Below are 99,830 nucleotides of genomic sequence, written 5' to 3' on the forward strand. Positions count from 1 at the left end.
AGTAGTTGAATGCAAAAAACGCGAAAAAGCAACATTTTTATGAATTGTAAATACCTTTTTTCTAAATAATTATTTAGTTTCAAGGCAAAAACATTTCAAGGAGAGAAATCCATGAACTTCAAAGTCATTTTTGCTGCAGCATCTTTGTTTGCTACCCAGGCCTTCGCTATCGCAGGCATCGGCTTCCACTACAGCCCGAACGTCGGGACCACTCTCAAGAGCGGCAAGCAAGCCCCATTGAAGGTCAATGACAAAGAATATCCAGTCGAATTCAGCCATGGCGACTTTGACTACATTCAAGGTTTCGGCTTCAAGGCTTGGATCGATATCCTCCCGTTTGTCGATGTCGAAGGCACGTTCAACATCCAGTTCGCGTCTTATAACGCCACCCTTTGGGCCGATGGCGAACCGCATCGCTTGGAAATCGAACTCGGCGGCACCCCGTTTGCAAAGGCTACACCGAAGTTCATCGCCATGAACGCCGACATTTCTGTCACTAAGCCGTTCTCCATCCCGCTTTTCCCGATCCGTCCGTATGTCGGTGCCGGTCTTACCATTTATTGGAATACGTTCATCTTGAACAATGCGTTCGTGGAAGGCGTTCTTGAACGTTCTGGCAAGGATCTCTCCGGTAGCAGTGCAAAGGAAATCGCCGATGCTCTTGCTAAGAATGTTGTCGATGCCGCCAAGGACAAGGGCCTCAACAAGAGCGTTGGTTTCCACTTGCTCGCAGGTGCCCGCTTCAAGCTCCCGATTATCCCGATTGCAGCTTACGCAAACGTCAAGGTGTATCTCGGCGGTGAATACGATAGCGATATCGATGCCGGTCACGTTGCATTTGAACTCGGTGGCGGATTTGCCCTCTAATACTTTAATTTTGTATAATACTTTTAAAAACGCAGGTTAGAAGAGAGTAGGAATCAAGAATGACTCAGAATACAAGCAGCACGAACATCCTTATCATCGAAGATGAAATTGCCATTGCCGAAGGTCTCGTAGATCTCTGCGAACTCAACGGCTACCGTGTCAAGCATGTCATTGACGGCGAAAGCGGCCTTGCCGAAGCGCTTTCTGGACAGTACGGACTTGTACTGCTGGATCTTATGCTTCCGGGCATGGACGGCTTTACCGTTTGTGACAAAATTCGCGAAAAGGACAAGAGCCTTCCCATCATCATCCTTTCTGCAAAGAATTCGGATGACGATATCATCAACGGGCTCAAGTTCGGTGCCGACGATTACATCCCGAAGCCGTTCTCCGTGCCGATGCTCCTTGCTCGTATTGAAGCAGTGCTCCGCCGTAGCCGCCAGACGATGGAAAATGAAGGCAAGCTTGTAGCTGGGAATCTCCGCGTGAATTTCCGTGAATACACTGGCGTCCGCGGTACGGAAGAGCTTGCGTTTACTCGTAAGGAAATCGAAATTCTTGAATACCTTTGGAACAACCGTGATCACGCCATTCCGCGTTCCGAACTCCTCCGCAAGGTCTGGGGTTACGAAAATGCGGAATCCGTCGATACGCGTACGGTCGATATCCATATCACCAAGCTCCGCAAGAAAATTGAAGATGATCCGGCTCATCCGAAACTGCTCGTCACGTTCCGTGGCGAAGGTTACCAGATGCGTTCGGCTCCAGAATGCGAGAAGTCCGTATAAACAAGCTAACTACATACCTCTCTAGCAAGTTCAAGTCTCTCCGGAAACTTGTTCTTGCGTCTAAAGATCGTCTCATTTTTGTGGCGATTTTTGTCGTTATTGCGATTCCCGTAATCGTACTTTTAAGCCATTCCTACGCACAACTGCAAACGTCGTCGCTCTTCGGTTACAAGGAGCACGCGTTTTCGGTGTTGCAGAACGTGAACAAGAACATTACGGCGGACTTGGCGATTGAAGACAGGCGTTCCTATGCCGACTACCGCTTTATCCGTGCTGTTCCTGTGTTTGGTGGCGAAGAAATCACGATGTCCGAACTGGCGGAGTTTCCGCTGCGGAGCCATTATGTGGGCTTAGTCGGGCATTTCCAGCTTGACCCGTCCGGCAATCTGAGTACGCCGGTGCTCCCTGATGGTGTTCTTGAAAGCATTCCCATGGTGGATAAAGACAAACGCGTGGCGATTCGCAATAAAATAAGCGAAATCCTCAATGTGTCGGGATTCTCTGCGATTTCGTCTGCGACTACGATTGTTCAGTCCTCTAGCAGTGTAGAAAATAATGCTGATTCGACAATCAAGAACGATAGCCGCCTTATTGACCAGATTTACAAGCAAGACCTCGATATTGCAAGTTCGCAGAGAAAGAAGAAAAGCAGCAAGTCGCGAGTCGAACAAATTACAAAGACCGGGGACTTTGCATTCGGAGTCGAATCCACAAAACTCGATACGACGGGTCTTCTCGTCCGTTTAATTAATACGGAAACGACTCGTTCGATGGAAGCGGAAATCGACTTCTTCCAAGCAATTGTTGATTCTAATTACATTATATTCCACCGCACGGTTAGGCGTGGTCTAGATGTGTTTATTCAAGGTTTCATTGTTGATGCTCGTGCTTACCTCACGAACCTTGTCAAGAATGAAATCGAAAAGTACAAGGGCGTCACGAAAGGGACTCAACAGGATCCTCTGGTGTTAGCGTTTTATCATAAGGGAAAATCTTTTGTCGCCTTTGGTGAACGCAATAACGTTACGACGGAGCTTTTATCGGAACCGTTGCAAGCGCCACTTTCGGAAATCACGTTCAAAATGTTTACTACGCAAAAAGCGCCCGGCGGTGAATTTGTCATATTCATCGGACTGTTGATGCTTGCGGTGCTTGCGATAGGCCTTATTTCCATCTATCACGTGACGCAAAGCCGCATGAAACTTGCTGCCAAGCGTCAGGACTTCGTCTCTGCCATTACGCACGAACTCAAGACTCCGCTTACCGCTATCAAGATGTATGCGGAACTGTTGCAGAGTTCCTGGGTCGCGAACGAGGAAAAGAAACAGAAATATTACGGACAAATTGCAAGCGAAGCCGACCGCCTTTCGCGACTCATCCAGAACGTGCTGAACCTCTCCAAGCTCGATGGCAACCGTTGGAATGTGCAGCTCCGCATGGACAAGCCCAAGAGAGTTTTGGATGACTTTATATCGACTTACAGCAAGAACGTCGAAAAGCAAGGTTTCTCGCTTACCGTTTCCTCGGATACCGATGCAGACAACATCAGTCTCATGATTGACCGCGATGCCATTATGCAGATTCTGATGAACCTTGTCGATAACTCGCTCAAGTTCTCGAAAACCGCCGATTACAAGATGGTCAACGTCGAGCTTCGAATCAAGGATACGGACATGTACCTCGCGGTCCGCGACTACGGTCCGGGCATTCCGCCTTCGGAGATGAAGAAAGTCTTCCAGGAATTCTACAGAGTCGAAAACGAAATGACGAGGCAGACGAGTGGCACGGGCATCGGGCTTTCGATGGTCAAGAAATTGTGCACGCTGTGCAACATGACTATTGAAATTGAAAACGCGAACCCCGGCCTACGTACGAAAATACACTTCCCGTCGTTGTCGATTTAAGTGGTTAGTGATTAGTGGTTGGTGGTTAGGAACGTCATCCCGGACTTGTTCACTTTGACTACTTGCAGTTGACGCTTCGCGTCAGCAATTTCGGCTCAATCATAAAATCAAGCAAGCTTGATTTTGCGATACTCGCCTTGAATGCTATTTAGTGCTTAGTAGTCATGGTCCGCGAATGGGGACGGGATCTGTTTTTTTTTCATCCTTATAGCTCGTCGCTTATTGTTTATTGTCCATTACTCTTAGCCCAAACCCATTTACTATATTTTTTAGGAGTTCCGCTTTAAGCAGGAATCCAAAAATTCAGGAGATGAGGCATGACTCAGGACGATATTATCAAGAATCCATCGGATTATGATCTTTCTATCGAAACAGTGGGCAAGGGAACGCTAAAGTCCCCGATGAACGGCGTTCCGTTCGTTTCTGAAAATGACAAGGTCAGCTTAACAACAGATATCAATCTCATTTCCGATTACCTTGCGAAGGGCATTCCAGTGCCTTCTCTCGAAGCCGCTGGCCCTCGCGAGACGATTTTCCACGACCCGGCATGGACGCGTGCGGGCATTGTCACGTGCGGCGGCCTCTGCCCCGGTCTTAACAATGTCATCAAGGGCCTTGTGCAGGTGCTCTGGTTTGATTATGGCGTAAAGAACATCTTCGGTATCCCTTACGGCTATCGCGGTTTGAACCCGAATTACGGTTATTCTCCTATCGTGCTGGACCCGGATGTCGTCGATGCCATCCAAGAAGACGGCGGTACGATTCTTGGAAGCTCCCGTGGCATGCAGGACCCCTCCGTCATGGTCGATACGCTCATGCGCTTGAACATCAACATGTTGTTCTGCATCGGCGGTGACGGCACGCTTCGCGGGGCACATGCCATTGCCGAAGAAATTAAGAAACGCAAGCAGCCTATTTCCATTATTGGCATCCCGAAAACGATTGACAACGACTTGAACCTCATCGACAGGACTTTCGGCTTTGAAACGGCTGTGCTCAGTGCGACTGACGTGATTACAAGTGCTCACATCGAAGCGAACGGCGCCTACAACGGTCTTGGACTCGTGAAGCTCATGGGCCGCGATTCCGGATTTATCGCCGCATACGCATCGCTTGCAACGACGGTCGTGAACTTCTGCTTGGTGCCGGAAGTTCCGTTTGAACTCGAAGGCGAAGGCGGGCTTTTCAAAGCTCTCGAAAGCCGTTACGCGAGCGGCAAGACGCATGCCGTGATTGCTGTTGCCGAAGGTGCTGGTCAAGAACTTTTCAAAGATCAGGAAGAACGCCGCGATGCCAGCGGAAACGTGTTGAAGAACGATATCGGTGAATTCTTGACCCGCAAAATCAAGGAACATTTTGATAGCGTCGGGAGAGAAATCAACATTAAATACTTTGACCCGAGCTACATGGTGCGTAGCATTCCAGCCAAAGGCACGGACGCGATTTTCTGCTTCCAGCTAGCTGAAAGTGCAGTACATGCAGGTATGGCCGGCAAGACGGACATGGTCGTCGGCAGCATGAATGGGGCGTTTACGCATGTTCCTATAGAATACGCGGTCAACGAACGCAAGAAAATCAACCCGAACGGAACGCTTTGGCACGCCGTTCTTGGAGCAACGCGCCAGCAAGACTACTTCTCCGGCAAGGGCAAACGCAGCAAATAACCATCAAACCATTTATACATTATGCTAAAAAAAGAAGAAAAAGTCATTATCCGCACAGCCTTGATGGAATACCGCAATCTTTTGTTTAAGACGTTCCACGGAACCGACGAAGAAAAGACGCGTATTGCCATGGTGAACAAACTCCTCCAGAACTGGAAAGTTTAAAATACATGAAAATTGCACCCAACATATTTCTCGTTTTGCTTTTTGCCGTAGGCCTTGCCGGTGCAAACGAACATTTGCATTTGGCGGATTCCTGCTATGCTGCAAGAGCGTTGCATGCAAGTGGTGTCAAGGCAAATCCCAAAAATGCGGAAATCATGAAGGACGCGTACAAAAAGGCGATGGAGGACCCTTCTGTGCTTGAAAAAGCGACCGAAGGTTACGTCAAGTCGCTGTATTTTTCTTTCAGGTTCGTCAATTTTGATAAGAACCTGCGGAAGGAAAAACTCGACAGCCTTAAAATTGTGAGCGAATCTGCTTACAATAAATTCCCCAAGAACAAAGAAATTGCACATGTGTATGCAAGTGCCCTTTCGATATGGGGGAACGAACGCGGTGCCCTCACTTCGGTAAAAGAAGGGGTTGCCACAAAAGTTCGCGATGTCGCTACCGCTGCCGAAGACTGGCAAGTTCTCGGGCGTGCTCATACTGTCTTGCCTTACGTCCCTGTTATCTTGACATGGCCCGATTCCAAGCTTGCAGACAAATACCTCAATCTCGCACTCGAAAAGAACCGCAAGGACGTTTATAATTATTACTACCTTGCCGACTTTTACAACAGACAAAAGCGCTATGACGATGCTGTGGAACTGATTGTGCAAGGAATGGACTTGAGCATTCGTCCTGGATTTGTCTTTGAAGATAAACGCGGTCGTTGGCATTTACAAGAACTTTGCAAGACGATTTATAGCAAACAAAAGAAAAAATTGTCGCCAAAACATTTGGAAGACTGCGAAAAAATACAGAAAAAGTCTGAAACTGGAAAAACGTAGCAGTTGTTTTGCCTTTTTTTAAAATGTAAATAAAATTATCCATTACCAATAAATTTTAGTATATTACAAAAGAGACTAAAAGGAGGAGTGGATAAATGAAAATCTTCAAGACATTAATAACGACAATAGCGGCTTGCACCGCATTGAGTGCGTCATTTGCATGGGCTGACTTGAAAAAATCGCAAACGGGCGATGACGTTTGTTCACCGAAAATCCACTTTAAACTCCCTAAGGGCTGGTCTGATGCCTATTTGATGATTGCTGGACAAGGAATCGCCTTCCCGAAACCTAGGCTGGGTGACAACGGCTGGACGATGCTTGATCTCGGCAACACAAAGACCGACGACGACTCCTATTTCTACATCAGCGGTGTCAACAAGAACGACTGCTCTAGTGGTAAGTGCGTTACAAGAAATGGTGTCAATGTAAGGCCGAATAACGCAAGGATCGAGGGCTTTTCTTGCAAAGATGTCGGGGCAGATGGTGAAATTTGGATACAGGAGCTCCCGGATTCACAAAAAGAAGGTCAAGTTTATGTAACCACGCAAAAACCGAACATCAAAGAGTTTTACGTTTTCTTGCCTGAAACAGCAATGTGGTATGCAAGCATGCCCATCATTGAAGAAGATGGCAAACCTCATGAAATGGAAATTGATGCCGATCACTGCGGTTGGTACGTTCGTCGTTATGTCGATGAAGCGCTTCCCCAAAGCGTAATCATCTATAGTAAAAATGATTCTGGTAAAAAAAGAGCGATTGGCATGGGCGGCGAGAAAGCTTTAAACGAAGGCAAGGCGGCGGAACCGATTGTGTTGGCGGACTTATTTGAACTTTTCAAAACAGACCGTGATTATCATGACGCTGTTTATTTCTTGGCTGACGAAAAGCAAGCAGATGCCCTTGGCAGTGACACTTATGGTTGGTCTGCAGTACAGCCAATTGGCGCTGTTGGCAATTGTTCGTTTGTTACAACATTCATCATCTACGATACCGATGCCAGTTTGCATCCGTCGTTCTCTTGTTGGGGTCAAGGTGGCGAAGGTTGCCAAGCTGCAAGCGGAACGGCTGCACAAGGCGTCGATAAAGCGACCGCCCTTAAAGCTATCAATGATTGCATGGGCGTTACCACAGGCATTGTCGAATCAACACTTGATTCGAAAACGAAAAAGCCGAAACTTTCGGCTGCGGGTAAGAAATGCTTTATGGACGAAAAGTATTTCAACCAGCTATTCAATTACACCGAAGGCGTGAACGAAATGAGCTGTTACGACATGCAGTTTAGTCTTTCAAAAGATGGCAAATGGGAATTCGACTCCGATAATATCGCAAGCTACGGTCTTAAAACTCCTGTTAAAGGCGGTTTCTATCCTGTAGAAGCAACGTCAGACAAAGATCTTCGTTATGCGGATTCTCTACAAAAACCGCTGCCAGCCGCACGTACAAAACGGACGGCCGAAGGTCCTGTATATTGGGGACCGGAACTCCGCAAAACGGACCCGGCTGAACAACTTCCTGTCATCAATCTTTTCTGCAATGGTGCTGGCTGGGATAAAGGATTTAACTGCAATGGGCTTTTTGCCGATGGCGAAAGCACAGAAACTTTTGTGAAGGAAAAACTGAATCTTGATCCGCAAGCCTGCGTGTTTGGCTGGAGTTGCGATGACGATGCTTCCGCTCCCGAAGGCTGGTCTGTTTATGCTATCGGCACGGAAACTTCAAGTGCTCAGGCTCAAGGCGAAAACGTCACGCACCGCTGGACATCTGAAGTCGGTAAAGATGGTAATGGAGGCCGCAATCAGCATTTCTGTGCAGAAACTCACGCGACATTCCGCTTTAGCAAAGGGCAGAAATTCAGCATCAGCGGAAACGACGACATTTGGGTGTTTATTGATAACAAACTTGCTATTGATATCGGAGGCACTCACTTAACTGCACCGGGGTACGTCGATTTGGATAAGTTTATGCCCAATGCCATTGTGGATTCGCTTTACGATATTGACATTTTCACCTGCGACCGTCGCACAACATCGAGTAACTTGAGCATCAAGACGAATATACCCCTTGCAAATACAGGAGATATTCTTGAATCTCTAGTAGATTCCAAAATTACCGATTCCTTGGCAATGAATGAAAATTATCGAATCGGTTATAAGAAATCTTTACCTTGTATAGCATCTCCTAGAGACGCAAAAATTATTGAATACAAGCCCAAAACCCACATTTCAGAACCAATTAGATTCATATTCACTAAAGACAAAACAGGACAAGATTCCACCCAAATACTTATTAGTGAAGCTGACTTTGAGGCCAATCCAAAGCAGTTCTGCGAAGGGGACGTTTGTGGTATTAACGTTAGCACACCGGATACTCCAATAATTAACGATGAAAAATTGAAACAAGTCTATGCCCCTGGCGAATATTACCTTGTCGTTAAAGTCGGGGACCATACGATCGCTATCGATGTCGATCTTGAAAATACGATGGGTGTCGCAAATCGTAGAATCGCACTCGATGCTCCGTCATTCAATATTTTGAAAATGGGAACGCTTGAATTTGCAATTGTGACAAGCGAACCGAACAACGCAGATCGTTACGCTGTCATGGACATGAAGGGGCAAGTTCTTTCCGCCGGAACGTTAAACAGCAACGAAACCCGCATAAAGGTATCGACTGCTGGCGCATACATCGTGAAAGTTGGATCAAAGTATAAGCAAGTCCATATGAAGTAGAAACGAACTTACAGAATTCAAAGATTAAAAATCCTAGTGTTCACTGGGATTTTTTTTCTTTTTAAGGGAATGTTAGAGAAGTCTCAGGGTGACGGCGTGAAGGTCTTATCCGTGAGCAACAAAGCTCCGGGGAAGTATTCATGGGCAGTGATTGGTGATGATGAATATGCTGCTCGAGATTGTTGTAAAGTGGTGTCTGGAAAATGTATAGATTATCAGTATTTTGAAAATATTGGCATAAAATTATCAAATATCAATACCCATATTTTCAAGCAGCTTCACATTCATGAAATTGTAGCGAGACGTGATACGAGAATGTTGAATCCTTATTATGGTTATGCGTCCTACAGATATTCTTGGGATGGTTCGCTCGTTCCTGATGGTCGTTATGCGATTTCCATTGAACATAATGGCGCTGTCAGTGGCGTGAACATCCTTCTGAAATAAAAATGATTAAATTGGCCGTAAATGATGCGTTTGTATCATTTACGGTTATTTAATTAGTGTTTTATGTGGTTTAAAATCGTAAAAATTTTATTTTTTTTTAGATTTTTGTATCATTGTATATTGACATTTGATAATTTTGAATGTATATTCTTTATCATGAAGCCAATTGTCGAATATAATGATTACCGAGCCTATATGGCGGACTTTTACGAAGAACGTAAGAGAACTTCAGCTTTTACGTGGCGCGAGTTTGCGAAGGTTGCCGGGTTCACGTCACCCTCGTACTTGAAACTCGTTTGTGATGGCAAGAGCAGCCTCAGTCGCGTGACCATGAACCGTGTTGCAGTTGCTATGGGGCTTGTCGGCTATGAAGTCGAATATTTCGAAGCGATGGTGAATTTTGGTAACGCCCAAAAGGACGATGCTAAAAAAGAATATCTTGACAAGATGATGTCCATTTTGGTCGCGAATAAGGTACGCGTGATTGACGAAACCGCATTCGAGTATTACGACAGCTGGAAAAATCCGGTTGTGCGAGAACTTGCGCCTATGATGCCGGGTGCCATGCCGGGAGAAATCGCTAAAGCATGTACGCAAGATATCAATGCGTCTGAAGTCCGCAAGTCGCTCACCTTCCTTGAAAAAACCGGATTCCTCAAACAGACGGATGAAAACGTCTATGAGCAAACGGACAAGGCCGTGGCTGGTTCCAAGGAGGCTTTGCCGCTTGCCATCCGCATGATGCACCGCGAGATGGGACGGCTCGGAATCCAGTCCATCGACGAATTTAGTCCCGAAGAACGAAACGTTTCTGGCGTTACGTTAGGCGTAAACCGCAAGGGCTACGAAGAAATCGTGAAAGAACTAGACGCATGCCGCAAGAAGATTATTTCGATAGCGGCGAATTGCGGAAAGCTCGACCAAGTTTACAGATTGAATTTACAGTTTTTCCCTTTATCCAAGAAAGTCAAGGAAAAGGCGGAGGAGTAATATGGATAAGAAACTTTATGCGTTATACGCTGTCGTATTTTCGCTGACAATGCTTGCTTGTTCGAACGATTCTATTTCGGGATCGTCTGAAGATCCGAATGCAGTGACTGCTGAAAACCTGTCAAGCGGTTTTGATGTTAATATTTCATCATCTGCGGTTCTGCCTGAAATGTCATCAAGCTCTTCGGCGAAAAATCTCTCAAGTTCTTCTAAATACATCCCAGTCCTCTGCAAGGCTAGTGTCGATTGGGGTTATGATGGATGTTTGATAAAGCCACCTTCAGGGGACGGTGATTTGTGGTCGTATGGTCTAAAAGTAAAAACGGACGCTTATGCAGATGACCCTTCCAAATTTGGAGAACGTGCAGGAGAGTTTTTTGTAGAGACAGATTCTATCGAAGGTGGAGAAACTAAACTCTATTGGTTTGGGTCTGATAGAAAACCTTCTAACTTTGAAAGTTGCAGCCTTGAAGGTTACATTCATGCTAATGTTGTGTGGAATAAAGGAAATCTTCCCTATGAATTGGGTCATGATCCATATTTCAATATCGGCTTTTATGTAGCAGGTTTTGATTCCAATGGTAACGCGATGTCAGCGGATATCTCGAATTGGAACGGAATGTGTTTTGTTTATTCTGGTACAACGAACCCAACAGTGCAACTTGATTTGGGTGATTCTATCAATAAAAAATTGGGGAATGCTTTGCCGTCAGTGACTCTGTTTAACAAACAGGAACCGCAATGCTTCGAATGGAAGGATTTCAAACAACCTGCCATGGAGAAAAAATATGAAGTTATTTCTGGCGAAGAAGCTGCAAAACATGTGGAAAAGGTCATTTTCCATTTCCAAGCTCTACCAAGAGAATCTTTTGGCGATGCTGGGGATATCCTCATTTTGGCTATTGGCACAAATAGAATAGATCCAAATCAATCTAGTTCTTCATCCGTCCAATCACCTAGTTCTTCGGAAAGCGACCCGTGCAAGGAAAGGGGCGGCAAGGACTGCGTTGTCAGTGGACACGGAGACCTTTGGTCTCCAAACAGTTACTACGTAAATACAAGGCTATATACGGATGGCACATCTAAATATGGAAACGACCGTTCCGGTTACTTCTTCTTTGAAGATGGTTCCGCAAAAGGTGCTGAAACATGGTTTGAATTTTATGGAACAGACGAAGTCATTACCGGAAGTACTAAAGATGGGCGTCCTCGTTACTACGTAATTGATAATTTGTCTGCTGGTTTGGATCTTATGAAAGGAAGCATGGACAGTGATCCGTTTTTTGATATCGGTTTTTATGTAGCCGGTTTTGATACAGATGGCAAAATGCTTTCAGCCAACATCCAAAACTGGAACGGAATTTGCGTTGTTGCTAATTATGAAGGGTCTAACGATATAAGGCTTACGATGCAAATGGATCTTGGGAATTCAATCAACTCTAAAATAGGCGATGCTTTGCCGGAAGTGGTTCTTGAAAGCAGTGATTCGACTCAATGTTTTGAATGGAATCAATTCAAGCAACCCACTACGAATAAAGAACACGAAATTATTTCTGGCGAAGAAGCTGCTAAACATGCAGCTAGAATAATATTCCATTTCCAAGCATCTTCAGATGACGACCTTGTCGTGTTTAACATATCGGCTATCGGCACGAACAGGGATGATTAAGTTACCGCCTTTGGCGTAATGTAATCAGAGCCTCAACAACCGACCCCGGCATCCGTTCGACAGCGCTCAAAGCTGGCTCTAGCCGGGGTGACAATGGACAAATGAAAAATACTAATGTCTTTTACTATATTTTTTACAAATAAGTTACAAATCACCCCTTGCCGGCATATTCAAATATTGGTACATTACCGCATGACCCTTAAGTAGGCCTCAGGCATCCGAAAATTTTCGGATGTTTTCTTTTTTATCAGGAGGCTAAATGAATCAAGGACAAGCTCCTTTCCGCGATCATGATGGGTTCTTCCATTACGTGTATGGCGTTCCTAAAAATGCCAAAACTTTGTTGAACATCTGCCGCAAGAGCAACCATAATCTTGACCGGATTCTTTCCGATGTTGATTTGGATACGCTTGTGCGCTTGCCGGGTTCGTACAACGAAGTGGGCGAACGTGGTGAAGCCGATATCGCATTCAAGGCCCGCATTTTGAATGGCGGGGAAATCAATGTTGGCATTCTCATGGAACACAAATCAAAAAGAAAGAAGAGTGTGCTCAATCAAGTGGGTCGTTATGCCCTCAGGGTCATTATGGACCATGATGACGAAGTTTTCAGTTGGATTCCCACAAAAGCGATTATCATCTACAATGGGCCTACAGAATGGGATCCGCTGGCTGAATTCCGTAAAAAAGCTCGTGCTAAGTTTCAAGGAAACGAACTGCCTTTCGAATGCGTTCTTGTAAATCTCGCGAACATTGATGAATCCGTCTGTCTCGAATCGGACACTCCCTCTGCGGCCATCGGGGCGATTGCGATGAAATACGCCTTTAACCCAGAGGGGTTCAAGGCTGCAATTTCGATTGTGGAAAAAATGCTTCAAAAAATGCCAAGCGAAGAACAGACTACTCTTATCGAAAAAATCATATTATATTTACAGAAAACCCCTTCGCTTCGGCAATGTGAAAGCAAGCTTTCACGCTGCTCTCAGCTTGAAGGTTTTTTAGGAGAGTATATTGATGAATTTGCTGTGGAGGAACTTCAAATGGCATGGAAAAGTATCGGACAAAGGATGGGCTTTGTAAGTGCCGGTGATGCCCGCCGTGCCGCTGAAAAAGAAGGTCGTAAAGAAGGATTTAAAAGGGGGCTCGCAGAGGGGCGTTCGGAAGGACATGCAGAAGGGCGTGCAGAAGGACATAACGATGCTTTTGATGCGATGCGTAAAATTGGGATTTCCGAAGAAAAAATTCAAGAAGCTATGGCTTTGCTAAAATCCTAGTGTTTCATTGTGACGCAAAAAAATGACGGATTTTAATCCGTCATTTTTGCTTTAGATCCTCGCCTTAGTTCGACACGTTCACTACAAGTCGCGAGGATGACGACTTCGTCGTTACTTCTGCGCTTGCACGGCGGTGAGAGCGATCGTATAGACGATGTCTTCGACGAGGGCGCCGCGGGAAAGGTCGTTCACCGGCTTGGCGAGGCCCTGGAGCATCGGGCCGATAGCGATTGTGCCATGAGCAGAGCGCTGCACAGCCTTGTAGCCGATGTTACCGGCAGAGAGGTCCGGGAACACGAACACGGTAGCCTTGCCTGCGACCGGGCTGTTCGGGGCCTTGAGGGCGCCAACGCTTTCAACGGTTGCTGCATCGTACTGGAGCGGGCCATCGACGAGCATTTCGGGGCGGGCGGCCTTGGCTGCGGCGGTTGCTGCCACGACGAGGTCCGCATCCGGGCCCTTGCCCGAATTGATGGTGCTGTAAGAGAGCATGGCGACGCGGCTCGGGAGACCGAAAGCCTTTGCAGTGTCATCGCACTGGAGGGCGATATCGGCGAGTTCTTCGGCGAGCGGGTTCAGGTTGATGGCGCAGTCACCGTAGATGTAGGTCTTGTCCTTCATGCACATGAAGAACACGGAGCTCACGGACTTCACGCCTGGAGCGGTACGGATAATCTGGAGTGCCGGGCGGAGCGTATCTGCCGTGGAGTGGATAGCGCCGGAAACGAGGCCATCGACTTCACCGAACTTGAGCATCATCGTCGCAAGCATAACGTTGTCCTTAAGAGCGGCACGTGCGGATTCCGGAGTCATGCCCTTTGCCTTGCGGAGTTCCACGAGAGTCGGCACGTACTTTTCGGCAAGCTCGGCACTCGGTTCGATGATTTCGATATTGGCCGGGAGCTTCACGCCTACAGACTTTGCCGTAGCTTCGATTTCGGCTTTCGAGCCGATGAGAACCGGCACGGCGATGTTGCGTTCGACGGCGAGGCATGCTGCCTGCACGGTACGCGGTTCGGAGCCTTCCGGGAGCACAATGCGCTTCACGCACTTGGACGCCTTGGAGAGGAGACTTGCGCGGAACATGGCCTGGCTTACGCGGCGTTCTGCAGCCGGTTCAGCAAGGTCGGCTGCGAGGCATTTTTCGCAACGGAGCAAACGCTTGGGGCAGAAGAGTTCTGCATCTTCGCCATCGGCAAAGACCTTGGCATCGAGAGCGGAGGCGAGATCGTCGTTATACTTGTGGGCAATGACATCGTTCATGCCTGTTGCGCCTTCCACGATTACGGCATCGACTGCATCGAAATCCTGCTTGAGGAAATCAGCGCAAATCTTTTCCATGAGCACGGCGGACTTGCCGGCCTTGATTTCTGCGACGCTATCAGCGGCGTTGACGACATCGAGCGGCTTATAGACCGAGGCGATGAGGCCTGCCTTGGTAAGGGCATCGACAATTTCCTGGACTTTGGCTTCCATCTTCTCGGCAGCCGTGGCGACTAGGTAAACACGATTCATTTTTTTTCTCCAGTTTTTGAATTTTCTAGAGTAAAAGTAGGATTTTTTTTGTCAGGCGGGCTTGAACAATCGCTGAATATCGGGACTTGACCGGATTCTTTGTGGCCCCCTTGGGATGACTCGTATGGATCCTATTGCCCTCGGCTTCAGGGGACGATCCCAACCTCCAACTTCTAACTTCGTACTAATCCCTAACCCCTATAACCTACAACCTAAAAAACGACTAACGGCCAAAGACAAATGTCTGAAATGTTTATTTTATTTTACGATATTTAGAATTTATGCAAAATACCCAATATGGGTATGTAATAATTATTTAAAGCATGTTGACTTTGGATTTTTATTTTTATTTTTAGAGATACGTGTATGGGAAACACTGTGGGATAGGGGGAAATTGGTCTTTCTAGGAGTCGCCGATGAGGTTCATTGCGCTTTTTAACAGGGTTTTGGTGTGTTTGGCGGTTTTTTGTGCCTGTGCTTTTGCTCAGACGGTTGCTGTGGCGCATATCATTTACGATGGCAACACTTTGCAGTTTGCCGACAACGAAAGCAATTTCGTGTATAGATCTGTCGAGAAGGACTCGGCGGGCTATTTTGTCATTTCGTTCGACAATGAGCGACTTGCCGAAGGCAAAAAGGACGTGCGCCGTTTACGTTTCGGCATCGGTTGCAGCGGCAATACATGCGCCACGGACTTGAGTCCCAACAACAAGCCTACTCTCGGGGAGCTCTTCCCCGGCTATAGAGAGAGCGATTATGTGAATAACAACGAAAAAAAGACTCCTAAGCAAGAAGTCTGGATTGTTATCGATGACGGTTCGTTGACGTATTCCCCGACGAAACCTCAAACGACCTCCAAACCCAAGACCCACATACGATTCCTTGCTCCATGGACGAATACGAATGCGATTTTGCACGTAAACGGCTTGGAAAAGCCTATGAGTCCGGTCGGTTCCCCGTATTGCGGTTGGTTCGAAAGCAAGCTTACGAAACCCCTTGATTCTGCAAGAGTTTATTTCCGGCAGACCATCGGTTCGACGTATGTCGGAGTGGAAGGGGCGACTGAAGATAAGTCTGCTGTAGAGCCTATCAACTTGGATTCGGCAATCGCCGTTAGCGACACGGTTTGGGTCGTGGCTTTCCAGTACGGTACACCCGAAGTTTATGTCGAGTATCCCGGAGTGCTTGGCGAATGCCTCCCGAAGATTCTCCCCGTGATGATGTTCGACTGGTATGATGGTTCTATCAGTTCCGACGGTTCAAAAGACGGATTCCCCAATTATGGTGCTAAAGGCGGTTCTGGACGCACGGGCTTTGATATTCGCGGAGTGCCGATGTATGGCAATGGCACAAGCCAGGACTTTGGACAGGGCGGCTGTGAAGCATCGCCGATGACGGGAATGGTCGAAAAACAGCTCGGCCCGAACGGGGTGCCGGTGATGTCGAAGAATTTCCCCAGTGACTGCAAAAATTCATCGCACCTCAATAGCTGGTTCCTTCCCGAAATCATTGCCGAAAAAGACGGCAAGCAATATTCCAATGTCACCTGCCGCGACCTCGAATTGACTCTCACGGATGATGGTTTCTGGCTTGGGCAGAAAGATGACGAAAGCCCGGAACACGGCTTGTTCTTGCTAGACGACTTCCGCTGGCTCGATAGCGCCCATACCGTCGAAAACCCGCATTATGATTCCATCAGCGGAGGAAACGACGTTCCGGGACATCACAACTTCGGCTTTGCCATGAAGATTCAAGCAGAATTTGTCTATGTCAAGGGTCAATACTTTGAATTCAATGGCGACGACGATGTCTGGGTGTTCATCAACAACAAGCTTGTTGTTGATATCGGCGGACAGCATAGGAAAGTCAAGAAATCCGTAAATTTGGACGACCTTGGACTTACTCCGGGCGAGACTTACCCATTCCACATTTTCTATGCCGAACGAAAACGCAACCAGTCGAACTTCATGATGAGAACGTCCATCGACTTGAAGGTGGAATCCAGCATGTCTCTTTCGGATTTTTCTACGGATTCGACGCTTATCAAGAAACAGGTATGGCAGATTATTCGCGAAAAGACGCTTGCATGCGATTTTTCCGCAAACCCGGATCAGGTTCGCCAAGAACGCGGCCCTTCGAATTTTACGCTGTTCGGGAAGAGTCTCCCATCGACAGGAATTGCATTGAGCAAGCTCGATTCGCTCTACTATAGTGGCATCACGATTACGGATGATTACACGTTCCTTACCATCAATACGAAGAACATTTCCCGCATGCAGGCACTCCCGCCGGGAACTTACTACGTGCGCATATCCCTCAAGAACAACCCGAAAGAGTACAAGGATGTGTATTTTGTCGTCCCGCCGACGGAACTCCCGAACATCGCTTTTGCAAACATCATAGATTCCAACTACAAAGTGTTTGACGTTGTTTCGCAAGATTCGCTTTCCTTCGACAAATTCTGGAAACCGCTCGGAACGGAATTGAATCGCGATATCAGCAGCGATACGCTCCCCATCAACATGAACAAGAGCGAAAAGCTCTGGGCTGGCCGCATTTATCCTATCAACGTGACTTATGTTGAAGACTGGGCTTTGAACTATAGCGGGATTACCATCAAGGTGACTACGTCGGATCCGAAGCTTGTTCCGTGTGATTCCCTCGGTAACGCACTTGCAAATGGCGAGTTCTTGCTCATGGAAGGGAAAAACACGTTCTATGTCAAGGCGACGGGAAACGTAGTTGACGGTGTAATTGACGTTTCTACCACGGCGGCAAAGAACAAGAGCATCAAGTGGACTAAAATCAATATCGCAGAACCCCCGGTTCCGCAAATCGAAACGGCGTTCATCTACGACCGCAATGGCGATGGACGCGGCGACAGCGTATGGATTAGCTTCAACAAGCCGCTAGGCGGCAACAGCGTATTGGATTCCCTCAAGTTTACGTTCGGCTCGACGCATTATGAACTGCCCAGAGTCGCTTACAACAATGGCGATCGAGTGATTACCATCGTTGCAGACGGCGACGGGTTCGGGACATCCATTTCAACGGGTGGCGCTACGGAACCTTACTCTGGAAAGATTAGTGTCTGGTACACCTATACGAATCCGGAAGACCGCACGGTATCGAATTTTGCTGTCGATGGACAGCTTGGCGACGGTATCGGCCCTATCATCATGGCGGCAGAGATTGGCTACACCGATGATGGTAAGACTCAGCTCTCGCTTACTTTCAGCGAAGGGCTTGACAGCAAAAACATGAGTTCCAGTCTGTTTGCGTTCCGTTGCTATGGCGGTGGTACATTAACGACGATCGTGCAGGATGCGGATTTTGTGTCCGTTTCGTCTGCAAACCGCTGGATATTGATTTACTCGAAAAAATCAATCTCTGACATTCTTCCTATTGTCGGCGACTCCATTCGCTTCAGGCCGCCTTCCGAAGGGGGATTTGCAGTTGATCTCAATGGTATTCCGCCTCACGAGATGAATCCGTGGGTGCGTGTTACGGGTGAACAGCGGATTACGGTCACCAGCCCCTCTGTCGTCATGATGGACAAGGATTCTCCGAATTTCGAAAAAACAAAGGAAATTGCCCGTAGCGATTCTGCGACGATTCCTATAATTGTCAAGAGCGACAAGCCGCTCACGGCAAACGATGTCGGCGATATTTACGGCGTGCAAGGGCATTACCTCGGCGATATGAACATGTCCGAACTTGTCGAAAATGAAATTAGCGAAATTGCGAAAGTCGTAAAGACCGCTACAATGTACGAAGACAAGGAAGCGGTCAAGAATGGTAGCCCCTCTACTTCTGTTTCTCTTGAAACCATCATTTCCTTGATGGACCAAGGAGTGATCAAGCCCAAGGATGCTAAGAATCGTTTCGGCGTAAGCGAAGTCGTTGTCAATGCCTACGAAAATGGCCTTTTGAACAAGGACAATTTGGTCCATTACATGCATGGCTCTAAGGATGACATCAAGAGGCTTGCCGAATCCATGGCTGACAAGACGGAACTCAGCTACAAGACCATATATTACACGAGCCTTGGGCATTTCGTCAATAGGGGCGAGGGTAGAATCGCATGCAACGATGATATTTTCAAGACGGACGGAGCCGTGAACTGCCTCGGGAATGACGGACATATCTTCTTGGCCATGAACCCGCTCAGCAAGGGAAGGATTATTGGCACAGGCGTTTATATTGGCCGTCTCGAAATCCGCCTCATTGTGAACGGCAAGAGAATAACCAAGCGCACGCAGGATTTTCTCATGGGATTCCGTCATCCGAATCTATCTATTTCCGATTTTGACTTGAATAAGTAAAAATTAAGATACGATTCAACTTCTGATTTGTTCCACCCCGGTTTAGGCCGGGGTCTTTTTTTTAAAAAACGGAACTTTTTTCCCGTCTAGGAGCTAATTTTTTTGAGTGTTGCTATCATCACAATTAATTTTACAATCCAAAAAAAAATTTTTTGATAAAAATCACAAGTTTGAGTGTATTTTCAATAAGGTTATAGCCTAATAGTGTTCAGGGAGTCGTGGATGCGAGTTAAAAAGATTTTTTCAGCTTTATTATTTACACTCTTGTGTGCAGTCGTGTCGTCAATGGCTGCGGATTACAACGTTCTTGTAAAAAACGAATCCACTCGAAATAACGGAACGAACCTTTATGTTCGAGTTCGAAATTCGAATCAGATGGTGGGCGGCACATGCACTGCTCTTAGCCGCTATGACGACGGCTCTTTTTACGCCAAGTTGGCAATGGAAGAAGCTAGAACCCCGACGCTGACTTTTTACACTAGGGCTAATTGCGGGGGGACTGCTATAGCGACTGTCAGGCCATTTGCAGGCGCTGATCCCGTTTCAAGTGATGTCATCATTACCATTACTAATACCGGGGCGACTCTGGCCAACAGCCCGGACCCGATTACGCCGCCACAAACGGCAAATCCCGGTGGAGACCGCCCTGATGGCCCGACTGGTCCTGGCGGAGGCCCTACCCCAACTCAGACAAAACGGAAAGTCATACGTTTCTTCGCTCCGTGGACGAACACGTCTGCAATTGTTTATGTCGCGGAAGGCGATTCTGCCAAGATGACAACCGTAAAAAATTACTGCGGTTGGTTCGAAGCCCGTATCACCCCGCCAACGGGTTCGTTACAGGTCTATTTTAAACAGACCATTGGCAGCACTTATGTAGGCGATAACGTCTATAACAAGATTAACCCTACGACGCAAGCGATTTGGCTCTCGTTGGACGATGCTGCCGCTCAGGCTGATACGATTTGGGTCAAGGCGAACAAGGTCGGGCCTCCGAATGTAACTGCTAAGTATCCGGGAATTTTGGGTGACTGCCCGACCAAGAAGCTCCCCGTGATGATGTTCGACTGGCTGCACGGCAATAAGGGCGATGGCGGAATCACGACGACACGCGACAGGCGTGATACTACTGTTGTGAGGACGACCTACGGCAATGGAGCCAAGGATCAAGACCCTGACCTCGGCCCTATGTATGCGACCAGCGATGATTTCGGTTCCGGCGGATGCGGCGGATCGAATGCAAGGGGGACCAACAATGTCGGCTACATGGCCGGAATGGTCGAACCGATTCTAGGACCGAATGGTGTGCCCGTTCGTGCGGCGAACTTCCCCGAGAACTGCAAGATTACAGAACACCTGAACAACTGGTTCCTGCCTCAAATTATTGCACAGAAGGATGGCAAGAGTTATTCCAACGCCACCTGCCGATCCATCGAACTCACTCTTGACAACGATGGTCTCTGGCTGGGGCAGAAGAATAATCGGAGCAATGAAGGTGGCTTGTTCTTGCTCGACGATTTCCAGTACCTCGATGACGAAAAAACGATTATAAATCCGTTCTACGATAATCTTTCTGGAGGGGGCAAGAGGCATAATTACGGTTTCACCATGAAAATTCAGGCGACATTCGAATATGTCCCTGGCCAGTATTTCGAGTTCTTGGGCGATGACGACGTATGGGTGTTTATCGATAACCGTCTTGTCGTAGATATCGGCGGCCAGCACCAGCAGGTTTCCGGCGCAGTCGATTTGGATACGTTAGGACTTCAAGAAGGCGTCAACTATTCATTCCATATTTTCTATGCCGAACGCCACACCGTCGAATCGAACTTCATGATGAGAACGTCCATCGACTTGAAGACCGAAGCAAGCCTCTTCTATCAAGACCTTTCGACGACCAATGTCCTCGATTACAAGATTTACCAGATTGTCCGCGAACAGGCTCTTGCTTGTGATTTCTCCGCCAGCGCGACAACCAAGGATACCGTCGATGCTCCGTCGAACTTTACGTTGATCGGTAGCGGTGCTTATGCCGAAGGCATTCCTCTCGATAGCGTTGGCACTTGGTTTGGCGGTATAACCATCAAGCCGGGCTTTACTGGATTCACAATCGACACGTCGCTCATCAAGACCAAGCGTGCTTTGCCGCCGGGAACGTACCAGTTGCGTTTCTCGTTGCAGAAAGACGAATCGCAGTATGACGAAATTACGTTCGTCATCGACAAGTACGCCGCACTTCCCATTGTCTATGCCAGAGTGGATAACAGGAATAGATGGACTTCCCTCGGAGCGGATGTCGATGGCAATGTTGAACCCCTCAACAAGGAATCCAATAACCAGTGGGTGAATACTCGTTACCCTGTAAACATCATGTTCGAAGATGGTTCTTCGTTTGACGACATGGTCTATGTCAACACGTCGAACCCGGCGTTCTTCGCCTGCGACGAAAATGGCAGCAAGATTACGGCGGTGACTCTCAAAAATGGCAAGGCGACGTTCTATGTCAAGGCGACTGCTCCTGTCCAGGATGTGACAATCCTTGTTGCAAGCGCCGACGAAGAACAGAAGTCGTATTGGAGACACCTGTCGTTCATGGAGCCGCCAGTTCCGCAGGTCGTACATGCTAGCATATTCGATAGAGATGGCGATGGCCGTGGTGATAGCGTTTATGCCAAACTCAATAAGCCTTACGGAAAAGCTCTGGCTAACAGCTTTGTCAATATGGATTCCGTCCAATTGGAATTTGGAGAGGTGTTCCCAACTATTTTGGTCAATAGGAACAATGTCGGGCATAACGATTTCGACAGTTCCATGACGATTACTGCCAATGGCGGATTCGGCACAGTTCCGTTTACTGGCGGTGCAGAAGCCGTCTATAGCGGAAAGATTACGCCGTTCTGGAGTTATTCCGAAGGCGGGGCTCAGACAACTATAAAGCTCACAAGCGATGTAGCGGATTCGATTGGCCCTGTTATTACGTCGGCAGATATTTCTTACAGCAAGGACGGTTCGACAGTGCTTGCGCTTACGTTCAGCGAGGGCTTGGACTGCGAAAATGAAGCTGATGCTCATTATTTCAAGTACTTCTTTAAGAAAATTGGTGTCGAAAGAAATGATATCGTTCCGGACATTCTTTCGAAGGACAAAAAGAATAAATGGAAGCTGATCTTTAGAAGCATCAGCAACGATAAGGACGATATTCCGGCTATGGGTGACTCTATCAAGCTCGTTCCCGGTGTGCACATGGACCTTTTGCATAGAAGTACTGACCCGCGTAACCCGTTTGTCCGCATTGCTGGAGAACAAAACGTTACCGTTACAAGTTCTCCTGTCGTGACGATTGGCGAAAAGGAAGAATCGTTAGAGATTATCAGGAGCCGTACTCCTACCGTTACGAAATTGTACCAGACGGACGAGCCGAAGACGGCTAAGGAAGTTGCCGATGAGTACGGTGTGCAAGGGCATTACCTCGGTGACATGAGTATATCAAGCTACGTGAATGATGAAATGACGGAACTTGAAGCGGCTGTCAAGGAAGCCAACAACAAGAGTGTTGCGAAGGACGGCAGGACTCTCGAAGATCGCCTCCAGACGGAAAGTATTGATAGGGTGAATAGCGATTACAAACTCGGTGAAAATATCGTCAAGGCGTATAAGGAAGGCTTGATCGATGCTCATGATTTGACGGATCTTGTAAATGGCAATGCTGCGACGAAAGAAAAGGTGAAAAAGATACTTGTCGATAAGACGACTCTTAAGTACGAGACGCTCTACTTCACAAGTCTTGGCGTATTCGTGAATAGCGGTTCGGGCACGCTCACCTGCGTAGATAGCGTTTACAACGGGAATTGCCTTGCTAACGAGAAGAATGGAAAGCTGTTCCTTGCCTGGAACATGAAATCCAATGAAGGGCGTTTGGTGGGCACTGGTGTTTACATCGCAAGGCTCAAGTATAAGATTACTGTCGGATGGAAAGTCAAAGTGAACCGCACGCAGGACTTCCTCTGGGGTGTACGTCATGGACGGACTTCTGGCTTTGAAATCGATGTGAATTACTAGAAATAAATTCTCTCTCGTCTCTCTAAAGGCGTCTGCGGTGGCAGACGCTTTTTTGTATGGATTCTTGCTTGCGGAAAAATGCAAAAAAATGGCCGCGCCGATGCGCGACCATTTAGATTTTTGACAAATTCACGACTTATGCGAAGTTGTACAAATCCGTGATGTCGTTGTTGTTCTTGTCGTACATCCAGAACTGGTTGATGTGGGCATATTCATCCTCCACAAGGGAAATGGTGATGTTATGCTTGTATTCCAGATAATTGAACATACGGTTCAGGTCCTTGCAAAGAACATCAATGACTTGAGCGCTGACTACAAGCGTCACTTCGCGGAGACGGCCCTTGGCGTGCGCACGGGCGAGCCAGCGGTCAATCATGCCGAGCGTCGATTCGAGCGTTGCAATGCGGCCACTGCCGTTGCACACCGGGCAGCACTCAGTCTTTTCGGTCATGAGGTTCACGCGGACGCGCTTACGGGTCACTTCCATGAGGCCGAACTGGCTGATCGGGGCCGGGCTAATCGGCGCCTTATCGCGGCGGATCGCCTTGCGGAATTCCTGATAGACGGCTTCACGGTCTTCGTCGGTTTCCATGTCGATGAAGTCGATGATGATGAGACCGCCCACGTCACGGAGACGCAGCTGCTTTGCGATTTCGTGGCAAGCGTCGAGGTTCGTTTCGAGGATGATCTTGCTCTGGTCCTTGCCGTGCACCTTCGGACCCGTGTTCACGTCGATGGACACGAGCGCTTCGGTCTGTTCGATGACGAGGTTGCCACCGCGTGGGAGCGGGACCTGACGCTGCAAGGAACGTGCGTAGTCGTTTTCGATCTTGAAGTATTCGAACAAGCTTTCGCTAGAGCTCCAGAGCTTGACCTTGTCGAGCTTATCCGGAGAGAGAACCTTCAAGTATTCGCGAAGGGCGAAGTATTCGTCGCGATTGTCGATATACACGTAGTCCGTGTTGTCGCCGAAGTATTCGCGAACCGTCTGTTCGATGGAATCGGATTCTTCGTAGATGCAGGTTTCGGCAGGCATGGTTTCGAAGTTGTACTTCGTCTGTTCCCACTTGCTTTCGAGCTCGCGCATCTGCTTGTTGATTTCGAATTCGGATTCGTTGAGGCCGTTGGTGCGGACGATGTAGCCCACGTCGCGGCCCTTGAGACGGCGGACGACCTTCTTGAACTCGCGGCGCTTGACCGGGTCGCGTTCGCGCTTGGACACGCCGACGAAATTTGTACCGGGCATGCAAACCAAGAAACGGCCAGCAAAGCTCAAGTGTGTCGTCAAACGGGCACCCTTGGTACTGATCGGTTCCTTGACCACCTGCACCATGATTTCCTGGCCTTCCTGGAGAATTTCGTCGATCGAAATTTCCTTAGAGGCATCGCCTTCATCATCATCGTCACCATATTCGCGGCGCAACAGTTCGTTGCGGTCCATGGCGTCTTCCTGATGCAAAAAGCCAGCCTTCTCAAGACCAATGTCAATGAATGCCGCCTTGAGTGCGGGGAGCACCTTCTGAACGACACCCTTATAAATATTGCCCAGAACTCGATTAGAGGAAACACCTTCAACAACCAATTCCGCAAGTTCTCCATCTTCCATGATGGCGATGCGCTTTTCGTACGGCGTTTTGCTAATCAAGATTCCGCGCTTACACTTATTTGCCATTAAAACTCCTAAAGGGTAAAGCAAAACTTGATATATCCCCAAGACCAGTCCAAAAGTATGGACCGCATCCGAGCTCCCGATGTTTCTTGACGGAAAGTACCGCCCGCCTGCAAAGCAAAGCCTGGGGACTATAAATATAGATAAGTAGGAAGTAGGAAGTAGGAAGTAGGAAGTGAGAAGTGGTTAGTAAACAGTGGTTGGTGGTTAGGGATTTGGGGTTAGGTTATAGGTTTTAGAGGAGTTAGGACAATTATCACGCGTTTCACGCGTCCATTATAAGGCGGCTCAGCCGCGATTTTTCTCTCCTAATACCTGTCACCTGTTACCTAATACCAATCTTTCGTCTATAGTCCGCAAAGCGGGCGTTCTTTCGTCTAAGGTGGTGGTTAGTGGTTAGGGGAAATGTGGGGGGATATTGAGTGGTTAGGAAAATGTGAGGGGGAATATGAGTGGTTGGTGGTTTGTGGTCTGTGAAAATGCGGTAGGGAAATGGGCGGAGGTAGAAAATTGTGGTTTGCTTCGTGTCATTCTGAGCGAAATGACGCAAGGCATGGAGTCGAAGAATCCAGAGCGGATAAGATATAGATGAATAACTAGAGGATCTACGACTTCGCTGCGATTAATTCTCAGTCGTCTAGTTTGCGGGTAAATCCAACGGAATATGTGAATTTTACGAATATTAAAGATAAAGTAATTTATAAAACGAAATGTTTTTTTTGCGATAGGTTATAAATAGGTCCTTTTGGGGTGTTATGTTGCCCGACCTGTAATATTTTAATATTATTTGTTACATGAGTATCGTTAAATATATCTTCTGGTTAATCGCCTTTTTGATGGGCGTCATTGCAGCTTACGTCGTTCCCGAAGAAACTATGTCCACCGGGGCAAAATTCATATTTGTCGGAGCTTGGGGTGCGGTGCTTGGCTTTGTGTTCTACACCGTCTGCAAGAGGCAGATTGAATCCATCGAAAACGACTTCAACGAAGCGTTGAATAGACCGCAACCGAAAGTCCCGCAGTTTGTATCGGTGCGCTCGCAAGAAGAAAAGAAACCGGACCTTCCGCCGGGAGCCATCCCAGCGGCACAAGCGATCAAGCAGGCTGTGCCCGCTACCGTCAAGAAACTCGATGAAGCGGCTCTCAAGGTTGGGTTCCCGCTGGAGTCGTGGAACGCATTCAAGATTGCCGTTATTCGCAACCGTCCATTTACCGAAGTCATCGATGCTATGCAGAAACTTTTGCCGGAACTCTTCCCGGATGCATCTGGTGTACTTTATATGTACGGCGGCGTGCAGACCGAGCTCTCGCAGATATTCCGCTTCGGTCCGAACGTTATCAGTGACGAAACCGTGCTGCCTGCCGAATGCGCAAGCTTTAATACCGGCGACATCGTCGTGACCGATTATAACTCGCCGGAGGTTTCCAGCGGTTGTACGCACTTGCATCATCGCCCGAAGGGCCTTGCCATCTGTGCTCCGGTCGAAGGCCTCGAAGAACATTTTGGTATCCTTACCATTCAAACAGACAAACTCCCCGATTCCGAAACAAAGGAATACTGGCAGGCCAAGGTGAGCATCGTCTCCGCCGCGTTTGGTCTCTACGTCGCGAATCAAGACCTGAGCATGCGTTTTGAACAACATAGCATCCGCGATGTGCTCACGGGACTTTTTAACAGACGTTATATGGAAGAATCGCTGAACCGCGAAATTACCGCAGCCGTACGTCACAAGTCGCCTATCGGCATCGTGATGCTCTACCCTGATGCGATCCCTGCTGTGCAAAGCGCTCAAGGCCGCCATGCCGTGGAACAGCTCTTCTGGGAGTTAGGACAACGTTTGCCGAGCTACATCCGTGGCGAAGACATTCCGTGCCGCTACTCCGACGATGTGTTCTGCGTGATTATGCCGGGTGCGGACCTTGCCATTACAAGGAACCGTGCCGAACGCATCCGTAACGAAATATCGCAACTCCAGATCGCATACGGCGAAGGAATCCTTGCGACGACGCTCAGCATGGGCGTTGCCGTGATGCCGACGCATGCAAACGATGCCGGCTCGCTCATATATACTGCGGAAGCCTCGCTCCAGATGGCCATGCAGGCTGGCGGAAACCGCGTCGTGCTCGCTGATGCCGTGATGAAGTAAAATCGTAAACGACGTTAACGAATTCCTATTAAAGGATTTCATGCCGGACTAAGGCCACTGAGCCTGTCGAAGTGCCGGCATCAGTTGTTTTCGAAGCCGTTATTGTGGCTCGTTTTTGGCCGTGTAAGGAAAGCAGATTCTTGTATTCCTTGGTTCTGTGGCGAATGAAAATGTCACACTGAGATTAGATTTGCTGTAGGAATGCTTTTAGTGGATTCAGAGCAGGACTATCCAAATTCCAATATTCTTCGTTTTCAAATTGCCAGTTGCCTTTGCCGAGAGTTTTCCGTCAGTGCCCTTCTGCGATTTCATGCAATTTTCATAATCGCTAAAACAGTCGAAAAATAGTTTATGCTTTTCAGTTTGTGCGATGGATTCTAATAAATGTTCAAAAATCCCATCGTTTGAATTATTCGGGAGGAGAAATAAGTCAAAAACAAGACCTTCTTTTTGACCCCTTTCCGTAATATTAGCACTACGGTGGGCAAATCCTCCGTCATTTTCGGGAAAATCTGTATCTACGATTACAACGTTCTTTTCGCGTTTGTTAGTTAGACTCGATAAAAAAGTGAACCATGGCTACCTCATTTCAATGCTTTGGTGTAGCATGTATTCCAGATCGTCTCTTGAGAAAAAGAACGCTTTAAGTTCATCGTTGTCCATTTTTCCCAGATGGAATGCTGCAACTGAGTTGTTGTCGAGGTGTTGTGCTATACCTTTGATTGAATCTAGGTCGTGTGTCGTGGCGAACGATTGCACATTGTTTGTTTGGCACGCTTTTTCAAGGGCTTTCCACAGACTTGCTGTCTTCTTCCAGTTTTATGTCGCGTGACACTTGTTCGAAAAAGGATATGGTTAGATTTCGTATTTCTTCGTTATAGAGGGAAATTTGAATATCCTTCTCTGTATCAAGCTTGTAAAAATCAAGAGAGATATCTTTCTTTTGAATTTTTCTGTAATCTCTAAAATTATTTATATTCAGCGGCAAAAGAGGGTTTGATTGCCCGCATGCTAAAAAAAATTGCTTCAAGCAATGATGATTTACCGCAGTTGTTTTTGCCAAAGAACAAATTGTTGTTCTTTCTTTCCTATATTATCTATGATGGAAACGAGAAAATTTGAGCGGATTTTAGTCCTTTTTTTGTTCCATAAGGCTTTTGGAGGTGACAGAAACCCTGCTGAATCCGAAAATAAGGTGGTTCGGTAAAGATTTTTAAACGAAACGACCCGAAATGGGTGTGACCGCTGTCACAAAAATTGAAAATATATTCCAACTTGGAGTATAAAAAAATGATGAAAAACACATTTTCGTAAAAAAAAATCTATACTTAGACCATCAAAAGTTTGATGAAATTTTTGCGATTTTAAACGAAAAACGGCACTTTTGACAATTTTTAGACTTGACCATGACAAAAATATGACAAAAGTTTGACAAAAGTATTGCTTTTCGAAAAAAAAGTGATTATATTATCAAATGTAAACGAGCAATAACGCTCACAACAAAGAATGTGTAACTAAAACAAGGAGATACACTATGAAGAAGCAAGGTTTTACCCTTATTGAATTGATGGTCGTGATCGTGATCATGGGCATCCTCGCCGCAGTCGCAGTTCCGAAACTCTTCGGTATGATTGCTAAGTCTAAGGCCTCTGAAGTCGGCCCGGCAGCTGGAACCTACGTGAAGTTGCAGGATGCTTACGCATCTGAAACGGGTGCCGCTGGTTCTTGGAAGATGATTGGCTATATCGGTCCGGGTGCTAAGGATAAAGACAATGACAAGAAATATTCTACCAACGTATTCGATTATACTGACGAATTCAAAGGTTCGAATGAGAATACGACCATGGTTGCCAAACTTGCTAATGGTGAAAATGATATGGGATGGAAAGCTGAAGCAAAAACAGCTTTGAACGATTGCGGTATTCAGAGTACTTGGGATTTGAAAATGAAAGCAGCTGGTAATGGTGACGCGATTGCTTATACAGCTACCATTACCCCTAAGGGTACCGGTGCCACTGAACAAGATTGCCTATCTTTGACTGCAAATTTCAAAAGCATCGCTCATAAGTAATCATTAACAGATTTCAAAACTTTAAACGCCCTCCCAATCCGATTGAGGGGGCTTTTTCTTTTTAAGGAGATAAAACATAAATCTACGCGATAAAACGATTCTAGCCATTGCTGAAAGCATTTACGACAACAAACTTGAAAATCTAATTCTGTCAGCAATTCGTGCGAACTGCAAAGTTTCCCGTGAAGAAATGGCCCATTGGGCAGGAGATTCTAAAAAGACATTTTTCGTTCTATCATAATTCGAACTTTCACAAATTATGCAAAAACTTTTTACTTTCACTAATAGTCGTTAATTTAGAAGTGTGGATGAATGATGTATTCAGCTCTATCCACATTAAAATATTATAAAAAAAACGTCCTCCTTCGGGAGAACGTTTAAAATTACTATCAACTCAAACGATTAGTCGTGACCAATGTTGGTGAAGTTTGCGGTCAGAGACTTGCAGTTAGTGTTATCGGAGCTACTGCCCAAATCTGTAATACTAGCTTCAAAGCTAAGAGCTGCTCCGTTACCAGCCTTGTTAAATTTAACCATCCAATAGCTGGAAATCTTGCAATCGTTTAAAGCGGTCTTAGCCGTAGCTCTCCAACCTTCCGTTGCACCCGAGATAGAGCCAACCATGGTTGTTCCAGACGTAGCGGGGTTAAAGGCTCCACTGTAATCGAATACTGTAGTAGAATAATTGTTTACATCAGTCTTAGAACCCGGAGCAATGTAGCCGATATTAGCCCAGTTTCCAGCTGCACCAGTTTCTGCAGCGTGTGCATCCTGCAACTTCACGTAAGTTGATGTTAAAATTGCGGTTCTTGACTAGGTGAGTCTTTTTGTATATTTTCTTGTATGGATAAGCAAATAACATGGACCGTTGCTGCAATTAGTGAATTTGCGAAAGTAAAAGCGCTTTCGGTAAAGCAAGCTTTTAATTATCTGAGCCTTTTTAAAGGAATGGATTTTTTAGAAGCGCACTATGGGGCTGAGCATTTGGTCTCTTTTGACGATACCGTTGAAGATTTGACTGCAATCTGTCAAAGAAACGGAGGCCAGATACAATGATTTTGTACCATGGATTTAAAGCATGACTCCTAAGCAGGAATTTCTCGTTGAAGGCATTGTCAGCGATATGGCCAAATGGCTGATGGAAGAACGTAAATTTTCATTGCAAGCAGCATTGAGTCTTATCTATAATTCAAAAACTTTCGAGTTGCTCCAAAATCCGGCAACAGGCCTTTGTACGGAAAGTTCCGCTTACAATTACGATTTGCTTGATTCCGAATTAAAAAACGGAAAAATTGTACAGACGGAAATTTAAAATTTCCACTTTGAATCAAAGCCGAGAATCCGTTCGCATTGGACGTTCTTTATCATGTTCATTTGCGAAAGGCGTTTTTCAGTAAATTTGTCGTCACATGGCACTGATAGCGGAGTTTCGCGGATTTCTTCGACGCATTTTTTGATTTCAGGCGTGAGTATTGCACGAGCCGGGGCAACGTAATCGCTGCCAATTACAGGGCCTCGCTTCGACAAGTATTCGTCAAAGTCTGGCATTGATCCGTCGGCTCTTACGCCGAAATCAAAGCCGTCTTCGGCGAGAGGGACAAAAGCCATGTTGAAATCAAAGCACGGATTCAGCTCGGTGCGTTCAAAAGTCTCGTTGTTGACCAAAAAGCCGAAATTTCCAAAATGACGGTCGGAATTCAGCGTTATGCAGTCAGCCACTACCATGCGACGGAATTCGTCTTCGCAATTGAATTCGCGATAAATTTCAAGTGTTTCTGGAAGTCCGTATTTTACACCGTTCTTCAAGAAAAGACTAACTGGTTTGTAACCAAATTCCTGGCTTGTGAAGATTTTACAGTCAGATACAACTCGACCATCATATTTTTTTAGGTCGTATTTTACGGATTTGCAAATTTTTTCAAAGACCTGACTTGCAAGAACTTCCCCGTATGGCTCAAGTCCTGCATTTCTTGCTCCAGAGCTGCCCGTTTTTATAAGATGAATTCCGTCTTTTTCGTTCAACCAGCATTTATCGTAAGCACCGTCAGTTGTGAGTTCAGGAGATGTGGTGGACATCTGAATTCCAAACAATCCGTTCCCATCAAACGACAGCTTCGAAATCACCTCGTCAAAGCGATTTTCGTATAGATTGACATCTTTCCAAGTTACATTTTCACGTTCGCTTTTTACCCAAAGCGTATCGGTTAAGGATAGGCAATGCGTAAGCGCTATGAAACCACTTTTTGTTTTACCCCCACATAATTCTAGTATTTTATTTACGTGGCTACGGTGTTTTGCTGCGCTTCTGTTCGCCACCCATGTAGATAGTGGATCACACCAAAATGGTAAAGGGGCATTTTTTTTTACAATTTTGCAAAATTCAAGTTCTCCTTCACCTTCGATGATGAAGTCGCAAAGGGGAGTGTCTTTGTTTATGAGAGTGTAGATTGTATTTTGCATATTGGTTATATATGATATAGAATAATTTGGAAAAAAAGTCAATAGAGCTCATTTTTTCTAAACAAGGATTTCTGCTTATACAGAAAAAGACTCCCAAATTTGGGAGTCCTTATTATTTATAATCTTCTTAAAGATTAGATTACTGATGTGCAATGTTTGTGAAGTTTGCGGTCAAAGCTTCGCAATCTGCGTCAGTGCCACCACTAGACTTAATTTCAGCCTTATACTTAAGTGCGGAACCATCGCCGGACTTATTAAATGCCAACGTCCAGTAGCTAGAAATCTTGCAGTCGTTCAAAGCTGTTTTTGCCGTTGCTCTCCAGCCTTCTGTATCGGCATCGATAGAACCGACCATGGTTGTACCTTTGTCAGCACCTTTGAACGAGTTGGTATAATCAAAGACATTGGTGGTATAGCTTTCAGGACCGTTTTTGCCACCCGGAGCGATGTAACCAATCTTCTGCCAAGTACCAGCAGCACCAGTTTCTGCAGCGTGTGCATCCTGCAACTTCACGTAGGTTGCGGTCATTTTGGATGATGAAAAAATTAGTTCAATATTACGAATGGCACCCAGCGCTTGTAGAAACGTTCCTGAAATTTTATGGGGGATAGGATGGGATTGTGATCGCCTTGGATGATGAATCTTGTTTCGGGGTGTTTGCGAGCTAACGATGCGATTGTTTTTAAAGTTTGCGTTAATCGTTTTGTATATGCGGAGTCGATAGAGTCTGGGTTGCTGTTGTAGATATCAGGAAATTCGTCCATGGGGAACTTTGTGTCTCTTGTAGTCCATGCGACAAAGTGCTTTTGTGTTGTGTCCGCAAGAATGCTTTCGATTTGCTCGATCATTTTATTGTCGTTTAGACCGTTGCCGTATATGGCTTCGTTAAAGCCTATATTTCTAATGTACTTGAATCGGCGATGTTCTAAGCTGTCTCCGCCGAATAGAAATGTTGTTTTAAATCCGATGTTGTTGAAAACTTTTGGCATAAATGTTGTATCTCGACGGCGAGTTGAATCGCGCTGAAGTTTGTATATAAGGTCTTCGCGTTCGGCAGTGCGGGTGCGGCTGTACATGCGGTGGTGCATGCCGAATTTTTGTGGAATGCCCTCGAATGTTTTTATATCGCGTGCAAAGCGACTTGTATCAAGCGGAATGCCCCAGCTTTCGATAAGGATAATGACGTTGCTTCGTGTTGTGTCAATGTAGTCTTTTGTGATTGACGCGGAATCTGTGACAATAATTTTTTTTGATAGTTCTTCGGGAATGGAATCCCTTTGGAGAGTTTTTGGGGCTGTTCTTTTAAGATAATCAATTGTTGGGAATTGGGCGAGCGGCTGTGCAGGATATTGGTTGTATGCTTCTAAATGCAATATTAGAGTTGCGAAAAGAATAAAGCAGATGTTGTTGAATTTGAAAGGCTTTATTTGCCAAACCATGGCGATAGCGAGACTGCATGTGGCAAAGGGGAGTATTCCGTACCAGCTTGTATTCCAGCCTTTTATGGCTAGCTGATTTTGTAAATCTATCCAAGCGAAAGTGATTAATGCGATGGTTGAAAGCGCTAGTACAGCCGCAAATACTATGAACTTGGTTCGTTCTTGTTTTGTCCGTTTTGGAGTGTTTTGTAGTAGCTTTTCCTTTACAAATACAATAAACAGTAACAGTCCGAAAATTTCGTAATCGAATAATCCTCGAACGATATCTTGACCTTTTTCGAAGGTGAGTAAGAAAGGTACGATTGTGACGAGAGCGCATGCAATCAAGGGGTAGAGGAGTCGTTTCATTGTTCATCCTCCTTTGATTGAATGTTTGGGACTTGTACTAATCGGTATTTATAATATGTCATGTTGCCAAATTTGGCAAGAGTATCTATGGCAACGCTATCGTAATAGTGGCGCTGCAAAAAATCGGTTAAACCTGGCTCGTTGAGAACAATAACATTGTCATGAACAACGTCTTTGATGGGATTGCTGATGTTAAAGTCTGCGAGTGCGTCCTTGATTTCGGGTAAGTAGGGTGTCCAATAACCGAAGGAAACTGTACGACGGTAGCTGCCAATGGGAGATGCGATGTAGGGTGGATTGCGATGATGGCTAAAATGCATAAATGCACTCATGCTGAGTAAGAACATTTTGTCGGGTTGATTGTCAATGTATTCAAATACTTTGTCATAATCGGTGGTGTCTTCTGCGGCGATTGTGCGTAATGTTCCTGTAGCAGGATTGCGAATCATGTTGCCAGAAGTTGCATATGTAAATATGTTTGCTGTGGCGATAATTCCCAATACTATATAGACGAACTTGTTTGGAATATTTCGTGTGAATTTACCAAAAAGCGGAATGGCGAGTACGCTTGCATAAAGCCAAAAGCCGCTTTCGACGCGATAGACTAGGCGACCAATTGCAATTAGATGAGCCATAAGTGCTAAGGTAATAAAGAGTGATGCCCATAGGTAAAAGGATTTTCTAGGATTAGTTAAATAAATGAAAATGCATAATATAAACCAAGTCCAAAATAGGGGGGAGTGGAGCGTTTTTCCGAGTGCATTCATCAAGTAGCGCGGAATGAATTCAGGTGCGTCTATATCGCGGTAAGGCGGAATGATATCAGTGTAGCGTTTGAGGCTGTCAACGGAGAATACATCTGTGTCGTAATGCACCCATTCTGTGAGCATGTTGTAATCTTTTCCAGAAAGACCGAGTTCTTCTACGTCTTCTAATACTGCATTTTGGTTGTAATTGCTGTTGTCGCCGAGGGTAACACGCGGTCCTTGAAATTTGTTGAAATCTTCGTATTCAGGCGCTTTGTATATATTTTGATCAAAGTTGTGCATCGCGAACGCACCAACAAAAAGGATGGCGAGTCCTGCAATTACGTGGTATTTGGCTTGCCAACATTGCTTAAGTATAAATAGTAATCCAAGGCAAAAGAACGGCATGCCCATGAGGAACGCTTGCCAACGCATTACGCTGCCCCAAAGCATTAAGGTTATGCCGAGAATGAAGGGGAGAAAATGCTTGTCATCCTGGAGCCGAGAGGCGATAGGATCCATAGAAGTATGATTTTCTTTTGCGTATGTAATTACTCCATATGCAAATAGCAACATGCCGGCGGCACTGAGAATAGAAGCACATTGTGTGAATTGTACAACTAGATAAAAGTCGCTTGCGAATAGTGCCGTGAATAGAGTTGCAAGGATTGTTCCCCAGCGTTCGCCGCATTTTTGTAACAGTACATAGCCGATGGTAGTCAATGAAATAAAGACGGCGAACATTTCGCCTATGTAATACCATCCGATTGTAGGGAATAGGTGATATAAAGGCAAAAGTACATATCCGTAAATAGCGTTTACGAAAATCAGGTGAGGATTGTATTCTGTTCCAAACGCCCCTGTAAGTCTTGCCGCCATGAAGTAGTCGTCAACCGCACCAAATTTAAGGTCTCCGAAAATGAGGCAAAGAGCGAGAAAGAACAGATTGATGATGAGAGAATATGTAATAGCACGTTTAAATGGCATGATAGAAATATATAATTTCTGTATCCTATGACAATCCTTTACTGCTGTCATTTTGGCTTCTTGACGCGTTATGGTCGTTTTTATATATTCAAGATATGGGAATTTACGTCAATCCAAATAATGTCAACTTTCAAGAAGCTCTGAACTCGCCCATATATGTGGACAAGTCTTTGCTTATTGTCGAAATAAATAAGCTTGTAAAAACAAAAAAAAAATATGTGTGCGTTTCTCGTGCTAGGAGATTTGGCAAAAGTATGGCTGAGGATATGCTTAGCGCGTATTTCAGCAAGGGTTGTGATAGTCGAGAACTGTTCGCCAACTTGAAAATCGCAAAGAATCCAAGTTTTGAAAAATACCTGAACAAGTTGAACGTGATAAAGTTCGATTTGAATGCGTTCTATTCGGATTTCGAAAACGAAGAAAATAATGAGAAGAGTAATCCTAAAAAAAGGGACATTACTTCTATTTTTACAAGAGAAATCCGGATGGAGTTGCAAGAGGAGTTCCCGATAGCAGAAATAAACGGAACCGATTCCATTCCTAGTTCGATAAAGAAAATTTATGCCAAAACGGGCGAACAGTTTGTTATTATCATCGACGAATATGATGTGCTTATTCGCGAACGTGTAGCCGATTCTGTTTTTGAATCATATCTTGCTTTTTTGAATGCGATGTTCAAGAATGCTGATTTATCGCCAGCAATTGCACTTGCTTATATAACGGGAATATTGCCGATTGTTCGTGATAAAGTGCAGTCGAAACTGAATATGTTCGATGAATACACCATGCGAGATTCTTGGTCGCTTGCTGAATTTGTCGGATTTACTGCTGAAGAAGTCCGAGATCTTTGCAACAAGTATTCGGTTGATTTTGAAGAATGTAAACGTTGGTATGACGGCTATAACATCAACGGCATTGAAACCTATAGTCCCGAATCAATTGTTTCGACCATTAGGCGAAAAAAGTTCAAGAGTTATTGGACACAGACTGGCTCTTACGAAGCGTTGCAAAATTATATCCTGATGAATTTTGACGGCATTTTGGATGACGTGAAAACGATGATTGCCGGCGGATGTGTCCATGTGAATGTGGAAAGTTACCTGAATACGATGACGGACTTCCACAGCAAAGATGACGTGTTTACTTATTTAGTTCACTTGGGATATCTCGCGTATGATGAGGATTCGGAGCGGTGTTACATTCCGAATCGAGAGGTGCGAGACCAGTGGATTTTGTCGGTTCGTCCGGCTCCAGAATACAAACTTCTAATTGAACTTGTAGATTCCAGTAAGCAACTGATGGAAAGTACTATCGAAGGCGATTCTGACGCAGTCGCAGATGCTTTGAACAAAGCTCACGAACAGATTTGTAATAACTTAAATTATAATAACGAAGGGACTTTCCAGTCGGTAATTTGCCTTGCATATTTTTATGCAAATCTTAAATATACTGTTATCAAGGAATGTCCTGCTGGCAAGGGAGTTGCCGATGTGGTGATGATTCCGTATGTGCCGAATACGCCTGCTCTTGTTATAGAGCTCAAACGAAACCAATGCGAAAAAACTGCACTTACGCAGATTCGTGCAAAGAACTACGGCAATGCTCTTGAAAAGTATTCTGGCGATTTATTGTTTGTCGGTGTGAATTACGACGAAAAGACGAAAGAGCACAAGTGCGTCATTGAAAAGTTCGTGAAGTGAATTCGCTATGTCCAATTCAAAGCAAATTCGTGTTTGTCAGGTGCTTCACGGGATTGTGGGCGGGGGGTCGGAACAAGTTGTTTTGAACTATTGTTCACGAATGCGTGATATTCATTTTGATTTGTTGTTCCAGTATGATCCGAATCCACAGATTTTGGAACGATTCAATGAGGCTGGATTCAACTGCATTCAGATTCCGGATAAAGTACATCATCCATTTAAACATCTTTGGACGATGTTCAAAATGTTTCGCAAGGGCCATTACGATGTGGTTCACAGTCATCTTGATTGGTACATGAACTGCTACGTGTGTTTTTTGGCGATGCTCGCTGGAATAAAAAAACGAATCGCCCATCATCATCAAGCGTATTCGAAGTGGGGGCTCCTTTGTGCTTTGTTCCGCATCCCCTGCAAATTGTTCGCGACTCATTGGCTTGCCTGCGGTGAAGCCGCCGCCATTAACGGCTGGGGCAAAAATGCGCTAAAGAAAGGCAAAGTGACGATACTCCCGAATGCCATTGACCCGGAACGGTTTAAGTTTAGCGAAAAATCTCGCCAAGAAATTCGTGCGAAGTATGGAATTAAGGAAGATGATTTTGTAATTGGGCATGTGGGACGTTTTTTTCCGGAGAAAAATCACAAGTTTATTGTTCGATTATTTGAAAGAGTTCTGCGTCAACGTTCTAATTGCTGGCTGTTGCTTGTAGGGAATGGTCCGTTGCAGCAGGAAATTCAGGAAATGGTGAAAAAGTTAGGATTTGAAAATAGAGTTATATTCGCAGGCTTGCAAAAAGATATAGTTCCATATTATGGTGCGATGGATGTGCTGCTGTTACCTTCGACTCGCGAAGCGTTCCCCATGACTTTGGTGGAAGCTCAGTATAATGGGTTGCCTTGCGTTGTTAGCGATGCTGTGCCGAAAGAAACTGCGATTACGGAGAATGTTTATCCATTGCTGATTGATGATATTATGCCTTGGTGTGAAAAACTTGGCTTGATGGAGCTTGTGGTTAATCGCGAACAACCGCAGATAAAAAGCGGACGATTTGATATAAGAACTTGTTATAAAATGTTAGAATCACTTTATCAGATTCCATAATTTTAGAATCAGTTTTTTCCCAAAAATTTGAATCAATAAATTTGCGAAGCGTTGCTTCGGGCCAATCCAAGAAGCTGCGTAATGATGTATTGTGCGTGTGTTCTCTGAAATTTGAATTTTGCCAAACTCGGAAGGTTTGGGACAAAAGTAATCTGGCGGGTATATGTAAACCCCTTCAAATTCGATGATTCCAGTTTGGGACTGTAGTCCTTTTTTTAATAGATGTTCGGAAAAATATTCAACAATCGTCTTCTTGTTAAGTTCACCGTCGGAAGTTTCGAATTGCAGATTTGCGTATATGTCCAGCATTTCTTTTAATAGATGAAATTTGGGCTCGCAGGCAAATCCAAGACCGGGGTTGCATGCGAAGTAACTCTCATTTTCGCGACCGAAATAAGCTCCTTTTGCGAGAATGTCGTCCATGGGTTTGATGACTTCTACATCTGTATCGAAATAGATTCCGCCATTTTCATATAGAGTTTTAAATCGAGCGTAATCGCTGACAAAAGCGTATTTTTTGTGCTTGTAAGCTTGCGCTGTATATGGAATAGAGTTTACGTCAAAATTATCTTCGTTCCATTCCTTGATCTCATAATCAGGAAAAAACTTTCGCCAAGATGCAATGCATTTTTGTGCTAATGGCGGAAGTGGATTGTGACCAAACCAGCAGTAATGTATGACTTTGGGAATCATTTGGAATACTTGACTAAAAAGTGTGGTTGTATAGTGATAATAGTATTGAGGCTAAAAGTACGGATGCTCTTGAAACGCCTAATTTTTTTGCTGTTTGATGTATAGATTCTGTTTTGCAAACAGCATGTCGATATATGCCAATTGCGAGAAATCGATCTCTCCACGAATTAGGAAATGCCTCTAGTTGTCCCTTAGCCCAAAGTAAACGACCTTGAGGATTACGTTTGTCTTTAGAGTTATCTTTTGTTAGTCCGCCTTCTAAATAGGAGCAGATGTAAATGATTTCGTTGAACCAGCGTAGGTAATAACCATCTCGCGCGATGGCGTTCCATACAATCTCTTCAGAAATGAAGTTTTCTCCAGGAATTTCAGGAAACGGATATTTTTTTAGGACTTCAGTAAAATAAATTTCGGCTTTGTCACCTTCTAGATGGTATTTTCGGCGTTCCGTATTTTTTGCATCAACAAAATCAGTGGAAGGCTGTTGGCCGATGACTTTATTATTTGTGAAACCGCGTAATCCTGCAATTCCACACCATTTGTGTGATGCGTCTAAAGTTGTGACCCATTGGTTGATTTTCTCAATTGTATTAGGGAGTAATGTGTCATCGGAATCTACAATGAAGAATAATTCTCCGTTTGCGTTTTGAACCCCACGATTTATTGCTCTATGTTTCCCTCCGTTTTCCTGTTTTAAGTAGCGAATAGGGAATGGATGTTGTTTCGAAAGTAATTCAGAGAAATATTCATCGGTGTCATCCGTGCTACCATCATCCACAACCAACCATTCGAAACTTTTATTGGATTGTGCTAAAAGCGATTGATAGAGGTAGTCTATCAATTGCCTGCGGTTGTAAGTGGGGGTGAAGACGGTGATGAAGGACATTCTAGTAGTTTTTGAAAGACTCGATGAACTGTTGAATATGCCATTTTTTACTAACTAAAAGCAGAGTCCAAAATGCTTTTTTCCTGCAAAGATGGCATGCAATTTTTTCGGTAAGGGTAAAACAGTGTCTATTGAAATTAATGAGGGATTCTTTACAATAAGGGTTGTTTAAAAAAGATAAAAATGTTGATTTCCTTTGGTTTGTAGAAATGTTTTTGTCGGGTCTATAAATACATTTATCTAGAGTATATAAAATACATTGAATAGTTCTGTTGTAAAATAGTTCTGTAGGAATTAAATCTGAATACATCTTTGCTATATTGTTGATGGATTCTAGATAAAAATAAATCTCATTCTCATAATTTGCTTTATAGGTTTGGGATGCGGAATTGAATCTACAGACTTGAATGTAAAAATGAGAATTTGCCAAATAAGAAATTTTATTTGTTTTTAAAAAGGCGTTTAAACAGAAATATTGATCTTCGGAATAATGTAATTCGGTTTGAAATAGTATGTTGTTTTCCTGAATGAATAATCGGCGGTATGCTTTACAACATACTCCAGCTAGTATAAGACCGTTGTTGTTTTTGGGAAAATATAATCTTGTAAGCATGTTTCTATACTGAATAGGCGATGCTATAGAAATGTCATGTTTGTATAGATGGTAATGAAAAATATTGTTCTTTTTTTGGGAAACCTGTTCGAATAATAAAATGTCAGAATTCCATTCTTTTGCTTTATTATATATTTTTTCACAAAAAGTTTCTGTAATTCGATCATCGCTATCCACAAAGGTTATATATTCGCCTTTTGCTTGTTTTATACCGAAATTGCGCGTCGCAGATACCCCGCAATGGTCATGTTTGAAAAATTTGAACCTAGAATCTCTTGTGGCATATTCTTCACAAACTGAACATTCCGTTTCTGGAGCTCCATCAGAAACAACGATAAATTCGCATTCCTGCATAGTTTGGGCGACTAATGAATCTAAACATGCTCGTAGATATTTTAGTGGAACTTTATAAACGGGAATGATAACTGAAATTTTAATCATAAATCAAAATTCCTTTCTAATGTGGAAAGGGAGTTTTCTGCAGAGAATGTATAGAAAAGGAAATTTGGAAAATATCTTTAAAAAGAATTTATGAAATAAAGGAACTTGGGAAAAACTTTCTTCCTGAGTGTATTTTTGAAAATCAGAAAGATGTTTTTTTGCTTTGATTGGTGTTTTATTAGATTCAAACCAATAAGCGCATAGCAGTTGCCAACAAAGAGGAACGATTAATAATGGTAACAAGTCTTTTTCGTTTTTATCTTTAAAAAAAAGATAGCGTTGTTCAAAGACTTCAAGAACATCCCATGGATGGCGGCTTCCTGTTATACTATTGGAATGTCGAAAATAGTAGTATAGAATGCAGTTTGTATATACAATCTTTTTTGAATGGTAAAATAGAATGTATGTTGTGTATTCGTCTTCGTGATATTTCCCAATTGGAAAATGCAGATTGGAAAATAATTCTTTTCTGTAGAGTTTTCCACAAGAAATTGTAAATGCTATATGGTCTTGTGAAAATAAGTGATAAAGGGCTTCTTTTGAAGAATATATTTGTATTTTAGAAATGTTGTTAGGCTTATTGCAAATGTCGTTTGTTTGAATATTTTCTCCAATGGCAATATCTGCATTTTCTTTAATCGCTAATTCAAGTAAAATTTCAATATATTTTTCATCAACCCAATCGTCGCTATCTACAAACGAAATATATTCGCCCTTGCAAATGTTAAGACCTGCATTCCGAGCGTCAGAAAGTCCACCGTTTCTTTTGTGAATGACTATGATGCGGTTGTCTTTTACTGCGTACTCATCACAGATTTGTGGGCAACTGTCAGGAGAACCGTCGTCAACGAGAATAATCTCGAGATTTGTATAGGTTTGATTGACGATGCTGTTCAGGCAACGTCGAAGATAGGGCTCGACTTTATAGATTGGAATGATTATAGATATTAAGGAATTTGGTTTTTGCATCGATGTTAATTATTTTATGAATGAAATAATTGTTTTTTCCCAATGGCAAATTTTAATTTTGAATAAAAATTAAAATTTATTCCGGTTATGTTCCAAATGAAAGGAAAAAAATGAAGGGCTTTATTAATTTCAGTCCAAAGGTGGGGTTGTGTGTGTTTTATTGAGCTATATAAAATTTTCATGTCCTTATTGTCTGTATCATTTGAAATAATATTAAATAATACCATGCCGTAATATCTGATTAGCTGATTTAGCATTATGTTGTATTCGATTGAATTTAGGTACATAGGGGTTTTATTTAAAATGGAATTTATTACCATTGCTAAGTGGTGCCTGTTTTTTTCAAATTGAGCAGTTTCCATTGATTGGCCTTCTCTCCCTAGACGATATTGGTATAATTCTAAATTAAAGAAGATAAAGGTTTTTGAGTATTGTAGGGGAATGAGGTAGTATTCCATATCAGTATAGCATACACCTTCTAAAAGCGTTAAATGATGGTTTTTTAGAAGTTCTAATCGGTAGGTCATGGAATGCATGCTTAAAATACCACTGATATCGTTAATATTTTTGCTTCGAAGGTTGTTTATTAGAAATAGGTTGTTTTCTTCTATGTTAAGAGAAAAAATTTTTTTTTGATTTGTAATTTCAGTTCGTGGGGTAATGACTAAATCTGCATTTGTTGTTTTTAGTTTTTTTATAAAATCTATAAGTGCATCGGTATTAACCCAGTCATCAGCATCTAGGGGCCTAAAATATTTGCCTTTAGCAATGCTTAATCCTGCGTTTATGCAAGAACCATAATGACCATTGGGTTTGTCAATTATAGTTATGATGTCAGGTCTTCTTTTTTCGTATTCTTGCATTATCTGAAGAGAGTAATCTGTGCTACCGTCATTGACTAATATTATATCCAAATTAGAAGGAACGTCTTCTTTTGTTATTGAATCTAGACAGCTGTGTAAATATTTCTCCATATTATATGTAGGGACCACAATGGATAGTATTTTTTCTGAATTATTCATGAATTTTACTAAAAGTAGAAGTGATGTTTTTTAAGATAATAAAAAAAAGAGGAAACTTAAGACTAACATATAGTATTAATGTTAGGATAGAGTGCGGTTTATTAGGGTATTTATTGAAAAAATATCTTGCGTAAAAAATTTTTTGGGGGTCTGATGTGTTTTTGTATGCCCAAAGACAGTCCCAACATATTTTAGGGTACATTAAATGTGTTTGCTGTGGATGTCTCTTCATTAAGTATTTATATAAAAGTATTTGAGGCTCTAATGCATGAATGGGATCTTTAGTCATTCCCATAATGCTATTGGGGCGTTGAAAGTAATAATAAATGACGTTATTGGAGAAACATATTTTTTTTGAAAGATCATATAAAATATGACTTAGGTACGCGTCTTCGTATAATTTCCCTTTGGGAAATCTCAAAGATTTCCAAAGATTTCTCTTGTATATTTTTCCCCATGAAACAGTAAATGTAAGGCTGTTTTTTCCAAAAAGATTTTCTATAGCTTGAATTGAATTTAGTGATGAATACTCTGATTGTAATACTGTTTGACTCGCAATATTGTTGGTTGTTTTTTCATGCTTTCCAACTGCAATATCTGCATTTTCTTTTATCGCTAAATCAAGTAAAATTTCAATATATTTTTCATCAACCCAGTCATCGCTATCTACAAACGAAATATACTCGCCTTTGCAAATGTCAAGGCCTGCATTTCTTGCGTCGGATAGTCCGCCATTTTCTTTATGGATGACAACGATGCGTTTGTCTTTTGCTGCGTATTCGTCGCAAATTTGTGGACAATTATCAGGAGAGCCGTCATCCACAAGGATGATTTCCAAATTTGTATAGGTCTGGTTGACTATACTATCTAAACAACGTCGCAGGTATGGCTCGACTTTGTAAATGGGGACAATGATGGAGACTAAAGGCTGGGGCATTTTTTTCTCCTATATTGTCCTTATCAGCTTGTGCTGAATAGTTTCTAGTATGTCGCTATGTTTTTTAAGAATGGGGTCGTTCTTGATGATTTCGAATGCATTGTCGATTTTTTCGACGAGGCCATTGAATGTGTCTAGAATTGTTTTGGGCTTTAATCCGATTTGATTTCCCAGCATTTCAAAATCGGCCTGATTTACTTTTTGAATTTCGTAATGCTTGCCGATTTTCATTGAAAGCTTTTGCGTGAGGTTTGGGTAGGCTAGAGTACAAACCGTATCGTACATGGGCGTCAGTTTCACAGAATTGTCTTGGAATATCAAAGAATAGTTTTTCCCATGGGCGTCGCAGTTCCCGATAATGAAGTTGAAAAGTAGGTATTGCAAGAATGCGCGTGTTTCTAGCAAAGGAATAGTAGTCTGTGTTTTTATGAGCGTGTATATGTCTGCGATACTTGGACCACCGTCGTTCTGGTATTTGTTGTTGCTCAATATTCCGAGTGCTTGGCAGGCGTCTTCTTGGTGCAGGCGTGATATCTCGTTGCCTTTGCAGAGGCGGTCATAACGCTCTATTAAGAGAAATTCTACGTCCTCAATCTGTATAAGTTTTGTATTTGGAACTTGCAATCCGGATTGTTCTGCCAACTTCATGCAGATGTATTCATTGGCAGATAGTGTAGAAAGTGTACCTTGCCCTGTGGGTTTGACGATATGAGTCGATGGGGCTCCATTTTTAGGCATATAAAATTTCCCGTTTTTATAGGCGAGGGGGAGCTTTTCTTGTGCTCCGGCAAGTGAAAGACGGAGCTTTTCTTTGGCCTTGAGTAAGGGGCGGGCGTCTATGTTTCTGATGTACTCGACTAAATTCTTTTGAGATAATGTTTCGTAATTTTCTGGTGAAAAAGTATAAGTGCTTTGGATCTTGTTTTGTTCACCTTCAGGCAGAATTGAGACCATTCCGGCGCATTCTCCGCCGAGTTCCTTAAGTAGTTTGAGAGTGCTTGTCTCGGAAACATGTAAATAGTCGGAAATTCTTTTTTTGACATCTCCTTCTGGTAAAAGTCCTTCGAAAAATGGTAAGCACTTTTTTTGAGGATATTCATTCGTGCTCAACGGAAGCGAAAGGGAAAGCGGTGGAAGCCCTGCTTCGATATAGGCCGGATCGTATGAAAAGACGACTCCGTTTTGGGCCGTAGATGTCAGGTGACCCGCTAGATTTTCGCCTAGATAGACCGACAACTTCATTTGCTATCTCCGTTTTCGCTAACCTGGATTTTGAGGCCTAACATCAACATCACATGAAGAACTTTTTCTAGGTGAAGGGTCTGTTTGCCATTTTCAAGTTCCGAGAAAAAACGGAGTCCGACACCACAAAATGCAGCGCATTCTGCTTGCGTTAGTTTGAGGCTTTTGCGTCTATTCTTTATTGCTGCCGAAATGTCTTTTGCACTTTGGATGTCCATGTCTTAAATATAATATTCCCGAACGGGAAAATCAATAAGGACTACTGCAAAATATGCGAAAATATTCCCGAACGGGAATATTTTTTGAGGACTAGGATTTTAATCTTGAATTTCTTTATCCACGTTCTCCATATCTGTCAGCCAAGTGTCGTAAAAGTTTGAATTTTTCCCGTATGAATTATCCATTAGATACACGGTTTTGCCCATCATGGCTGATGCGATGGCTATGTGCAAACGTGTAGAGTAGATTGTATCATATTGGTTTATAAAGTTGATGCAATCTTTTAAGTATTGCGGACGGTAGAAATGTATTCGCATCAGATCTATCAGGCGGTTAATTGGTTTGACTCCTTTGATATTTGCAAAAAAGTTTAGCCAGCCAACGATGTAATCTGCACGGTCGTATTTAGTGGCTTTGTATTCGAATGTTGGCCAGTCGTGAATTTCTGCATTTGGTGGGATGAAACTTGGTGTCGTGTCTGTTTTTAATTCTTTATCCAGGCGTTTGGCGTATAGAACTTTTCCAGTTTCTTTATTGTTGATTTGGCCGTATTTTTCAAAATCTATAAAGAAGGCCATGTCGGGAACGAGAAGGATTGTATTTTTGGGGAAGTGTTCCTTCATGAATGAGTACGAAACTTTATCACGGGCGCACATTGTCACATTGGGATGTTGCGCAAAGAAGGTTTCATCTTTTTTGATGTTTTCAGAATTTTCGTACCAGACTGTTTGTGGAAAAATTATAACTCTGTTTTGAGGATGTAATTCAATAATTTCTTTGCGAAATTTGTGATGTCTTTCCCAGAGGTCACCAAAATTTCCGCCGCCCTGTAATAGTATAAGAGTGTCTTTAGGAATGTTGTGATTGTAATATGTAGATAAACTTGCACTATACAAACATTTGTGCTTTACCTGCTTTAAAAATCGCAGAGTCCCTTCCCAAATGAGTGTGTCGCCAATGTTTTCGTAATAAGGTAATTCTAGATAAACGTAATTAAAATCAATCAGCGGAAGTAACTGCTGATTGATTATTTGGCGAAGTTCTAATAATTTTTTTAAGTAATTCATGAAATTATTTTTATCAGTCGTTGTAATGCATTCCTAAAGTGTAATCTGAATATGAATTTACGGAATAAAAAAGGAATGTGCGTGAAAAAAGATGTAATTTCAAATTCTGTTTTTTGAATAAATTTTATTGGTGGATTGACGTCTTCAAATTGCTCATATAGGAATTCCTCCATTTCTTTTGTATACCAGTGTGCTTCTTTTCTATTTCGTAGCTGCCCATAAGATGGGAGGGGCATAAGAGATGGTATACATCCTTGAGAGAGAAAGTGTGATGAGTTGAGGCAGTATTTGCAAGTACAATTTCTTCCGATTGGATGAAATGGAATTGGTTCTTCTGGTTTTTCAAAAATATTGTATTTAAATCCATTCCCGTAGCATCCGGTAAGTATACCTGATGCCATATCTAAGGTGGCGCTCCAATATCCTGCGTAACAAAACTCTTTTCTTTTGACCATGAAATTTTTGCATGTAAATTCGAATAATGGCGAATTCATTTCACTACCAATGTGTTTGTATTCTTCAAATGATAGCTTTGTCATTGGTGTGAATGTATTATTACTTTCGTCTCGGGTTAAAGCAACTTGGGGAAGTGCGCCTACGTGCTCTAGGGATAGTTTTTTTATGTCTTCCCAATAAGGGATATATTCATCAACTAAATTAATTTGAAGAAGGATTGAACATCCTGCTTCACGGACTTTGCGGATGTTCTTAAAGAACGTCTCTAATAAATTTCTTTTTTTTAATTCAATGTAGTGAAACGAAAAAGAAAAGTGAAGATGGTTGTGGTAGCCCTCGGTCTCGTTTAATAATACGTCAAATTTGTTAGAAATTGTCCCGTTTGTGGTTATATTTACAAAATGACCTTGTTTAAGAATTTCCTTTGTGATTTGGGGTAACTCTTTTGATAGTAGAGTTTCTCCTTGAGCTGTCATTGAGATGAGGGAGGTCCCCCCAAGACGTTTTTTTGAAAGCGATTTGCCTATTATTTCTGGCGAATAATTGTAATGGCCAGGATCTTGTTTACGCCTTCCTTGCTGTATTAAGTAGCAGTAACTGCATTCCAAATTACAAGTAGAATTTGGTATTAGGCATTCTAGAAATCGTCTCATTATATAGTTTCCAATCCTGCAAATCCTTCAAGAGGTATGTTTAAGGGTTGTCCTAATGCGTCCGTACTTCCGCATATTTCTAGGTTTGCTAAATGAGGGCTATGAAAATAATGGATGCTTTTATTGTACAAAAGTAAGTCAAGAATTAAATTACCGTGATTTAAATATTTAGGAAGTTTGATATTCCGTTTAATTGTAAAATGTCCGGCTTCAAAATGTAATAATTGTCCTTTATAGGTTGATTCGGCGAGTGTTGCTAAAGGAAGATTGCTGGTTGTTTTGAAAATTAATTTTATATTGCTCGTAAATTTTTGAAGAGAATTTCCATTTATTTCAATTTCAAGACTTTCTTGATTTGGCACGATTGTTTGTTGTGTGGACTCGTTTTGGTTGAGTTTTATAGATTCTATTGATATGAATGGCAATTTTTGGGTTATTGTATCAACCATACGAGTTTGGAGAATGGTTGAACCATATTTGAGATAGTAATCTATAGAATTGTCAATATTGCCGCTGAACGCTATTTCACCGTTGTTTAAGACTAGTCCTCTTGTGCATAGGCTTTTCACCGCGCCCATATTATGGCTCACGAACAGCACGGTTCGGCCTTCTCCGCGGCTTACGTCCTGCATCTTGCCGATGGCTTTCTTCTGGAATTCGGCGTCGCCGACGGCAAGCACTTCGTCCACCACGAGGATTTCGGGTTCCAGGTGTGCCGCGATGGCGAACCCGAGGCGTACGGTCATGCCGCTGCTGTAGCGCTTCACGGGGGTGTCCAGGTAGCGTTCGCAGCCGCTGAAGTCCACGATTTCGTCTAGCTTGCGGGTAATCTCGGCGCGGCTCATGCCCATGATGGCGCCGTTCATGTAGATATTCTCGCGACCGGTCATCTCCGGGTGGAACCCGGTGCCCACTTCGAGGAGGCTTGCAATGCGGCCCCGTGCGCGGATGGTGCCGGTGGTGGGGGCGGTCACGCGGCTCAGCAGCTTGAGGAGCGTGCTCTTGCCGGCGCCGTTACGCCCGATGATTCCCACGACGTCGCCCTGTTCCACCTTGAAGTTGATGTCCTTGAGGGCCCACACGTATTCGCTTGCGCCCTTGTGCGCGCGGTCGTTGACTTCGCCTACTTTGAGGTAGGGGTCTTCGCGGCGCAGCACCTTGGTCTGCCAGAACCTGTTGAGGTCGTGGCTGAGCGTCCCGGTGCTCACTAGCCCCAGTCGGTACTGCTTGCTGATATTTTCAAATTCGATGGCGGTCATCTTGTTGTGTAATATAGATTAAAAACCGCCTAATGGCGAATATGTGTGGGTAACATGGCCGAATTTGGCCTTTTTAGTTGGATTCGCCATTTTTTAGAAAAAGAGAGAAATTTTTCTTTAAGTATTGACAGGAGCTGGCTTCAAAATTATATTTAATAGTGAACAAATGTTCTAGTGCTCAAAAATTCAAATTACTGCGGTTTTACGCTTGTTCGCAGGGAGGTGATGATGAAAAATGTTTTAGACGGTGGTTGCTATACTCCTCAAAAGAATGTATATTTATTTAAAAAGTGGTCAAATATAACAAAAAATGTTGACTTTGACGATATAATGAATATAAGAGAGTGGATACATAGCAGGGAAATCCGTGGCAAGTCGACATTCTCGATTGCCGATGTAAAGGATGCTTTCATCGAACGCCCCGCTAGGAGTATAAACACGGAACTGTCGCGCCAAGTGTCCCGTGGGCGTGTGCAATCCGTATATCGCGGTTTCTATGTCATTGTGCCGGTCCAGTATCAGCTGAAGGGCGTTGTGCCGCCGAATTATTACATCGACAGCTTGATGAATTATGTCGGTAAGCCATATTATGTGGGGTTGTTGTCGGCGGCTGCCATGCACGGGGCCGCCCATCAGCGGGCCATGAAAACGCAGGTTATGACTGTTATGCCGCGGATCAAGGCGTCTGGCAAGAATTCTTTTCTTGATTGGAATTATCGACAAGAAATCCCGGAGGCGTTCATCATGAAGAAAAATGCCGAAATCGGAACGTTGCGTTATTCGGGGCCGGAGCTAACCGCGATAGATCTTGTGCAGTTCGCGTCGCATGTTGGCGGTTATCAGCGTGCGTCCACGGTGCTGGCCGAACTCATGGATTCTGTGGATATTGAGCGTATGCATGGACTGATTTCGTTTACGTCTGTTACAACTATTCAGCGATTAGGGTATTTGCTCGAGTATGTACTTTCGAGGCAAGATCAGGCTGATGCTCTTTTTCGGTTTTTGAAGACGCAAGGTTCCTGGAACAGTATCTTGTTGAGCAACGATCAAGACCGGAGAGGGAATGTTCCGGCAAATCGTTGGCATGTAAACGGCAACGTCAACATCGAGGTGGATGACTTATGATAGACCGCGCTTCTATTATGGCTTGGGCCGAACAAGCCCCGTGGACGGACCCTGCGATGGTTGAACAGGACCTGATTATTTGCCGTGCTCTTGTGGATATCTTCAGTGACGATTTTTTGAAAAATGAATTGGCATTTCGAGGTGGAACTGCTTTACATAAACTTTATTTGCAACCACAACCTCGCTATAGTGAAGATATCGACTTGGTGCAGATTAACCCAGGACCGATAAAACCGATTCTTTTCCGACTTGGCGAGGTTCTTGACTGGATGCCGGATCGAGTTACAAAGCCCAGACGCTATAACAATACGGTGCTTTTTCGGATGGAATCCGAGGTTCCTCCAGTTCAGCCGATTCGATTGAAGATAGAAATTAATTGTTTCTAGCATTTCAATGTTCTTGGCTTACGCAGCATGCAGTTTAATGTGAATAGTGATTGGTTTAGAGGTGACTGCGAAATTACGACTTATGCGTTTGAAGAATTGCTCGGAACGAAACTCCGTGCTTTGTATCAGCGCAAAAAAGGACGAGATTTGTTTGACCTGCAGGTTGCACTCGATAAAAGTTCTGTAGATGTGCAAAAGGTTATGGAGTGCTACAATCGGTACATGGATTTTTCTGTAGAAAAGTCTCCTAGCTACAAGCAATTCATGCAGAATATGGAACTGAAAATGCAAGATTCGGATTTTCTGGACGATACCGAATTGCTATTGCGGCCCGATGCTGACAAATTTGAGCCGGAACGTGCTTTCCAGATGGTTCGGGACGCTTTTATAGAAAGACTTCCTGGTCGAAGAAAGTGACTTTTACGTTGCCTTCCCGTATTATGGGGTAAGGCCAAAATGGGTTACTTTATTCGCTAATTTTTCTAAGCATATAGCTTTCATGTACCAAGTGACTTGATATTTTACCCAGTTCAGCGTTGAGGTCGTTTATGCCGATGCTTTCTACGAGTGTTTTTTGGTCGCTAAAAAGGTCTGTGCCAAAACCGAGCTTGTCGCCTTCGATGTCAAAATTCATTGAGCTTAGAATCGTCGGGAACATGTCGATGTCTGAGAAAACTCTGTTTTCTTCTGATGATGGCTTTTTTGATGAATTTATAAATATGTCGATCCATTTACGGTTAGGAAAGTCTTTTACTAAACGAGTTCCCATAAATAGGTGGTCGCCGAAGATTACAATGGATGTGTTTTGGTAGATTTCCGCCTTGTTTTACCATGTAATCTTCAATACCTAAGTTCATTCGTTCTATCAAATCATCAGGGCCGTAGATTTCATCCATCTTGTGATCAGTCACGAGATTTTGAAATTCCTTGAAACATCCGGGATTCCCTTGAAAGAAAATTTGTCTGTATCCATTTTTATTTAGAATTTTATAAAGGCTTTTATAATGGTGCAATATGGGTGTTTTGTCATAATTGATAACGAATAGAATCCCTAAAGAACGAGAAAGCATTGCGGCAAAGGTTGCCCCGGAACCATAAGAATCAACGCCACCGCCAATATGATTTTTGCTTTTCCCAAAGTTTATATTTTGCTGTGCTAGTTGCGTAATTTCTGGAATGAGGTTTGTATCTTGATTGCCTCCATGTTCTTTGTCGGAAAATGTTGTTTCCATAGATTCTATATAAATTAGAATGAGATTTCGCTTTTGTTCTGGCGCTGTAATTTTGACTGAATCTGGGTTAACGTAGTTTTCTACAAAGAATTTTGAATAAGATGCGCTTTTTTCGGGTTCATTTTTTAAGATGTGTATGTATTCTGATACGGGTATATCGCTGACAAATAGTGCAATGGTAGCGGCAAAAATATTGTATTTTTTAAGTAGTTTTTGAAATTCATTTTCCTTATCTAAATCATCATTTGATTGCAATGCCATGTGGTAAAAAAATGGCTGATTTGGGTCTTCCCGATGAGCGAGAGCCGCGACCAAACTTGTTTGGCCATGGCCGAGCGATAAGGGTTTCTGCAAGTTGATGTCCTTCAGGGCCCACACGTATTCGCTTGCGCCCTTGTGCGCGCGGTCATTGACTTCGCCCACCTTGAGGTAGGGGTCCTCGCGGCGCAGCACCTTGGTCTGCCAGTAGCCCGAAGGCGAGTGCAGCAAGAAAGAACTTGTTCTTTCTTATTGCCGAGTCAAGGAGCGGACGCCGTAGGCGTCAAAATCTGTTCAGGTCGTGGCTGAGCGTCCCGGTGCTCACTAGCCCCAGGCGGTACTGCTTGCTGATATTTTCAAATTCGATGGCGGTCATGTTGTTGAGTAATATAGATTAAAAACCGTCTAATGGTGAATGTATGTGGCTGACGTGGGCAAATTTGGTCCTTTTTGTCTAAGTATTGACAATGACTTTCCTCGGGGTTATATTTAATAGTGAACAAATGTTCTAGTGCTCAAAAATTCAAATTACTGCGGTTTTACGCTTGTTCGCAGGGAGGTGATGATGATAGAATGGAATATTTTGACGAGTGTACTAATATTATTTATATTTATTAGTATGAATGTCAATAGTAAGGAAAAAATACTGATGAACCTTCTCTCGGCAAGGGGGGGGCGGATTACTGCGAAAGAGGCTTCTCTTGCGGGTATCCACAGGATGTTCCTGAAACAGCTTGCCGATGCCGGGCAAATCGTAAGGGTGGCGCGAGGGGTGTATCAGTTGGTTTCCGCTCAGGAAGATGAGCTTCTGAATTTGCAGCATCGTTGCCCGATGGGCATTTTTTCGTGTGAAACGGCGTTGTTTCTGCATTCTCTAACAGAACGCGCTCCGTTTGTGTGGACGATGACATTTAAGGGTTTTTACCATTCGTATTCTCTAGCGAAAAATGGAATTGTGGTAAAGCATTCTTCGAAAAATCTTTATCCTCTTGAAATTGTAGAAGTCAAAACGCCATTGGGCAATATTGTTCGTGCCTATTCTGCGGAAAGGACTTTGTGCGAAATTATGACGGCCAAGGTTGCTGCGGATATTCAGACAATAACCTATGCGATAAAAACGTATGTTGGCAGCAAAGAAAAGAACATTCCGAAATTGATGCAGCTAGCAAAGACTTTTCATGTAGAAAAAAAAATCAGGGCGTATTTAGAGGTGTTGTTGTGATTACGAATAACGAAATGCAGCTAAAGGCAATACTGAAAGATTTGTCTGTAAAGTATAGAATTACGCCTCAGGCGACCTTGCAAATGTATTGTCTAGAACGTTTGCTGGATAGAATTGCTGTTTCTCGGTTTCGCAATCATTTTGTTATTAAGGGTGGGTTCTTGATAGCTTCTATTCTTGGAATCGGAAGCCGCTCTACGATGGACATCGACGCGACCGTAAAGGGTTTTAGCGTCAGCTATGAAAATGTTGATTCAATTTTTAAGGAAATTTGCGGCATAGATATTGCCGATCAGTTGTCATTTTTGTTTGACCGAATTGAAGAAATAAGAGAAAAAGACGATTATCTGGGGCTTAGGCTGTTTATTGAATGCCGTTATGGGAAAATGAAAGTTCCTTTGACTGTTGATCTTACAACGGGTGATACAATCATTCCATGTGAAATAGAATACGTGTATAAATGCGTGTTTGATGACAAGATGATTCCGATTTTGGCTTATCCTCTAGAAAATATTTTTGCTGAAAAACTCGATACGATTATTTCGAGGGGTGTGGCTAATACGCGAACTAGAGATTTCTACGATGTATATACGCTTTATGCGTTGAAGAAAAAGGAAATAAATTTTGAAACGTTAAGGATTGCTCTTGAAGTGACTTCTCGCCGGCGGAATACTTTTGAACTTTTAGGAGGGTATCCGCAGATTTTAGAAACGATTAATGTGGATTTTTGGCAAAATGAATTTTGGAGAAGGTTTGTTGCTAAGAATCCGTTTGCTAAAGGAATAACTTTGTCGCAGACTATTGATTGTGCTAAGGAATTACTTGAGTTGGCGAAAATTTCTCGGCACTTTGAGTCACTTTAAGTTTCTGATCATTTAATGTTACGGAATTAAGTAATATTGTAACGTAATTACACCGTATCCATGAACGTGCGTTGAACGGCCTTCGGCCTCGCAATGACATCCTAGGTTACGAAGCTGCGAATCATTTATGTTTCAATATTTCGTAACCGACGGGTCATGTGCTTGCACAATGACAAAGTCGGTCATCTTGTTGTGTAATATAGATTAAAAGCCGCCTAATGGCGAATATGTGTGGGTAACATGGTCAAATTTGGTCCTTTTTGTCTAAGTATTGACAATGACTTTCCTCGGGGTTATATTTAGTAGTGAACAAATGTTCTAGTGCTCAAAATTTTAAACGCTGCGGTTTTATGTTTGTCCGTAGGAGTTGATGATGAAAAATGGTTCTGTAAGTTTGAATTTGTGGCTGTAATATTGATCAAGGTTGAACTTTTAGGTATATTTAACACTGCAAAATATACACTAATGTTCGAATTTGGAGTGGCTAGCTATGAAAGATTGTGAAAAAATCATCGAAATGGCTCAAAAAGGTAATGGAATGGTCACGGCTACGGACGTTTCAAAGGTTGGGCTTCAGCGCCGCGCCTTGACAGAGTGTGTCTTGGCGGGTACGTTGAGCAAGGGGGCGCGCGGAGTCTATTTTCTGCCCGATCAGCTTGAAGATGAGTTCGCCATTTGGCAGCATACATATCCACAGGGAGTTTTTTCCGGAAATACGGCTTTATATCTTTTGAAGAAAACGGACTGCATTCCTTACGTGTTTTGCATGACTTTTCCCAAGGGGTACAATGCGAGCGCTGCTAAACGGAACGGATTGAAATGCAAGATTGTGGTTGCTGGGCGTTATAATCTAGGTCTGCAAGAGGTGGTGTCTCCCTATGGTAACATGGTGCGCTGCTACAACATCGAACGGACATTGTGCGATATTGTCGGTGGAAACGATATCCAAACGATGAATCAGGCTTTCAAGGAGTACGCGCAAAGCAGGGATAAGGATATCTCGTTGTTAATGAGTTATGCAAAAATCCTTCATGTAGAGAAACTTGTCCGTAACTATATGGAGATTCTGTTATGAAATTTTCAAATGCTGCCAAATTAAAAGCCGCCGTGAAGAAGATTGCTGTTGAATCTGGAGTGACTGCGCAGGGTGTTTTGCAAAAATACGTTTTAGAAAGATTTCTGTTTCGCTTGGCCGAGTCTAAATACCGCAATAATTTCATCTTGAAAGGTGGCTTTTTGACATCCTCGCTTGTCGGGGTTGCCAAGAGGACGACAATGGATATTGACGCAACGGCGACTGGATTCAGTGTAAATCCGTCGGCTCTAAAAGATATTTTATTGTCTGTATGCTCGATCGATTTGTAAGATGGATTTTCATTTTCTTTTGAAGGAGTTGAAGATATTCGCGAAAAGGATTCCTACCCAGGCCTACGTGCTTATTTGCAGGCCTCGTTTGCTCCGATGACCGTTTCTTTTTATGCTGATATTACGACTGGTGATGCGATTACGCCAAAACCTGTTCTTCAATTATTTTGGTCGATGTTCGATGATGGGGATTATGAATTACTTTCGTATAACGTGGAAACCTTGTTAGCGGAAAAACTGGATGCCATACTTTCTAGGAGTGTTTTAAACACTCGCTCAAGAGACTTCTACGATATAGACCTTTTGTGGAATAGATATAAAAAGACAATAAAAAAGGACATTCTTGCGGAAGCTATACGCAATACGATGTCTAGCCGAAACAATTTGAAATCATTAGATGACTTTGAAAATATAATGAACTCTGTTGTGTCTGATGAAAATATGAATAATCGTTGGACGAAATACCAACAGGAATATGCCTTTGCTGCGGGAAAGAGCTTTTCAGAGGTGTGTGATAGTGTGTTTGATATTCTGAGAACGGCTGTTGAAAAGTAAACTGAGGCGAATTATAATTACACCGTGTCCATGAACGTGCGTTGGATTTTGTTGAATACTACAATTCCGAGTGCGAGGATGAAAACGGCGAAGCCTGCGGTATAGCCGAGTGCAGCCCAGCTGAATTCGCCGACGCCGAGCATTCCGAATTTGAACGTTTCCATGATGCTGGTGAGCGGGTTTGCCTGCATGAGCATCTTGAGGCGAGGGTCTTCGATGGTGCTGAGCGGATAAATTACTGGGGTTGCGTACATCCAAAGTTGTACGATGAAACTGAGCAAAAAAGTGAGGTCGCGGTACTTGGTGGTGAGGCTGCTGAACAGCACGCCAAAGCCTAACGCTAGTGCCGCATTCAGTGCAATGAGTACTGGCGTGAGCAACAGATAAATGTTCGGGTGCACAGGTGCGTTAGTGAAGATAAGGTAATATGCATAGACGATTAGGAATAGCCCCATTTGAATGCTGAGTCGCACGAGGTTGCTTGTAACGGTTGCGAGCGGCACGACGAGTCGCGGAAAATAAACCTTGCCGAACATGTTCGCGTTTTCGATGAACGTTTTGCTCGTCTGGTTCAGACATTCCGAAAAGTAAGTCCAGAGGCAGATGCCTGCAAGGTAAAACAGCGGTTGCGGAAGTCCGTCTGTGCTGATTTTTGCGATGCCGCCGAATACGACCATGAACATGACTGTGGTCATAATGGGCTGGATAAAGAACCACAGCGGCCCGAGAATGGTCTGCTTGTACCATGTGACGATATCGCGCTTGACGAACATGCGGTAAAGGTCTCGATACTGCCAAAGTTCCTTGAAATCTACTTCGAGGAGGCTCGCCTTCGGCTTGATGATCGTGGTCCATTCGCTAGATTGTGTCGCTTGTTCTTGAGACATGTTCTGCTGTTTTGAATTGTTCGGTTGGGTATGGGTATAATATAGATTAAATTTTAAATTTGACCGGTCGCTGTTCTCGGATGTACCGACTCTTTTTCAAAGTACAAGAATTGTCTTTATGGATAGTTTGGTGTATTTTGCTATCGTTGGCAAGTCAAATTCTTTTGCATCGCGGCATTTTACTGCTAATTCATAACGCTGTTGCAATGAACCTTGTGCTCATCCTAAAGCGTGGGCTTCTTCATAGGTTAGTGTCGGGTCTGCTTTTCTTTTGCGTTTCATTTACATCCGTTGTTGGCAAATTGTTGCTTCCATTTTTCATGTGCTGATTCGACAATAGCTGTGTTTTGTAAGAGAATTTCCATAGCTAAGGTGAGACCGAGACTGAAATTTTCGATCGTATTCTACTTTACTACGGGTATAGACCGCACCTTCGGCGCCCTCCCAAATTTTTTCACCCAGGAGTTCGTTTTCAGGATTGTAAAAGCTGTTTAGTACGGTTTTGAAAAGTGCAAAATCATTATCGGTTACTCCTTGTAAAATAAGTTCGCTTTTCTGTTCTATAACATCTGTTTCTGTCACGTCGTATGCGAGCATTTTTACGTTTTGACCATTGGTCAACGGGAACCGAGTCATAAAAATTTTGGACATAATCTCGCAGAATGTGAAAAGAATCCCAATGAACAGGATAGGTGTAAACGATGTTTAATGGAATGATCTTGGATGTTTTGGTCATTTTATCTCCCAATGCCCGCCTTTGTCGGGTCCAATACGCTTGATGATTCCTTTTAGTTCCATTTTCCTCATGTTTTTATTTACGTGGATGCGGCTAATTCCTACGATATTTGCAATTTCGTCTTGCGATGCTGAAGGATTTTGCTTGATTATCAATAAAATTTTTCTTTGGTTTTCTGTAACCTTTTCTGTAACCTTTGGTGTATTTTCGGTTTCGTTTTTGGGAATTTCTTGTGTTTCTTTTCTCCAGATAATTGTTTTAAAGTCATCGTCATCTTGGAATAGTGGCTTTTTTAAACCATATTGTAGGCATAGCTTTACGATGTCGCCAGTTCCGGTCCCTGTCTTTTCTATGTATCCGCAACGTTGCATGGCTTCTGCGATAAGTGGATTGTGTGGAAGAGACTTGTGAGGCTTGTAGAGCTTATCTATTGTTAATCCTTGTGGTAATTGTCCCGGATTCCAGATTTCTAGACGGTTTCTGAAAAGCATTACTTGAACGCTAGCTTTACTTGTGTAGTCACGATGACAGACTGCATTGATAATGGCTTCTTTGACGGCTTCCATTGGAAGTTCTGGATGTGTGGGGACTGCTGCGGTTAGGCCTTGAGCTCTTGTTCCTATCCAGTTGTCAACGCGACTCAGTACGAAACTTGTTGCTTGATCAATCAGTTGAAAAACGTCGCCTTTGTAGATTTGTAATGAAGGAATTGGTTTTTCAACTTTGTTTCCATAAAATTGAGCACATTTTACTTCGGAGGTAATAAAAAATTTTTGAGGTTTTTTGCCGAAAAGGAGAATGGATGCATTGGCTAATTTACCTCTGTCATCTATCATGTCTAAATGTTTTAAAACGTTTTTGACGGGTGTATCGGAATTCAGTTTAAAATTACGTCTCTGTTTTGAAAGTTGTATAAAATTTCGAACTTTTTCTTCGTCAATATCGTCTATGGTTGCCTCGATATTTTTTGCTTGATCAAAAGGACTTGTTCGAATGAGGTCTTTTTCTTCCATGTATAGAACTAAGGCTTTATATACTGCATTTTTCAGTTCTTCATAATCATTAAATGATTGTCTAACATTGTTCTTTTCAACTTTTTGAATGAATTTTATCTCTTTGGGATGCCTGTGCAAATTGTCTTTTTTGATGAATATAAGGCAGGTTTTATGTAGTTTGTTTGCGAGATTGTATTCCTGTTCCGTGGGGGATAAGCTGTTTTTCGATGCAAATCCGTATTCGTCACCCAGAAGTCCAAGATATATATCGCTTTTCACGACTTCTTTAAGATTGATATCAGATGTTTTACTGTTGCTTGCTGGATGGTTTTCAAAAATGAATGGTTTGAAAAATAGCGATAATATAGGATCGTTCGTTAGGTATGAGAACAGTTGTTTGCGTTCTTCGGCAAATTCCCTTTGTACGCTTGAAATAAATATTTGAAATTTCATGAGGTTTCACTCCTAAATAATTTTGCATCTAAATCTATACTTCTCGTATTTTGGCTGTCAAGGGGGCGCTTTGCGGATGGTTGTTTTGAAAAAAATAATTCACCTATTGCATTTATTAAAATTTTGAGTTATATTATAGGTGTATTAAAATTTGTGATGCGGAGATGGAAATTCGTTTTGAAGATAAGGAATTGAAAAAATGCGCTATGGATAGCGGATATGCATTGAAAAGGCTTGGCCAACGACGGGCTCAGTGCTATGCTGTTCGATTGATGCAGATTGACCGTGCTGAAAATTTTGAACAGTTGCGAGGTGTGCCGGGTCATTATCATGATTTGGTCGGCAATCGTGCAGGGCAATGGGCTTGCGACTTGGATCAACCGTATCGTTTGATCTTTAAGAGTACGAATGATGGGCCAATCGCTCAAATTGTTTGGGCAAAAGAACGAACTGCAAAGATTCTTGAAATAGCTGATTATCATAAGTGAGGTTGTATGATTGACAATGATTTCAAATTGGCTGTTGAATTTCCTCCTGGTAGGGATGTGGCCGAAAAAATCGAAGAAATGGGCCTTGATGCAAATGATTTGGCTGCTCGCATGGGTTATACTCCTAAAGCGATAAATGATATTTTGCAGGGGCATTGTCGTATAACGCCGGATGTAGCTATTGCATTGGAAATGGTTACGGAAATCCCTGCGGATTATTTGTTGCGTAGTCAGATGTCTTATGACGAATATCTTACGCGTGAACGCGTCAAGAAGTCGCTGGAAAATCAGTCGCTTTGGAAACAGTCTTTCCCGGAGGAACTCGATGTCCGTGAGTGGGTTCGCAAGGGTGCTGATATGGCGGAGGACAAGTCGTGTTTGCCGCTCTTGAAATTCTTTGCGGTGGCATCCCCGAAGGCGTGGGACGGCTATTATAAAAAGGCGCAGTTGAAGGTGGCGTTCCGCATTTCGCTTGCGGAGGTCAAGGATCCGTATGCGACTTCGGCGTGGATCCGTCGTGGCGAGATTCTCTCGGATCAGGATCCGATGGAAAAGCTGGGGCAGCCTGCGGTTCGCAAAAAGCTTAAGGCGGCTCTCCCTGAAATCATTGCGTTTGCGGCTGCGAATAAAAAGTTGCCGAAACGCGAAAAGCGAATCACTTACTGGACACCTGAGGCGGAAGTGGTTGACGATTGCATGACAGGCTTGCAGGAGCTATGCCGCAAGATTGGAATTCGAGTGTTGTTTGTGCAGAATTTCAAGAGTTCGCCGATTCATGGCATGTACCGCTGGTACAAGGATGTTCCGTTGATCCAGCTGCATGACCGTTTTAAAAAGCGCGAAACGATGTGGTTTACGTTCTTCCATGAACTTGCTCATGTGCTCTATCACGGCAAAAAAGGAATTTGTTTGCAGAATATCGAAATTACGCACAACTATCCCGAAAAAGAGGACGAAGCCAACTGCTTTGCGCAGAAGTGCATGCTGGAGGCTGGATTCGACGTTTAGACTGATTAAAACGTTGTGGCTAAAGACGTTTTTTTAGAACGTTTTTTCGCGCACAACGTATTGCGGCGACTGGTTGATGCTGATGTAAATGCGGCCTACGTATTCGCCGATGAGTCCGAGCATGAACATGATCATGCCGCCAATAAAGAGCAATGTGGCAAGCATGCTGGTATAGCCTACGGGAACGTCGGGGAACATCAATTTTTTGTAAATGACGAACAAGCCGGAGGCGAATCCCATCAATGCGCAGAATAGTCCGATGTAAGTGGCGGCCCGGAGGGGCTTGACGGAAAATGCGGTAAAGCCGTTAATCCAAAGTCCGATGAGACCTGCGATGGTGTAGCCCGATTCGCCTTCGAGGCGGCGGCGGTGCTGTACTTGAACGTTGCCCAGATTCTTGGTGGCGCGGAATACGAGTCCGCTGATGTAGGCGAACGGATTGGGATAGCGCACGATTTCATCGACGATGAACTTGCGCATGATAAAGAAGCTTGTGGTGCGGAGCGTCTTAGGCTGGCCAATAATTGCTTCTGCCATTTTTTTGTTGACCCAGCTTCCAAGGCGGCGGAACAAATGTTGTGCGGAATGCTTGTAGTAGCCATAGACGACATCGTAGCCTTCTTCGAGCTTATCGACGAGCTTGAATGTTTCGCTGGCTGGCGTTTGTCCGTCATCATCGAGACTGATGATATAGTCGCCTGTAGCTTGTCCGTAGCCTGCCATTAAAGCTCCGTGCTGCCCGAAATTTTTGGCGAGGCAAATGCCTTTGATGTGGCTATCGGTCGAGGCGAGGACTTTGATGACTTGCCATACGTTGTCTGGGCTGCAATCGTTTACGAGTATGATTTCGTAATCGAACGGATTGCCGTCAGAACCTGGGCCTGCGGCATTGCGTATGGTCATGGTGTCGCGAATTTCTTGCACCACCGTTTTGATGGTCTTTTCGCTGCGGTAGCACGGGATGACGAATGAGAGCTTCATTGTAAATCTTCCCATTTATTACTTTGGGCAGAACGTGTGGCGGCCTGCATCATGGCGAGGCCTTCGAGCGATGTCTTGATGCCGCAAACGTACTGACTTTTGAAACTGCCGGTTGCGAAATATTGACCGAGGCAGTCGGCAATGTCTTCGTAGTAGTTGGCAAACGCTTCGATGAAACCAGCAGGATGCCCTGCCTTGAATCGGTTGTAACGAGGTTGGTTTGCAATTTTTACGTCGCTGGTGCGGTCGCGGAGGCTTACATTTCCACGGAGGTCGCAAGTCTTGAGCGTTTCGGGTTCTAGCTGGAACCATTCGGCGCTGCCTTCGCTACCGAATACGCGGATGCGGAGTCCGTTGCGGTTGCCGAGAGCCGTCTTGCTGAACCAAATTTGTGCACGAACGTTATTTGTATATTGAACAAGCGCTCCTACGTTATCGATAATCTGCGGAAACAGTCCGAAGGTCGCTTGGTCTGCCACAATGCGTTCCGGACGTTCGCCTGTCAAAAAGTAAATCATGTTGTGCAGGTGGCTGCCTAAGTCCAAGGAAATTTTGGGAATCACAGTATCCTTGAGGCGCCAACTCTGCGGCTTGGGCGGTTCGCCCGATGCTCCCAAACGCATGAATCCTTCTTGCGGCATTTCGACTTGCACTTGCTGGATTCGACCGAGCTTGCCTTCGGCGATGTACTGCTTGAGTTCTCGCACCATCGGGTAGCCGGTGTAGTTGTACGTCGTGCAGAAGAATCCTTTGGTTTCTGCAACTTTCCGTGCGATGTCTTCGCCTTCTTCAAAACTTGTGGCGAGTGATTTTTCGCAAATCACGGGAAAGCCTGCTTCAAGTGCGTCAATGACAATTTCTTTGTGAAGATCCGTCGGGGCTAACACCACTACGGCATCTAGCTTACCTTTTTCGGCTTGCAAAAGTTCCTTATAGTTTGCGTAGGTACGGTTGTCTGCGACGCCCCAAGTTTTGGCGGTTTCGTGGTTGGTTTCGGTGTGTGTACTGAACGCTCCGGCGACCAGTTCAAAATGTCCATCCATTTGGCTTGCTGCTTTGTGGACTTCTCCGATGGCAGAATTAATACCGCCCCCGATAAATGCAATTTGATAAGGTTCCTTCTTCATATTTAGGAATATAGGTTTTTTCTTTTAGAATAGATGGCGGATCAGGTTCGCCATGACGATTTCCCCCCCGTTATTCCGTGCTTGACATGGAATCTTTGTGATGTCAATCAATCACAATTTTCACGAGGTCGGTCATTCTGGCGGTTTTGTCAGTCATTTCTTCTAGCGTGTCGAATTTGAAAAATACAATCCCTGCTTTGTACAAAAGCTTGTCTGTGATGGTTTCGCCGGGCTTGAACCACAAGAATTTTTCAACAATGTTTTTTTGAATTTCAGGGGCGAAGGAAACATCGCGGACGATTCCGGAACATCCGTTTTCGTCGGCTTCGCGGTCAGACATGACGCAGTGACGCAACCAAAATCCTTGCGTGGGAACATCTGCTATGCTGGAGATGTCTTCGCCGGTTTCTGCTTTCACGATGAATTTCGGATAGTCGATGCCAGTCGCGTACTTGACGAATTTGATGTACAAATCTCCTGGCGGGCGGCGGCAAATTTCGATAATGAAAGGTGTGCCGTCTGCTTTTTCGATGTATTGGATATGCAAAATTCCATCGACCAAGTGCAATTCGTGTGCGATGCGTTCGCTGTATTCGCGAAGCTTGGCGAGGCTTGCGTTTTGCGTGGTGCTGGGTGTGTTTGCTCCAGAGACCAGATATTTATTTATATAGTATTGCTCGTTATCAGCAAATGCAAATGCGACTTTGCCTTTGACGAGCATGGCCGAAAATCCGTGATTCGTTCCTTGAACAAATTCCTCGACGACGATGTGGTCTTCGCGGGTGCGGCTTGTGGCGTTCTTGTATGCTTCACGGGCCTCTTCGACATTTGTGGCGCGATGGATGCCCTTGCCGCCTGTCAAGTCAACGGGCTTGACGATAATCGGGAAGGTAAGACTTGCAATAGCTTGCTCGAATTCTTGCTCGTTGTGTACAACTTTTGCTTGCGGTGTCGGGATTCCGAGGCGGGTTGCGAGTGCTCGGTACTTGTCCTTGTGATGAATTTCAAGCGATGTGGCGTAAGAATCGTGTCCAGGAATTCCCAATTTTTCGCAAACATAAACGGTCGAAAGCAACGCGAAATCATTGCAGCCTGAACAAACTGCTTGCACTCCTTCCGTGCGGGCAAGTTCCAGCATGGCTTCTTTGTTACTGAAATCTGCAAATACGGTTTTGTCGGCGTAAGGGTGTCCGAGGCCATCGCGGTTGTTGCCTGTGGTTATCACGTACCAGCCAAGTTCCTTTGCGGCCTTGATTAACGGAATTTCGGCGTGGCTACCGCCTAGCAATAAAAGTTTTTTTTTCGTATTCATTTCACGACTAATATACATTAAAATGTATTAGTCTAGTATGTCAATCCGAATCCGTAGGGGTATAGTCCCTTCTTTCCGTCGCCAACATTGATGGGGATTTGCTTTGCGTCTTTAGGCCAAGTGTGGGGGAGTTTGCCGGTGGGTTTGACCTTGCCAAAAAGCACGTCTGCAACGCCTGCTCCTTCGCTGCCGGGGAGCCATGCGACAACGAATGCATCGGCGACGTTGATAAGCGAGGTGATGGGGAGCGGGCGGCCGGTGATGAACACGACGGCGACTTTGTGGCCTGCTTTTTGCCATTCTTTAATCTGCGCGATGTACTCGTCGGTGCTGTTGAACGACATGTCGGTTCGTTCTTTCTTGGTGATGATTTTGTTGTTAAAGTCGTCGCCTCGATAGTCTCCGAACCATTCTGCGTAAGGGACTTCGCCAATCACATAGACGATTGTTCCTGCTTCTTCGGCGGTTGCGACGCGGGTGCCTTTTGCGACTTCATCAAAGCCTGCTTGAATTGAGGTTGCTCCGGGGACATCTTCGAGAGTGCCCTGCCAACCTTGCGTCCAAGCGCCACATTGCAATCCTGTGTTGTTGGCGTGGCTTCCGGTCACGAAAATTTTGTCGTTGGTGGCAAGTGGGAGAACTTTTTTGTTTTTCAGAATGACCAAGCTTTTTTGCACAGCTTCGCGGGCGAGTTGCCGATGGGCGGCGCTGCCGATGTTGCTTGTAACGCCGACGTAAGCGGATGGACCGTTCGGGTTGTCGATTCTCCCGGCACGGATTTTTGCACGCAAAATTCTGCGGGTGGCGTCCTTGACTCGCTCTTCGCTGATTTCGCCTGATGCAACGAGTTCTTTCATGTTGCTGACAAATGCTTCTGCGGATTGCGGAACCATGGCCATGTCGAGGCCTGCGTTAATCGAATTGCGTATAGCTTCTTTTGATGAAATTCCGGTGACGAGGCCGGGGGAGTAGTCTCCAGCGGCACCCGGTGTCGTTGAACTTTCGATACCTTCCCAGTCCGCGATGACGTAGCCGTCAAAGGCGAGTTCTGTCTTGAGTACTCCGGTGAGCAAAGCGGAATCGACATGCTGGTGGATTCCGTTCACTTGGTTGAAGCTTGCCATGACGCTCAATGCACCTTGCTCGATAGCGGCTTCGTAAGGCGGCAAGTATTTTGCGTGTAGTGCTTTATTTGTTATTTTGGCGTTACCGCGGTCAAATCCTTTGTCTGTTGCTCCGTCGCCAATAAAATGCTTGAGAGTCGTGATGACGCACCATTCGGCGTTGTTGTTGTCGCCTTGCTGCCCACGTACAAATGCGGCTCCAAGGTCAACGGCAAGTTCGGTTGTTTCGCCGAATCCTTCATAGACGCGGCCTCAGCGCTCATCTTGCGGAACGGTGATGGCGGGGGCGAAATTCAAGTCGATGTGCGCAGCCCACATTTCTTCGGCGACGGCTTGCCCGATTCTACGGACAAGTGCTGAATCTCGTGTCGCGCCGAGCCCGATGTTGTGCGGAAAAATGGTTGCTCCATTCACATCGGCAACGCCGTGGACGTTATCCTTGCCGTAGATGACGGGTATTTTATGGTTCCAAGCTTTGGTATAAAAATCAGCGGTGTAAGCTCCGCCCCCTTCTAACGCCGAGCCGCAAACTTTGCCTCCGCAAGTTGTTGACGGGGCTTTGGCCTGTGTCATTTGTGCGATCATGTCGTCGAGGGACATGTTGGCCATGAGACTGTCGATTCTATTTTCGATGGGATCGCGTTTCAAGGCGATGTTGCCGTAGTTCTTTTTACCCGGAATGACGCTGAGCGTTTCTGGGAGAAACCCCGTTTTGCGAACGATGATGCTTTGTCCTTTTTTTGCATTGGGTAATGTAAATGCTCCCTTTTCGTTCGAGAGTGCTCGCATGTTGGACAATAGGTTCGGGAGTGTCCTTGTGGTCACGGCGGCGTTATGGACGGGATTGCCCGATTCGTCAACAATTGAACCCTTGATGTCTGCTTGGGCTATGGCGCAGGCGGCGAATGCAAAGAGGCCGATTTTCGAAAATTTCATAACTATACCTTGCTTTATAAGGTATAATCTACATTAAAAAAGGATGTTGTGAAAAATGAAGTCGTTATTTGCTGTGTACGTTCGGAACCAAACGCTATTTCCCAAAAAATTCCTTCACTTTGCTGCAAACAAATTCCCTGTTTTCTGGCTTTAATCCGTAGAACATGGGGAGCCTGAGCAGGCGGTCGCTTTCGCTGGTCGTGTAGCGGTCTTCGCCGTTGAATCGTCCGAAGCGTTTGCCCGCAGGGGCGCTGTGGAGCGGCACGTAGTGGAATACCGCCAATATGCCGTTTTTCACGAGATGCGCGATGAGCGCTGTTCGCGTTTTAATGTCTGCGACTTTCAGGTAGAACATGTGCGCGTTATGGGTGCATTCCGCTGGAATATATGGTAACTGCAAATCGCCTGCGTCCGCAAGGGGTTGCAGACGTTCGCGGTAATCGTTCCAGCTTTCCATGCGGTTGTCGAAAATCTTTTGTGCATTTTCAAGTTCGGCGTACAGGTAGGCGGCGTTGAGTTCGCTGGGCAAGTAGCTCGAACCGAGTTCAACCCATGTGTATTTATCGACTTCGCCGCGGTGGAACTGCACGCGGTTTGTACCTTTTTCGCGGATGATTTCGGCGTGGTCGGAGTATTTTTTATCGGTAATGAGAATGGCGCCGCCTTCGCCCATGCTGTAATTCTTGGTTTCGTGGAAACTGTAGCAGCCGAAATCGCCGAGCGCACCCAGGGAATGACCTTTGTATGTCGCCATCATCCCTTGAGCGGCATCCTCGATGACGAACAAGTTGTGCTTGCGCGCGATTGCATTGATGGAGTCCATTTCGCAGCCGACTCCGGCGTAATGCACCGGCACAATTGCCTTCGTGCGTTCTGTAATCGCGTCTTCGATAAGTTTTTCGTCCAAATTCATCGTGTCGGGGCGAATATCGACAAACACACATTTTGCCCCACGCATGGCGAATGCGTCAGCGGTAGAGACGAACGTGAACGACGGCATGATGACTTCATCGCCCGGCTGGATGTTGCATAGCAATGCTGACATTTCAAGTGCGTGGGTGCAACTCGTCGTGAGAAGTGCCCGAGCGCAACCTGTTTTTTGTTGGAGCCAAACGTGGCATTTTTGGTTGAACTGTCCGTCACCGCAAATACGACCGCTTTCGACGGCCTGTCGCACATAATCGATTTCTGTCCCTACAAAGGGGGGCTGGTTGAAAGGTATCTTCATATGAAGAAATATATTATTTACTTATCCTTTAAAAAATCTTTTACAAGAAACCAAGCCTGTAAGAATAGGCAAAAGTTATCCCCCATGCAGATTTATTGGATTAAAGTGTTGCTATTTTGAAAATGATTTCTATTTTAAATGGCAGGATGGTGCAATTTAATGGAAATTGAGTTTGGTATATTGAATCGCGAAGAGCTGAAAGAGTCCGTGGAAGTTGCAGCCAGGGCTTATGAGCATTATGAGTACTTTACGAATTTCTTTCCTAATCTGGATGAGAGACGGAGAGTCATTAGATCTTTGATGTACAGATTTATGTTGACGAATTTCGGAAAAACTCATTTCTTGATAGCTAAAATCGATGGGAAAATGGTAGCTGTTGCGCAAATTGATGATGCTCAGTACAGGAGACCCTCGGTTTTGCAGTTTTTGCTTCACGGTTGGCTCATGGTGTATTGCGGCGTGAAAGTAAAGCGTGTGAATCGCTGGATTGCCATGGATACTGTGGCGAGCACGCCGTGCCATGATTACCAGAAGGCTGATCCCAATATTTGGTACACGAGCTCTGTCACGGTGGATCCGGATTTTCAAAGAAAGGGTGTTGGATCAAAATTCATTGGTTTTTGGGAAGATTACATCCGTGAACGTGGTGGAACGCAGTTGATTTTATTCACGAACTCTGAGAAGAATCTTGCGTTTTACAAGAAAAACGGTTTTGAGGTGTTTGATGAGCGGGATATTCCTATCCCTGATGGAAAGACGATGAGAAGCTGGAGCGTGAGAAAAACGTTGTAGCAAATTGAACTGATGATTAATCTTTACCGGCTCCGTAAACTACGGGGCCTTCGTCGTCATCATCGTCATCGCCGTGTTCAGCGAGGTAGGCTTCGAATTCTTCGTCCGTCATTCCGCCTTCGCCTTCTTCGGGCATAAACGACTTGCGTTCGGATTTTTTAGCGGGCTTGCTTTCGGCTGCGGGTGATGTCGGTTTTTCGGACGGTGTTGGAATTGCTGCCGGCTTTGGATCATCCTTGCGGCTTGCACGTGCGCTGCGGTTCAAGTAGGCGATGTATTCTTCGTCTGTCATTTCGTTGCCGAAACTGTAAGAGGAATACTTGTCTTCTTCCGGTTCTTTTTGAACTGGGGCGCTATAGGTGCTGCTGGAATCGTATTTGCTGACGGTTGGTGTAGAATTTGTTGTAAATTGCGTTGAACTTGTTTGTTGCGGCGTGGCTGCGGAACTTGTTGCAGGTTGTGCGAAATTTGCTGACGGTTGCACGGAACTTGACGCGGACGGTGCTGAACTTGCATTGTCGTAGAACGCTTGTGCCTTTTGCATGAATGCCGCAAATTCTTCGTCGCTCATCTGCTGGACTTCTTGTTCGTTCAAGCCTTGGAAATTGGCTTCGGCAGATACTCCGTGATTATCGGTGCTTGACGAACGGATAACAGGAATGTCCTCGTCAAAACTGTCGTCGTATGAAACGTGTAATGTTTCGTTGTTCGTGCTTTCCGAAAATTCTACGTTGTCTAAATTTTCTTCGAAATTTTCATCATCAACGAGTTCTTCGCCTATTTCTTCGCTTTGAGCCTCGTTTATTTCTTCGTCCGGTACATCGGCAAATTCTTCGTCGATGGGTTCAAACGTGTGCGATGGCGTGATTTCGCTAACGGCTTCAGGTGCGTTTGTAATAACTTCACTGGTCGATGTCGCAGGCTCAGCAATGGGTTCATTGACCGCATCGGTGTTGACGGCTGCTGCTTCATTTGCAGGAGTCGCCGCAGTTCCAGTTGCAGGGGCTTGTTCGCTTGTCTGCTGCGCTGTAATTCCTTCAGCGGCATCTGCTTCGGCAATCATATCGGCGAATGGATTTTCCTGCACTTCGGAAATATCCTCGCGGCCTTCGAGCATCGCGTTGAGGTCTTCGTCGGTAACGTTTCTGCCGCGTTCCGTCCAAAGTACGGCTTCGCGCATCGTAGCGGCGAGGTCGCCCACGCTCTTTTCCTTGGAACGTGCAATCGCCTGGCTGCGGATGGTATCCACAAGTCCCGCCTTGACTTCGGGATCCTTGCTGAAAAAGACGGTCTCGTGCGCCATTTCTTCGGCGTACTCGGGGTTGTTCTTTTTGCGGTAAATCCAGATGGGGCCGAAAAGTTCACTTTGGCGGAAAACAATGTCGTCCGTCTTGATCATTTCGAGCATAGCCATGAACGTCACCGCCGCAACAATCGGGTGGGAGTCGTTGTCGAGCAAGTCTTCAAAGAGCGCACGTCCATGCACGTTCAAGAAGTTGTTGATGGCTTGCTGACGGTCCTGGATTGTCACGTAGTCCAATTCGATATGGTGGATCGTCTCGGAAATCTTGGTTTTCAAGCTCTTCTGGTAAGCACGGAAAAGCTGCCAAATGTTTGCGTCCGCGAGCGTATCTTCGTCGCTTTGCGTTTTTTCGAGTCTCCCGCGGGAATACGTTCCGAAGTTCTTCGCTTCCATCTCCTGGAGGCCGCTTGCGACCTGCTTGAAACGCTGGTATTCCAACATTTCTTGCATGAGTTTTTCGCGGTCTTCGTTGTATTCTTCGATTGTTTCTGGGTCGCGTTCTTCGGCGGGGAGCAGTTCCTGCACCTTGAGCGCCATCAAGCGGCTCGCCATGAACAAGAAGTCGCCGGCCTTGGAAAGGTCCGTTTCGGAATACTCGTTCACCCACTTCAAAAAGTCGTCTGCGATTTCTGCAATGGGGATTTGGTCGAGCGTCATTTCCTTTTTTTGGACGAGATAGACAAGCAAGTCCATCGGGCCGTTAAACGAGCCGATTTTGACTTCATAGTCTTCTTGTTCAAAAACATCGGAATCAACCATTGCGTGGAAATATAGAAATTAGAGGTTAGAAATTAGAGGAGGGTGGTTCTGTAATGAAACAGGATGTGTAAATGATCTCATTTGGGAGACTGTTTGTATTAATATTTTTACATGATTTGTGGGGGCCTGTGTTACGGTTTCTGAAAAAATGGGGTGATTTTTCTTATTTCTTGTTCTAAAATTCAAAATTTGTGGTCAAAAAATGAAATTTCGTAATAAAAATATATACTTTCAGAAAAAAATTAGTTATATTTATTACAGAACATTACAGAACTTATCAGAGGGGAGCTTTGATTAAAGTCGTTATGCCAAAAGAATTATTTAAAGAATAGAAGATGCGAATGTACGAATACGTGGAAACCGATAATTCGGTTTTTGGTGTACATGGAGTTTTATTCGAAAAAGTCTCTCATTCCAACTCGTTAAATACTGTCGCCCTCCTTTCGAGGGCGACTTCCCGTTTTTATAGCATACTTCGAGAGGTGACGGCTTGAAAGATTCCGGCTGAGGAGTTGGATTTGAAGAAAAATGGGATGAAAAAAAATCTTGTTTTTCAAAATTTATCGTTTTTTACGTGTAAAACTCAAAAATTTGAGGATTATTCACGTAAAATTCAACGTTGTATGTGATTGTTTTGAAGAAAATCATGAATATTTGTTTTTTTTTAGTTGCAAAATTGGGAAAAGAGGGCTTTTATTGGTGATAAAGAGGCTGAAAAATTCAAAAAAGACAGTGAATTTGTAATAAAATTGTTAATTTGTGTGAAATTTTACGTGACAAATGTTGAAAATTGGACTTTTTTCACGTAAAAATGGGGGAAATGGGATTTTGTAGGTGGGAATGGCTGTTTATGCGGTACAAAAAAGCCCAACCTTGCGGTTAGTCCTTTTTATACCCGCCTTATGACGGTTTGAAAAAAGGACCCATCTTGCGATGAGTCTTTTTATACCCTTTTACGCGGTTTACTTGGGTATAAAAAAACAGCTCAACTTCCGTTGCGCTGTTTTTATACCCCCAAGCGGTTTTGAACCGCTGTTGCGGGAATGAAAATCCCGAGTCCTAGGCCACTAGACGATAGGGGCGATTTGTGAGGACAAATATAGTTTTTTCTAGAATAATGTCAAGGGGGCATAAATAAATTTTTTTTACTGTCATCCCGGCCTTGTGCCGGGATCGGTTGTTTATGATTGCGTGGTGGAAAAACTGGCCCCGGAACGGAGTCCGGGGTGACAATGTAATAAAGAAGACCATTCTTTCGAATGGTCTTTTTCTACCCGCCTTATGACGGTTTGAAAAAAGACCCATCTTGCGATGAGTCTTTTTATTCCCTTTTACGCGGTTTACTTGTGGGTACAAAAAAGGACCAACCTTACGGTTAGTCCTTTTTATACCCGCCTTATGACGGTTTAAAAAAACAGCCCAACTTTCGTTGAGCTGTTTTTATACCCCCAAGCGGTTTTGAACCGCTGTTGCGGGAATGAAAATCCCGAGTCCTAGGCCACTAGACGATAGGGGCGATTTGTGCCGCCAAATATAGATGTTTCTGGGAAATTGTCAAGGGATTTTTTTTGATTTTTTTATTTTTGCTCCTGTGATTCTGAAAAAACGGTTGAAAAAGGTGCTTTGGCAAGGCGTTTTGCGCTTTTTGCCGGTCGCGTTGTTCGCAAGTGCTGCGGATGCGGCCCTGCTTTGGGGAATCCGTTCTTTCATGGGAATCCTTCAAGGCGATGCAGTTTTTTCGCTTGCAGGGTGGCTTGCCCTGATGGTCATCCTTACGCTGTTGCGTTTTGCGTTTTTTGCCTGGAAATTGAACATCTCCGAAAAATGGCTTTACGGAGCCGGCACGTTTGTGATGGCGTGGTTCCTGCATACGCTGCGGTCGCTTTCGCCTCGGGTTTTCCATACGCCAGCAGGGGAAGCGAAAGTTGAGGCGGCCTACGAATCGACGCTTGTATTGCAGAATAATGGCGGCGTTTTTTTTCAAGCGGTTCAGGCGGTGCTCCAGCTTTTGGTGTTTTTGCCGGTGCTGTTTTACATATCGTGGCCGCTGACGTTGTTCCTCTTTATCGTTGTCGTTCCGCTGGTCAGCTGGATGCAACGCTGTTTGCATAAGATGGGGCCAGCCGAAGAAAGTCTCTTGACGGAACGCTCTGATTTTCGCATGTCGCTTTACCATGCCCGCAAACTTTTCCGCCGTTGGAGTTCCCGCTTTGAACGCAAGGAAGTGTCGAACGATTTGATTTCTCAAGTGCGGACGCTTCGAGACGACGGCCTTGCGGTTTCGCTACGCAAAGGCGTGCTTTCGCTGGTGACAGAATCGGTATCCGTCTTGGCGATGGTTTTTGTGCTCGCGTTCTGCGCCCTGCTGATTTCCAAAGGCTGGATGGACGGCACGGGGCTTGTGCTTTATTGCTCGGCGGTTCTCCTTTGTTACAAACCCGTGAAAGAATGCGCCCGCGTCATGCCGCAGGCTCGTTCCGCGATGAGTGCGCTTCGTGTCTTGGAAAAATTCGAATTGCTCCCTTCAAAAAATTCAAGTGCAAACGCAGTTGAATGGGAATGTTCGCCAAATGCAGAAAACTTGGAAATTACACAGGGCGATTTCGCTTACGAAGGTGCCTTTGCAAACTTGTTCAGCAATTTTTCACTGTGTTGGAATACGAAAAAGCCTGTACTTGTCCGCGGTCGCAACGGCGTTGGCAAATCGACGCTGCTCCGCTTGATTGCTGGGCTTGAGGAATGGAACCATAGTAAAATAAATTACAGTTCTCCGTTAAAAAATAATGTTTTTTTTGTCGCACAAGACTTAGAATTACCCCCGCTTCACTTGTTAAAGAAACGCCTCGCACAAACAAATTCTACCGCCGTCATTGAATTCGTGCGTACGGCGCATGTCGATAAGATTCTTGAAAAAGAGGGAATGTCTGGCGGGGAACGCGCCCGTGTTGCTTTGGCGTGGGCGCTTGCTTCGGATTCATCAATGGTCTTGCTCGATGAACCGTTTGCTTCTGTCGCGCTTGTCGATCGCGAACCGCTGTTGACATCGTTCCTTGATGTTGCCGAACAACTCCGCAAATGGGTGGTGCTCGTGAGTCACGACGTACTGTCTCGTGAATTAGAACAACATTTTAATGTCGTGGAGATGGATCATGGCTAAGGTGGAACGCAATTTGGCAGAACGAAATTTATCATCCTTGCTGTATCGTTTTCGCGGCTACATTTTAGGCGTTATCGCGGTCGCTCTTTTCGCATTTCCGCCGAGCTTGTTTCCAGAAACGTTTTGTATAAACGATTGCATCGCAGGCATTCTCGTAGCCGTCCCCCTATACGTGGCTAGTGCGTTTTTGCGAGTGCGGACACGCCAGTTCATTGGCGAACACACGCGAGGCAGTGTCCATGCGGCGGACAAACTTGTAACTTGTGGCCCTTATTCACGAGTGCGGCATCCGCTTTACATTTCCAATACCGGCTTTGCGCTTGGAGTTGCGTTTTTCCATTTGGGCGTTTCGCTTTGGGTGCTTCCGTTCATGCTCGTTGTTGTGGCGTTTGAAGTCGCTTTGTCGAGAATCGAAGACCATTTTCTAGAACAAAAGTTTGGCGACACATGGCGTGCATGGGCTGCAAAAACGGCTGCGGTTCTGCCGTGTTGGAGCACTTCGCGTAGTTCCTGCCGCAGCGACTCTTGTTGTGATTCTGAACACGTTCCTCCACAAAGAACCTTTTGGCAAGCATTTTTTGCAGATTTTTCTACATGGTTTTGGATTTTCTTTTGTAATTTATTGTTGGTATTGAGAAAAATGGTGGTTTTCTATGTTTAAGGTAATGGACATCGCTCGCGAGGCTTTAGGATCTGTAGCTAAAGTTGCAGCCAAAGTGCCTGTTATAGAAAATAAGTATCATGTGAAAGATCGCTTGCGCGGCCCTTGGCCTAAGGGACCGTTCCTTTGGATGCACGGAGCGAGTCTCGGTGAATGCAAGATGCTTTTGAATTTGGCGAAATGCCTCCAGGAAGATTTGTCAGGTTGCCCGCGTCTTTTGGTGACAACGCAAAAAGTTGAAGTGCTTTCGTACATCAAGGAATCGGGCGCGGATGTCGCGGCGAGCATTGCTCCTGCAGATACGCCTACGACGATGAAGTCTTTTATTGCGGCGGTAAAGCCGCTGGGCCTCATTCTTGCCGAAAACGAACTTTGGCCGGGCTATCTCTCTTCGATGATGCGAATTTCGACGCGGCCTTCTGTGGCGGTTGTTTCGGGGCGTTTCCATCGGGCTGTTCCCGGAATGGATTATTCGGCGATTGGTTTTGTGAGCATGCAGACGGGTTCCGACCTTTCCCGATTTTTCAGCGTAGCGACGCGGACGAATAAATCGCGGATGGTGATTGGCGGCGACTGGAAGCTTTTGCCGTGGGTCCGTTCGGGCAAATGCGTTACATCTTCCGAAAATCCGACGGTCGATACGGCGTTTATCTCGATGCACATCCAGGAATGGGCGAGCCTTTGCCGCATGATTGCCTCTTGCATCAAGCGTGATGAATCGGTGGTGCTCGTGCCCCGCCGCCTCTCCGAAGTGGCTGATTTCCGTAAATCGCTCTTGGATCAAGAAATTGCCGTAGTCGATTGGCCGCTCGTGCAGAAGGGCGCGGTTTCGATGGTGTCGCAGTTCGGCGTGACGAAGAACGTGTTTGCTGTTTCTAAAACGGCGGTGATTGGCGGCTCGTTTGCCCGTGGTCTCGGAGTCCATGATTTCTGGGAACCGCTTGAACGGGGCGTTGCCACTTGCGTAGGACCGTATGCAGAAGGACAAAAAGAAACGGTAGCGACGCTTGTTCGTGAGGGCGTTATCGCCCAGTTGCAATCGACAGCGGAATTTTCTAAGCGGAATACGCCTGATGTTCGTTTGGTGCAATCCTTTCTCGTGCACGAAAGTGCTAAAATTAGCGACTCGTACCAGCAATTAATAGATTATTTGAAAAACTTGCTAAAGTAAATTAGGTGAATTATGAAAAAACTCATTTTGGCTACACCTCGCGGATTCTGTGCCGGAGTCGATCGTGCCATCCATGTGGTTGAAAGGGCTGTCGAAAAGTTCGGGACGCCGATATATGTCCGCCACGAAATCGTGCACAATAAATTTGTCGTGGATACGCTTAAGGACAAAGGAGTCGTCTTCGTCGATGAACTGAGCCAGGTGCCAGAGGGTTCCGTAGTGATTTTTTCGGCTCACGGTGTCGCAGAACGCATTTACGAAGAAGCAAAAACCCGTAATTTGCAAGTGCTCGATGCGAGCTGCCCGCTTGTGCTCAAGGTGCATTTCAGCGCAAAACGCCATTACAACGCTGGTCGCCATATCATCTTGATCGGGCATGCTGGGCACGCCGAAGTGGAAGGCACGCTCGGACAACTTCCAAAAGGAGCCATCACGCTCATCCGTAACGAGATGGATGTGGAAAATGTGGTCGTGCCGCAAGACAAGGAGCTCGCCTACATCACGCAGACGACGCTTTCTGTCGCGGAAACACGCAAGATTATTGACGCGCTCAAACGCCGTTTCCCGAATATCATCGGGCCGGAGGCGGGCGACCTCTGCTACGCAACGGGCAACCGCCAAGCTGCCGTTCTCGAACTTTGTTCCGTGGTCGATATGCTTCTGGTCGTGGGCGCGAAGAATTCCTCCAATTCATCTCGTCTGATGGAACTGGGCCTTGAACAGGGCTTGCCGAGCCATCTGATTGCGGATGTCAACGACCTTGACCCGAAGTGGTTTGATGGCATTGACACGGTCGGCCTTTCGAGCGGGGCAAGCGCACCGGAAGTGCTGGTTCAGGGAGTCGTAGATTGGCTGAAAGAAAAATTTGCCCCGATTGAAGTCAAAAATCTTGTAAAATTAGTGGAAAATACGAAGTTTAACTTGCCAAAGGCATTGCAAGATTAACTTTAGCCTTGACAATTTTAAAATTTTTAGCTAAAATTGGTGCCTGTAAAAACAACGGAGTTTAATATGAGCCGCATTTGTGAAGTCACCGGCAAAGCCGGTCTTGTGGGCAACATGGTTTCCCACTCTAATCGTAAGAAGTTGATGAAGCAGCTTCCGAACCTCCAGAAGAAGCGTTTCTACATTCCTGAAGAAGACCGCTGGGTGACTCTCCGCGTGAGCGCCGCTGGCCTTCGCACCATCAGCAAGCTTGGCATCCAGGCTGTTGCTCAGGAACTCGGAATCTAATTTCTTAGGTTAAAAGTTTAGCAAAAACCGCTATGTGCAACATGGCGGTCTTTTGTGTGTTTTGAGAATATTGACTAGTGTGAAAGTCGCGAAAAAAAAGCCCCAGTGCTGAGACTGGGGCTGATTTTATAGAGTTTGTTGCTGAATCCCGTCGCAATTGTGAAACAAGAAATAATGGATCCCCTCCCTAATGGTCGAGGATGACGAGCTTCGAGGATGCTAGATCGAGGACGATGTTACTTCCGAATAAACTGCGGCGTACCTTTGTACTTGGCCATGGCCTGCATGATGCTCCCCATTTCCCATTCTTTTTCTTTGAGGCGGCGGCGGAGCAACGCCACGAACACTTCCATGAGCATTTCGCAATCATAGACGGAGCGGTGCATCTTTTCTTCGTCGATGGTCATCGAGATTTCACCGCGCTTCATGAACATGTTCGCCATGAAGCCGAGCTTGTGGTTTGCGAGTTCCGGCAAGATAGCTTTTGAAATGGCGAGGCTATCGATAACGGGGTTGCCGGGCGTGAACTGCGGGTTCTGTTCGTAGGCGGTTCGCAAAAAGCTCGCGTCGAAGTTTGCGTTGTGGGCGAGCAAAATGGAGCCGGGACCGCAGAACGCAGTGAACTGCTTGAGGGCTTCGCCCACGGGTGGTGCGTTTTCGACCATCTTGTCGGTAATGTGGTTCACATTAGATGCTTCGACGGGAATGAGCATGTTTGGCTTTACAAGCGTGTCGAATTCCGAAATGATCTTCGGAACCACGCGACCGTTTTTCACTTCTACCGTGAACTTTACGGCGCCAATTTCAATGATTTCGTCTTTACGGTTGACAAGACCAGTCGTTTCCAAGTCGAATGCGACAAATTTAGGAGGTAATGCTATCACGGCTGTTTTCCTTTTTTAATTATTTTCACGTAAAAGATACTTAATTTCAATGTCAATAGCTGACAGCGGTAGCGGAATGATGAAATTATCCCACCCTTTTAGGCGAAAATGTTTGCCGTACTTGATGCAAAAAAGCCAAAGGGGGCGATCGCTCGCCTTAGAAAGCCAAAGAGAACCGGGTTTTATTTGGAGGGCAGGCCCGTGCGGGCCGTCTAATGCCATGCCGACAAAGCGGTCATTCTTGAGAGACTTTAGTAGGTGCCTTACGTTGGTCGCTCCGTGCGTGTCCGAACCGCGAGTGACTTCGTAATGGAGATGCTTTGCCGCAAGTGCGAAGATTTCGCCATCGCCGGATTCCGAGACGAGGATGTGGACGTTCTTGTTCTTGAATGCTGCGCAACTTGCAAGGAGGTCCTTGTGCCACAGTCCGAGGATTCCAGGGCGAAAGTCGTCGGGCACGCGAAGCCGGATGCGCAGGCTCCTCATCCATAGAGCGCCGAGCCAAGCGAGCAATTTTGTTTTCAACGAGGGCGATTTCACGCATAAAAAATAGGTTTTGGAATGGTGTAGGACAATGTAAATGAAATTTTTTTGACTTTTTTTACCTTGAACCCTTGATAAACTGCAAATAAATACCTATATTACACCCGCAATTATGGCGACGTACCCAAGTTGGTAAGGGGCGAGTCTGCAAAACTCTTATTCGGCGGTTCGAGTCCGCCCGTTGCCTCTGAAAAGACCTTCTGTGAAAGCAGAAGGTCTTTTTGTTTGTATATCGATGCTCAAAAAACAGACCCCGCAACAGAGTGCGGGGTGACAATACAAGCTGAATTCTAAAGTCTGCCAACGATCTCTAATTCATCAGAACCGCAGCGAAGCCGTAACTTCCTACTGCCCACTAACCACTAACCACTAATCACTAACCACTGCCTACTCCGCCGCAGGCGGCTGCGGCAGCGGATTCTTGCGGGGGCGGCCACGGGGGCGCTTGACGGGGATTTCTGCAGCGGCTTCGGGATGCAGGGCCTTGTTCTTTGCCATGAGCGCTTCGCGGATTTTCTTGGCGCGTTCTTCGATGCGCTGGCGAGCGAGATCGGCGGCAGAAACGATGACGGTCTTGGGCTTATCCCCAGGTTTTGCACCGAACGACCCCTTGAGGACGCGGCCAGAAGGCGGCTTGGGTGGCTCCGAAAGAACGCTTTTCAATACGCGTTTTGGCGTTTCTTCCGGTGCTTTGGGTTCGACGGTTTTGACTTGGGGAACTGGGCTTGGAGAGCCGGTTTGCGAAGATGCGATCTTCTTTAGTATTTTTTTGATGTCGTCGTCATTTTCGCTTTCGTGCGGCTTATCCACCTTATTGTATTTCTCTACGAGCGAGTTGAACTTAGCGTTTTCGCTTTGTTCTTTTTGCGCCAGGCGTTCCCGCTTGGACGGACGCTTTGCTCCGTTATGTTTTTTGCCGACGAATTTTTTTTCTCTGCTTTCCGAGTTCTTGATGATTTCTTCATCGGAAAGACCGCGCAATTCAGGGGGCACTTCGGTAATTTCAAGGTGCTCTTTTTTCGTGGAATCAGCCATGATTTTTGACTCTTTTAATACTTTTTCCCCTTGTCAAGAGGATTTTTACTTTTTTTTTACAAAAAAATTTAAAAAAATTTGAAAAAAGTGTTTGTCAAGGTCTAGAAAAAATTTTCTTTATGGACTATTTTTGGTGTACATGCTTCGGTTTACACAAGAAATATCTCTCGCTTTGCGCTCTATCGCTAATGAAGAAGAGTCGCATGAAATGTCTAAGAAGGCCAGGGAACAATTTGATTTCCTCGGAATCAAGTTGGTTCCTCGCCGTGAAGTCACGTATCCAATCTTCGACAAGTACCCGCCAAAGGACGGGGACGAGCTCGTTTCGAGGGTTGAAGACATGTGGGCACAGCCGTATAGGGAATTCCAGTACGCGGCTTGTGACTACTTGTTCCGGCATCGTGTGCTTCTCGGTGGTCAACACCTCAACTTCTTGAAAAAGCTCATCAAGACTAGAGCTTGGCGCGATACTGTAGATACTCTCGCGTCTTGCGTCTTAGGTGATCTTGCTTTGCGTCTGCCTGCGCTGCGGACGAAAATTGCGTCATGGATTCGCGACCCGAACATCTGGGTCCGCCGTAGCGCGATTATCTTCCAGGTGCAGTACAAGGACCGCACGGACTGGCCGCTCCTGCGTCAGTTCTGCCTCACTTGCGCCAAGGACGACGACTACTACATCCGCAACGGCATTGGCCGGGCGCTTTCTGAATACGCCCGCATCAACCCGACGGAAGTCCGCCGCTTTGTCCAGGACAACGCATTTGCGGAACAGACCGCTCAAGAAATTCTACGTCTCATTTAAGTTAGCGAAGCCTCAGCTTTTAAAAAGACTCCTGCAAAGGGGTCTTTTTTTGTGCTCAGTCTCTTCGGTCACAGTCATCCTGGAGCCTGTCATCCTCGAAGCCGTCATTCTCGACCGAAGGGAGGGAAACCATTATTTCTTGTTTTACACTTGCGGAGGGGAACCATTATTTCTTGGTTTGCATTTGGCGATAGGATCCAGTGATTTTTATTTGCTTTTCTTTTGGGCCTTTGGCTTTTCTTTTAGCGGAAAATTGAATCGCCCTTGGAGAACGCAGCCGTTAGCTCCCGGGTCGCATTCTTGTTTGCGTTTGTTGCAAAACGTTTCGCTTAAGTACTTGCATTCCCAGCTCATAAGCACTCCTTCTTAAAGTGAGCTTGCATGCCCCATTTGCGGGGCTTCTGCTTTTAATTTAAACAAAAAAAGTCTGTTCGCAAAATTTTTGTTCATTTTACATACTAAAAACGGTTTTTGTGAAAATCTGAATGTAATTGAAGAATTGTTACTTTGTGTGTTACATACTAAAGATTTATTTTAAAGGTTTTAGTATGTAATTTTTGGTTCCAAAAGGTTGTTTTTTGGACTTTTGGGGCAAAAAAAATTGTTTGAAAGGGAAATTTTGGCTTTTTGGGGGCTTTTTTGTCTTTTTTTTACATACTAAAACGTCGATTTTTTGATTTAGTATGTATTGCTACAAAGTAACGCACTTTTGAGTGCGTATGATTCGGTAGTTTTCCACTCAAAGGATGATACTCGCTTTAATCAAAGCAAAGAGTGCGGCGGTACGGCGTGAAGCCTGCGTTTTGGATGAATGCTTCGGCTTGCTCGATGGTGGTGAGGCCGTGGTTCTTGAGCACGTTTTCTTCGATGACAATGCTGTTGATGTCGTCGGCGCCGGCGTGAAGTCCGAGTTCTCCGAGCGAAAGCCCCATGCCGAGGAGCGACACTTCGATGTGCGGGACGTTGTCGAGGTACAGGCGGCTGAGTGCGAGCAACTTAAGGTATTCGTCGCCGCGAACGTGGCGGATGGGGAACTTGTCGGTCTGCGGCTGGAACGTCCAGACGACAAAGCTCTTGAAGCCGTGGGCAATGTCCTGCGTTTTGCGGACGTATTCGAGATGCTCGATGACTTCTTCGGCGGTTTCGGCACTGCCGATGACGATGTTCGCGCTGCCGGGGAGTCCTTTCTTGTGGCAAGCGGCAAGCGTGTCGCACCACTGCTGCGCAGGGAGCTTTCTTGGACTCAAGATTTGACGCATGCGGTCGGAGAGAATTTCTGCACCGGCGCCTGGAACGGAACTGAGGCCCGCTTCCTTGAAAATGTCAAGCAGTTCATCAAGTGAAATGTTGTTGAATTCGGCAATGCGGACAAGTTCTACAGGTGAAAAACCGCGGACTTTGACGCCCAATTCCTGCGTGAGCATTTTCAGTACGTCGGTGTAGTAGCTGAGCGGAATTTCCTTGTTGACTCCGCCTTGCAAAAAAATCTGGTCGGCGCCTTTGGCTTTCGCTTCGAGTGTCTTTTGGCGGATTTCGTCCAAACTCAAGACGTATGCTTCGGGGCTGTGGGCTGGGCGGCAAAAACTGCAAAAGCTGCAAGTCACTTCGCAAACGTTCGTGTAGTTCACGATGCGGAATGCTGTGTAGCCCACGCGGTTTCCGGGAAGTTTTGCTTTGCGTACGGTATCGGCAGCCTCGACGACTTCTGTCCACGGGACGTTCGTTAAAATTTCGAGACCTTCCACAGGCGTCAACCGCTCTTGAGCAATAGCTTTTTTCAACAAGGAATTCATCGATTAAATAATAGAAAAGGTTACAGGTTATAGGTTATAGGTTTTAGGAAAAGAATCATGCACTTCGTGCATCTGGGTGGCGTAGTCGCGATTATTGCTCTTTCGTTTAATCTACCACTAACCACTGTTTACTCACCGCTAGTTAGGTAATAGGTCTTAGGTTGTAGGGGTTAGGGATTAGCAATGAGCGCGCTTTGCTTTGGGCTATGGGCACGCTCGTGAACTCGCTCTGTGCACGCTTCGCTTTGACGCCTTCGGCGTCCGCGGCTGCACTCGGTCATAGAAAATGCAAGCATTTTCTGCGACACTCGTTTTGCACGCTTTTGGGCTGTTCTAATTACAATAACCTCATACCCTAAAGCACCGAAGGTGCGACCCCATACCTCATACCTACTATCGGTCACTGGATCCCCTCCCTAACGGTCGAGGATGACTGCGAAGAATTAACTAACAACTAATGACCAATGACCAACTTCTACTGCCTACTAACCACTAATCACTAACCACCAACCACTAATCTTTCGTCTTTAGTCTCTCGTCTTTCGTCTAAAAATGTTTCCTAAAATAAACATTTGTTGCGATTTCTACAATGCGTTGTTAGAGTAACCAACGAGTAATTATTTTTTTCACGAACGAAAAATGTACTTTTATTATTTTTAGCGTGGGTTTTAAGGCTCGCAAAAATAAAAAAATGGGTGGAATAGCCCGAATCTTTTTGTAAAAAGAAGATTTTTGTGTTTTTGTTAGTCCATTATTTACATAAAAAAGAGTGAAAATCGCTCATTTTTAAGTAGATTTTGGTCATCGTAGGCCTAAAAGAAAACATATAAACGGAGTTATTATGCTTGACCTTCTTGCTGTCCAGTCCAGCACAACAAACGCAACGATCATTACGCTCGCTTATACCTTGATCCTTGCTTTCATTCTGTCTTCTTCAATCGCATGGACGTACGAAAAAACGTTCCTCGGGCTTTCCTATTCCCGCAACTTCGTCCAGGGTATCGTCTTGAGTGCGGTTGCGGCTTCGATGATTATGCAGGCCATCGGCGATAACGTCGGTCGCGGCCTCGGCATGATGGGCGCCCTCTCGGTCGTCCGCTTCCGTACGAGCTTCAAGGACCCGCGAGACATTATGTTCATCTTTGCCGCTCTAGGTGCGGGTATCGGTTGTGGCGTTTATGCCTGGGGTGCCGCAGTCGGCGGTACGTTTGCGTTCTGCTGTGTCGCTTTCCTTCTTTCGCGTACGGGGCTTGGTACAAAGCACTTCTTTGACGGTATGCTCCGCTTTGCACTCCCGAACGAACCGAAAGTCCGTGGTCAGGTTGAAGATATCATGAAGGGCAACTTGAAGACGTTTATTTTGATAACGATGCGCGAAGTCGATGGCGGTGCCCGCTTGGACGTCGCCTACCAGATCCGCCTCCGTGCGACAAAGCCTGCAGCCGAAATCCTCACGATGCTTTCGAAAATCGAAGGCATTTCGGATGTCCAGTTCATGATGCAAGACGCTACGACGGAAATGTAAGGAGGAATGAGAAATGAATAAACTTGAAGATTTCCTCGATAATTTCTGGAACACTCACAAGAACAATGCGGGTGTCGCCTACGTTTATACCCACAAGCTTTCGATTGCCTGGATTCTCTGCGTCGTTTTCGCCGTAATCCTTGGCTTTGTCTATCAGGGCAAGGTCGCCATGTTCCGTGGCATTGCCGAATCGAGCGAAACGATTATCAGCCTCCCGAGCCCGACCGAAATCGTCAAGGTCTATGTGGTGCCGGGCCAGGAAGTCAAGGCTGGCGATACCCTCGTGGTCATCAACCGCCCGGACCTCACGCTCCGCATTGCCGAACTCACTCGTGAACTCGACGCTCTCGAAGGCCGCAGCAACTTGAGTTCTGCTGAAATCGACCAGAAGGTTGCCGAAGTCAAGGCCAACCTCGAAACCCGCCGCTTGGCTTTGAATGCTGAAATCCGCAACCTTGAAACGGAGTACGAAAGCAACAAGGCCATTTCCGCGAAGCTCAAGAGCCTCTCCAACTCGAAGTCCAAGTCCGAAGGCACCGATGCCATGGCTATGCGCATCAAGAGCCTCAAGAACGAATTGAACCTCGCTACCAAGAGCGCCAACGAACAAATCGCCCTCCTCCGTGGCAGTGGCCGTCTCCAGAAGTCTAGCGGCAAGAGCGAAGCTGCCAACATCCGCAAGGAACTCGCCGAAATGCGCAAGCAGCAGCAAGAACTCACCCAGATTGCAAAAGAAAACTGGGTCGTAGGCGACGTGAACGTCCGCGATGGCGAAAAGGTTTCGAGCTTTGCCCCGATCGTGACGCTTGCCCACAAGTCTCCGACGCTCATCCGTGGCTACATCAACGAACAGATTTACAAGAACACGAAGATTGGCGAAGCCGTGAAAGTGACTACCTTGACCGGTGCCGGAAAGGGCGTGGTTGGCGAAGTTGTCGGTCTTTCGAGCCGTATCGTGCCGTTCCCGACCCGTATGTGGAAGATGCCTGAACTGCCGGTCTATGGTCGCGAAGTGACCATCAAGATTCCCGAAGACAACGAGTTCTTGCTGGGCGAAATGGTCACTATCACTGAAACGAGCATCCGCAATTTGCAAAAGCAGAATCAGCAACAGAAGGCTAAGAAATAAATGAAAAATGTGACTTTAATATCGCTTGCGCTCTCTGCGGCTGCAATCGCTAGCCCCCTTACTTGGGAGCGTCTTGTCGAATCCGCTAAGGACGATCCGAAGTATCAGGCTGCGGAAAAACGTTCCGAGGCGATGTCTGCTAACCGCAACCTCAAGCTTTGGGATAAGCTTGAACTCCGTTACCAGTTGGACGGTTTCAGCTTTGCAAAGCACGACTTTGAACTTCGTGTAACGCCGCAGGCCTTTGGTGAACGCACTGCCGACAAGGAACACTTTGAGGCTGTAAAGAACTATCAGGCGGCCCGCTTTGCCGTTGAACGTTCGACGCTCCTTTATGACCGCTATGAACGTGGCGTGCGTTACGTGTTGCGCAAGAAGATTAACGAAATCAACAAGCAGCTTTTGCAAGTCAATAGCGACCGCATTGAAGTGCTCCACCTCAAGGCCGGTTCCGCTTCGTTCAGTGCCGAAGACTTGATGACCTCTCTCGAAAAGAACGCCTCGCTCAAGTCGAACCTCCTTTCGGACAGTACCGCACTCCGCGATGCTGAACTCAAGCTGAAAATTTGGGTGCCGGACTTTGATGGTGTCGATCTCGATTCAACGTTTATGCCATCCATGGAAGAACTTGCCGAGTTCCTGAGAAATGGAGTGACTGTCGATGAAAACTTCCCGCTGGTAGCTCTTGCAAAGGGCAAGCGCGATTCCGACATTTCCAAGGCTAAGCAGGACGCGAGCAAGGACCGCGACTACATTTCGCACATCGGTATCGGTTACTCGCTCCAGATTGAATCCTTGATGGAAAAGTACAAGGATTTGGGCTACAATGACGTGAAAAAAACGAAGTATAACCAGTACTATAATGAGTTCATGAAAAATAATTGTATTAGCGTCGTTGATGGAGAATGTGCTCGTTATGCAGACGCTGAAGCAGTTTCTGCATACACGCTCAGAAAGCTTGTTGCCGAGAGTGACGATCGCAAGACTGCGGACAAGTTCTTCGTGAACCTCGCGTTCCGCTTGCCGTTCTTCGACAGCAACAAGGATGCAACGCTTCGTGAGCAGATTGCCGTTCTTGACGCCGAAAGCGATTACTTGGACGATGTCCGCGAAGTGAACCAGAAAGTTGCTCGCTTGACCGAAGAAGTCCTCACGCTTATCGACCAGTGGAAGGTCTTGAAGGACTATGCCGAACAGGTGAACGCTAGCGGCTTCATGGAACAGTTCGCCCGCAATGCTGGTTCTGACCCGCTTTTGCTCCTCCGTGCCCGTGAAAGCTCTCTCGAAAGCGACTTGAAGGCTGCTAAGCTTGAATACGATATCTATGCCCGCTACTTGGCTTTGCTCGACTATGCCGGTGGCCTTGCCCGTCAAGATGTTTCAAACCATCTTCGTGAAGGAATCAGGTAGTTTATGGCCGAGGCCCGCGGATTCAGTCTTCTCGAACGCTTCGAACTGAAGTACCATATCCCCGTCGAATGGGCGGATAGGATTGGTGCGTTCTTGGCTCCGTATTGCGAAGAAGACTACTATTCCAAGATTACTCCGGGTGGATTCTACTGGATTACGAATCTTTACCTCGATACGCCGTCGTGGACGTTCCTTGGCTGGAAAAAGAAACAGCTTCTGGACCGTTTCAACATGCGTATCCGCACGTACGGCGAGCACCCTTCTCAAGACGGTACGTTCCATTTTGAAGTCAAACGCAAGATTCGCAATATTTGCTACAAGAGCCGCGCTACCATCAAGGGAATCAATCCGGGCGAAGTCTGGCACATGAAGCCTGACGAATGGCCGTGCAAGAGCAGTAAAGACCGCATGTACCTCAAGGATTATTTGTACAAGACGGAACTTTACGGGGCGCATCCGCGTCTTTTGACGCAGTACAAACGCCGTGCTTGGTTCGGACTCCGCGAAGAGTATTCCCGTGTGACGATTGACACAGGCATGCGTTTCCGCGAAGAAAACGGTTTTGACTACACGGTGGATCCGCAGTACATGCATTCCACAGGAATACCTCGATTTTTCCAGCCGGGTTGCGATGCCGTGCTTGAACTCAAGTGCCCGGCAGCCCAGATGCCGTACTGGATGTTCGACTTGATTCGTGCATTGAATTTAAAGCATGGTGCATTCTCCAAGTTCGGAAATGCGGCCGCAGAATGGAAACGTGTTTACGAAAACCCGAGACGTTTCAAAAGTCCATATTGGACTCGTCTTGCGGGGAATTTTTAATGTAGATTTAATTTGATAAGGTTTTAAAAAAAGGAAGGCGCTTATGAATACCAAAAAATGGCTTGCAGTTGGCACTTGTGTCTCTGTAATGGGTATGTTCTCAGCCTGCTCTGACGACGAAAGTGGTCCTGTCAATCCTCCGGTTGAACTGTCTAGCAGTTCTGTGGCGACTGTCCCGGGTTCTTCTGAAACGTTGCCGCCGAGCAGCAGTGTTGACAACCCGACTCCTTCTTCGGCTATTGTCCCGACATCGTCTTCAATTGGCGCTGTTCCGATGTCCAGTTCGAATTTTGATGATTCCTTGGATGTATCCATAACCAATATGGGTGTTTCGGAAATCATGTACAATGCTCCGGACAAATCGGATTTGGAATGGGTCGAAGTCTATATCAAGAAAGGCCCGGATATTGACAATATGCAGTTGAACAATCTCCGTTTAGATGGTGCTGTCAACTTTGCATTCCCGGCAGAGCCTTTGAAAAATGGTCAGTATGTCATCGTGACAAACAATGTTGACTTGTTCAAGCAGACTTATAAGAATTTGCCTGCTGGGTGCCGCGTCTTTGGACCGTGGGATAAGGACCCGAAGACGGGTGCTGTTGCAAAACTCGTGAATGAAGGCGATGTTGTCGATGTCAAGCTCAAGGGCGAAGGTGACGTGAGCGCAGCTTTCAGTAATGAACCTCCTTGGCCGAGCCTTGCTGACGGTAACGGCAGAACGCTCGTGTATAAGGGTTCTGGTAACGAAGCCGACCCGACTTCTTGGGGGGCAAGTGCTGTTGCCAATGGTAATCCGTGCTCTGGAGACGATAAGGTTCTCGATGCTTCTACTGTTCGCTTGAACGAAATCAAGCCGTATGTTCTTGGAACTACAGATGGCTGGATTGAACTCTACAACTATGGCGATGCTCCTGTCGATGTCAAGGGCTGGGAACTTGAAGCCAAGTTGAAGGGTAAAAAGTGGACTGTCGGCGGCGCTAATACCGTTGTTCCGGCCAAGGGTTATTTGCTTCTTGAAGCGACTGAAGCCGTGTTTGGTGATGGCCTTTATTTGAGCACGAATGGCGATGAAATTTATCTGTACGAAGTTGCTGGTGGTGCTCGCACGGGTAAAGAAACAAGCCTTATGCTTTCTGCTGGCCAGCAGTCTAGCGGTGTCGTGGATGTTGCCGGTACTACGGCTCAGGGGGCCATGGCGACGGAAACTCCGGGTGCCGCAAACTCTGCATTGAAAGCGGGCCCGATTTTCATCAGTGAAATCCATTACCACGAAAACGAACAAGACCTTAATGATTTGGAATTCCTTGAACTTGTGAACAAAGGAACTGCTGAAGTCGCTTTGGTCGAAAGCATCAACAACACTCCGCAAGGCTGGAAAGTCGAAGGCATCAATATGGAATTTGCTGCTGGAGATGCTATCCCGGCCGGAGGAAAAATGGTGCTGTTTGGCGATTCTCTTAAAGGGAAGGACGCTTTGCTCCGTGCTCGTTACGGCTTTGATGAATCTGTGTTAATCCGTTACTATGCCGGTAAACTCTCGAACCGCGGCGAAACTGTTGCTGTGAAAAAGCCCTATTCGTTTGTTACGAGATCCGATGGCACGAAGCAGTGGTATTATGAAATTTCTGATGCTACGCTCTACAGTGACCGTTGGCCTAACATGGGTGAAACTGATGGCAAGGGCAAGAGCCTCAATCGTAAGGAATTTACAACGATGGGTTATGGCTACACCTCTTGGGAAGCGAAAGATCCGACTCCGGGCAAGTAAATTTATATAAGACTGGCACCCCAGCCATTCCCTTTATGCTGTCACCCCGGCCACTGTGCCGGGGTCTGTTATATTCATTTTGAGTTTTAAGCCAAAAGTTCTGACATTTCGTCGGAACTTTTTTTATTACATGAAGGGTTTACGTCGTTTTGGAATTGTTGACAGCGAAATGTTTTTGTATTATTTATTTAGCTATGAAACGGTACATTGGAATTATTTTATGTGGGAGCATGGCTGCTAATGCCGCTTCGCTTTCTTTGCAAGAAGCGCTAGACTTGGCCATGGCTAACAATTCAAAAATCAAGGCCGAAAGGGCTAAAGTCGATATCGCCCAAAGCGGCGAAGAAGAAGCTTTCGCTCGATTCCTCCCGACGGTGAGCCTCACTGCTGGCATTACAAGAATTAACGATCCCATCAATATTGACCTCGGACGTATCCAGCAGCCTTTAAGCGATATCGCGGGGGCTGCCGCCTATTCCAAGGCTTATGTCTCCACGTACAACGGAGCTTATGCTAAAGCTTATCAGGAGGCTATAGGCCAGGCGATGAAAGCGGGCATGGACGAAAAATCGGCCAAAGCCTATGTTGATTCCAAATCCGCCGATATCTGGAGCGGGGTCGTGAGCAGCAAGGCCGCAAACGATGCCGCAGTGCAAATGGCTGAGACCAAGAGCAAGGATTACTCTGACCAAATCAAGAATGCCGATTTCAACATGAAGGTGCAGGACGACTGGTTCTTTAATGCCCGCCTCACTGTTGTTTGGCCGATTTTTACCGGTTTCAAGATATATTCCGCGTACGATGCCGCGAAAGAGAACGTGAACGCCCGCAAGGCCGAATTCGAGATGGCGCAAAACACCGTGCTCATGGATGTGGCGACCAAGTACTTTACGCTCCGTCTGTGCGAAGAATTGGTGGGCATGCGCGAATCGACCAAGAAAGACCTTGAAGAACATTTGAACCGCTCCAAAAAGCTCGAAGAGGGTGGCCAGATTAGCAAGACGGAGCGTCTCCGTGCCGAAGTCGCCCTTGCCGAAGCCGAAAACGCTTACGAAGACGCTCTCCGCGACCAGTCGCTAGCCCGCATGGCTCTTGCAAGCCTCTTGCATACGGACACGAGCCTCACCGCGACGACTCCGGTGGAATCTCCCGAAGGTATCCGTTCGATGGATGAATTCAAGGCCCTCGCTGTGGAAAAGCACCCGGGACTTCGTCAGCTGCGTATCGAACGCAAACGCAACCAGAATGCTGTAAAAGCAGCCCAGGCCGATTACTATCCGACGGTAGCATTGTTCGGCTACAAGGAACTTTATACAAAGGACTTAACGCTCCTAGAACCGGAATGGGCGATTGGAGCCAAACTACAGTGGGATATTTTCAAGGGCGGCGATACACGTGCCAAGGTGAGTTCCGCCAAGGCGATGGACCGCTCCTTGGGCAGCCTCGAAGAAGAGACGATTGACAATTTGAAGCTCCTTGTCGAAAAACGGTGGCGCGAACTGGAACACGCGAAGGGAAGACTCACGAGCCTTGTCAAAACGCGTGAACTAGCGGTCGAAGCATTGCGTAGCCAGAACAAGGCGTACGAAGCAGGTCTTGCGACAGGTCTTGAGGTGGTGGATGCGGAACTTGCACTATCCCGTTTGCAGGTGGCAGACCTCAAGGCTCATTACGACGCCGTAATCGCGTGGCTTGGTCTCCTCGAAGCGGCAGGCGAAGTTTCTACCGCAGGGTCGCTTTTGGTATCAAAACAGCTCGTTGTTGATGCTTCGACAAGCTCAGCAACCGACGCTACTGCCGAGAGTTTTGCGACTCCTGTAGAGCCGGCAAATGCAGTCGAAGAGTCCGCGACTTCTGCGGAACCGATTCCGGCTCAGGCAGATTCGGCGAATGCAGTTAAACCTGCTGAACAAACTTTAGAAACGGAGAAAAAATAATGAACGCATTGAAGATGATTGGAAAAGTTATTGTTGTGCTTGCCCTGATCGTTTTGGTCATTATGGGCATCTCCCAGCTCCAACAGTTTGCCACGCAGCCGCGTGAGCAGTTCTTGCAAGGTCAGATGGAAGCTCGCCGCGTGCTTGTGGCGGGGAAAGTCCCTGGCCGTATAGAACGTTTGCTTGTCCATGAAGGCGATGTTGTTACCAAGGATTCGTTAGTGGCCGTTATCAGCAGCCCGGAAATCGAAGCTAAGAAAATCCAGGCACGTGGTGCCCTTGGGGCAGCAAAGGCACAGGCAAGCAAGGCTCGCAACGGTGCCCGCAGCGAGGATATTACGGCTCTCAAGGCCATGGCAGACCGAGCCCAGGAAGCCGCAACTCTTGCAAAGAACACTTACAACCGTGTGCAGAAACTCTACAACGAAGGAGTCTTGCCGCTCCAAAAACGCGACGAAGCCGAAACGCAGATGAAGGCAAGCCAAGCCGCCGCCGATGCTGCCCGTGCCCAGTACAACCAAGCTGTTGCCGGTGCCCGTAGCGAAGACAAGGCTGCCGCGAACGCTCTCGTGCTACAGGCGAAGGGTGCAAACGCCGAAGTCGATGCGTACCTCGAAGAAACAAAAATCCGCACTCCGATTACTGGTGAAGTATCCTTGAAACTTGCCGAAGAAGGCGAAGTCGTTGGCTCTGGCATGCCGATTATCGCAGTGACGGATTTGAACGATTCCTGGGCGGTTTTCCACCTTCGCGAAGATTATCTCAAGAATGTATCCAAAGGCAAAAAGTTGAACCTCCAGATTCCAGCTCTCGATAAAGTCGTTGAAATGGAAGTCAGCTACATCGCTTCAGTCGGCGATTATGCCACATGGCGCAGTTCCAAGGAAAGTGGCGGCTTTGACCTCAAGACGTTCGAAGTCCGCATGCGTCCGACCCACAAGGTAGAAAACCTCCGTCCGGGCATGAGCGTTTTGCTTTCTGCCGAAATGATTAAGTAATCCTGGATAGAAGGTTATCGTGCTGAAGGGTCTTTTAAAGACTATCGGGAAGGTTTATTTCGGCCACAAAATCGTTTTGTGGATGATTCTTACGGTATTGCCCGTAGGCGTTTCCGTATTTATGCTGGAAATGTTTTCGTCCGAAATTGTACAACATATCCCGATAGGCATAGTCAAGCAGGATAATAGCCAGCTTGCCGATAGGCTGGAAATGGCTCTCCAATCAAGCCCGGTGCTCGATGTGAAGCTGTTGTGCCATGACATGAGCGAATGCGAACATGCGGTCATCCGCGGTGATTTGCAGACGTTTATCGTGTTTCCGAATGATATGGAACGTCGGACTCTCCGCCTGGAAACGCCTGTGATTCCGATTTATTCCAGCGGCCAGAATTACCTCACGAACATGTTTGCGACAAAGGAAATTCGTGCGGTGCTCACCGATGTGGGTTCTGAACTTTTTACAGCATCGTTCGATGACCCGATAAAGACGGAAATCCATTCGGTCGGTAACATCGAAGGCAATTACCAAGGTTTCCTGGCTCTTGGACTTGTGTCTGCGATGTTCCATTTGGCGGCGATGCTTGTGGCTGTTTATATTGGCTCGTTCCCGCTTCGCGACAAGCGCGTGCGTGAATTTTACCATTATGCGGAACGTTCCTGGGTGACGCTTGGAGTCGCTTCGTTTGTCCCGGCGGTCGTCATCCTTTGGCTGGAATACATGGGCTGCTATGCTTATACGCATCGCATGCTTATGCCCATGGGCTTTGAAGAATTCGTGATGGTCTCGGTCGCTCAGCTCTTGATGGTCATTTGCTGTGTCGGGGCCGGAATGGTTTTTGTGGGCGTGACAGGCGTGATGCGTATTGCGACTGGCGTTTCGGGCGTGATTGGCGGCCCTGCGTTTGCTTTTGCTGGCCAGACGTTCCCCGTGATGGCGATGCCGTTTGCCGTGCGCTGTTTTGCGTTCGTGCTACCGCTTACGCATGTGCTTCGCGTGCAGTCCATGATGCTTTTAGGGGATGTCGGCATGGCTGCATCTTGGGAAGTCATCAAGCTTATGGCAGGCATGGCCTTGTTCTGGACTTTATTTGGTTGCCTTGCGATGGTGCTCCGTTGGAAATACCGCTTGTCGCATGATTCCAAGATGCCTGTAGTCGTTGAAGAAAATAGTCACGTCGCCGTTGCTCGTTCGCATTTTAAAGAACTGTTGAATAAAATCAGGAGGCGAAAAAATGATTAGTCGTCTTTTGAAAGTTACCCTGACGGAATGGAAATTGTTCGTAACCGATCCTGCGGCTGTGTTGTTGCTTGTTGTTGCGGGTATTCTCTATGCGTTCTACTATCCGACGGCATACATGAACCAGACTGTAACGAAAGTTCCTGTAGCTGTTGTCGATTTGGATAATTCGGCAAAATCCCGTGAACTTACGCGGATGGCTTCTGCAACCCAACAGGTCGAAGTGAAAGCGGTCTATAACGACATGCTCGAAGCGGAATCCGCCATGGCCCGCGAAGATATTTTCGGCTTCATGGTCATTCCGGAGAACATGGAAAAAGACTTGCTGAACAAAAAGCAGACGAAGATAAACATCTTTACGCATGGTGCCTACGTGATGCTCCACGGCACAATCGGAACGGCGTTTTCGACGTGCGCGCTGACGGTGGGTGCGGTGAGCAAAGTCAAGGCGATTGCTTTAAGCAAAAAAGTACCCTCGGCAAAAGCGATGGCAATGCGAGACCCGATTCCGATATCGATACAGACGATGTTCAACAATACGGGAAGCTATTCGAATTATGTTGTTCCAAGCGTGCTCGTCCTGCTTTTGCAACAGTCACTTGTTATTGGAATTTGCGTGCTTGGCGGGGCGCGCGGACATCGCCGATTCCGCCGTAACCAGCGTTATTCTGAAGTCGAAAACGAGAGTATGCCGTACCGCTACTTGGGCCGTTCGTTGGCATACTTCATGCACTACTGTTGCTTTATTCTGTTCTACCATTGCGTGATTTATAATATCTTCGATTTCCCGCGTCGTGGAGAGATTTTGCCGATGACTGTTTTTGCGATTGTATTCTTGACATCGGTTATCAACTTCGGGATGTGCCTTTCGCAAGTCTTTTTGCACCGCGAATCAAGTATGCAGCTTTTCTTGAACCTCTCTATCCCGATATTGTTCCTTGCGAACTTTAGCTGGCCTAGCTACTTGATGCCGAGCTGGATGGTGGCAATTTCGTATATTCTGCCGAGTACATTTGCCGTGCCCGCATGGCTTTCGATAGAGCAGATGGGCGGAGATATTTACGACGTGGCTCCTAAACTCTATCTGCTCGCGATACAGTCGGTCATTTATCTTGTGCTTGGGCTTCTCCTCACGCATTTCCGCGACAAGACACACTTCAAAACCGGCGACATGTAAAAAATTGCGACAATAAGCAAAAAAGAGTGACGAAGTCACAGACGATTTTGTAAAAGATTTTGTAAATTATTGGTGAAAAAATAGGGTCAATAGCCATTAGTCCATAGTCGTTAGAACCAATGACTATTGACAAATAACTAACCACTAATCACTAACCACTATTAACTAACACCTAATACCTACAACCTATTACCTAATTATGCCATTCGATCCTTTATACATGATGATTCTCGTGGTGACACTCGCCCTTTCGGGGATTGTTTCACTGCTTGTCAAGAAACGCTTTGCTGCTGGTCAAAAAGTCAATATTTCTAGCGGGATTACCGGAGCCGATGTCGCTAAAGCCATCCTCATGGAAGCTGGCATTACCGATGTGAAAGTACTCAAGCATCAAGGGTTCCTTTCTGACCATTACAATCCGCTGAACAAGACGCTTAACTTGTCGCCCGAAGTCTATTCTGGCCGCAACGCGAGTGCCGCAGGCGTTGCCGCTCACGAAGTCGGACACGCCATCCAGCATGCTCAAGGCTATTTTCCAATGTGGCTTCGTTCGGCGATTGTCCCTGCCGCAAACATAGGTTCTAATCTTGGACCATGGCTTGTCATTATCGGCATTATGCTCATGGGCATGGGCAAAGCTCTTGGGCACTCCCTTGCGATTGTGGGCGTTATCCTCTTTGGGCTTGCGACGCTTTTTACGCTCGTGACTGTGCCGGTGGAATTTGATGCCTCCGCCCGTGCCAAAAAGGCTCTCGCCCGTATGGAAATTGTTTCGCCGGGCCGCGAATACAATACGGTTTCGGGAGTGCTCTTTGCTGCTGGCCTCACGTATGTCGCGGCTGCAATTTCTTCCATCTTGCAGTTGCTTTACTGGGCGTATCGTGCCGGCCTCCTTGGCGGTCGCAACGACGATTAGCGATTTGCCGTCTTCGGTTTGTTCAAGCCTCGCTTCGGCGGGGCTTTTTTGTCCATCAATATTGCAGCATAATTTGCGAAAAATGATCAATATTGGTGGTTAGGTGCATTTGCCAAATTTTTTTGCTCATTTCCGTTGAAAAAGTCATATCTTTATAAGGAGTATTTTTCAGGGGAGCAAAATGGAATACCAAAATATTGATATTAGCACTTGGACTCAAGTGGGCGAGGGCGGTAATGGGAAAACTTATGTGCATCCAGACCATCCTGATATTCTTTTGAAAGTGAATAAACCGCCTTTTTGCGAAGAATCTTACGTAAAGCAGGAGCTTGATGCGGCCAATCATGTTTTTGAATTGGGAATTCCGTCACCGCGTATGTACGATATTGTGCGTGTGGGCGACGGCTTTGGCCAGCTTGTAGAACTCATCAAGGGAAAGAAGTCGCTTTCACGGATTTGTGCTGACGATCCGTCGTGTATTGGCGAGGCCGCTTCAATGCTTGCGGAACAGGGTAAGCGTTTGCATACAACGCCTTGTAACACGGAATTTTTTCCTAATGCTAAAGAGCTTGCGTTGAAAGGCCTTGAAAAGTCTGACTTTGTTTCAGACGAAGATCGGAATAAGATAAAAAAATTCATACAGAGTCTTGGTGACGAAACTACTTGTGTGCACGGTGATTTTCAGATGGGTAATCTGGTGGTCTCCGGTGATGGCAAACCCTATTGGATAGATTTAGGGCGTTTCTGCTATGGCTCGTCGATGTTTGATATGGGACATTTGTTTATGCTTTGCTTTGTCTATTCCAAGTTCCCGCAGGCTTTAGAATTGGTTCACATGTCCGAAGAGCAACTGCATATCTTTTGGGATAAATTTGCGATGGCCTATACGGGCGATGCAGACCACGTTGCATTTGATGCTCTTGCCGGTAAATTTGCACCACTAGATATTTGCATCCGTACAATTTGGGCACCGCCATCCGAGGCTCTCAAGAACTTGTTTACAAATTTAATCCATTCCTTAGTAGAAAAATTTTATTAAAAGGAATGACTACTATGAGTGAATTCGAAAAAATAAATCTTGATGATTATATCCAAACAGGTGAAGGTGGGTCGTCGCTTACCTACAATCATAAAAACGGCAAGACCCTGGCCAAACTCTTTAAACCAGGCTTTGAAGCTGACCGTGCCAAAGAAGATTTTTTGACATCGAGTACGGTTTATGAATTGGGTATCCCGACACCCAAACCTTATCGCCTGTTGACGGATGGTTCTCGTTTTGGTGCTGAATACGAACTTATTCAGAATAAACGCTCTCTTTCGAGAATCATTGCTGACGAACCGGAGCGTTTAAATGAGTTGTCGGTGACTCTAGCTCGGATGGTGAAAAAAATACACACCACGAAAGCGGACACATCTCGCATTAAATCAATGAAAGAAAAAATCCGTCAGTTTTATTTGGAAAAAGATTTAGTGCCGGAAGATTACAAAATCAAGGCGTTGCAGTTTATAGAGCGGGTACCCGACACGCCAATGTGCCTTCATGGAGATTCCCAACTGAGCAATGTTATCACAGACGGCAAGCGGACTCTTTGGATTGATGTTGGTGATTTTGGCTACGGTGTGCCGGAATGGGATTTGTGTCTGCTTTGGAGCATGACGCATTACATGGATGCATCGAAAGCGGAATATATCTTTCATCTGAAACCAGAAACGCTTAGGGCTCATTGGGATATCTTTATTTCATCGTATCTAGAAACAACGGATAAACAGCGAATCGAAGAGTTTGAACATAAAATTCTTCCGTTCACATCTGCCAAGCTCCCATATATTTATGATACAGTTTTGCGTATGCGAATGCCGGATATCGCTTTCCAACATTTGATAAAACGATTTGGATAAACTTATGTCTTTGTAAAAGATTTCCATTACAGGGCAAAACGGAACTTTGTAATGGCAATCGAATTTGGTGCATTGTAATGTAGAAAGCGAGGCGAAAATCTTTTGGTTTTATGAGGCTCAGAGCGTAAAGGAAATGTTGTAAAAAATCAAGTATGGATGATTTTTGTTATTTTTTAACCATTATGGCAACTATTCCAACTTTAAAAGAAAATCTCGTTATTGAAAATATCCGCCCGAACATCGAGGGCGGTCGCTTCATGCTCAAGCGTGAACCTGGCGACACAGTGACTTTGCAGGCCGACATTTTCCGCCACAGTCACGAAAAGTACGATGCTGCGATTTTTTACCGCCACGTTTCCAAGAAAAAATGGGAACAGGCTCCGATGCACTTTGTCGATAATGACCTTTGGGAAGGTACGTTTACAGTCGGCAACATTGGCTACTACGAATACAAAATTTGCGCATGGACCAAGGAACCGAAGGACGTTCCGACCGAAAGCCCGGTGATGAAGCTCCGCGTCGATCCGACTTACAGCCGCGTGGGCACATGGTACGAAATGTGGCCGAAGAGCCAGGGGACGGATCCGAAGAAGTCTGCAACATGGAAGGATTGCGAAAAGCAACTCGACTACATTGCCGGCCTCGGTTTCGATACGGTTTATCTTGTTCCGATTCATCCGATTGGCGTCACCAACCGCAAGGGTGCAAACAACGCGCTCCATGCCATGGTCGATAAGAAGGGCAATCCGCTGGAACCGGGATGCCCTTACGCTGTCGGTAACAAGAACGGCGGCCATTACGATGTCGATCCGGAACTCGGGACCATGAAAGATTTCGAACATTTTGCAAAGGCGGCTCGTGCTAAGGGGCTTCGCCTTGCGTTGGACATCGCGCTCAACTGCAGCCCGGACCATCCGTATGTGAAGTCGCACCCGGAATGGTTCTATCACGAACCGGATGGCAGCATCAAGTTTGCAGAAAACCCGCCCAAGAAGTACGAAGACATTTATCCGTTCGATTACTACAACGATAATTACAAGGCACTTTGGAAAGAAATCGAAAACATTATTTTGTTCTGGGCTGATAAAGGCGTTGAAATTTTCCGTATCGACAACCCGCATACGAAACCGTTCCCGTTCTGGGAATGGTTGATTGCTGATGTTAAGGAAAAGCGCCCGGAACTCGTGTTTCTTGCCGAAGCTTTTACCCGCCCGAAGATGATGCATCGCTTGGCGAAGTCTGGCTTTGACATGAGCTACACGTATTTCGCATGGCGCTCTGCCAAGTGGGAATTCGAGCAGTACTTGAAGGAACTCACGCAGTCTAATGCCAAGGAATACATGCGTGGCATCTTCTTCCCGACGACTCCGGATATCTTCCCGAAGTATCTTGCGTACAAAGGTGCAAACGCGTTTAAGCAGCGCTACTTCTTGGCCGCGACGCTTTCGAGCCTTACGGGTATGTACAATGGATATGAACTCTGCGAAAACATCCCGAGCCCGATCAAGGAAGAACTCGCCGACAGTGAAAAGTATCAGTACAAAGTACACAACTGGAGTGGCCCGGGTATTCAAGACTTTGTTCGCCGTCTGAATGTCGCCCGTCAGGAACATGCCGCATTGCAGGAATACGATAACCTTGAATTCCATTACGCACAAAATGACCAACTGATGGCTTATTCCAAGAAGTCCGGCGATGACGTGATTCTCTGCGTATGCAACATGGATATGGACAACGTGCAAGAAGGTATCGTAGAGCTCGATATGGCAAAGCTTGGCCTCCAGAACGATTCGTTCTTCTTCTTGAAGGATATCGTGACGGACGAAAGCTATGTCTGGCGCGGCAACAAGAACTATGTGAAGCTTGACCCTGCAAAGGCACCTGGCCACATGTTCGTGTTGAAGAAGATTTAGTGATTAGTGGTTAGTAAACAGTGGTTGGGAATGCTTTTCCTGACCTCTTTTACTTGTCATGCCCGCCGGAGCCTGTCCTGAGCGAAGTCGAAGGATGTGGGCATCACTTTTTTAAAAAGGGGGGGGGCAAACGCCTGATAGCAATTGTGAACGCCCCGGAAGCTCCGTGCTCCTGGGCTTTTTTTATGCACTGTCACCTCGGCCTGTCACCCCGGATTTATTCCGGGGTCGCCTTACACCGTCTAAAACTCTTTTAAAAAACTTTTTTTGTGCCTTTTTTAGAGGATTAAATTTAATTTTAGACGAGGTATTGAAAGGATGATTATGAAAAAAATTTTATTGAGTTCTTTGTTGGCTGCGGGCGCTTGTGCAATGTTTAATGCTTGCTCTGATGATTCTCCATCTCCGCTTACTCCGCCTGTTACGGCTTCTTCATCGAGTGTTGTTTGGGAGGAACAAAGCAGTTTTTCTGTTGGGCTGAATTCAAGCAGTTCTAATCTGGTTTTGAGTTCCGCTGATGTTCCGCTTAGTTCCGCAACGAGCTCCAGCAATGTTGGCGACCTGCCGGCGAGTTCATCCTTAAATTCGTCATCTTGCTCTGCTGGCAATCCGACATCTAGCACGGCGGTCACCCCGACATCGAGCGGCGCGGTTCCGGGCTCCAGTGCCGAAGTGGTTCCCGAAAGCTCTAGCAGCAAGGAACCGGAACTCGATGCAAGTGGATTCCCGACGCTTGAATCTTATGGCCCGCCTTCGGCTGCGTACACCAAGGACATCAGTGCTACGGCGAAGCGTGGCTGGAATACGCGTTACTGGGACGCCTGCAAGCCGCACTGCTCCTGGCTTAGGGAAAGTGCTAACGATATAACCCGTGCGGACACGTCTTCCAACGAGGCGTATCTTGCCGAACTTGCCACTGCGCGTAACTGCAACGTCCACGATGTTGAAGTCCCCACCTTTACCCTGGGTGACGTGACGAAGTCCTGGTTCGGTTACAACGGGACCAGAAGCGCTTGCGGCGCCGAAAAGGAAAAAGGCGTGTTCACTTGTACGGACATGGCTCCAATTGCTGTGAATGATACTCTTTCTTATGCATACGTTGCGGGCACTGCCGATAGCAAGTGCGGCAAGTGCTATCACTTGCAGTACGACGGTCACTTTAAGGATGAGTTCGAGAATAACCCGCCCAAGGCGACCCATAAGGCGCTCAAGGGAAAACACCTGGTGGTGATGGCCTCCAATATCGGTAACGATGTGGCGGGCGGCAATGCCAATCTGCCTGCGGGCCAGTTTGACTTGATGGTTCCGGGCGGTGGCGTGGGTGCCTTTGACGCGCTCTCTACCCAGGTGAACAAGGGTGCCGGTTTTAACTGGGGGGCGGGCTTTGGCGGGTTTTTGACTGAATGCCAGAAAAACACGAACTGCGGCACCGAAGGCTCTCTGGAATGTTACCAGACCTGTGTCAAGGACATGTGTGACGCGGCTTTCGCTGACGCCGGCCTTCCGAATCTTTTGCGCGGTTGCCACTGGTTTGCTGACTGGTACATGGCTGCGGACAATCCGACCTACTACATCGAAGAGGTGGAATGCCCGCAATACTTGATTGACCATTACATGACCCGATTCAACACTACTCTGGAAAACAACTTCAAGAAGGTGACGGACTGGTCCACATTCAAGGAAGGCGACGTGCTCGACACGCTCCATTGCTGGAAGGCGGGCGAAGCTCCCCCAGAAAACGGCTGGACGAATCCGAGCGCCGGTTGCGATGTTAAATAAAGAAATAGAATGGATTCGTGGCTCCTCGCTTACTGCGAGGGGCTTTTTTGTAATACGTCATGTTATTTTTGGAAAAATCGCCAAGTGCCCTGGCACAAAAACGTCATGGCGGGCCCCGACCCGCCATCTGCCGGCCGGGGAGTCTCAAAGATTTCTGTTAATAGACTGTTGACATTGTGTAGCGCGGGCGGCATACATCCCGTTTCTATCGAAAAAAGTGAAAAAAAGTGAAATTTTTTCAGAATTACCCCTTGCAAATGTTCCTGAAAATTCTATAATTGGCGCCGTTCCTGAGAGACGAGGCCGAAACGAAGAAACGGAAGCCGAGAACAAAGGAAAATACGAAAGCCCGCGAGACTTTCGGGAATATTGAAGGAATCGGAGATGTGCTTAGTGACGGCCCAAGAAAATTTCTTGGAAGTCTTTTACGGAAAACAGGACAGACTATTTAAAAAATCAATGAAGAGTTTGATCCTGGCTCAGAACGAACGCTGGTGGCGTGTCTTATACATGCAAGTCGAGCGAGGCAGCAATGCCGAGCGGCGAACGGGTGAGTA

The 99,830-nt window shown here is 45.8% G+C and carries 78 protein-coding genes, 3 tRNA genes, 1 rRNA gene and 4 pseudogenes (1 of these 86 only partly in view); 51 read left to right on the forward strand and 35 right to left on the reverse strand.

Features of this window, described 5'->3' with window-relative positions:
* The 12 genes from IKG78_RS08015 to IKG78_RS08070 form a co-directional block, all read left to right on the forward strand.
* Positions 1-5, forward strand: partial view of a hypothetical protein gene (locus tag IKG78_RS08015; protein WP_290942066.1) — the end only. It extends 1,396 nt beyond the left edge of the window; the window shows 5 of its 1,401 coding nt (coding positions 1,397-1,401); its start codon lies beyond the left edge, outside the window; its stop codon occupies positions 3-5.
* A gap of 106 nt (positions 6-111) precedes the next feature.
* Positions 112-867, forward strand: coding sequence for a hypothetical protein (locus IKG78_RS08020; RefSeq protein WP_290942068.1), 756 nt, complete (start codon positions 112-114; stop codon positions 865-867).
* Between the two features lie 59 nt (positions 868-926).
* Positions 927-1,655 (forward strand): response regulator transcription factor, encoded by a 729-nt coding sequence (locus tag IKG78_RS08025; RefSeq protein ID WP_088630058.1) that lies wholly within the window; start codon positions 927-929, stop codon positions 1,653-1,655.
* Entirely contained in the window at positions 1,637-3,559 is a 1,923-nt protein-coding gene (locus tag IKG78_RS08030) for a HAMP domain-containing sensor histidine kinase (protein ID WP_290942072.1), read from the forward strand. Before IKG78_RS08025 ends, IKG78_RS08030 begins: the two co-directional genes overlap by 19 nt.
* Before the next feature lie 317 nt (positions 3,560-3,876).
* Entirely contained in the window at positions 3,877-5,223 is a 1,347-nt protein-coding gene (locus tag IKG78_RS08035) for an ATP-dependent 6-phosphofructokinase (protein WP_290942075.1), read from the forward strand.
* 21 nt (positions 5,224-5,244) lie between these two features.
* Positions 5,245-5,388, forward strand: coding sequence for a hypothetical protein (locus IKG78_RS08040; RefSeq protein WP_173388867.1), 144 nt, complete (start codon positions 5,245-5,247; stop codon positions 5,386-5,388).
* A gap of 5 nt (positions 5,389-5,393) precedes the next feature.
* A complete protein-coding gene (locus tag IKG78_RS08045) occupies positions 5,394-6,218 on the forward strand; it encodes a hypothetical protein (RefSeq protein ID WP_290942078.1) in 825 nt (274 codons plus the stop codon).
* Positions 6,219-6,313: 95 nt separating this feature from the next.
* Positions 6,314-8,947 carry a fibro-slime domain-containing protein gene (locus IKG78_RS08050; protein WP_290942080.1) on the forward strand — a complete coding sequence of 878 codons (2,634 nt, stop codon included), beginning with the start codon at positions 6,314-6,316 and terminating at the stop codon, positions 8,945-8,947.
* A 111-nt stretch (positions 8,948-9,058) separates the two neighbouring features.
* Entirely contained in the window at positions 9,059-9,394 is a 336-nt protein-coding gene (locus IKG78_RS08055; protein WP_290942083.1) for a hypothetical protein, read from the forward strand.
* Positions 9,395-9,550: 156 nt separating this feature from the next.
* The gene (locus IKG78_RS08060; protein ID WP_290942085.1) at positions 9,551-10,384 is read left to right on the forward strand and encodes a TIGR02147 family protein; all 834 of its coding nucleotides are present in this window, start codon (positions 9,551-9,553) and stop codon (positions 10,382-10,384) included.
* Position 10,385: 1 nt separating this feature from the next.
* Positions 10,386-12,053, forward strand: coding sequence for a hypothetical protein (locus tag IKG78_RS08065; RefSeq protein ID WP_290942088.1), 1,668 nt, complete (start codon positions 10,386-10,388; stop codon positions 12,051-12,053).
* Between the two features lie 259 nt (positions 12,054-12,312).
* Positions 12,313-13,326: an Rpn family recombination-promoting nuclease/putative transposase gene (locus tag IKG78_RS08070; RefSeq protein WP_290942091.1), complete on the forward strand. Its 1,014-nt coding sequence runs from the start codon at positions 12,313-12,315 to the stop codon at positions 13,324-13,326.
* A gap of 111 nt (positions 13,327-13,437) precedes the next feature.
* Here the strand turns inward: IKG78_RS08070 and pta are convergent, their stop codons facing one another.
* A complete protein-coding gene (pta, locus tag IKG78_RS08075) occupies positions 13,438-14,841 on the reverse strand; it encodes a phosphate acetyltransferase (protein ID WP_290942093.1) in 1,404 nt (467 codons plus the stop codon).
* Between the two features lie 416 nt (positions 14,842-15,257).
* Between pta and IKG78_RS08080 the strand changes: the two genes are divergently transcribed.
* Together IKG78_RS08080 and IKG78_RS08085 are read left to right on the forward strand one after the other, a co-directional pair.
* A complete protein-coding gene (locus IKG78_RS08080) occupies positions 15,258-19,166 on the forward strand; it encodes a fibro-slime domain-containing protein (protein WP_290942096.1) in 3,909 nt (1,302 codons plus the stop codon).
* Positions 19,167-19,388: 222 nt separating this feature from the next.
* Positions 19,389-23,225, forward strand: coding sequence for a fibro-slime domain-containing protein (locus IKG78_RS08085; protein WP_290942099.1), 3,837 nt, complete (start codon positions 19,389-19,391; stop codon positions 23,223-23,225).
* Positions 23,226-23,361: 136 nt separating this feature from the next.
* Here IKG78_RS08085 and IKG78_RS08090 read toward each other — a convergent pair whose 3' ends face one another.
* Positions 23,362-24,897, reverse strand: a complete 1,536-nt coding sequence (locus tag IKG78_RS08090; protein ID WP_290942102.1) for an Rne/Rng family ribonuclease — start codon at positions 24,895-24,897, stop codon at positions 23,362-23,364.
* Positions 24,898-25,688: 791 nt separating this feature from the next.
* On the opposite strand from IKG78_RS08090, the gene IKG78_RS08095 reads away from it, so the two are divergent.
* Entirely contained in the window at positions 25,689-27,041 is a 1,353-nt protein-coding gene (locus IKG78_RS08095; protein ID WP_290942104.1) for a GGDEF domain-containing protein, read from the forward strand.
* A 781-nt stretch (positions 27,042-27,822) separates the two neighbouring features.
* Here the strand turns inward: IKG78_RS08095 and IKG78_RS08100 are convergent.
* Positions 27,823-28,104 carry a hypothetical protein gene (locus IKG78_RS08100; RefSeq protein WP_290942107.1) on the reverse strand — a complete coding sequence of 94 codons (282 nt, stop codon included), beginning with the start codon at positions 28,102-28,104 and terminating at the stop codon, positions 27,823-27,825.
* 471 nt (positions 28,105-28,575) lie between these two features.
* On the opposite strand from IKG78_RS08100, the gene IKG78_RS08105 reads away from it, so the two are divergent.
* Positions 28,576-29,112: a type II secretion system protein gene (locus tag IKG78_RS08105; RefSeq protein ID WP_290942109.1), complete on the forward strand. Its 537-nt coding sequence runs from the start codon at positions 28,576-28,578 to the stop codon at positions 29,110-29,112.
* A 402-nt stretch (positions 29,113-29,514) separates the two neighbouring features.
* On the opposite strand, the gene IKG78_RS08110 is transcribed toward IKG78_RS08105, so the two are convergent.
* Positions 29,515-29,895: a hypothetical protein gene (locus IKG78_RS08110; protein ID WP_290942112.1), complete on the reverse strand. Its 381-nt coding sequence runs from the start codon at positions 29,893-29,895 to the stop codon at positions 29,515-29,517.
* Positions 29,896-29,955: 60 nt separating this feature from the next.
* Here IKG78_RS08110 and IKG78_RS08115 point away from each other — a divergent pair, with 60 nt between their 5' ends.
* The gene (locus IKG78_RS08115) at positions 29,956-30,168 is read left to right on the forward strand and encodes a DUF3791 domain-containing protein (protein ID WP_290942115.1); all 213 of its coding nucleotides are present in this window, start codon (positions 29,956-29,958) and stop codon (positions 30,166-30,168) included.
* Between the two features lie 22 nt (positions 30,169-30,190).
* Positions 30,191-30,424 carry a hypothetical protein gene (locus IKG78_RS08120; RefSeq protein ID WP_290942118.1) on the forward strand — a complete coding sequence of 78 codons (234 nt, stop codon included), beginning with the start codon at positions 30,191-30,193 and terminating at the stop codon, positions 30,422-30,424.
* Here the strand turns inward: IKG78_RS08120 and IKG78_RS08125 are convergent.
* From IKG78_RS08125 to IKG78_RS08140, 4 genes are all read right to left on the reverse strand, one after another.
* Entirely contained in the window at positions 30,421-31,188 is a 768-nt protein-coding gene (locus IKG78_RS08125; RefSeq protein WP_290942121.1) for a hypothetical protein, read from the reverse strand. The two genes, IKG78_RS08120 and IKG78_RS08125, sit on opposite strands and share 4 nt — an antisense overlap.
* A gap of 523 nt (positions 31,189-31,711) precedes the next feature.
* The gene (locus IKG78_RS08130) at positions 31,712-32,101 is read right to left on the reverse strand and encodes a hypothetical protein (RefSeq protein WP_290942124.1); all 390 of its coding nucleotides are present in this window, start codon (positions 32,099-32,101) and stop codon (positions 31,712-31,714) included.
* 17 nt (positions 32,102-32,118) lie between these two features.
* Positions 32,119-33,360 (reverse strand): hypothetical protein, encoded by a 1,242-nt coding sequence (locus IKG78_RS08135; protein ID WP_290942127.1) that lies wholly within the window; start codon positions 33,358-33,360, stop codon positions 32,119-32,121.
* The gene (locus tag IKG78_RS08140; RefSeq protein WP_290942130.1) at positions 33,357-35,144 is read right to left on the reverse strand and encodes a hypothetical protein; all 1,788 of its coding nucleotides are present in this window, start codon (positions 35,142-35,144) and stop codon (positions 33,357-33,359) included. Before IKG78_RS08140 ends, IKG78_RS08135 begins: the two co-directional genes overlap by 4 nt.
* Before the next feature lie 44 nt (positions 35,145-35,188).
* On the opposite strand from IKG78_RS08140, the gene IKG78_RS08145 reads away from it, so the two are divergent.
* The gene (locus IKG78_RS08145; protein ID WP_290942133.1) at positions 35,189-36,793 is read left to right on the forward strand and encodes an AAA family ATPase; all 1,605 of its coding nucleotides are present in this window, start codon (positions 35,189-35,191) and stop codon (positions 36,791-36,793) included.
* A gap of 7 nt (positions 36,794-36,800) precedes the next feature.
* Entirely contained in the window at positions 36,801-37,892 is a 1,092-nt protein-coding gene (locus IKG78_RS08150; RefSeq protein WP_290942136.1) for a glycosyltransferase, read from the forward strand.
* On the opposite strand, the gene IKG78_RS08155 is transcribed toward IKG78_RS08150, so the two are convergent.
* The 10 genes from IKG78_RS08155 to IKG78_RS08200 all read right to left on the reverse strand — a co-directional run bounded on the left by IKG78_RS08155 (position 37,872) and on the right by IKG78_RS08200 (position 48,349).
* Positions 37,872-38,585 (reverse strand): glycosyltransferase, encoded by a 714-nt coding sequence (locus tag IKG78_RS08155; RefSeq protein ID WP_290942139.1) that lies wholly within the window; start codon positions 38,583-38,585, stop codon positions 37,872-37,874. The two genes, IKG78_RS08150 and IKG78_RS08155, sit on opposite strands and share 21 nt — an antisense overlap.
* Before the next feature lie 13 nt (positions 38,586-38,598).
* Positions 38,599-39,471, reverse strand: coding sequence for a glycosyltransferase family 2 protein (locus tag IKG78_RS08160; RefSeq protein WP_290942142.1), 873 nt, complete (start codon positions 39,469-39,471; stop codon positions 38,599-38,601).
* Between the two features lies 1 nt (position 39,472).
* Entirely contained in the window at positions 39,473-40,525 is a 1,053-nt protein-coding gene (locus IKG78_RS08165; RefSeq protein ID WP_290942145.1) for a glycosyltransferase family 2 protein, read from the reverse strand.
* 3 nt (positions 40,526-40,528) lie between these two features.
* Positions 40,529-41,494: a glycosyltransferase family 2 protein gene (locus tag IKG78_RS08170; RefSeq protein WP_290942148.1), complete on the reverse strand. Its 966-nt coding sequence runs from the start codon at positions 41,492-41,494 to the stop codon at positions 40,529-40,531.
* Between the two features lie 14 nt (positions 41,495-41,508).
* Positions 41,509-42,516 carry a glycosyltransferase family 2 protein gene (locus IKG78_RS08175; protein ID WP_290942151.1) on the reverse strand — a complete coding sequence of 336 codons (1,008 nt, stop codon included), beginning with the start codon at positions 42,514-42,516 and terminating at the stop codon, positions 41,509-41,511.
* Positions 42,509-43,453 carry a glycosyltransferase family 2 protein gene (locus IKG78_RS08180; protein ID WP_290942154.1) on the reverse strand — a complete coding sequence of 315 codons (945 nt, stop codon included), beginning with the start codon at positions 43,451-43,453 and terminating at the stop codon, positions 42,509-42,511. Before IKG78_RS08180 ends, IKG78_RS08175 begins: the two co-directional genes overlap by 8 nt.
* A 9-nt stretch (positions 43,454-43,462) precedes the next feature.
* Positions 43,463-44,695 carry a type II toxin-antitoxin system HipA family toxin gene (locus tag IKG78_RS08185; protein WP_290942157.1) on the reverse strand — a complete coding sequence of 411 codons (1,233 nt, stop codon included), beginning with the start codon at positions 44,693-44,695 and terminating at the stop codon, positions 43,463-43,465.
* 317 nt (positions 44,696-45,012) lie between these two features.
* The gene (locus tag IKG78_RS08190) at positions 45,013-45,981 is read right to left on the reverse strand and encodes a polysaccharide pyruvyl transferase family protein (RefSeq protein ID WP_290942160.1); all 969 of its coding nucleotides are present in this window, start codon (positions 45,979-45,981) and stop codon (positions 45,013-45,015) included.
* The gene (locus IKG78_RS08195) at positions 45,978-47,090 is read right to left on the reverse strand and encodes a radical SAM protein (RefSeq protein WP_366075053.1); all 1,113 of its coding nucleotides are present in this window, start codon (positions 47,088-47,090) and stop codon (positions 45,978-45,980) included. The genes IKG78_RS08190 and IKG78_RS08195 overlap by 4 nt, the downstream gene beginning before the upstream one ends.
* Positions 47,090-48,349, reverse strand: coding sequence for an ABC transporter ATP-binding protein (locus IKG78_RS08200; RefSeq protein ID WP_290942167.1), 1,260 nt, complete (start codon positions 48,347-48,349; stop codon positions 47,090-47,092). The genes IKG78_RS08195 and IKG78_RS08200 overlap by 1 nt, the downstream gene beginning before the upstream one ends.
* 330 nt (positions 48,350-48,679) lie before the next feature.
* On the opposite strand from IKG78_RS08200, the gene IKG78_RS08205 reads away from it, so the two are divergent.
* Complete coding sequence (locus IKG78_RS08205) at positions 48,680-49,474, forward strand: type IV toxin-antitoxin system AbiEi family antitoxin (protein WP_290942170.1); 795 nt, start codon at positions 48,680-48,682, stop codon at positions 49,472-49,474.
* Positions 49,471-50,277: pseudogene (locus IKG78_RS08210) on the forward strand (nucleotidyl transferase AbiEii/AbiGii toxin family protein). The gene IKG78_RS08205 and the pseudogene IKG78_RS08210 overlap by 4 nt, the downstream one beginning before the upstream one ends.
* A 49-nt stretch (positions 50,278-50,326) precedes the next feature.
* Here IKG78_RS08210 and IKG78_RS08215 read toward each other — a convergent pair.
* Positions 50,327-50,494, reverse strand: a complete 168-nt coding sequence (locus tag IKG78_RS08215; RefSeq protein ID WP_290942173.1) for a hypothetical protein — start codon at positions 50,492-50,494, stop codon at positions 50,327-50,329.
* A gap of 946 nt (positions 50,495-51,440) precedes the next feature.
* Positions 51,441-51,726 (reverse strand): annotated as a pseudogene (locus IKG78_RS20315) (hypothetical protein); the annotation flags it as partial.
* A gap of 186 nt (positions 51,727-51,912) precedes the next feature.
* Here IKG78_RS20315 and IKG78_RS08225 point away from each other — a divergent pair.
* The 4 genes and pseudogenes from IKG78_RS08225 (at position 51,913) to IKG78_RS08240 (ending at position 55,355) form a co-directional block, all read left to right on the forward strand.
* On the forward strand, positions 51,913-52,572 hold the full coding sequence (locus tag IKG78_RS08225; RefSeq protein WP_290942178.1) for a type IV toxin-antitoxin system AbiEi family antitoxin domain-containing protein: 660 nt from the start codon (positions 51,913-51,915) through the stop codon (positions 52,570-52,572).
* Positions 52,573-52,655: 83 nt separating this feature from the next.
* The gene (locus IKG78_RS08230) at positions 52,656-53,435 is read left to right on the forward strand and encodes a nucleotidyl transferase AbiEii/AbiGii toxin family protein (RefSeq protein ID WP_290942291.1); all 780 of its coding nucleotides are present in this window, start codon (positions 52,656-52,658) and stop codon (positions 53,433-53,435) included.
* 490 nt (positions 53,436-53,925) lie between these two features.
* Positions 53,926-54,510 (forward strand): hypothetical protein, encoded by a 585-nt coding sequence (locus IKG78_RS08235; RefSeq protein ID WP_290942181.1) that lies wholly within the window; start codon positions 53,926-53,928, stop codon positions 54,508-54,510.
* Positions 54,507-55,355 (forward strand): annotated as a pseudogene (locus IKG78_RS08240) (nucleotidyl transferase AbiEii/AbiGii toxin family protein). The gene IKG78_RS08235 and the pseudogene IKG78_RS08240 overlap by 4 nt, the downstream one beginning before the upstream one ends.
* A 17-nt stretch (positions 55,356-55,372) precedes the next feature.
* On the opposite strand, the gene IKG78_RS08245 reads toward IKG78_RS08240, so the two are convergent.
* Positions 55,373-56,242 (reverse strand): ABC transporter permease, encoded by an 870-nt coding sequence (locus tag IKG78_RS08245; RefSeq protein WP_290942184.1) that lies wholly within the window; start codon positions 56,240-56,242, stop codon positions 55,373-55,375.
* 732 nt (positions 56,243-56,974) lie between these two features.
* A complete protein-coding gene (locus tag IKG78_RS08250; RefSeq protein ID WP_290942188.1) occupies positions 56,975-58,426 on the reverse strand; it encodes an ATP-binding protein in 1,452 nt (483 codons plus the stop codon).
* Between the two features lie 164 nt (positions 58,427-58,590).
* On the opposite strand from IKG78_RS08250, the gene IKG78_RS08255 reads away from it, so the two are divergent.
* Positions 58,591-58,914: a type II toxin-antitoxin system RelE/ParE family toxin gene (locus tag IKG78_RS08255; RefSeq protein ID WP_290942193.1), complete on the forward strand. Its 324-nt coding sequence runs from the start codon at positions 58,591-58,593 to the stop codon at positions 58,912-58,914.
* A gap of 6 nt (positions 58,915-58,920) precedes the next feature.
* A complete protein-coding gene (locus IKG78_RS08260) occupies positions 58,921-59,922 on the forward strand; it encodes an ImmA/IrrE family metallo-endopeptidase (RefSeq protein ID WP_290942198.1) in 1,002 nt (333 codons plus the stop codon).
* A 33-nt stretch (positions 59,923-59,955) separates the two neighbouring features.
* Here the strand turns inward: IKG78_RS08260 and IKG78_RS08265 are convergent, their stop codons facing one another.
* The 6 genes and pseudogenes from IKG78_RS08265 to rffA all read right to left on the reverse strand — a co-directional run bounded on the left by IKG78_RS08265 (position 59,956) and on the right by rffA (position 66,630).
* Positions 59,956-60,903: a glycosyltransferase family 2 protein gene (locus IKG78_RS08265; protein WP_290942200.1), complete on the reverse strand. Its 948-nt coding sequence runs from the start codon at positions 60,901-60,903 to the stop codon at positions 59,956-59,958.
* Positions 60,900-62,030 (reverse strand): Gfo/Idh/MocA family oxidoreductase, encoded by a 1,131-nt coding sequence (locus IKG78_RS08270; RefSeq protein ID WP_290942204.1) that lies wholly within the window; start codon positions 62,028-62,030, stop codon positions 60,900-60,902. Before IKG78_RS08270 ends, IKG78_RS08265 begins: the two co-directional genes overlap by 4 nt.
* A gap of 103 nt (positions 62,031-62,133) precedes the next feature.
* On the reverse strand, positions 62,134-63,342 hold the full coding sequence (locus IKG78_RS08275) for an ATP-grasp domain-containing protein (RefSeq protein WP_290942207.1): 1,209 nt from the start codon (positions 63,340-63,342) through the stop codon (positions 62,134-62,136).
* A 32-nt stretch (positions 63,343-63,374) separates the two neighbouring features.
* Positions 63,375-64,199 carry a glycoside hydrolase family 3 C-terminal domain-containing protein gene (locus tag IKG78_RS08280; RefSeq protein ID WP_290942294.1) on the reverse strand — a complete coding sequence of 275 codons (825 nt, stop codon included), beginning with the start codon at positions 64,197-64,199 and terminating at the stop codon, positions 63,375-63,377.
* Positions 64,188-65,402 (reverse strand): annotated as a pseudogene (locus IKG78_RS08285) (glycoside hydrolase family 3 N-terminal domain-containing protein); the annotation flags it as partial. The gene IKG78_RS08280 and the pseudogene IKG78_RS08285, both read right to left, overlap by 12 nt.
* Positions 65,403-65,496: 94 nt before the next feature.
* Positions 65,497-66,630, reverse strand: coding sequence for a dTDP-4-amino-4,6-dideoxygalactose transaminase (gene rffA, locus IKG78_RS08290; protein WP_290942211.1), 1,134 nt, complete (start codon positions 66,628-66,630; stop codon positions 65,497-65,499).
* 159 nt (positions 66,631-66,789) lie between these two features.
* On the opposite strand from rffA, the gene IKG78_RS08295 reads away from it, so the two are divergent.
* A complete protein-coding gene (locus IKG78_RS08295) occupies positions 66,790-67,422 on the forward strand; it encodes a GNAT family N-acetyltransferase (protein ID WP_290942214.1) in 633 nt (210 codons plus the stop codon).
* A 16-nt stretch (positions 67,423-67,438) separates the two neighbouring features.
* Here the strand turns inward: IKG78_RS08295 and IKG78_RS08300 are convergent, their stop codons facing one another.
* The 3 genes from IKG78_RS08300 to IKG78_RS08310 form a co-directional block, all read right to left on the reverse strand.
* Positions 67,439-69,484 (reverse strand): segregation/condensation protein A, encoded by a 2,046-nt coding sequence (locus IKG78_RS08300; protein ID WP_290942218.1) that lies wholly within the window; start codon positions 69,482-69,484, stop codon positions 67,439-67,441.
* Positions 69,485-70,493: 1,009 nt separating this feature from the next.
* Positions 70,494-70,566, reverse strand: a tRNA-Glu gene (locus IKG78_RS08305).
* A 361-nt stretch (positions 70,567-70,927) separates the two neighbouring features.
* Positions 70,928-71,000: transfer RNA gene (locus IKG78_RS08310), tRNA-Glu, on the reverse strand.
* 75 nt (positions 71,001-71,075) lie between these two features.
* Here IKG78_RS08310 and IKG78_RS08315 point away from each other — a divergent pair.
* From IKG78_RS08315 to rpmB, 5 genes are all read left to right on the forward strand, one after another.
* The gene (locus tag IKG78_RS08315) at positions 71,076-72,641 is read left to right on the forward strand and encodes an ABC transporter ATP-binding protein (protein ID WP_290942221.1); all 1,566 of its coding nucleotides are present in this window, start codon (positions 71,076-71,078) and stop codon (positions 72,639-72,641) included.
* Entirely contained in the window at positions 72,634-73,302 is a 669-nt protein-coding gene (locus IKG78_RS08320) for a methyltransferase (RefSeq protein ID WP_290942225.1), read from the forward strand. The genes IKG78_RS08315 and IKG78_RS08320 overlap by 8 nt, the downstream gene beginning before the upstream one ends.
* On the forward strand, positions 73,295-74,473 hold the full coding sequence (locus IKG78_RS08325) for a glycosyltransferase N-terminal domain-containing protein (protein ID WP_290942228.1): 1,179 nt from the start codon (positions 73,295-73,297) through the stop codon (positions 74,471-74,473). Before IKG78_RS08320 ends, IKG78_RS08325 begins: the two co-directional genes overlap by 8 nt.
* Positions 74,474-74,485: 12 nt before the next feature.
* Complete coding sequence (ispH, locus tag IKG78_RS08330) at positions 74,486-75,418, forward strand: 4-hydroxy-3-methylbut-2-enyl diphosphate reductase (RefSeq protein WP_290942230.1); 933 nt, start codon at positions 74,486-74,488, stop codon at positions 75,416-75,418.
* Between the two features lie 66 nt (positions 75,419-75,484).
* Complete coding sequence (rpmB, locus tag IKG78_RS08335) at positions 75,485-75,706, forward strand: 50S ribosomal protein L28 (protein ID WP_088636662.1); 222 nt, start codon at positions 75,485-75,487, stop codon at positions 75,704-75,706.
* Positions 75,707-75,942: 236 nt separating this feature from the next.
* On the opposite strand, the gene IKG78_RS08340 is transcribed toward rpmB, so the two are convergent.
* Positions 75,943-76,590 carry an exonuclease domain-containing protein gene (locus IKG78_RS08340; RefSeq protein ID WP_290942235.1) on the reverse strand — a complete coding sequence of 216 codons (648 nt, stop codon included), beginning with the start codon at positions 76,588-76,590 and terminating at the stop codon, positions 75,943-75,945.
* 15 nt (positions 76,591-76,605) lie between these two features.
* Positions 76,606-77,115 (reverse strand): DUF374 domain-containing protein, encoded by a 510-nt coding sequence (locus IKG78_RS08345; protein WP_290942238.1) that lies wholly within the window; start codon positions 77,113-77,115, stop codon positions 76,606-76,608.
* 132 nt (positions 77,116-77,247) lie between these two features.
* Between IKG78_RS08345 and IKG78_RS08350 the strand changes: the two genes are divergently transcribed.
* Positions 77,248-77,320 (forward strand) — tRNA-Cys (locus IKG78_RS08350).
* Positions 77,321-77,520: 200 nt separating this feature from the next.
* Here IKG78_RS08350 and IKG78_RS08355 read toward each other — a convergent pair.
* The gene (locus IKG78_RS08355; protein WP_290942241.1) at positions 77,521-78,168 is read right to left on the reverse strand and encodes a hypothetical protein; all 648 of its coding nucleotides are present in this window, start codon (positions 78,166-78,168) and stop codon (positions 77,521-77,523) included.
* Between the two features lie 139 nt (positions 78,169-78,307).
* Here IKG78_RS08355 and IKG78_RS08360 point away from each other — a divergent pair, with 139 nt between their 5' ends.
* A complete protein-coding gene (locus IKG78_RS08360) occupies positions 78,308-78,970 on the forward strand; it encodes a DNA alkylation repair protein (protein WP_290942244.1) in 663 nt (220 codons plus the stop codon).
* A 758-nt stretch (positions 78,971-79,728) separates the two neighbouring features.
* Here the strand turns inward: IKG78_RS08360 and IKG78_RS08365 are convergent.
* A complete protein-coding gene (locus IKG78_RS08365) occupies positions 79,729-80,763 on the reverse strand; it encodes a radical SAM protein (RefSeq protein WP_290942247.1) in 1,035 nt (344 codons plus the stop codon).
* Positions 80,764-81,604: 841 nt separating this feature from the next.
* Between IKG78_RS08365 and IKG78_RS08370 the strand changes: the two genes are divergently transcribed.
* The 15 genes from IKG78_RS08370 to IKG78_RS08440 all read left to right on the forward strand — a co-directional run.
* Positions 81,605-82,288 (forward strand): DUF4956 domain-containing protein, encoded by a 684-nt coding sequence (locus IKG78_RS08370; protein ID WP_290942250.1) that lies wholly within the window; start codon positions 81,605-81,607, stop codon positions 82,286-82,288.
* A 13-nt stretch (positions 82,289-82,301) separates the two neighbouring features.
* Complete coding sequence (locus IKG78_RS08375) at positions 82,302-83,417, forward strand: biotin/lipoyl-binding protein (RefSeq protein WP_290942253.1); 1,116 nt, start codon at positions 82,302-82,304, stop codon at positions 83,415-83,417.
* Entirely contained in the window at positions 83,418-84,827 is a 1,410-nt protein-coding gene (locus tag IKG78_RS08380; protein ID WP_290942256.1) for a TolC family protein, read from the forward strand.
* A 3-nt stretch (positions 84,828-84,830) separates the two neighbouring features.
* Positions 84,831-85,649: a polyphosphate polymerase domain-containing protein gene (locus IKG78_RS08385; protein ID WP_290942259.1), complete on the forward strand. Its 819-nt coding sequence runs from the start codon at positions 84,831-84,833 to the stop codon at positions 85,647-85,649.
* A gap of 43 nt (positions 85,650-85,692) precedes the next feature.
* Positions 85,693-87,417: a lamin tail domain-containing protein gene (locus IKG78_RS08390; RefSeq protein ID WP_290942261.1), complete on the forward strand. Its 1,725-nt coding sequence runs from the start codon at positions 85,693-85,695 to the stop codon at positions 87,415-87,417.
* A 230-nt stretch (positions 87,418-87,647) separates the two neighbouring features.
* The gene (locus IKG78_RS08395; RefSeq protein ID WP_290942264.1) at positions 87,648-89,354 is read left to right on the forward strand and encodes a TolC family protein; all 1,707 of its coding nucleotides are present in this window, start codon (positions 87,648-87,650) and stop codon (positions 89,352-89,354) included.
* Positions 89,354-90,352, forward strand: a complete 999-nt coding sequence (locus IKG78_RS08400) for an HlyD family secretion protein (protein ID WP_290942267.1) — start codon at positions 89,354-89,356, stop codon at positions 90,350-90,352. Before IKG78_RS08395 ends, IKG78_RS08400 begins: the two co-directional genes overlap by 1 nt.
* A gap of 19 nt (positions 90,353-90,371) precedes the next feature.
* On the forward strand, positions 90,372-91,592 hold the full coding sequence (locus IKG78_RS08405) for an ABC transporter permease (RefSeq protein WP_290942270.1): 1,221 nt from the start codon (positions 90,372-90,374) through the stop codon (positions 91,590-91,592).
* Positions 91,585-92,766, forward strand: a complete 1,182-nt coding sequence (locus IKG78_RS08410; RefSeq protein ID WP_290942273.1) for an ABC transporter permease — start codon at positions 91,585-91,587, stop codon at positions 92,764-92,766. The genes IKG78_RS08405 and IKG78_RS08410 overlap by 8 nt, the downstream gene beginning before the upstream one ends.
* A 199-nt stretch (positions 92,767-92,965) precedes the next feature.
* Positions 92,966-93,682, forward strand: a complete 717-nt coding sequence (locus tag IKG78_RS08415; protein ID WP_290942276.1) for a zinc metallopeptidase — start codon at positions 92,966-92,968, stop codon at positions 93,680-93,682.
* Positions 93,683-93,863: 181 nt separating this feature from the next.
* Positions 93,864-94,721, forward strand: coding sequence for a TIGR02172 family protein (locus IKG78_RS08420; protein WP_290942279.1), 858 nt, complete (start codon positions 93,864-93,866; stop codon positions 94,719-94,721).
* A 14-nt stretch (positions 94,722-94,735) separates the two neighbouring features.
* Positions 94,736-95,581: a TIGR02172 family protein gene (locus IKG78_RS08425; RefSeq protein WP_290942282.1), complete on the forward strand. Its 846-nt coding sequence runs from the start codon at positions 94,736-94,738 to the stop codon at positions 95,579-95,581.
* Between the two features lie 182 nt (positions 95,582-95,763).
* Positions 95,764-97,494 carry a maltotransferase domain-containing protein gene (locus IKG78_RS08430; protein ID WP_290942285.1) on the forward strand — a complete coding sequence of 577 codons (1,731 nt, stop codon included), beginning with the start codon at positions 95,764-95,766 and terminating at the stop codon, positions 97,492-97,494.
* A 324-nt stretch (positions 97,495-97,818) separates the two neighbouring features.
* Positions 97,819-99,273 (forward strand): glycosyl hydrolase family 5, encoded by a 1,455-nt coding sequence (locus IKG78_RS08435; RefSeq protein WP_290942288.1) that lies wholly within the window; start codon positions 97,819-97,821, stop codon positions 99,271-99,273.
* Positions 99,274-99,729: 456 nt separating this feature from the next.
* Positions 99,730-99,830, forward strand: a 16S ribosomal RNA gene (locus tag IKG78_RS08440); the annotation flags it as partial.

Origin of the sequence: Fibrobacter sp. (genome assembly GCF_017545445.1) — a bacterium.
GTDB lineage: Bacteria > Fibrobacterota > Fibrobacteria > Fibrobacterales > Fibrobacteraceae > Fibrobacter.

What these genes read in the sequence shown, in the direction of transcription:
- IKG78_RS08090 (WP_290942102.1), bottom strand. Translation starts at nt 24,897, where the DNA reads ATGGCAAATAAGTGTAAGCGCGGAATCTTGATTAGCAAAACGCCGTAC.
- IKG78_RS08400 (WP_290942267.1), top strand. Translation starts at nt 89,354, where the DNA reads ATGAACGCATTGAAGATGATTGGAAAAGTTATTGTTGTGCTTGCCCTG.
- IKG78_RS08245 (WP_290942184.1), bottom strand. Translation starts at nt 56,242, where the DNA reads ATGTCTCAAGAACAAGCGACACAATCTAGCGAATGGACCACGATCATC.
- IKG78_RS08065 (WP_290942088.1), top strand. Translation starts at nt 10,386, where the DNA reads ATGGATAAGAAACTTTATGCGTTATACGCTGTCGTATTTTCGCTGACA.
- IKG78_RS08215 (WP_290942173.1), bottom strand. Translation starts at nt 50,494, where the DNA reads ATGAATTTTGACATCGAAGGCGACAAGCTCGGTTTTGGCACAGACCTT.
- IKG78_RS08115 (WP_290942115.1), top strand. Translation starts at nt 29,956, where the DNA reads ATGGATAAGCAAATAACATGGACCGTTGCTGCAATTAGTGAATTTGCG.
- IKG78_RS08270 (WP_290942204.1), bottom strand. Translation starts at nt 62,030, where the DNA reads ATGAAGAAGGAACCTTATCAAATTGCATTTATCGGGGGCGGTATTAAT.
- IKG78_RS08385 (WP_290942259.1), top strand. Translation starts at nt 84,831, where the DNA reads ATGGCCGAGGCCCGCGGATTCAGTCTTCTCGAACGCTTCGAACTGAAG.
- rpmB (WP_088636662.1), top strand. Translation starts at nt 75,485, where the DNA reads ATGAGCCGCATTTGTGAAGTCACCGGCAAAGCCGGTCTTGTGGGCAAC.
- IKG78_RS08040 (WP_173388867.1), top strand. Translation starts at nt 5,245, where the DNA reads ATGCTAAAAAAAGAAGAAAAAGTCATTATCCGCACAGCCTTGATGGAA.
- IKG78_RS08175 (WP_290942151.1), bottom strand. Translation starts at nt 42,516, where the DNA reads ATGAATAATTCAGAAAAAATACTATCCATTGTGGTCCCTACATATAAT.
- IKG78_RS08060 (WP_290942085.1), top strand. Translation starts at nt 9,551, where the DNA reads ATGAAGCCAATTGTCGAATATAATGATTACCGAGCCTATATGGCGGAC.
- IKG78_RS08185 (WP_290942157.1), bottom strand. Translation starts at nt 44,695, where the DNA reads ATGAAGTTGTCGGTCTATCTAGGCGAAAATCTAGCGGGTCACCTGACA.
- IKG78_RS08080 (WP_290942096.1), top strand. Translation starts at nt 15,258, where the DNA reads ATGAGGTTCATTGCGCTTTTTAACAGGGTTTTGGTGTGTTTGGCGGTT.
- IKG78_RS08190 (WP_290942160.1), bottom strand. Translation starts at nt 45,981, where the DNA reads ATGAATTACTTAAAAAAATTATTAGAACTTCGCCAAATAATCAATCAG.
- IKG78_RS08200 (WP_290942167.1), bottom strand. Translation starts at nt 48,349, where the DNA reads ATGACCGCCATCGAATTTGAAAATATCAGCAAGCAGTACCGACTGGGG.
- IKG78_RS08025 (WP_088630058.1), top strand. Translation starts at nt 927, where the DNA reads ATGACTCAGAATACAAGCAGCACGAACATCCTTATCATCGAAGATGAA.
- IKG78_RS08195 (WP_366075053.1), bottom strand. Translation starts at nt 47,090, where the DNA reads ATGAGACGATTTCTAGAATGCCTAATACCAAATTCTACTTGTAATTTG.
- IKG78_RS08320 (WP_290942225.1), top strand. Translation starts at nt 72,634, where the DNA reads ATGGCTAAGGTGGAACGCAATTTGGCAGAACGAAATTTATCATCCTTG.
- IKG78_RS08145 (WP_290942133.1), top strand. Translation starts at nt 35,189, where the DNA reads ATGGGAATTTACGTCAATCCAAATAATGTCAACTTTCAAGAAGCTCTG.
- IKG78_RS08370 (WP_290942250.1), top strand. Translation starts at nt 81,605, where the DNA reads ATGCTTGACCTTCTTGCTGTCCAGTCCAGCACAACAAACGCAACGATC.
- IKG78_RS08205 (WP_290942170.1), top strand. Translation starts at nt 48,680, where the DNA reads ATGAATATAAGAGAGTGGATACATAGCAGGGAAATCCGTGGCAAGTCG.
- pta (WP_290942093.1), bottom strand. Translation starts at nt 14,841, where the DNA reads ATGAATCGTGTTTACCTAGTCGCCACGGCTGCCGAGAAGATGGAAGCC.
- IKG78_RS08095 (WP_290942104.1), top strand. Translation starts at nt 25,689, where the DNA reads ATGAGTATCGTTAAATATATCTTCTGGTTAATCGCCTTTTTGATGGGC.
- IKG78_RS08325 (WP_290942228.1), top strand. Translation starts at nt 73,295, where the DNA reads ATGTTTAAGGTAATGGACATCGCTCGCGAGGCTTTAGGATCTGTAGCT.
- IKG78_RS08170 (WP_290942148.1), bottom strand. Translation starts at nt 41,494, where the DNA reads ATGCAAAAACCAAATTCCTTAATATCTATAATCATTCCAATCTATAAA.
- IKG78_RS08390 (WP_290942261.1), top strand. Translation starts at nt 85,693, where the DNA reads ATGAATACCAAAAAATGGCTTGCAGTTGGCACTTGTGTCTCTGTAATG.
- IKG78_RS08030 (WP_290942072.1), top strand. Translation starts at nt 1,637, where the DNA reads ATGCGAGAAGTCCGTATAAACAAGCTAACTACATACCTCTCTAGCAAG.
- IKG78_RS08435 (WP_290942288.1), top strand. Translation starts at nt 97,819, where the DNA reads ATGAAAAAAATTTTATTGAGTTCTTTGTTGGCTGCGGGCGCTTGTGCA.
- IKG78_RS08280 (WP_290942294.1), bottom strand. Translation starts at nt 64,199, where the DNA reads ATGAAAGAACTCGTTGCATCAGGCGAAATCAGCGAAGAGCGAGTCAAG.
- IKG78_RS08070 (WP_290942091.1), top strand. Translation starts at nt 12,313, where the DNA reads ATGAATCAAGGACAAGCTCCTTTCCGCGATCATGATGGGTTCTTCCAT.
- rffA (WP_290942211.1), bottom strand. Translation starts at nt 66,630, where the DNA reads ATGAAGATACCTTTCAACCAGCCCCCCTTTGTAGGGACAGAAATCGAT.
- IKG78_RS08375 (WP_290942253.1), top strand. Translation starts at nt 82,302, where the DNA reads ATGAATAAACTTGAAGATTTCCTCGATAATTTCTGGAACACTCACAAG.
- IKG78_RS08180 (WP_290942154.1), bottom strand. Translation starts at nt 43,453, where the DNA reads ATGCCCCAGCCTTTAGTCTCCATCATTGTCCCCATTTACAAAGTCGAG.
- IKG78_RS08050 (WP_290942080.1), top strand. Translation starts at nt 6,314, where the DNA reads ATGAAAATCTTCAAGACATTAATAACGACAATAGCGGCTTGCACCGCA.
- IKG78_RS08235 (WP_290942181.1), top strand. Translation starts at nt 53,926, where the DNA reads ATGAAAGATTGTGAAAAAATCATCGAAATGGCTCAAAAAGGTAATGGA.
- IKG78_RS08410 (WP_290942273.1), top strand. Translation starts at nt 91,585, where the DNA reads ATGATTAGTCGTCTTTTGAAAGTTACCCTGACGGAATGGAAATTGTTC.
- IKG78_RS08395 (WP_290942264.1), top strand. Translation starts at nt 87,648, where the DNA reads ATGGCTGCTAATGCCGCTTCGCTTTCTTTGCAAGAAGCGCTAGACTTG.
- IKG78_RS08355 (WP_290942241.1), bottom strand. Translation starts at nt 78,168, where the DNA reads ATGGCTGATTCCACGAAAAAAGAGCACCTTGAAATTACCGAAGTGCCC.
- IKG78_RS08035 (WP_290942075.1), top strand. Translation starts at nt 3,877, where the DNA reads ATGACTCAGGACGATATTATCAAGAATCCATCGGATTATGATCTTTCT.
- IKG78_RS08420 (WP_290942279.1), top strand. Translation starts at nt 93,864, where the DNA reads ATGGAATACCAAAATATTGATATTAGCACTTGGACTCAAGTGGGCGAG.
- IKG78_RS08135 (WP_290942127.1), bottom strand. Translation starts at nt 33,360, where the DNA reads ATGAAACGACTCCTCTACCCCTTGATTGCATGCGCTCTCGTCACAATC.
- IKG78_RS08150 (WP_290942136.1), top strand. Translation starts at nt 36,801, where the DNA reads ATGTCCAATTCAAAGCAAATTCGTGTTTGTCAGGTGCTTCACGGGATT.
- IKG78_RS08155 (WP_290942139.1), bottom strand. Translation starts at nt 38,585, where the DNA reads ATGATTCCCAAAGTCATACATTACTGCTGGTTTGGTCACAATCCACTT.
- IKG78_RS08415 (WP_290942276.1), top strand. Translation starts at nt 92,966, where the DNA reads ATGCCATTCGATCCTTTATACATGATGATTCTCGTGGTGACACTCGCC.
- IKG78_RS08430 (WP_290942285.1), top strand. Translation starts at nt 95,764, where the DNA reads ATGGCAACTATTCCAACTTTAAAAGAAAATCTCGTTATTGAAAATATC.
- IKG78_RS08425 (WP_290942282.1), top strand. Translation starts at nt 94,736, where the DNA reads ATGAGTGAATTCGAAAAAATAAATCTTGATGATTATATCCAAACAGGT.
- IKG78_RS08275 (WP_290942207.1), bottom strand. Translation starts at nt 63,342, where the DNA reads ATGAATACGAAAAAAAAACTTTTATTGCTAGGCGGTAGCCACGCCGAA.
- IKG78_RS08230 (WP_290942291.1), top strand. Translation starts at nt 52,656, where the DNA reads ATGTATTGTCTAGAACGTTTGCTGGATAGAATTGCTGTTTCTCGGTTT.
- IKG78_RS08085 (WP_290942099.1), top strand. Translation starts at nt 19,389, where the DNA reads ATGCGAGTTAAAAAGATTTTTTCAGCTTTATTATTTACACTCTTGTGT.
- IKG78_RS08130 (WP_290942124.1), bottom strand. Translation starts at nt 32,101, where the DNA reads ATGACCGCAACCTACGTGAAGTTGCAGGATGCACACGCTGCAGAAACT.
- IKG78_RS08295 (WP_290942214.1), top strand. Translation starts at nt 66,790, where the DNA reads ATGGAAATTGAGTTTGGTATATTGAATCGCGAAGAGCTGAAAGAGTCC.
- IKG78_RS08260 (WP_290942198.1), top strand. Translation starts at nt 58,921, where the DNA reads ATGATTGACAATGATTTCAAATTGGCTGTTGAATTTCCTCCTGGTAGG.
- IKG78_RS08120 (WP_290942118.1), top strand. Translation starts at nt 30,191, where the DNA reads ATGACTCCTAAGCAGGAATTTCTCGTTGAAGGCATTGTCAGCGATATG.
- IKG78_RS08265 (WP_290942200.1), bottom strand. Translation starts at nt 60,903, where the DNA reads ATGAAGCTCTCATTCGTCATCCCGTGCTACCGCAGCGAAAAGACCATC.
- IKG78_RS08140 (WP_290942130.1), bottom strand. Translation starts at nt 35,144, where the DNA reads ATGACAGCAGTAAAGGATTGTCATAGGATACAGAAATTATATATTTCT.
- IKG78_RS08105 (WP_290942109.1), top strand. Translation starts at nt 28,576, where the DNA reads ATGAAGAAGCAAGGTTTTACCCTTATTGAATTGATGGTCGTGATCGTG.
- IKG78_RS08165 (WP_290942145.1), bottom strand. Translation starts at nt 40,525, where the DNA reads ATGATTAAAATTTCAGTTATCATTCCCGTTTATAAAGTTCCACTAAAA.
- IKG78_RS08225 (WP_290942178.1), top strand. Translation starts at nt 51,913, where the DNA reads ATGATGATAGAATGGAATATTTTGACGAGTGTACTAATATTATTTATA.
- IKG78_RS08250 (WP_290942188.1), bottom strand. Translation starts at nt 58,426, where the DNA reads ATGAAATTTCAAATATTTATTTCAAGCGTACAAAGGGAATTTGCCGAA.
- ispH (WP_290942230.1), top strand. Translation starts at nt 74,486, where the DNA reads ATGAAAAAACTCATTTTGGCTACACCTCGCGGATTCTGTGCCGGAGTC.
- IKG78_RS08255 (WP_290942193.1), top strand. Translation starts at nt 58,591, where the DNA reads ATGGAAATTCGTTTTGAAGATAAGGAATTGAAAAAATGCGCTATGGAT.
- IKG78_RS08380 (WP_290942256.1), top strand. Translation starts at nt 83,418, where the DNA reads ATGAAAAATGTGACTTTAATATCGCTTGCGCTCTCTGCGGCTGCAATC.
- IKG78_RS08300 (WP_290942218.1), bottom strand. Translation starts at nt 69,484, where the DNA reads ATGGTTGATTCCGATGTTTTTGAACAAGAAGACTATGAAGTCAAAATC.
- IKG78_RS08365 (WP_290942247.1), bottom strand. Translation starts at nt 80,763, where the DNA reads ATGAATTCCTTGTTGAAAAAAGCTATTGCTCAAGAGCGGTTGACGCCT.
- IKG78_RS08160 (WP_290942142.1), bottom strand. Translation starts at nt 39,471, where the DNA reads ATGTCCTTCATCACCGTCTTCACCCCCACTTACAACCGCAGGCAATTG.
- IKG78_RS08020 (WP_290942068.1), top strand. Translation starts at nt 112, where the DNA reads ATGAACTTCAAAGTCATTTTTGCTGCAGCATCTTTGTTTGCTACCCAG.
- IKG78_RS08360 (WP_290942244.1), top strand. Translation starts at nt 78,308, where the DNA reads ATGCTTCGGTTTACACAAGAAATATCTCTCGCTTTGCGCTCTATCGCT.
- IKG78_RS08125 (WP_290942121.1), bottom strand. Translation starts at nt 31,188, where the DNA reads ATGTCCACCACATCTCCTGAACTCACAACTGACGGTGCTTACGATAAA.
- IKG78_RS08045 (WP_290942078.1), top strand. Translation starts at nt 5,394, where the DNA reads ATGAAAATTGCACCCAACATATTTCTCGTTTTGCTTTTTGCCGTAGGC.